We start from the raw sequence: 109763 nt of genomic DNA, 5'->3' as shown, positions 1-109763 counted from the left end.
CTCGAACACCGATTGCAGATCGGAGAACAGGCCCATCTTGAACTCTTCGCTGCGGAACTTCGCGCGCACCGCATCGACACCGCCGAGCGCGCGGCCCACGGCCTCGGCCGCGGCCTGCTTCTGCCCCAGTGCGAGCTCGCTGCGCGCCACGCCATCCCAGGCCCAGAGCTGGTAGTAGCCGCTGTCGATGCCGACCGAGCGCGTGGTCAGCTGCAGGTACAGATCGCGCGCCTCCGCCGGCTTGTTCTCGGCCAGCAGCAGCCGCGCGCGCGTGCGTTCCAGCTGCGCGGCCAGCGGCGCTTCGCGCGGCGGCGGCAGCGTGCCGAGCAGTTGGCGCGCGCGCGCCGCATCGCCCGATTCGATCAGCGCATTGATCAGCGAGGACTGCACCAGCGGCGCATAGCGCTGCGAGCTGTTGGCGAGCGCCGTGTCGTAGCTCTGCACCGCGCCGGCATAGTCGCCGCGGCGGGTCTGCACGTCGCCGATGACCTTGTGCACCGGCCCGACGACCAGCTTGGGATCGCGCGCCGGATGCTTGAGCGCCTCGCGCGCGAACTCCTCGGCCTTTTCGAGCTGGCCCGAGTAGCTGTAGACGATCGCGAGGTCGCGGTTCGCCATCGCGAGCAGGTTCGGGTCGTGCGTGGTGTTGGCCAGGTGCATCGCCTTGCTCGCGGCGCGCACGCTCTGGCGGAACTCGCCGGCTTCGGCCAATGCGACCGCCTGGCTGCAGTATTGATAGCCCGAGAGCTTGGGGCTGTCCTGTGCGTAGAGTACCGCGCCATCATTGGTGAGCGCGAGCAGCGTGTCGGTGTCGGCGAGCCGCGCCTGTTCCTGCTTGCTGGCCGCGGCCTCGGCATCGGGTGCCTGCGCCATGGCCCACTGGCAGCCGACCAGCGCCCCGAGTCCGAGAGCGCCTGCGATCCACTTGCGCGCAGAGTGCGCCGACACGAACCTCGAAAAACCTTGCATTCGACCCCCGCGCGCAGTCTGTAGGCCCGCTTGCGCGGGCCGCGACGCCGCGGAAGTGCGGGGCCTCTCAGACTCGTCGCGGAGTCTAGGAGCGGCCCTGGGGGGCGCCTATTCGCAATACGGTCTAGCGCGAAGGGCGTAGGGCTCGTTCCGGCTCGTGCCGACGCTCACTTGTCCAGCCCGGCCAGGCACACGTACTTGATCTCGAGGAACTCGTCGAGCCCGTACTTCGAGCCTTCGCGCCCGAGGCCCGACTGCTTGACGCCGCCGAAGGGCGCCTCGGCGGTGGAGATCAGGCCGGTGTTCACGCCCACGATGCCGGCTTCCAGTTGCTCGACCACGCGCATGATGCGGCCGATGTCGCGGCTGTAGAAGTACGAGGCCAGGCCGAACTCGGTGTCGTTGGCCGCCGCGATCGCATCGGCCTCGGTCTCGAAGGCGAAGATCGGCGCCAGCGGGCCGAAGCTCTCTTCGTGCGCCACCAGCATCCCGGCCGTCGCGCCGCCGATCACGGTGGGCTGGTAGAAGTTGCCGCCGAGTGCATGGCGTTTTCCGCCGGCCAGGACCTTGCCGCCCTTCTTCAGCGCATCGGCCACGTGCTCCTCGATCTTGGCCACCGCCTTGTCGTCGATCAGCGGGCCCTGCGTCACGCCGGGCTCGGTGCCGACGCCCACCTTCAGCGCGTTGACCTTGGTCACCAGCTTCTGGGTGAAGGTCTCGAGCACGCCGCGCTGCACGTAGATGCGGTTGGCGCAGACGCAGGTCTGGCCGGTGTTGCGGTACTTGGAGACCATCGCGCCTTCGACCGCCGCATCGAGATCGGCATCGTCGAACACGATGAAGGGCGCGTTGCCGCCGAGTTCGAGCGAGAGCTTCTTGATGGTGTCGGCCGATTGCTTCATCAGCATGCGGCCGACCTCGGTGGAGCCGGTGAAGGTGAGCTTGCGCACGATGGGGCTGCGGGTCATCTCGCCGCCGATCTCGGCGGCCGAGCCGGTGAGTACCGACAGCAGGCCCCTGGGCAGCCCGGCGCGGTCGGCGAGCTCGGCGAAGGCCAGCGCCGAGAACGGCGTCTGCGTCGCGGGCTTGACCACCATCGAGCAGCCGGCGGCCAGCGCCGGGCCGGCCTTGCGGGCGAGCATGGCGGTGGGGAAGTTCCAGGGCGTGATGGAGGCCGTCACGCCCACCGGTTGCTTCAACGCGAGGATGCGGCGATCGGCCTGCGGGGCCGGGATCGTGTCGCCGTAGACGCGGCGCGCTTCCTCGGCGAACCATTCGATGAAGGAGGCCGCGTAGGCGATCTCGCCCTTGCTCTCGGCCAGCGGCTTGCCCTGCTCGGTGGTCATGATGAGGGCCAGGTCGTCGACGTTGGCCAGCATCAGGTCGTTCAGCTTGCGCAGGATGGCCGAGCGTTCCTTGGCCGGGCGCCGGGCCCAGTTGCGCTGCGCCGTTTCCGCTGCGGCGATCGCGCGCACGGTTTCGGCGGTGCCGCACTTCGGCACGGTGCCAATCTGCTCGCCGTTGGCGGGGTTGGTGACGGAGATGGTTTCGCGGCTGTCCGCGTCCGCCCATTCGCCGGCGACGAAAACCCGCTCGCGCAGCAGGGTCGAATCCTTCAGTTTCAGCATGCCTGTGCTCCTTGTCTCGGGTTCCAGGGATCACGATAACCACGGCGGCTGCCTGCAAACATGTGGACGGCGGTATCCCTTAAGGGCAATCCGGTATTCGTCCGGCCATGCGCACCCGATAAGATCGCGGCCCTTGAACTCGGATTGAACACGGAGAGACCATGAAAAAACTGCTCGCCTTCACGGCCATCGCCACCGCTGCCGTAGGCGCCTACGCCCAGGATTACCCGGGCAGCAAGCCCATCAGCATCGTGGTGCCTTTCTCCGCCGGCGGCCCGACCGACCGCGTGGCCCGCGACTTGGCCGAGGCGCTGCGCAAGCCGCTCGGCGGCGTCAGCATCGTGGTTGACAACGTGCCCGGCGCCGGCAGCTCGATCGGCGCCGCCAAGGTGGCGCGCGCCAATCCGGACGGCTACACGCTGCTCTTGAACCACATCGGCATGGCGACCGTCCCGACCCTGGTGCGCAACGTGCCCTTCAAGGTGGAGAGCGACTTCGAATACCTGGGCATCGTGAACGACGTGCCGATGACGCTGATCGCCAAGCCCACGATGAAGGCGAACAACTACAAGGAGCTCACGGCCTGGATCGCGGAGAACAAGGGCAAGATCAACCTGGGCAACGCGGGCGTGGGCTCGGCCTCGCACCTGTGCGGCCTGCTGTTCCAGAGCGCCACCAAGACTGAGATGACGCCGGTGCCCTACAAGGGCACGGCCCCCGCGATCACCGACCTGATCGGCGGCCAGATCGACCTGCTGTGCGACCAGACCACCAACACCTCGCCGCAGATCGAAGCCAAGAAGGTCAAGGCCTATGCGGTGACCACCTCGAAGCGCCTGACGACGCCGCTGCTCAAGGACCTGCCGACGCTGCAGGAGTCGGGGCTGAAGGACTTCCAGATCACGATCTGGCACGGCCTCTACGCGCCCAAGGGCACGCCGGCCGCGGTGACCAAGAAGCTCAACGATGCGCTGAAGGTCGCGCTGAAGGATCCGGACTTCATCAAGAAGCAGGAAGGCCTGGGCGCCGTGGTCGCGAGCGACAGTCGCGTCGAGCCGGCCGAGCACAAGAAGTTCGTCGCCGCCGAGATCGCCAAGTGGAGCCCGATCATCAAGGCCGCCGGCGTCTACGCTGACTGAAGTTGGCGCACGGCGCGCTCGCGCCGTGCCTCCGAATTCGGATGCAAAGGCCGCAGGTACTCGTGCAGTGCCAGCGCGGCCGCACCCACCGCGGGTGCCCACTCGCCATAACGCGCGCCGCGCACATTGGGCGCCGGCATGCCGGCGCTTTCGGCGTAGCGCCGCACGGACAGGATGGCGTCGCGCATGAAGGCCGGATGGGCCTGGCATGACTTGCCGCCGACCACGATCGCCCGCGGCTCGAAAGTGACCCACAGGTTCTGAAGCAGCACGCCGAGAAATGCCGCGGCACGCTCTGCGTCGTTGGCTGCGCGGTCCAGCACGCGCGATCCCAGAAAGGCTTCCGCGCAGCCCTTTCGCCCGCAGGAACACAGCGGCCCGTCCACCTGCAGGATGGTGTGGCCGATCTCGCCGGCCATGCCGCGCGCACCGACGAACAGGCGGTCGTTCAACACGATGCCGGCACCGACGCCGACATCGCAGCTCACGAAGATCAGCGGGTCTTCGCCCTCGCCCTCAGAGAACTCGAACTCGCCGAGTGCCGCCGCGTCGGCGTCGTTCTGCAGCTGCACGCTGACGCCCGCGACGCCGGCCGCCGCCAGCGCTTCGGTGAGCTCCGGCAGGAGGCTCACGTTGCGCCAGCCGAGGTTGGGCGCGAAGCGCACCAGGCCGGTCGCATCCTCCACCGCGCCCGGCACGCCCACGCCGATACCCGAGACCCGCAGGCCCGATGCCAGCAGATGCCGATGGGCGGCCGCCGCCATGCGCGCGACCTGGGCGCAGACCGCGCGCGGCGCATGCTCGCGCAGCGGCTGCGCGTCCGAATGGAGCACCTCGCCCAGCAGCGACACGCAGGCCACGCGCACCACTTCGACCGCGATCTCGACGCCGATCAGGGCGCGCACGCGGTCGTTGATCAGCAGCGGGATCGAAGGCCGCCCGAGCCCGTCGGCCACGGCCGCGCCGGCCTCGTCGAGCCAGCCGCCCTCGAGCAGCTCGCGCACCAGCAGGCCGACAGTGGACTTGGTCAATCCGCTCTCGGCGGCCAGCCTCGCACGCGAGAGGCCCGGCCGCGCACGCAAGAGGCGCAGCAGCACACTGCGGTTCATGCGCCTGACCAGCTGCTGGTCGCCTATCGTGGTCATCCCCCGTGCTCGGCCTGCGCCTTCCCCTCGGGCCGCTTGCCCGCAATGATCATCCCGAGCACCTCGTCCTCGGTCACGTCGGCGGTGCGGTAGGTGCCGACCAGGCGCCCGTTCTTCATCACGGCCAGCCGGTCGCTCAAGCCGAACACATCGGGCATGTCGTGGGTGATCAGGAAGATGCCCACGCCGTCGGCCTTGAGCTGCTTCACCAGCCGGCCGACCATCGCGGTCTCTTCCGGGCCCAGCGCGGCGCAGGGCTCGTCCATGATCAGGATGCGGGCGTTGAAGTACAGGGCCCGCGAGATCGCCACCACCTGCCGCTGGCCGCCCGACAGGCGCCGCACCGGCACGCGGATGTTGGTGAAGTTCTTGTTCAGGCGCTGGAACACCTTGCGCGCCTGGTTCTCCATGAAGTGGTCGTCCAGCGTGCGCCAGGGCGTGAGCTTCTCGCGGCCGAGGAAGAGGTTGGAGACCGAGTCGAGGTTGTCGGCCAGCGCGAGCGTCTGGTAGATGGTCTCGATGCCCTGCGCCTGCGCTTCGGAGGGCGTGCGGATGTGGACCTGCTGGCCCGCGATCACCGTCTCGCCCGAATCGACCGGGTAGGCGCCGGCCAGCATCTTCATCAGCGTGGACTTGCCGGCGCCGTTGTGGCCCAGCAGCGCGACCACCTCGCCGGCATAGAGGTTGACGCTGACGCCGTCCACCGCCTTCACGCCGCCGAAGGCCTTGTGGATGTCGCGCAGTTCGACCAATGGCTGTGTCGCGGTGCTCATCAACGTTCCCCGAAATACTTGCGGTAGAGCACGTCGAAGACGACCGCGACGATCAGCACCTGCCCGATGATCACCATGCGCTTGCCGATCTGCACGTCGAGCAGCAGCATGCCGCTGTCGAGCGATTGCATGATCAACGCGCCCAGCACCGAGCCGAAGATCGAGCCGCTGCCGCCGGCCAGCGCCGCGCCGCCGATCACCGCCGCCGCGATCACGTAGAGCTCCATGCCGCTGCCGAGCGAGTTGGTGCCGGCGTTGAGGCGCGCGATGGAGACGATCGCGGCCACCGTCACCAGCACCGCGAGCAGCGCGAACAGCAGCATCGTCACGCGCTTGACCGGAATGCCGACCAGCGCCGCCGCATCCGGGTTGCCGCCCATCGCGAACACGTAGCGCCCGAAGCGCGTGCGATGCACGATGAAGGACAGCACGACCGCGACCACGGCCCAGATCAGCACCGGGATCGGGATGCCCTGCGGCTCGGTCTTCGAGGATATCTGGTAGCTGTTCATCGTCGCGGCGAAGGCGAACACGACGGCCACCGGCACCGCCGTGAGCAGCAGGTCCAGCCAGAGCGGCTCGACCGGCATCTCGTGGCGCTGGCGCGCGCGCCGCTGCTGCAGCTTGCGCGCGAACAGCACCACGCCCACGATCGCAGCCAGCACCCAGGTGGCGGTGGTGCCGATGCCGCCGTCGTAGCCGCCGCCCAGGCGCTGGAAGAACTCGTCGTTGACCGGCTGCGTCTTGCCGTCGGCCACCAGGAAGGCGGCGCCGCGGAAGGACATGAGGCCGCCCAGCGTGACCACGAAGGAAGGCACGCCCAGCATCGCGGTGAGCCCGCCCTGGTAGAGCGAAACAAGGAGCGCGACCGCCAGGCCCGCCAGGCAGGCCGCCGGCCATGACCAGCCCGAGGTGTACTGCAGATAGGCGACCAGCACGCCGACGAAGCCCATCACCGAGCCGACCGAGAGGTCGATGTGGCGCGCGACGATGACCAGCACCATCACGGTCGCGACGATGCCCACCACCGCCGTCTGCTGCGCGATGTTGTAGAGGTTCTCGGGCGTGAGGAAGATGCCGCCCGAGAGCACGTGGAAGACGAGCGCCATCACCACGAGCAGCACGCTCATGAGCGAAAGGCGCAGGTCGATCCCGCTGCGCCTCCACAGCCCCGGAGACTGACTCATGATCCCGGCCTACTTGCAGGCGGCCGGGGCCTTGTCGCCAGATACACCTTTGCAGAGCTCCGCCTTCTTGATCCAGCCTTCCTTGACCACCACGTCGAGGTTGTCGCGCGTGATCGGCACCGGCGTGAGCAGGCGCGAGGAGATCGCGACCTTCTTCTCGCCGCCGCTCCAATTCGCCGCCTTCTCCGGCGTCTTGCCCTGGGTCAGCGCGATCGCGGCGGAGGCCGCCTCGCGGCCGAGCTCGCGCGAGTCCTTCCACACCGTCACGGTCTGGGTGCCGAGCGCGACGCGGTTGAGCGCCGCGAAGTCGGCGTCCTGCCCCGAGACTGGGATGCCGCGAATGCCCTTGGCCGAGAGCGCGGCTACTGCGCCGCCGGCCGTGCCGTCGTTGGCCGCCACCACCGCATCGACCTTGTTGCCGACCTTGGTGAGGATCTGCTCCATGTTCTTCTGTGCCACCTCCGGCTTCCAGCCGTCGGTGTATTCGTCGCCGACGACCTTGATGTCGCCCTTCTTCACCGCCTCGGCGACGATCTCCTGCTGCCCGGCGCGCAGGAAGTTGGCGTTGGGATCGGTGGGCGAGCCCTTGATGAACACGTAGTTGCCCTTGGGCTGCACCTTGTAGACGGCGCGCGCCTGCATGCGGCCGACCTCGACGTTGTCGAAGGTGATGTAGAAAACGCCGGGGGTTTCGATCAGCCGGTCGTAGGCCACCACAGGCACCTTCTGCCGCACCGCCTTGTTGACCGCGGGCAGGATCGCGTCCTTGTCCATCGCGAGCACGATCAGCGCCTTGGCGCCCTTGGACATCAGGCCCTCGATGTCGCCCAGCTGCTTCTCGGGCGAGCCGCCGGCATCGGCACTGATGTACTTCGCACCCAGCTTCTCCAGCTGCGCCTTGATCGCCGCCTCGTCGGTCTTCCAGCGCTCCTCCTGGAAGTTGGACCAGCTCACGCCGACCACGGTCTGGGCGCAGGCGCCGATGGCGGAAAGGCCGAGGGCCAGGGCGCCGAGGGCGCGAAGGGGCTTCTTCATGGGCATGTCTCCGGGGGGTTGCTGGCTTGCCGCATTGGGTTAGTTCGAGCGGCGAACTAACTATGGTCCACGCCTCGCGGTGGCGACCATCCGGGGAATCCCTGCGGGAGAAGGCACTACAGGGGCGGCGACTCGGACGGTGTTGCGTGGCCTCGATGGCGATGGAGGCAAGGGACTGAGCCCTCGATGCAGCTCGCGCCCGTGTCGCGATGCCGGTCATGCACCTCGTGCGATGGCCGCCGCCTTCTCCAGATCGATTCCGTGCACCAGCGGATCCGCATGCCGGTGCGCAAGCTGCCACTCGCCCTCCGCGTCGCGGCGGTAGACCAGCGTCACGCGCAGCGACCAGTCCTGCTCCGGCAAGTGCGCGATCGTGGCTTGCTGCCGTTCGATCACGACCAGCACGACCAGGTTGCCCGACGCGTACGACTGCACCAGCTCCACCTCGCCGTCGCCGCCCCTGAAGAAGCGCGCGAACTCTGCCCGCCGCGCGTCCGACCAGGTGAAGCCGCGCGTGGGCGCGCCGCCGAAGGGCGTCATCAGCGTGAAGTCCTCCGCGTGCGAGATCAGTGCGAGGTAGGCGCCGATGTCACCGCGCAGCAAGGCGGAGTTGGCTATTTCGGTGCGACGCAGCAGCGCGGCGAGTTCATCGCCAGCTACAGCTTCAGCCGTCGCGGCCACATGGTGGTGGTCATGGAGATTCGTCATGGAGGAACGCATGGAGTGACCCGGTGGCAAAAGGCCTCCATGGTTCCTTCGAACCGCAGGCCGGTATTGAAGCTTTGCGACACCGGCCGGGCCCGGACTGCACCACTACTTGGGCCTGATCGCGTCGGCCGTCCCCTGGATGAAGGCCTTGATCTTCTCCACGTCCTCCGCGCTCAGCTTCCCGCTGAAGTCCGGCATCCCGCGCTCCATCGCAGGGCCCTTGAAGATGAACTTGTCGAGGTTCTCGATGTAGCTCGCGTTCATGTAGCCCAGGTTCGGGATGTTGCCGCCGCGATCCACGCCCGGCACGCCGTGGCAGAAGACGCAGTTGCTCACGTAGAGCAATGTGCCGTCGGGCACCTTGGCCGGGTCGTACTTCACGCCCTGCAGCAGCTTGTCCATGCGGTACTGCACGAACTCGGGCTTGGGCGCATTGCCGCCGACCACGAAGGTGTAGACCGTGCCCGGCCCCTGCCGCTCGGTCGCGCGCGCGGCCAGGCCGTAGACGCCGCCCCAGCCGACCGCGATCGAGACGTACTGCTTACCGTCGACCATGTAGGTGGCGGGCGCGGCGACCACGCCAGTGCCGGTGGCGGTCTCCCAGAGCTTCTCGCCGGTCTTGGCGTTGTAGGCCGCGAGGCGTCCGTCGGCCGTGCCCTGGAACACCAGGTTGCCGGCCGTGGTCAGCGTGCCGCCGTTCCAGGGCGAGACATGCTCGACGCCCCAGGCTTCCTTCTGCGCCACCGGGTCCCAAGCGACCAGGCGGCCCATCGGCTTGCTCTTGGGCGGCTCGGCATTGATGAACATGGCGGTGTTCCAGCCGAGCGCGGCATGCGGCCGGGCCGGCACGTTCTCGTTGAACTTCCAGGCCTTGTCGTCCATCAGGTTCACCGGGATGTTCTGTGCCGGCAGGTAGGCCAGCCCGGTCTGCGGATTGAAGGACATCGAGTGCCAGTTGTGCGCGCCGAAGGGGCCGGGAATGCTGTCGCCGGGCTTCTCGTTCTGGCGCGCGGCGGCCACTTCGATCGGCCGGCCCTTCTTGTCGTAGCCGGTGGCCCAGTTCACCTCCACGAAGTTCTTGGCCGAGATGAACTTGCCGTTGGTTCTATCGATGACGAAGAAGAAGCCGTTCTTCGGCGCATGCAGTATCACCTTGCGCGGCTTGCCGTCGATCTTCAGGTCGGCCAGGATCATCGGCTGGGTCGCGGTGTAGTCCCAGTTGTCGCCCGGCGTCTCCTGGTAGTGCCAGACGTACTTGCCGGTGTCGGGGTTGAGCGCGACGACTGACGACAGGTAGAGGTTGTCGCCGCCCTTGGGGCTGCGCTTGCTGTGCGCCCACGGCGAGCCGTTGCCGGTGCCCACGTACATGAGGTTGAGCTCGGGGTCGAAGGCGAGCGTGTCCCAGGCGGTGCCGCCGCCGCCCGCCTCCCAGTACTTGGCCGCAGGGTCCCAGGTCTTGGCGGCCTTGGCCATCGAGGCGTCCTCGAAGGGCTTGGACGGATCGCCCGGCACGGTGAACCAGCGCCACTTCTGGTCGCCGGTGGCCGCGTCGTAGGCCGTGATGTAGCCGCGCACGCCGTACTCGGCGCCGCCGTTGCCGATGATCACCTTGCCCTTGAAGACGCGCGGCGCGCCGGTGATGGTGTAGGACTTCGAACGGTCGACGATGGTGTCCTTCTCCCAGACCGGCTGGCCGGTGGCGGCATCGAGCGCGATCAGGCGGCCGTCGTAGGCGCCCACGAAGACCTTGCCCTGGTAGAGCGCGACGCCGCGGTTGACCACGTCGCAGCAGCCCTTGAAGCCCTTCGATCTGTCGACCTTGGGGTCGTAGCTCCAGATCTTCTTGCCGGTGCGGGCATCGATCGCATGCACCACGCTCCACGAGGCCGTGACGTACATGATGCCGTCGACCACCAGCGGCGTGGCCTCCACGCCGCGCGTGGATTCGAGGTTGTAGGACCAGGCAAGGCCGAGCTCCTTCACGTTGCCGGCATTGATCTGGTCGAGCTTGCTGAAGCGCGTTTCGGCGTAGTCGAGGCCGTAGCTCGGCCAGTCCGGCGTCTTCTGCGCATTGCTGCGGATGAAGCTGCCGTCCACGCGCTGCGTGACGGCCTTGATGTGCTCGGCCGAGCCTTTGGTCTGGGCCGACGCGGGTGCTGCGGCCAGGCACAGCAGCGCGCCGAGCGCGAGCACGGCGTGGGACTTGTTCATCGTGGGTCTCCGGTCGTTGTGCGCCGAAGAATCGTTTGCCCGCGCGTTTTGTTCACCTTCGGGATTTCCCTAGACCTCGACTGTTCCATTGCGGAACAAATTCAGCCTCCTCGATCACAGGAAACGACCATGCCCCTGTCCCCCTTCGCCAACACGCGCACCGAGCGCGTGGCGCTGGCACGGCAGCAGTTCTTCGAGGAAGGCGTGCGTCCTTCCGGGCTGGTCGGCGAGGCGGTGATCCAGTCGTGGATGCGCTGCACGCGCGCCCATGCGAACACGCGCCGCGTCATCGCCTTCGACGCCGTCACGCCGAGCCGCCTGCACGGCACGCTGGGGCGCAACCGCGAACTGCTCGAGGCCGCGCGCCACGAACTGGCCAGCATGGAGAGTTCGCTCGCCGGCACCGACTGCCGCGTGCTGCTGACCGACGCGCAGGGCGTGATCATGCATGTCACGCACCACCCGGCCGCGGCGCATCAGCCGATCCTGCAGAAGACCGCGCGCCTGGGCGTCAACATCGCCGAGAACGTGGTCGGGACGACGGCGCCGGGCATCGTGGCGACCACCGGCCAGGCCTGCACGGTGCAGGGCGCAGAGCACTACTTCGAGTACCTGCGCGAGATGCAGTGCGCAGCAGCACCGATCCGCGACGTGCACGGGCGGCTGGCCGCGGTGCTCGACATCTCGGTCGAGTCGCGCCGCTTCGGCTTCGATGCGGCGTCGATGGTCGCGCTCTACGCCACCACGATCGAGAACCGCCTGCTGCAGGCGCAGTCGCAGGACCGGCTGGTGCTGCGCTTCCAGGCCAGCCCCGGACTGCTGGGCACGCCGCTCGAGGCCCTGGCCGGCATCGCGCCCGATGGCACGGTGGCCTGGCTCAACACGGCCGGCATGCGGCTGATCGGCCGGCTGCCCGAATCCGGGCCCTGCGATGTCGAGCAGCTGTTCGGCCTCGACCTCGAGGGCCTGCTGCGCATGACCCGCCACGAAGCCGCGCAGCCGGTGCGGCTGGCGAGCGGACTCGGCGTCTGGCTGCAGGCCCGGCTGCAGGCGCGCGACGGGGTCGATTTCCGGCATGCGGTGAACGTGCCGGCCGAAGCGCCCATCGACTCGACGCCGCTCGACGAGGTACAGCAGGTCGCGCCGACCCCGCTGCCCGCGAGCGACGGCACGCTGCGCGGCCACAGCCGCAAGCTGATCGAGGAAACCCTGGCCGCGCACTACGGCAACATCTCGCACGCCGCGCGCCAGTTGCGGGTGTCGCGCGGCACCCTCTATCGCCGTCTCAAGAGCTGGCAACACAACGCGCCCGAATGAAGGCCGGGCTCGCGCAGCCGGGTTAGCCCGCTCACGCGTATTGGTCACGCCCGATACGATTTTCGGCAAAGCGCTGATGTGTGCTGCGCTGGAGCCGATATGGATTTGCCGATTCCCGAGCCCGCCCGGCGCGCGCTCTACCGCACGATGCTGCGCATCCGCGCCTTCGAGAATGCCGCCGAAGCGGCCAGTCAGGGTGGTGTGAGCGCCTACGGGCAGGAGGCCGCCGGCGCTGCCAAGGTGCGCGGCCCGCTGCACCTGTCGACCGGCCAGGAGGCGGTTCCGGCCGGCGTCTGCGCCCATCTGCACCCTGCCGACTATCTGACCTCGACCCACCGCGGCCACGGCCACACGCTGGCCAAGGGGGCCGACCTCACGCGCATGATGTGCGAGCTGTTCGGCAAGGCCAGCGGCTTCAACGGCGGCAAGGGCGGCTCGATGCACATCGCCGATTTCTCGGTCGGCATGCTGGGCGCCAACGGCGTGGTTGCGGCCGGGTTGCCGATTGCGGTCGGCGCGGCGCATGCCCAGAAGCTGCTGAAGAAGGATGCGATCACGGTCTGCTTCTTCGGCGACGGTGCGATCAACCGCGGCCCCTTTCTCGAATCGCTGAACTGGGCGCGCGTCTATCGGCTGCCGGTGCTCTTCGTCTGCGAGGACAACCGCTGGAGCGCGACCACCGCGAGCGGCCCGATGACCGCCGGCGACGGCGCCTCGGCGCGCGCCGAGGCGATGGACATCGCCGCCACCCGGGTCGACGGCAACGACGTGTTCGCGGTGCATGCGGCCGCGGGCCGCCTCGTCGCCGAGGTGCGCGCCGGCGGCGGGCCGCGGCTGCTGCATGCGCTGACCTACCGCGTGAAGGGCCATGTGTCGGTCGACCTCGCCGCCTACCGCGATCCGGCCGAGCTGGCGGCGGCGCTCGAGACCGACCCGCTCGCGCGGGCGCGCGGCCGCCTGATCGCCGATGGCATGGATGCCGCGCTGCTCGATGCGATCGAGGACGAGGCCGAGACGGAAGTCGCTGCGGCGCTGGCCGCCGCCGATGCCGCGCCCTGGCCCGAGGCCGACGCCGCCTTCACCGATGTGCAGACCACCGGAGCGGGCCAATGGACATGACGAGCGACATCGCCGCCGGCAGCACCGTGCGCGAACTCAGCTATGCCGAAGCCGCCGCGCTGGCGGTGCAGCGCGAGATGGAAGCCGACGCGCGCGTGGTCGTGCTCGGCGAGGACGTCGGCCGCGGCGGAATCTTCGGCCAGTACAAGGGACTGCAGCAGCGCTTCGGCGCCGAGCGCGTGATCGACACGCCGATCTCCGAGGCCGCGATCATGGGCGCCGGCGTCGGCATGGCGCTGGCGGGTCTCAGGCCGGTGGTCGAGATGCGCGTGGTCGACTTCGCGCTGTGCGGCATGGACGAGCTGGTGAACCAGGCCGCCAAGAACCGTTTCATGTTCGGCGGCCAGGGCAGCGTGCCCCTGGTCGCGCGCATGCCCGGCGGCATCTGGAACGCCTCGGCGGCGCAGCATTCGCAGTCGCTCGAAGCCTGGTTCGCGCACCTGCCGGGCGTGGTGGTGGTGTGCCCGTCGACGCCGCAGGACAACCATTCGCTGCTGCGCGCGGCGATGCAGTGCGGCGACCCGGTGGTCTACATCGAGCACAAGAACCTGTGGGCCTCGCGCGGCGAGGTCGACGAAGCGCAAGTGGTGCCGCTCGGCAAGGCCGCGCATATACGCCGCGGCAATGCGCTCACGCTGGTGAGCTGGAGCCGGCAGATGCAGGCGTGCAGCGCCGCCTGCGACACGCTGGCGGCCGAAGGCATCGAGGTCGATCTGCTGGACCTGCGCACGCTGTGGCCCTGGGACCGGGAGACGGTGCTCTCCTCCTGCGCGCGCACGGGCCGGCTGCTGGTCGTGCACGAGGCGGTGCAGGCCGCCGGCTTCGGCGCCGAGATCGCGGCCAGCGCAGCCGAAGCGACCGGCTGCAAGGTGGCGCGCCTGGGCGCGCCACGCATCCCGGTCGGCTATTCGCCGGTGCTCGAAGCGCAATCGCGCGTCGGCGCCGAACGGATCGTTCAGAGCGCCAGGGCCTTGTGCGGATGAACGCCGAAGCCGGCTTCGAGGACTCGGTCTTCTTCAAGCTGGTCCGGGTCGTCAACCTGACGGCACGGCCCTTCCAGCAGCGGGTCGGGCGCCAGCACCAGCTCACGCTCAACGAGTGGCGCACGATGGCCGTGCTGGGCATGCAGCCTGGCCTGACGGCCACGCAGCTGTGCGAGCTCACCGGCCTCGACAAGATGGCGGTGAGCCGTGCGCTGGCGGGACTCAAGCGCCACAAGCGCCTGCACCGCCATGAAGACCCGACCGACCTGCGCCGCAGCCGGCTCTACCTGAGCAGCGCCGGCAGGGCGCTGTTCGAGACGGTTCGCGGGCAGGCGCGGGAACGCGAGGGCGAGCTGTTCGCAGGCGTGGGCGCCGAGGACCTGGCGCACCTCAGTGCCACCCTCGACCGGCTGATCGCGTCGGTCGCCGGCCGGGATGATCAGGCCGAGAAGCCGCCGTCGATGCTGAGGCTGGCGCCGGTCACGAAGCCGGCCTCCGGACCTGCGAGGTAAGCGACCATCGCCGCGATGTCCGCGCCGCTGCCATGCCGCGGCAGCGCCATCAGCGCATGCATCGATGCGGCGTTCGGGCCATCGGCCGGGTTCATGTCGGTATCGACCGGACCGGGCTGCACGTTGTTGACCGTGATGCCGCGCGGACCAAGGTCGCGTGCCCACCCGCGCGTGAGGCCGGTGAGCGCCGACTTGCTCATCGCGTAGGCGCCGAAACCCGGGGACGGCACCCGTTCGGCGTTGGTGCTGCCGATGGTGATGACGCGGCCGCCGTCGCCCATGTGGCGCACTGCCGCCTGGGTTCCGACGAACACGGCGCGCACATTGACGTTCAGCGTGCGGTCGAAGTCTTCCAGCGACATCTCCTCGACCGTGCCGACCTTGAAGACACCGGCGTTGTTGACCAGGATGTCGAGACGGCCGAAGGCGCGCGCAGCCTGGTCGATCGCAGCGCGAAGAGCCACTGCGTCGGCGCTGTCGACGCGCAGCGCGATCGCGCGGCCGCCCGCGGCTTCGACGCTGCCGGCGAGTTCCTTGGCAGCGGCCTCGCTGCTCGTGTAGCTGAAGGCGACGGCGGCGCCGTCCGCTGCGAGACGCCGCACGATGGCGGCGCCGATACCGCGCGAGCCGCCGGTGACGAAGGCCGCTTTGCCGGCCAGAACGGACTTGGAAGAAGTGATTGCAGACATGGTGCGCTTTCGAAGTGGTGTGGAATGCCTGTAGTTTGGGGATTGCATTGCCTTGCCGGTAGCCGTAAAACTGCCCTATCAATCTCAACCCGCAGTTGAAAATGCAGCCCCTGAGCCATCTCGAATCCTTCGTCCGCAGCGCCGAGGCCGGCAGCTTCTCCGCCGGCGCCCGGCACCTCGGCCTGACGCCTGCGGCGGTGAGCAAGAACGTCGCACGGCTCGAAGCGGGCCTGGGCGTGCGCCTGTTCCAGCGCAGCACGCGCAAGCTGACCCTGACCGAGAGCGGCGAGCGGCTGCTGCTGCAGATCGGCGGCGCGCTCGGCACGCTAGCCGATGCCATGGCCGGCGCCGCCGAAGCCGGCGGCCAGCCTGCCGGCACGCTCAAGGTGAGCATGGGCCAGGCCTTCGGACGCACCTACCTGGTTCCGCTGGTCGGCGAGTTCCTGGCGCGTTATCCGGCGGTCATGCCCGACTGGCATTTCGACAACCGGCAGGTCGACCTGGTCGGCGAGGGCTTCGATGCCGCGATCGGCGGCGGCATCGAGCTGACGCCCGGCGTGGTGGCGCGCGAGCTGGCGCGCATCCACGTCGTGGCGGTCGCGGCGCCTGCGTACATGGCGGGCAAGCTGGTGCCGAAGCACCCGTCGGACCTCGCTGCCTTCGACGCCATCATGCGGCGTTCCTCCCCTACCGGACGGGTGCGGGCCTGGACGCTGCGCAACGCGGCCGGCGACGAAGGCGCGGCAGATGCGAAGCCGCGCCTGGTCTTCAGCGACCCCGAGGCGATCGCCCATGCCGCCATGATGGGCCTGGGCATCGCATTGCTGCCGATGGCTTTCGCGCTGCCCGGCTTGCAAAGCGGCGCGCTGGTGCGCGTGCTGCCGGGCTGGTATGCGGACTCGGGGCCGATATCGCTCTACTACCCGAGCAAGAAGCTGCTGCCGGCGAAGACGCGCGTGTTCGTCGACTTCGTGGTCGAGAAGTTTCGTGCGCAACGCTTCGCGGCCCGCATGCAGGGGACCTGAGCACACGGGGTTTCACCCGCAACGAACGAGGCGCTTCGCCTGTCAAACTCTGCGCCATGCATCAACAGGAAACACGCATGACCCTCTCGTTCCAATCCCGCCGCCGCTCTGCACTGGCCCTGGGCGCGATCGCCGCGCTGACGCTGCTGGCCGGACCCGCGGCGGCCCAAGGCAGCTGGCCGACCAAGCCGGTGCGCATCGTGGTGCCCTTCGCGCCCGGCGGCACCACCGACATCCTCGCGCGCGCCGTCGCGCCGGAGCTCTCCAAGGCCTTCGGCCAGCAGTTCATCGTCGACAACCGCGCGGGCGCCGGCGGCAACGTGGGCGCCGAGATCGTCGCCAAGGCGCCGAACGACGGCTACACGCTGCTGATGGGCACGGTGGGCACGCACGGCATCAACCGCGCGCTGTACCCCAAGCTGCCCTTCGACCCGATCAAGGATTTCGCGCCGATCACGCTGGTCGCAGCAGTGCCCAACGTGATGGAGATGAACGCCGACAAGGCCAAGGAGCTCAACATCAACAGCGTGGCCGACTTCGTGAAGTACGCAAAGGCGAATCCCGGCAAGCTCAACATGGCCTCGAGCGGCAGCGGCACCTCGATCCACCTGGCGGGCGAGCTCTTCAAGACCATGACTGGCAGCTTCATGACGCACATCCCCTATCGCGGATCGGGCCCGGCGCTCTTGGACCTGGTCGGCGGCAACGCCGATGTGATGTTCGACAACCTGCCCTCGTCGATGCAGCAGATCAAGGGCGGCAAGCTCAAGGCGCTGGCGGTGACCAGCGCAAAGCGCTCGCCGGCCCTGCCCGACGTGCCGACGGTCGAAGAGGCCGGAGGCCCGTCGCTCAAGGGTTACGAGGCGAGTTCGTGGTTCGGCCTGCTGGCCCCGGCCGGCACCCCGCCCGAAATCGTGAACCGCATTCAGCAGGAAGTGGCCAAGTCGCTCGGCACCGCGGCGATCAAGGAAAAGATGCTGGCCCAGGGCGCGATCCCGAGCGGCAACCCGCCGGCCGAGTTCGCCAAGTTCATCGACAGCGAGCACGCCAAGTGGGCGAAGGTGGTAAAGGCCTCAGGCGCGAAGGTGGACTAGCCTAATCGACACGTGGGGGCTACACCTCCCACATCACATCCTTGCGGTCGGCCAGCGAGTCCTTGAGCATGTGCAGCAAGGGCACGGCGCGCTGGTGCAGCGTGATGTGCTGCTTCTCGGCCTCCTCGTCATGGCCTTCGACGGCGAAGTCGTCGTTGTTGTGCGCGTTGTGGGCTTCACGCGCCATGGCCGCCTCCAGCGCCGCGATGGCGGCCGGCATCTGCTCCACCGTCACGATGCCCTTGCGCTCCGGCGCCTTGCCAATGATGTCGAACAACTGACGCGCGTGAGTTTCGAGCATCACGAAAGGGGGGCTGGCCCGCGATTTGAATCGATACAGCATGGTGCCTCGCTCGGTTACTTGTAGATGTAGTCGCGGACAAAAGGGTACACCGATTGCGCGCCGCGCAGCGCGCCGTCCTCGACCTTGCCGTCGGGCCGAGTGGCGAGCATCTGGTGCAGCGAAATCCAGCCCTGTTCGAAGCACATCGCCGAACCGGCCAGGTACAGGCGGTAGGCGCGCAGGATGCGCTCGGCATTGCCGCCCTGCCGCCCGCCGGCGCGCTGTAGGACCTCGCGCGCTTCGTCGAGCCGGGACTCGAGCGCATCCGACCAGGCCCAGAGCGTGCGCGCGTAGTGCGGCCGCAGGTTTTCGGTGTCGACCATCTCCAGGCCCGCGGCCACTGTCTCGCGCAGCACGTGCGTGACGTGCAGGAGTTCGCCGCCCGGGAAGATGTACTTCTCGATGAAGTCGCCCATGCCGGCGCCGAGCTGCTTGTAGTCGAGCTGGCCGGAGGTGATGCCGTGGTTCATGACCAGTCCGCCGGGCTTGAGCAATGAATGAATCTTGTGGAAGTAGACCGGCATGTTGACGCTGCCGACATGCTCGAACATGCCGACCGACGAGATCTTGTCGAAGGGCCGGTCTTCTTCGAGCTTGCGGTAGTCGCGCAGTTCGACGCGCACCCGGCCCTGCAAGCCTTTCTCCTCGATCAGGCGCTGCACGTGCGCATGCTGGTTCTTCGACAGCGTGATGCCGGTCGCGTCGACGCCGTAATGTTCGGCCGCCCACAGCAGGAGCCCGCCCCAGCCCGAGCCGATGTCAAGAAAGCGCTCGCCCGGCTGCAGCATGAGCTTGCGGCAGATGTGGTCGAGCTTGGCCTCCTGGGCCTGCGCCAGCGTCATCCCGGCGTCACGGAAGTAGGCGCACGAATAGACGCGCCGAGGGTCGAGCCACAGCGCGTAGAAATCGTCCGACACGTCGTAGTGGAACTCGATCTGCGCCGCGTCCTTGCCCATCGAGTGGGAGCCGCGCGACTTGGCGCGCCGCTGCATGCGACTCCACCAGCTGGTGTTGGTCTCGGCGGGATTGCCGGGCAGGAGGCTGACCGCAACGTCGATCAGGTCGCGCATCTTTCCTTCGATCTGGACCCGGCCTTCGACATAAGCCTCGCCGATGGCGCCGATCTGGCGGGCGCCGAGCTTGGCGAGCGCCGACCACTCGGAGAAGGCGAGCGTGACGCGCGAGCCGGGCTTGGCGACCTGTCGCCCATCGGGCAGCTGCAGCGTGACTGGAACAGACAGCGCGGAAAGCTGGGACTCGATCTTCGGCAACAGGCTTGACATGGCTGATTTTTGCCAGCAGCGGCGAAATTCGTCAACCGACCTCAGCGAAAACCCTCTTCGGGTTGACAACAGATCGTTTAGGCCTAAACTATTGATCCATGAATAGCTTCGCAACGGATCTGCAGCGCGTGCTGTGCATCGGCGGCGGCCCCGCCGGCCTCTACTTCGCGCTCCTGATGAAGGCCCGACGACCGGCGCTCGAGGTCACGGTGATCGAGCGCAACCGGCCCTTCGACACCTTCGGCTGGGGCGTGGTGCTGAGCGACCAGACGCTCGCCAACCTCGCGGCCGCCGACCCCGAAACGGCCGCGCTGATCGGCCGGGAGTTCCATCACTGGGACGACATCCAGGTGTTCTTCAAGGGACGCCAGGTGCGCTCGGGCGGCCACGGCTTCTGCGGCATCGGCCGCAAGCGACTCTTGAACATCCTGCAGGAGCGCTGCCTGGCGCTCGGCGTCAAGCTGGTGTTCGAGACCGACGCCACGGACGACCAGGCCTTGGCCGCGGAGTACGACGCCGACCTGGTGATCGCCAGCGACGGGCTCAACAGCCGCATCCGCCAGCGCTACGCCGAGGTCTTCGAGCCCGACATCGACCTGCGCCAATGCCGCTTTGTCTGGCTGGGCACGCACCAGACCTTCGATGCCTTCACCTTCGCCTTCGAGAAGACCGAGCACGGCTGGTTCCAGGCCCATGCCTATCAGTTCGACGACAAGACCTCGACCTTCATCGTCGAAACGCCCGAAGCGGTGTGGCAGGCCCACGGCCTCGACAAGATGGAGCAGCCCGAGGCGATCGCCTTCTGCGAGAAGCTCTTCGCCAAGTACCTCGGCGGCCACGAACTGATCAGCAACGCCACCCACCTGCGCGGCTCGGCCAACTGGATCCGCTTTCCGCGCGTGATCTGCAAGCACTGGACGCACCGCGTCGAGGTGAACGGCAAGACCGTGCCGGTGGTGCTGATGGGCGACGCCGCGCACACGGCGCACTTTTCGATCGGCTCGGGCACCAAGCTCGCGCTCGAGGATGCGATCGACCTCAGCGACGAGTTCGCGCGCGGCGGCAGCGTGGACCACGTGCTCGAAGCCTACGAGGCGCGGCGCAGCGTCGAGGTGCTCAAGATCCAGAACGCGGCGCGCAATTCGACCGAATGGTTCGAGAACGTGCACCGCTACACCGGCATGGAGATCGAGCAGTTCGCCTACTCGCTGCTGACGCGCTCGCAACGCATCAGCCACGAGAACCTGCGGCTGCGCGACACGCAATGGCTGGGCGGCTACGAGGCATGGCTCGCGGGCGGCAAGCCACTGCCGCCGATGCTGATGCCCCTCACGGTGCGCAGCCTCACGCTCAAGAACCGCATCCTGGTTTCGCCGATGGCGACCTACAGCGCGGTCGACGGCGTGCCGCAGGACTTTCTGCTCGTGCACCTCGGCGCGCGTGCGCTCGGCGGCGCCGCGATGGTGTTCGTCGAGATGACCAGCCCGACGCCCGAGGGCCGCATCACGCCCGGCTGCACGGGGCTCTACAACGATGCGCAGTCGACGGCCTTCAAGCGCATCGTCGACTTCGTGCACACGCAGACCACCGCGAAGATCGGCATGCAGCTGGGCCACAGCGGGCCGAAGGGCTCGACCCAGCTCGGCTGGGAAGAAATCGACGAACCGCTGCCGCAAGGCAACTGGCCGGTGATCGCCGCCAGCGCGCTGCCCTATGGCGAACAGAATCAGCTGCCCGCCGCGATGACGCGCGAGCAGATGGACACGCTGCGCGACCAGTTCGTCGCCTCGACCCGACGCGCGGCCGAGGCCGGCTTCGACTGGCTCGAGCTGCACTGCGCCCACGGCTACCTGCTGGCCTCCTTCATCAGCCCGCTGACCAATCTGCGCACCGACGAGTACGGCGGCAGCCTCGACAACCGCTGCCGCTATCCGCTCGAAGTGTTCCGCGCCATGCGCGCGGCCTGGCCCGCCGAGCGGCCGATGAGCGTGCGCATCTCGGCCCACGACTGGGCGCCCGGCGGCAACACCGATGCCGACGCGGTGGTGGTGGCGCGGCTCTTCAAGGAAGCGGGCTGCGACTTCATCGACGTCTCCTCGGGCCAGACCACGCGCGCGGCAAAGCCGGTGTACGGCCGCATGTACCAGACGCCTTTTGCAGACCGCATCCGCAACGAGGTGGGCATCTCGACCATCGCGGTCGGCGCCATCACCGATGCCGACCAGGCCAACAGCATCATCGCCGCGGGACGCGCCGACCTGTGCGCGATTGCCCGGCCGCACCTGGCCGACCCGGCGTGGACCCTGCACGAGACGGCCAAGCTGCAAAGCCGCGACGTCGATTGGCCCAAGCAATACCTGAGCGGGCGCGACCAGATGTACCGCGAGATCGCCAAGCAGCAGCAGCTGGCTGCCGCGATGGCAGCGCCGGCCGTTCCTCGCAATACCGAGGAGGAGCAATAGCATGGACCTTGAAGCGCGAGCCCACAGCGAGCATCCCGAGGAACTGCGGCTCTGGCTGCGCCTTCTGACCTGCACCCAACTGATCGAGAAGCAGGTGCGCAACGAGCTGCGCGAGCAGTTCGCCACCACGCTGCCCCGCTTCGACCTGATGTCGCAGCTCGAACGCTCGCCGGACGGGCTGAAGATGAACGAGCTGTCGCGCCGCATGATGGTCACCGGCGGCAACGTCACCGGCATCACCGACCAGCTGGTGGCCGAGGGGCTGGTCGAGCGCGTCGACGTCGAGGGCGATCGACGCGCCTGGCGCGTGCGCCTCACGACGCGCGGCCGCAAGCTCTTCAACGAGATGGCGCAACAGCACGAGGCCTGGATCGTCGATGCCTTCGCGGGCCTGAGCGCGAAGGAGATCACGCAGCTCCACAGGCTGCTCGGCAAGGTCAAGCAGCATTCACATCAGCAATTGGCGGAGGCCCTATGAAGCACTACATCGGCGCAGGCAGTCCCATGCGCGCGCAATTCGAGCCGAAGGCCGGCTACGAGGCCGAGCATTTCAGCTGGTCGTTCGCGGACGGCATCGGCACCGTCACGCTGAACCGGCCGGAGCGCAAGAATCCGCTGACCTTCGATTCGTATGCAGAGCTGCGCGACCTGTTCCGCGCGCTGAATTTCGCGACCGACGTCAAGGCGATCGTCGTGACGGGCGCGGGCGGCAACTTCTGTTCCGGCGGCGACGTGCACGAGATCATCGGGCCCCTCACGCAGATGCGCATGCCGGAGCTGCTTGAGTTCACGCGCATGACCGGCGACCTGGTGAAGGCAATCCGCCATTGCCCGCAACCGATCGTCGGCGCGATCGACGGCGTCTGCGCCGGCGCCGGCGCGATGATCGCGCTGGCCTGCGACCTGCGCTACGGCACGCCCGCGGCGCGCACCGCGTTCCTCTTCACGCGCGTCGGACTGGCCGGCGCCGACATGGGCGCCTGCGCGCTGCTGCCGCGCGTGATCGGCCAGGGCCGCGCCTCGGAGCTGCTCTTCACCGGCCGCGCGATGACGGCGCAGGAAGGCCACGCCTGGGGTTTCTTCAATGCGCTGCACGAGAGCGATGCGCTGCTCGGCGCCGCCACCACGGTGGCGCGCGAACTCGCTGAAGGCCCGAGCTTTGCGCACGGCATGACCAAGACCATGCTGTCGCAGGAATGGGCGATGACCATCGACCAGGCGATCGAGGCCGAGGCGCAGGCGCAGGCGATCTGCATGCAGACCGAGGACTTCAGGCGCGCCTTCGAGGCCTTTGCCGCCAAGCGCAAGCCGGTGTTCGGGGGGGACTGACGCAATGGCCGCCTCGCCCACACCTCCTTCCACGGCGCACCTGGCGCTGCCCTTCTTCGACGATGCGCACCGGGCGTTGGCACGCGAGCTGCTGCCCTGGGCCGCCGCGCAGTCGGTGGACGAGCGCGATGACCGCGCCGCCTGCCGCGACTGGGTGAAGCGGCTCGGCCAGGGCGGCTGGCTGCGCTATTGCGTGCCGGCTTCTGCGGGCGGCGCGCTGGAGCGCCTCGATTCGCGCGCGCTGGTGCTGCTGCGCGAGACGCTGGCCTTCCACTCGCCGCTGGCCGATTTCGCTTTTGCGATGCAAGGCCTGGGCAGCGGCGCCATCACGCTGGCGGGCAATGCATCGCAACAGAGCGACTATCTGGGCGCCGTGGCGCGCGGCGACAAGATCGCGGCCTTCGCGCTCAGCGAACCCGAGGCCGGCTCGGACGTCGGCGCGATGGCGATGCAGGCCGTCGGCACTTCTGACAGCTGGCGGCTCACGGGCGAGAAGACCTGGATCAGCAATGGCGGCATTGCGGACTTCTACTGCGTGTTCGCGAAAACCGATCCGGCTGCCGGCTCGCGCGGCATCACGGCCTTCGTCGTCGATGCGGACACGGCCGGACTCGACACCTCGGCGCACATCGAAGTGATGGCGCCGCACCCGCTCGCCACGCTGCGCTTCGACGGCTGCCTCGTGCCGCGCGAGGCCCAGCTCGGCGAGTTGCATGGCGGCTTCAAGCTCGCGATGCGCACGCTCGACATCTTTCGCGCCTCGGTGGCCGGCGCTGCGCTCGGCATGGCGCGGCGCGCGCTGGCCGAAGCGGTCCATCACGCGACCCACCGGCGCATGTTCGGCCAGACGCTGGCCGACTTCCAGCTCACGCAGGCGAAGCTCGGCGAGATGGCGGCACTGATCGACGGCGCGGCGCTGCTCACCTACCGGGCCGCCTGGATGCGCGACGACAGCGAAACCCGCGGCGCGCCCGCCGCCGCCGACCTCACGGCCGCGGCGGCCATGGCCAAGATGTGCGCGACCGAGAACGCAAGCCGCGTGATCGACATGGCGCTGCAGATGCATGGCGGCCTTGGCGTGAAGGTGGGCACCAAGGTGGAGAGCCTCTACCGCGATATCCGCTCGCTGCGCATCTACGAGGGTGCGACCGAGGTGCAGCAACTGATCATCGGCAAGGCCGTGCTGCGGAGCCAGACATGAGTGCACAGGTCGATCGCTTCGTCCACGACCGGCTGCCGCCGGCCGATCAACTGCCGATGTTCCGCTACGACCGGCCCGAATTGCAGTTGCCCGATCAGCTCAATCTGGTGGAAGCCCTGTTCGACAAGGCCATGTCTCAGGGCCTGGCGGACAAGCCGATGCTGCGCTCGCCGGATCGCACCCTGAGCTACGGCGAAGTAGCGGCCGAGGTCAACCGCATCGCGCAGGTGCTGGTGGAAGACCTGGGCCTTGTGCCCGGCAATCGCGTGCTGTTGCGCGGCGGCAATTCGATCGCCATGGCGCTGGCCTGGCTGGCGGTGGTCAAGGCCGGCCTGATCGCTGTCGCCACCATGCCGCTGCTGCGGGCAAAGGAGCTGGGCGACATCATCGAGAAATCGCGGCCGGTGGTTGCGCTGTGCGACGGCAAGTTGCTCGACGAGCTGCGGATCGCGCAGCAGGCGCATCCGGTGCTGCACACCCTCGTAGCCTTCAATCAGCCGGACGCGCCCGATTCGCTGACCGCGCGTGCCGCCAAAAAAAGCGGCGTGTTCAAGGCCTGCCCCACGGCCGCCGACGACATCGCGCTCTTGGCCTTCACCTCCGGCACCACCGGCAAGCCGAAGGCGCCGGTGACCACGCACCGCGACGTGCTTGCGATGTGCGAGACCTGGCCGCGCCACGTGCTGCAGGCCCGCAGCGACGACATCGTGCTGGGGTCGCCGCCGCTGGCCTTTACCTTCGGCCTGGGCGGCCTGCTGATCTTCCCGATGTGGGCAGGGGCCTCGGTGTACTTCCACGACGCCCCCTACACGCCCGAGACGATGGTCAAGGCCATCCGCGAGGCCGGCGCCACCATCTGCTACACGGCGCCCACTTTCTACAGACAGATGGCGCCCTTCGCCAAGGCTTCGGGCTTGCCGAGCCTGCGCATCAGCGTGAGCGCGGGCGAGGCCCTGCCCGACGCAACCCGCCAGCTGTGGAAGGAGGCCACGGGCATCGAGATGCTGGACGGCATCGGCGGCACCGAGGTGTTCCACATCTACATTTCGGCCGCCGGCGACCAGGTTCGGCGCGGCGCGGTCGGCAAGGTCGTGCCCGGCTTCACCGCCAAGGTGGTGGACGACGAGGGCAACGAAGTGCCGCGCGGCACCGTCGGCAAGCTGGCGCTCATCGGGCCGGTCGGATGCCGCTACCTCGACGATCCGCGGCAGGCCGACTATGTGAAGAAGGGCTGGAACTACCCCGGCGACGCCTTCGTGCAGGACGAGGACGGCTATTTCTTCTACCAGTCGCGCGCCGACGACATGATCATCACCGCAGGCTACAACGTCGGCGGGCCGGAGGTCGAAGATGCGCTGCTGAAGCATCCGGCGGTCGCCGAATGCGGCGTGATAGGCAAGCCCGACGCGGAGCGCGGAATGATCGTCAAGGCCTTCTGCGTGCTGAAGCCCGGCCACACCGGCGATGCGGCGCTGGTCAAGGCGCTGCAGGACCACGTCAAGGCCACCATCGCGCCCTTCAAATACCCACGGGAGATCGAGTTCGTCGCGGGGCTGCCTCGCACCGAGACCGGCAAGCTCCAACGATTCAAACTGAGGCAAATCACACCATGATCAAACTTTTGCAACCGCCCGGCTGGGCACCCCCGAAGGGCTATGCGAACGGCGTCGCCGCGCGCGGCACGATGGTGTTCGTCGGCGGCCAGGTCGGCTGGAATGCACAGCAGCAGTTCGTGTCGGACGACTTCATCGAGCAGACCGGGCAGGCCCTGCGCAACATCGCCGACATCCTGCACGAAGCCGGCGCCGGCCCCGAACACATGGTGCGCATGACCTGGTACGTGACCGATCGGGATGAGTACAACCGGCGCCTGGGCGAGCTCGGGCCTGTCTATCGCGAAACGATGGGCCGGAACTTCCCGGCGATGACTTGCGTGCAGGTCGCAGCGCTGGTGGAGTCGCGCGCCAAGGTGGAGATCGAGGTCACGGCGGTGCTGCCCGACTGAGCCCGGCGGCTTCCGCGCGCGCCGGCAGCCTCAGAGTACTTCCTCGTGGGTCGCTGGCTCGGCGCCCGGATCCGAGAGGATGAGCGCTGCGCGATAGGCAGCGCGCCCCGCGATCTTCGTTTCGGCTGCCAGCTTTTTCCATAGCTGTTCCCGCTCGACCGGCGACAGGGCCGTGGGCTGATCGATCAATGAATGCGCGATCGCCAGCAGCGAAATGGCCGATGTCAGGCAAAAACTGAGTGCCGCCGTCGTCGGACGGCTGCGGTAATTCGCCTGTTCGCCGCGACGAATCTGGTCTTCCTCGCTCGGACTGAGAGAAAGAAGATCGGTCGTCGGGTGAAATGGAACGGCAGGTTCGTCATTGAAAATATAGTCGACCGCCTGCTCGACAGCGCCCATTGCGTTTTCAATCAGACCCCGTGAAATCGAAGGGTCGGTCATGAAAGTCCCTTATTTGCGCAATTCACAGACTTCTCGTCCTTCAACTGTTCTCGAATCGGCCAGATGTTACACATGTCACGCGCATGCATCCGTGATCTTTGTCACGCGGCTCAGGCGTTTTGGGCTCGTTTCGCCATGAAAAAGAGTAGTTTGGCACTAGCGACAAACTGAGGAGAAAAGAACCCGAAATCGATGGCGCGCAGTCTTTTTCTTGAGGCGCCAGAAAGCAAAACGCCCACTCGAAAGTGGGCGTTTTGCTTATTCATCAACAACCTTTTGGGTTGCCGGAAATTTGGTTGCGCGAGCAAGATTTGAACTTGCGACCTTTGGGTTATGAGCCCAACGAGCTACCAGGCTGCTCCATCGCGCGGCAAGATGAAATTATAGCTTATTCTTCGCCGGCCTGCTCGTCGGCAGGGGCTTCAGTCACTTCGGGACGATCAACCAGTTCGACCAGCGCCATCGGCGCGTTGTCGCCCACGCGGAACCCCATTTTCAGGATGCGCGTGTAGCCGCCCGGACGTGCTTGGTAGCGAGGACCGAGTTCGCCGAACAGCTTGACCACGCTGTCGCGGTCGCGCAGGCGATCGAAGGCCAGGCGCTTGTTGGCGACCGTCGGCTTCTTGGCCAGGGTGATCATCGGCTCGATGACGCGGCGCAGTTCCTTGGCCTTGGGGACCGTGGTCTTGATGACCTCGTGCTCGATGAGCGAGTTCATCATGTTCTGCAGCATCGCGAGGCGGTGCGAGCTGGTGCGGTTGAGTTTGCGGAGTCCGTGTCCGTGACGCATGGTGCTTTTCCTTTACTTTATAAAAACAGGCAGCCGTGTCAGGTACTGCCCGGTGCAACACACAGGTGTGGTGATTCTTAACGCTTATCCAGACCGGCCGGCGGCCAGCTTTCGAGCTTCATGCCCAAGGTCAGGCCGCGCGAGGCGAGCACTTCCTTGATTTCGTTCAGCGACTTGCGACCCAGGTTCGGGGTCTTGAGCAGCTCGTTCTCGGTGCGCTGGATCAAGTCACCGATGTAGTAGATGTTCTCGGCCTTCAGGCAGTTGGCCGAACGCACCGTGAGTTCGAGCTCGTCGACCGGACGCAGCAGGATCGGATCGAACTGCTGGGCGCTGCGCGGTGCGGGTGCATCGAACGCGGCCAGTTCGCCGCCTTCGAGCTGCGCGAACACGGCCAGCTGCTCGACCAGGATCTTGGCCGAGGCGCGAACCGCGTCTTCGGCGGTGATCGCGCCGTTGGTCTCGATCTCGACCAGGAGCTTGTCGAGGTCGGTACGCTGCTCGACACGGGCGCTTTCGACCGTGTAGCTCACGCGCTTGACCGGCGAGAACGAGGCGTCGAGCACGATGCGGCCGATCGACTTGGTCGGCTCGTCCGCATAGCGGCGCATCGTGCCGGGCACATAGCCGCGGCCCTTCTCGACCTTGATCTGCATGTCGAGCTTGCCGCCCTGCGACAGATGGGCGATCACGTGGTCGGGGTTGATGATCTCGACGTCGTGCGGCGTCTGGATGTCCGACGCGGTGACCGCGCCTTCGCCGTCCTTGCGCAGGCTCAACGTGACTTCGTCGCGGTTGTGGAGCTTGAACACCACGCCCTTGAGGTTCAGCAGGATGTTGACGACATCTTCCTGCACGCCATCGATCGACGAGTACTCATGCAGCACGCCGGCGATCGTCACTTCGGTGGCGGAGTAACCGACCATCGACGACAGCAGCACGCGGCGCAGCGCGTTGCCGAGCGTGTGGCCATAGCCGCGCTCGAAGGGCTCGAGCGTGACCTTGGCCTTGTTGGCGGCCAGTTGCTCGACCTGAATGGTCTTGGGTTTCAGCAGGGTGGTTTGCATTCAGACTTCCTCTCAATACCCCCGGTTCGTTACACCGGTAAGGCTGGTGAAGTGCCCACACGCGGTGCGGCGCGGGAGGGAACAAAAAATCAAAGAACGGGCCGCCGCCAGGCGGCACGTTGTCGTCTGTGACTCGTTAACGCGAGTACAGCTCCACGATCAGCGATTCGTTGATGTCGGCCGCGAATTCGTCGCGATCGGGCACCTTCTTGAAAGTACCTTCGGCCTTGTCGGCGTTCACTTCGACCCAGGCCGGGATGCCGACCTGCTGGGCGAGTTGCAGCGCTTCGGCGATGCGGGTCTGCTTCTTCGACTTGTCGCGCACTGCGATCACGTCGCCGGTCTTGACCAGGTACGACGGGATATTGACCGACTGGCCGTTCACCGTGATCGCCTTGTGCGAAACCAGCTGGCGCGCTTCGGCGCGCGTCGAGCCGAAGCCCATGCGGTAGACCACGTTGTCCAGGCGCGATTCGAGGATGAACAGCAGGTTGGCGCCGGTGTTGCCACGGCGGCGATCGGCTTCCTCGAAATAGCGGCGGAACTGCTTCTCGAGCACGCCGTACATGCGCTTGACCTTCTGCTTCTCGCGCAGTTGCAGGCCGAAGTCGGAGGTGCGCTGACCCGAGGTGCGGCCATGCTGGCCGGGCTTGGAGTCGAATTTGGCCTTGTCCTGGATCGAACGACGGGCGCTCTTCAGGAACAGGTCGGTGCCTTCGCGACGGGAGAGTTTGGCCTTGGGGCCGAGGTAGCGTGCCACTTGATCTTCCTTTATGTCATCTGCCGCAGAGGCTGTCTGCGGGAGCCATCAGCGGCGTGCCGATGGCGGTGGGCTTGTTGAAAAACAAAACGCGCAGCCGGCTCGAAAGCTGACTGCGCCGGGCGTCTTCGCCTTAGATGCGGCGGCGCTTTTGCGGACGGCAGCCGTTGTGCGGAACCGGCGTCACATCGGCGATCGAGTTGATGCGGATGCCGAGCGCGGCGAGTGCGCGCACCGACGATTCGCGTCCCGGGCCCGGGCCCTTGATCTCGACGTCGAGGTTCTTGATGCCTTGTTCCACCGCAGCGCGACCGGCGACTTCCGAAGCGACCTGCGCAGCGAACGGCGTCGATTTGCGCGAGCCCTTGAAGCCCTGGCCACCCGACGACGCCCACGACAGGGCGTTGCCCTGGCGATCGGTGATCGTGATGATCGTGTTGTTGAACGAGGCGTGCACGTGCGCGACGCCGTCCGCAACGTTCTTGCGGACCTTCTTGCGAACGCGTTGCGCTGCGTTGTTGGCAGGAGCTTTAGCCATGCTGATCTATCCTTACTTCTTCAGGGATTGCGCGGCCTTGCGCGGACCCTTGCGGGTGCGGGCGTTGGTGCGCGTGCGCTGGCCGCGCATAGGCAGGCCGCGACGGTGACGGAAGCCGCGGTAGCAGCCGATGTCCATCAAGCGCTTGATGTTCATCGTCGTTTCGCGACGCAGGTCACCTTCGATGGTGAAGAGCGCGATCTGGTCGCGGATCTTCTCGAGATCGGCGTCGGTCAGATCCTTGATCTTCTTCGAATACTCGATGCCGCTCGCTTCGCAGATCTTGCGGGCGCGGGTGCGACCGATGCCGAAGATGGCGGTCAGGCCGATCTCAGCGTGCTTGTGCGGCGGAATGTTGATGCCAGCAATACGTGCCATGTGCGTCCTCTAATACTCTTTCAATCAACCCTGGCGCTGCTTGTGGCGCGGGTCGGTACAGATCACGCGCACCACACCCTTGCGGCGGATGATCTTGCAATTACGGCAAATGGTTTTGACCGAAGCCGAAACTCTCATTTCATTCTCCTAAAACTCTGTCCAACCCGGCGACTCATTTCGCCCGAAACACGATGCGCGCCCGGCTCAAGTCATAGGGCGTCAACTCGACGGTGACCTTGTCACCTGGAAGGATGCGGATGTAGTGCATCCGCATCTTTCCGGAAATATGTCCCAAGACGACGTGCCCATTTTCCAGCTTCACCCGGAAGGTCGCATTCGGCAGGTTCTCCTGAACCTCGCCCTGCATCTGGATGACATCGTCCTTCGACATCTCAATCGCCTAGGAAGTCTTGAAATTGGCCTTCTTTAACAGCGATTCGTACTGCTGCGACATCATGTAGTTCTGCACTTGGGCCATGAAGTCCATCGTGACAACCACGATGATCAGCAGAGAGGTGCCGCCAAAATAGAACGGCACGTTGTATTTCAGGATCAGGAACTCGGGCAGCAGGCAGACGAAGGTGATGTACACCGCGCCGGCCAGCGTCAGACGAACCAGGATCTTGTCGATATAGCGCGCAGTCTGGTCGCCCGGACGAATGCCCGGAATGAACGCACCGCTCTTCTTCAGGTTATCCGCCGTCTCGCGGCTGTTGAACACGAGCGCCGTGTAGAAGAAGCAGAAGAACACGATCGCGGTGGCATAGAGCAGCACGTAGATCGGCTGCCCCGGCGTCAGCGCGCTCGCGATGTCCTTGATCCAGCGCATGCTCTCGCCGGTGCTGAACCAGCCCACCACGGTGGTCGGCAGCAGGATGATCGACGACGCGAAGATCGGCGGGATCACGCCGGCCATGTTCAGCTTCAGCGGCAGGTGCGAGGACTGGCCGCCGTAGACCTTGTTGCCGACCTGACGCCGCGCGTAGTTCACCAGGATCTTGCGCTGACCGCGTTCGACGAACACGACGAAGTAGGTCACCAGGATGACCACCGCGACGATGAACAGCGCGATGATCACGTTCATGGCGCCGGTGCGTACCAGTTCGAGCAAGCCGCCGATCGCGCTCGGCAAGCCGGCTGCGATGCCCGCGAAGATCAGGATCGAGATCCCGTTGCCCAGACCGCGCTCTGTGATCTGCTCGCCGAGCCACATCAGGAACATCGAGCCCGCCGTGAGGCTGACCATCGCCGTGATGCGGAAGCCGAAGCCGGGCGAGATCACCAAGCCTGCCGACGATTCCAGCGCCACAGCGATGCTGAAGGACTGGAACAGGGCCAGGCCCAGCGTGCCGTAGCGCGTGTACTGGGTGATCTTGCGCCGGCCGGCTTCGCCTTCCTTCTTCAACTGCTCGAAGGTCGGCACCACGTAGGTCATCAACTGCATGATGATCGACGCGGAGATGTACGGCATGATGCCCAACGCGAACACGGTGAAGCGCGACAGCGCCCCGCCGGAGAACATGTTGAACAGGCTCAGGATGCCGCCCTGCTGGCCCTGGAACAGCTGCGCGAGTTGGTCCGGGTTGATGCCCGGCACCGGAATGTGAGCTCCGATGCGATAGACCACGAGCGCGAGCAGCAAAAAGACGAGCCGGCGACGCAGGTCGCCGAACTTGCCTGTTTTTGCGAGCGTTGCCGCGTTGGTTGCCACGAAGACTTCTTTCAGTCCGATCAGGCCACGCTGCCGCCGGCTGCTTCGATCGCAGCCTTGGCGCCGGCGCTCGCACCGATGCCGGTCAGCTTGACGGCCTTGGTGAGTTCACCCGACTTGATGACCTTGACGACCTTGGCGATCTGACCGACCAGGCCGGCTTGCTTGAGCGCCAGCACGTCGACTTCGGCCAGGCCGAGCTTCTCGAGCGAGGTCAGCGTCACCTCGGCGTTGTACTTGAGCAGCTGCGACTTGAAGCCACGCTTGGGCAGACGGCGCTGCAGCGGCATCTGGCCGCCTTCGAAGCCGACCTTGTGGAAACCGCCCGCACGCGACTTCTGGCCCTTGTGGCCGCGGCCCGCGGTCTTGCCGAGGCCGGAGCCGATACCGCGTCCGACACGGCGCTTGGCGTGCTTGGAGCCGTCAGCCGGCTTGATGCCATTGAGTTCCATATACGTCTCTCTTAGCGACTCTGTTTAGAGCACTTTGACCAGATAACTGATCTTGTTGATCATGCCGCGCACCGCGGGCGTGTCTTGCAGTTCGCTCACGCTGTTGAGCTTGCGCAGACCCAGACCACGCACGGTGGCGCGATGCGATTCCTTGGTGCCGATCGGGCTCTTGACCAATTGCACCTTGAGGGTTTGTTGTTGCGTCGTCATGTCGATGCTTCCGTTCAGGCGGTGAAGAGTTCTTCGACGGTCAGGCCGCGCTTGGCAGCGACTTCGGACGCCGTCGTCGAATTCTTCAGGCCGTCCAGCGTGGCGCGGACCATGTTGTAGGGGTTCGAGGAACCATGGCTCTTGGCCACGATGTCGGTGATGCCCATGACTTCGAACACGGCGCGCATCGGGCCGCCGGCGATGATGCCGGTACCCTTCGGCGCCGGGATCATGACCACCGAGGCAGCGCCCCAATGGCCCGTCACGCGGTGATGCAGCGTGCCATTCTTGATCGAGATCTTCGCGAGGTTGCGGCGTGCTTCTTCCATCGCCTTTTGCACGGCAGCCGGCACTTCCTTCGACTTGCCCTTGCCCATGCCGACGCGGCCGTCGCCGTCACCCACCACGGTGAGTGCTGCGAAACCGAGGATACGACCGCCCTTCACCACCTTGGTGACGCGGTTGATCGCGATCATCTTCTCGCGCAGACCGTCTTCGGGGCCTTCGCTCTGCGTTCTTGCCTGAATCTTTGCCATTTTGAATCTCGTGTCCGGTTAGAACTGCAGGCCAGCTTCGCGCGCCGCATCGGCCAGCGCCTTGACGCGGCCGTGGTAGGCGAAACCTGCGCGATCGAAAGCAACCTTCTCGATGCCGGCGGCCTTCGCCTTCTCAGCGATACGCTTGCCGACCACCGTGGCCGCAGCGGCGTTGCCGCCCTTGCCGGAACCACCCAGCGAGGTTCGCACTTCGGCTTCGGCCGTCGATGCGGTGGCAATCACCTTGGTGCCGTCGTCGGAGATGACGGTGGCGTAGATGTGCAGATTGGTGCGGTTCACCGTCAGGCGCGCCACGCCTTGCGTCGCAATACGGATGCGGGTCTGGCGCGAACGGCGGAGACGCTGTGCTTTTTTGGTCAACATCATTTTGCTGCCCCTTACTTCTTCTTGGTCTCTTTGATCACGATCTTCTCGTCCGCATAGCGGATGCCCTTGCCCTTGTAGGGCTCGGGCGGACGAATCGCGCGGATCTCAGCGGCCACTTGGCCGACGCGTTGGCGGTCGGCACCCTTGATCACGATTTCGGTCGGCGTCGCCGTCGCCACCGTGATGCCTTGCGGCATGTCGATGTTGACCGGGTGCGAGTAACCGACCTGCAGGTTCAGCTTGGCGCCTTGCGCCTGGGCCTTGTAGCCCACGCCGAGCAGGCTCAGCTTCTTCTCGAAGCCCTTGGTCACACCGACCACCATGTTGTTCACCAGCTGGCGAACCGTGCCGCTCATCGCATTGGCTTCACGCGATTCGTTGGCGGGCTCGAAGCTCAGCTTGCCGTCCTTGCTGACGACATTCACCAGCGCGTTCAACGCAAGGTTGAGCGTGCCGCCCGTGCCCTTGACGCTGATCTGGTCTTCCTTGATCGACACATCCACGCCTGCGGGGATGGCGACCGGCATTTTTCCTACTCGGGACATTTCAGTTTCTCCTCGATGTCTCGTTTAGGCGACGTAGCACAGCACTTCGCCACCGACACCGGTAGCGCGCGCCTTGCGGTCGGTCATCACGCCCTTGGGGGTCGTGACGATGGCGACGCCGAGGCCGTTCTGGACTTGCGGAATGGCGGCGCTGGCCTTGTAGACGCGCAGGCCGGGACGGCTCACGCGCTCGATGCGCTCGATGACCGGACGGCCAGCGTAGTATTTCAGTGCGATTTCGAGCTCGGTCTTGCCGGCTTCGGTCTTGACCTGGAAGCCGTCGATGTAGCCCTCGTCCTTCAGCACCTGTGCGATCGCGATCTTCACCTTGGAAGACGGGACCGACACGGTGGGCTTCGCCACCATCTGCGCGTTACGGATACGCGTCAGCAGGTCGGCAATGGGATCACTCATGCTCATGTTGTTTGCTCCTGCCTGGCTTACCAGCTGGCCTTGGTGACACCGGGGATGTCGCCGTTGAAGGCCAGTTCGCGGATCTTGGCGCGGGCCAGACCGAATTGGCGGAAGGTGCCGCGCGGGCGGCCGGTGATTTCGCAGCGGTTGCGCTGGCGCGTCGGATTCGCATTGCGCGGGAGCTTCTGCAGACCCAGGCGGGCGGCTGCACGCTCTTCGTCGCTCTTCTTCGCATCGTTGGCGATCGCCTTCAGTTCCGCGTGCTTGGCGGCGTACTTTGCGACCAGATTGTCGCGCTTCAGTTCGCGCTCGATCAAAGCTTTCTTAGCCACAAATCACCTCAGTTCTTGAACGGGAAACGGAAGCCAGCGAGAAGCGCCTTGGCTTCTTCATCGGTCTTGGCCGTCGTCGTGATGCTGATATTGAGACCGCGCAGGGCGTCGACCTTGTCGTATTCGATCTCGGGGAAAATGATCTGCTCTTTCACGCCGATGTTGTAGTTGCCGCGGCCGTCGAACGCACGGCCGGAGATGCCGCGGAAGTCGCGCACGCGCGGCAGGGCCACGGTCACGAAACGGTCCAGGAACTCATACATCTGCACGCCGCGCAGCGTGACCATGCAGCCGATCGGCTGGTTCTCGCGAATCTTGAAGCCGGCGATCGCCTTCTTCGACTTGGTCACGACCGGCTTCTGGCCGGCGATCTTGGTCAGGTCGGCGACGGCGTTGTCGAGAACCTTCTTGTCGGCGACCGCTTCGCCCACACCCATATTGAGCGTGATCTTGGTCAGGCGCGGGACCTGCATCGGCGACTTGTAGCCGAACTTCTCGGTCAGGTCTTTCGCGACTTTTTCGCGGTAGTGTTGTTGGAGACGTGCCATTTGAATGCCCCTTAGGCGGTCTTGATTTCGTCGCCGCTGGACTTGAAGACGCGCACGCGCTTGCCGTCCGTGACCTTGATGCCCACGCGATCGGCCTTGCCGGTCGCGGCATTGAAGATCGCCACGTTGGATTGGTGAATCGGCATGGCCTTCTCGACGATGCCACCGGTCGTGCCCTTGAGGGGGTTCGGCTTGGCGTGCTTCTTGACCAGGTTGATGCCGTCGACGATCAGGTGCGAGTCGTCCTTGCGCAGCGACACCGTGCCGCGCTTGCCCTTGTCGCGCCCGGCCAACACGATGACCTGGTCGCCTTTGCGAATCTTGTTCATGGCGTTGCGTCCTTACAGAACTTCGGGGGCCAGCGACACGATCTTCATGAACTTCTCGGTGCGCAGCTCGCGCGTGACCGGTCCGAAGATGCGGGTGCCGATGGGCTCCAGCTTGGCGTTGAGCAGAACGGCGGCATTGCCGTCGAACTTGACGAGCGAACCATCGCTGCGACGGATGCCCTTGGCGGTGCGAACCACCACTGCGCTGTAGATCTCGCCCTTCTTGACGCGACCACGCGGAGCGGCTTCCTTGATGCTGACCTTGATGACGTCGCCCACGCTGGCATAACGCCGCTTGGAGCCACCGAGCACCTTGATACACAGGACGGATTTCGCGCCCGTGTTGTCGGCCACATCGAGCCGGGATTCAGTTTGGATCATTTCGTGATATTCCCAACTTGTACCGAGGACCGCCTCGCGGCGACTCTCAGGTCAGTCTTGGGCCCGTCGTCCGCACACCAAAACCATTTCGATGCGCCTCCGTTGGGCAGAAGCTTATCGCCTTTGAAAAGCGAAGCCCGCGATTGTTGCACGACCCATGAGAGCTGTCAACTACGTGCGCCAGGCGCCATCACGGCGCCCGGTCGCAGGCAATGCAAGGTGAGCACCCGCTTTCCGAAAACGTCCAGACTTTACATTGCCATAGGCCCTCGATCGATGCCGCCTGCAGGGTAACGGCAAGCGGCGACAATTTCGATCCGCTGCAAATCCCCAGCGCGTTGCCACATTGAAGTCACGGAATCAGCCATGAACATCGCAGTCACCTTCCTGCCCCGCCGGGAGCCGACCCCCTTGCCGCCGATCGGCTTCATCGGCGGCGGCAACATGGCCAGCGCCATCATCGGCGGGCTCATCAAGCGGGACGTCCCTGCAGAGGCGCTCGAAGTCGTCGAACCTGTTGCCGAAGCCCGGGCGCGGCTCCTGCACGACTTCGGCATCACCGCCCAGCCCGAGGCCGGCGCCGCGCTCGCGCGTTGCCCTGTCGTGGTCTGGGCCGTCAAGCCGCAGAGCTTTGCGCAAGCCGCGCGGCCGGTCCGCGCCCTGACAGGCGAAGCGCTGCATCTCAGCGTCGCGGCCGGCATTCCCTCCGACAGCATCGCCCGCTGGCTGGCCACCGAGCGCGTGGTGCGCGCGATGCCCAATACGCCGGCCCTGGTCGGCCAGGGCATGACCGGCCTGTTCGCGCGGCCGGCGGTCGACGCCGACGGGCGCAAGCTGGTCGAGCAGGTGCTGGACGCCACCGGCGACCTGCTGTGGGTCGATGCCGAAAGCGCGCTCGATGCCGTGACCGCGGTCTCGGGCTCCGGCCCAGCCTATGTGTTCTATTTCATCGAGGCCATGACCGAGGCCGGCGTCGAACTGGGCCTCTCGCCCGAGCAGGCGCATCGCCTGGCCGTCGGCACCTTCAGCGGCGCATCGGCCCTGGCCGGCAATGCGAGCGAGCCGCCCGCGGTGCTGCGCGAGCGCGTCACCTCCAAGGGCGGCACCACCTATGCGGCGATCAGCTCGCTCGAGGGCGACGACATCAAGGCGAAGTTCAAGGCCGCGATCCGCGCCGCACACCAGCGCGCCGGCGAACTCGCCAAGGAATTCGGCCGCGACTAAGGCAGCGCGGTTTCAGCGCAGCGCGTAGCCGGCCACGACGCCGGCGAACACGGTGAAGCCCAGCCAGTGGTTGAGCCGGAAGGCCTTGAAGCAGCCATCACGCGTGCGCTCGCGAATCAGCAGCCAATGCCACAGCGCCTGCGCCGCCGCGACGCCGATGGCAGCGAAGAAGGCAGGACCCAGCGCCTCGCTTGCGCCGGCCGCCGCCCACACCGCCAGAAAGATCGCGTAGCTCGCCATCACGGCCGCCACATCGAAGCGGCCGAAAGTGATGGCCGAGGTCTTCATGCCGATCTTGAGGTCGTCGTCGCGGTCGACCATCGCGTACTCGGTGTCGTAGGCCAGCACCCAGAACAGGTTGCCCGCGAGCAGCCACCACGCGAAGGCCGGCACCGCGGACTGCACGGCCGCGAAGGCCATCGGGATGCCGAAGCTGAATGCAATACCCAGCACTGCCTGCGGAATCGACACGAAGCGTTTGGCATACGGATAGATCAGGGTCACCGCCAAGGCCGCGAACGACCACAGCACAGTGACGCGGTTGGTCGTGAGCACCAGCGCAAAGGCCGCCAGCGCGAGCACGGTCCCCACGGCGAGCGCCTCCTTGACCGAGATGGCGCCGCTGGTGACCGGCCGCTGGGCGGTTCGCTTGACGTGACGGTCGAAATCGCGGTCGGCCACGTCGTTGACGCAGCAGCCGGCGCTGCGCATGAGGATGGTGCCCAGCACGAACACGGTGAGCAGGTGCCAGCCCGGCCAGCCGCCCGCCGCAAACCACAGGGCGCCGAGCGACGGCCAGAGCAGCAACAGCCAACCGGCGGGACGGTTCCAGCGGATCAGGTCCAGGTATAGCGAGAGGCGGCTGCGCGGCGCGGCGGCAGTGGATGCGGACATGGGCTGATTTTGCGTCACGCCAAATAGACGCCCTCGTTTGCCGCACTAGAATCCGGCGGTTCGCGCGACGCGATCACTCTTTGCAGCGAGTCCGGCCACCGCGCCAGGACTTCCGCGCAAAAGACACCCAACCCAGAAATTTCCAGGCAGGGCACTTCCGGTTCAGTCATCGCTGCGATGGCGAGCCGCGTGGCGCTTCGCGATCCGGTTCTTGCCCTGAAGGAAATCCATGTCTATACGCCCACGCGCGCTGCGTCCACGCCTGCGCCATCTGCCCCTGACCGCTGCCGCGCTCGCCTTGCTGCATTGCACAGCGCAGGCCCAGAACAACACGCTGAAGGAAATCACGGTCAGCACCGAGCAGGACGCCGGCTACGCCCCGGCCGCCGGCAGCACCGCCACCAAGGGCAGCGCGCCGCTGCGCGACATACCGCAAGCCGTCAACGTGGTGCCGGCGCAATTGCTGCGCGACCAGGGCGCGACCTCGATGCAGGACGCGCTGCGCAACGCACCCGGCGTCGCCTTCAATCATGGCGACGGCCAACGCGACCAGGTGGTCATCCGCGGCTTCAGCGCGATCGCCGACTGGTTCGTGGACGGCGTGCGTGACGACGCGCTCTACTTTCGCGATCTGTCGGACACCGAGCGCATCGAGGTGCTCAAAGGGCCGGCCGCGGTGCTGTACGGCCGGGGGTCGTCGGGCGGCCTGATCAACCGCGTCACGAAGAAGCCGGTGTTCGGAGAATCCTTCGGCGAGGTCTCGCTCGGCCTGGGCAGCCACGACTTCAAGCGCGCGACCGCGGACCTCAACGCGCCCATCGGCGAAGCCATGGCCTTCCGCCTCAACGTGGCGCGCGAGAAGTCGGGCAGCTACCGCGACCAGCAGTTCATCGACCGCTACAGCATCGCGCCCTCGCTGGCGATGAAATTCAGCCCGCAAACCGATCTGCTGCTGCAGTACACCAACGCCTACGACCAGCGGCTGACGGACTTCGGCATTCCGGCGCTCAACGGCCGCCCGGTGAATGTGCCGATCGGCACCTACTACGGCTCCGCCTTCGCGAAGCGCGACGACACGACCACCACCAAGGTCCAGTCCTTCACCGCCACGCTGAACCATCGCCTCAGCGACGCGCTGAGCCTGCGCAACATCACGCGCTATTCCAACTACCACCTGGACCGTTACAACACGCTGCCCAGCGGCACCACGGACCCGGTGCGCCTGACCGTGGGCCGCACCCGCGGCTTCGTCGACCGGGACGAGAGCGGCTGGTTCAACCAGACCGACCTGACGTGGCACAACGAGCTCGGCGGCTTCAGGCAGGAGTGGCTGGTCGGAGCGGAGTTCGGCGTGCAGGACAAGCGCGCCTACACGGTGTCCTCGGCCACCGGCTTCGAGCGCGTGAGCATCCTGAACGCCGTCGCCGTGCCGCCGCCCATCCCTGCCGCCAGCTACCTGGCGACGAGCGCGATTCCCAACAACTCCACCTTCAAGACTGCGGCGCTCTACGCGCAGAACCAGATCACGCTGGCGCCGCAATGGAAGGCGCTGGTCGGCGGGCGCTATGACGTGTTCGACCAGGAGACTTCGTTCGAACGCTCGCTCGCCCCGCTCGCGCGCACCGACCGCAAGTTCAGCCCGCGCGCGGGCCTGGTCTGGCAGCCCAGCGAAACGCAGTCCTACTACCTCTCGTACAGCCGGTCGTTCCAGCCCTCGGCGGAAACCTTCGCACTCTCCGCGAGCAACGCCGCCAACGACCCCGAGATCACGGTGAACAAGGAGATCGGCACCAAGCTGGACTTCCTGGACGGCGCGCTCAACTTCACGGCCGCCGTCTTCAACCTGGAGCGCTCGGGCATCAAGAACAGCGATCCGGCCAACCCGGCGCGGCAGATCAATGTCGGCACGCAACGCACCAACGGGCTGGAACTCACGTTGGCCGGCAAGCTGCCGGGGCGCTGGGACGTGAGCGCGGGCTATGCCTATCTGGACGGGCGGATGGTCAAGTCGGTCGCCACGGTGAGCTCGCTTCAGCTACCGATCGGTGCGCCCATGGCGGTGCAAGGCAAGGTGGCGCCGCTCACGCCGCGGCACTCGGCCTTCCTGTGGCTCATGAAGGACCTGGGCCATGGCTTCAGCGCCGGCGGCGGGCTGAACTACATGGCCGCACGCTTTGCCTCGCTCACCAACCTGGTGACGCTGCCGTCCTATGTGACGGCCGACCTGGCCGGCAGCTACAAGACGGAGCGCTACGAGCTGGCGCTGAACCTGAAGAACATCGCCAACAAGAAGCACTACATCTCGGCCCACGGCACCGTGGACAACCTGATCCTGCCCGGCCCGCCGCGCGAGTTGCAGGTGACCCTGCGCGCCAAGTTCTGATCGGGTCCGGATCAGTCCTCGAGCAAGGAACGCAGCATCCAGGCCGTCTGGTCATGCACCGTGCAGCGCGCGGTGAGCATGTCGGCGGTCGGGTCGTCGCCGGCCTCCTCGGCCACCGGGATGAACTCGCGCGCGATGCGCGAAACGGTCTCGTGGCCCTTGACCAGGATGCGCACCATTTCCATCGCCTTCGGCGGGTCCTTGGGCACATCGGGCACGGTCGCGATCTTGCTGAACTCGGCATACGAGCCCGGCGCGTAGTGGCCCAGGGCGCGGATGCGCTCGGCAATGACGTCGGTCGAACCCCAGAGCTCCGTGTACTGCTGCATGAACATCGCGTGCAGCGAGTTGAAATGCGGGCCGGTCACGTTCCAGTGGAAGTTGTGCGTGGTGAGGTAGAGCGTGTAGGTGTCCGCCAGTACGCGGCTCAGGCCTTCGGCGATGGCGGCGCGGTCCTGGCGCTCGATGCCGATGTTGATGAGCGGCGCATTGCGGCTGCCCGACTCCAGGGCCACCACGGCGCCGCCCTTCTTGGGCACCTTGCCGGCGGAGATCGGGGACTTGGATTTCTTCACGACTTTGGCCATGGCGCGAGTTCTTTCTTCAAAGTTGGATTGGCGTTGCAAACTTTAGAAGCCGCGAGCGGGCTTCGCAACAGCCGCACTCTATCGCGGCCATTGCCCCCGGCCGCGGCCGAAAGCGTAGGCCGATGGCGCGAGTTCTACGAGAGTCGTTTGACGCCCGGCAGCTCGCAGGCGTAGATCGCGTTGCGCAAGGCCGCGATGGCCTCGTAGCGCGTGAAGCTGCGGCGCCAGGCCAGCACCACGCGGCGCGTCGGCTCGCCGCCCTGCACGTCGCGCACGGGCAGGTAGCGCACGATCTGCTCGGGCTCCTTGCCGCGGCCCTTGGTCCTGGACTGGAGCGCACCGTTCGGCACCGACAGGCGCGGCACCAGCGTGACGCCCATCCCGGCCGCCACCATGTGCTTGATGGTCTCGAGCGACGAGCCCTCGAAACTCTTGCGGATGCCCTCCGCATTGCTCGAGAAGCGCGCGAACTCGGGGCAGACCTCGAGCACGTGATCGCGAAAGCAGTGGCCGGTGCCGAGCAGCAGCATGGTCTCCTTCTTGAGCTCGTCGGAGCTCACGGATTCGCGCTCCGCCAGCGGGTGATGGACGGGCACGGCCGCCATGAAGGGCTCGTCGTAGAGTGCCGCCATCGCCAGGCCGGTGTCGGGAAAGGGCTCGGCCATGATCGCGCAGTCGATCTCGCCGGCGCGCAGCATCTCGAGGAGCTTGACGGTGAAGTTCTCCTGCAGCACCAGCGGCATCTGCGGCGTGCGCGCGATGTTCTGGCGCACCAGATCGGGCAGCAGGTAAGGGCCGATGGTGTAGATCACGCCCAGGTTGAGCGGCCCCGACAGCGGGTCCTTGCCGCGCTTGGCGATCTCCTTGATGCTCGCGGCCTGGTCGAGCACGCTCTGGGCCTGCTGCACGATCTGCTCGCCCAGCGGCGTGACCGTGACCTCGCCCGCGCTGCGCTCGAAGAGCTTGACCTCGAGTTCGTCTTCCAGCTTCTTGATCGCGACCGACAAGGTGGGCTGCGACACGTAGCACGCCTCGGCCGCCTTGCCGAAATGCCGCTCGCGTGCGACTGCAACGATGTATTTGAGTTCGGTGAGGGTCATAGCTTGCGTCAATTATGCGCAGACGCTGCGACCTCTGCCGAGCTTCAGGCTTTGAGGTACTCGGCCTTGCTGCCGAGCCAGCGGTCGACATGCCTGGCAGCGAGTTCCGGATGGCGGTCGAGCATGCGCGGCGCCAGCGCCCGCGCCCAGTCGAGCAGCAACACATCGGTACTCAGGTCGGCAAAGCGCAGCAGCGGCGCACCCGACTGCCGCGCGCCGAGAAATTCGCCCGGCCCGCGGATCTCGAGGTCGCGCCGCGCGATCTCGAAGCCGTCGCTGGTTTCGGCCATCGCCTTGAGCCGCGCGCGCGCCGCCTCGCCGACCCGGCCGCCTTCGTTCGGCGCGTAGAGCAGCACGCAGGCCGAAGCGGCCGCGCCGCGCCCGACACGCCCGCGCAGCTGATGCAGTTGCGAAAGCCCGAAGCGCTCGGCATGCTCGATCACCATCAGCGAGGCATTGGCCACGTCCACCCCGACCTCGATCACCGTCGTGCTGACCAGCACCTGCAGGCGATTGGCCGTGAAGCTCTCCATCACCGCCTGCTTCTCGGCTGTTGGCATGCGCGAATGCAGCAGCCCCACGCTGACCAGCGCGCCGAGTGCGGCGGCCAGCTCGTCGCGCGTTTCGGTCGCGTTGCGTAGGTCGACCGCCTCGCTTTCTTCGATCAGCGGGCACACCCAGTAGACCTGCCGCCCTTGCGCAAGCTGGGCGCGGATGCGATCGATGACCTCGTCGCGCCGGTGATCGGCCACCAGCTTGGTGACGATGGGCGTGCGGCCCGGCGGCAGCTCGTCGAGCGTGGAAACGTCGAGATCGGCGTAGTAGCTCATGGCGAGCGTGCGCGGAATCGGCGTCGCACTCATCATCAGCAGATGAGGCTCGAGCTCGCCGACGGCCTTGCCGCGCAGCGCCAGGCGCTGTGCAACGCCGAAGCGGTGCTGCTCGTCGATGATCGCCAGCGCGAGCTTCTTGAAGCGCACCTTCTCCGAGATCACCGCGTGCGTGCCGATCACGAGCGCGGCCTCGCCGTTCTCGACCGCGGCCGACATCGCGTCGCGCTCCTTCTTCTTCTGGCTGCCGGTGAGCCACGCGACACGCAGGCCGCGCTCGGCCAGCAAGGGATCGAGCCAGCCGACCAGCTTGCCGAAGTGCTGCGCCGCCAGGATTTCGGTGGGCGCCATCAGCGCGCACTGGAAACCCGCATCGATGCAGCGCGCAGCGGCCAGCGCTGCCACCACGGTCTTGCCCGAGCCGACGTCGCCCTGCAGCAGGCGGTGCATCGGAATGTCGCGCGCAAGGTCGCGCGTGATCTCCTCGCCGACGCGCTGCTGTGCGCCGGTCAATGCAAAGGGCAGCATGGCCAGCAGTTCCCTGTGCAGCGAATCACCGGAAGCCGCCATCGAAAGCACCGGCGCGCGCTGCGCCGAGCGGGCCCGGCGCGCCTGCAGCTGCGAGAGCTGCTGCGCCAGCAGTTCGTCGGCCTTGAGCCGCTGCCAGGCGGGGTGGCTGTGGTCTTCCAGCGTGGCGATCGCCACGTCGGGCGCCGGGTAGTGCAGGAAATGGAGCGCGCGCCGCAACTCCCATGCGTCATGCGGCGCCAGCCCTTGCGGGACGGTCTCGTCGAGCACGGCCCGCGCCAGCCCCGAACGCACCTCGCGCCGCAGCACCGGCTGAGCCAGTCCGGCGATCGTCGAATACACCGGCGTCAGCGCCTGCGGCAGTTCGGTGCCCGCGGCTTTGACCGTCGGATGCATCATCTGCCGCCCGAGGAAGCCGCCGCGCACCTCGCCGCGCACGCGCACCCGCGCGCCGACCGCGAGCTGCTTCTGCTGCGACGGATAGAAGTTGAAGAAGCGCAGCTGGCAGGTGTCGCTGCCGTCGTCCACCGTCACGATCAGCTGGCGGCGCGGCCTGAACACGACTTCGCTGTCCCTCACCACCGCCTCGATCTGCGCCGTGTCGCCGTCGCGCGTATCGGCCAGCCGCACGATGCGGGTCTCGTCCTCGTAGCGCATCGGCAGGTAGAGCGCGAAGTCGATGTCGCGCAGGAGGCCGAGCTTGCGCAGCGCGCGCTGCACAGGGCTCAGGCCCGCGCCGTGGGCCGGCGCCGGTGCTGCTGCGGGCTTTTCCGGTGGAGACGACTTGGCGGCGGCGGGCATGGGACAATTCTGCCCGGCTCTTCGCCGCCTCTTCCTTCCGCCTCCTTGGCACGGGCCCGTCCGGCCCTCAAGCACCATGCGCGCCTTCACGCTTTCCGATTTCGATTTCGATCTGCCGCCCGAACTGGTGGCCCAGCATCCCGCCGCCGAACGCAGCGCCTCGCGGCTGCTCGACGGCACGGTCGATCCACCCGTCGACCGCATCTTCAAGGACCTGCCCTCGCGGCTGCGCGCCGGCGATCTGCTGGTCTTCAACGACACGCGCGTCGTCAAGGCACGCCTCTTCGGCGAAAAGCCCACCGGCGGCAAGCTCGAGCTTCTGGTGGAACGCGTGCTGCAAGGCGACGAAGTCGTCGCGCACATGAAGGTCAGCAAGAAGCCGCCGGTCGGCACCAAGCTGGCGATGACCGGCGAGTTCCAGGCGACGCTGCTGGGCCGCTGGCCCGACGAACACGGCGCGCTGTTCCGCTTCCGCTTCGAGAGTGCCGCCGGCGAAGACCCGTATGCGCTGATGGCCCGCTGCGGCCACGTGCCGCTGCCGCCCTACATCGAGCATGCCGACTCGCAGGACGACGAGCGCCGCTACCAGACCGTGTTCGCGCGCGTGCCGGGCGCGGTCGCCGCGCCGACCGCGGCGCTGCATTTCGACGAAGCCCTGCTGGCCGAACTCGAAGCGCGCGGCGTGCAGCGCGCCAACGTCACGCTGCACGTCGGCGCCGGCACCTTCCAGCCGGTGAAGACCGAGAACATTGCCGATCACACGATGCATGCGGAGCGCTACGAGGTGCCCGAAGCCACGCAACGCGCCATTGCCGACGCCAAGGCACGCGGCGGCCGCATCGTCGCCGTTGGCACGACCACCGTGCGCACACTCGAATCGTGGGCCAGGAGCGGCCAGGCGGCAGGCGACACCCGCATCTTCATCACGCCGGGCTTCGCCTTCGAACACGTCGACCTGCTGGTCACCAACTTCCACCTGCCCAAGAGCACGCTCATGATGCTGGTGAGCGCCTTCGCGGGCTACGAGCGCGTGATGGCGCTCTATGCCCATGCGATCAGCGAGCGCTACCGCTTCTTCAGCTACGGCGACGCGATGCTTCTTTCGAGACCAACATGCTGAACTTCGAACTCCTCGCCACCGACTCCGCGAGCCATGCGCGCCGCGGCACGCTCACGCTGAACCATGGCGTGGTGCAGACGCCGATCTTCATGCCCGTGGGCACCTACGGCACCGTCAAGGGCGTGATGCCGCGCAGCCTCGAGGAGATGGGCGCGCAGATCATCCTCGGCAACACCTTCCATCTCTGGATGCGTCCCGGCCTGGACGTGATGGCGAGCTTCGGCGGCCTCCATCAGTTCGAGAAGTGGGACAAGCCCATCCTCACCGACTCGGGCGGCTTCCAGGTCTGGTCGCTGGGCGCGATGCGCAAGATCAGCGAGGAAGGCGTGAAGTTCGCGTCGCCGGTCAACGGCGACAAGCTCTTTCTCACGCCCGAGGTCTCGATGCAGATCCAGACCATTCTCAACAGCGACATCGTCATGCAATTCGACGAGTGCACGCCCTACGACACCCAAGGCCACCTCACGACCGAGTCCGAGACGCGCATCTCGATGGAGCTCAGCCTGCGCTGGGCGCGCCGCTGCCAGGCGGAGTTCGCGCGGCTCGAGAACCCCAACGCGCTCTTCGGCATCGTGCAGGGCGGCATGTACGAAAACCTGCGCGAAGAGTCCGTGGCTCAGCTCGTCGACATGGACTTCCCCGGCTACGCGATCGGCGGCGTGAGCGTGGGCGAGCCCAAGGACGAAATGCTGCGCATCATGGCGCACACGCCGCACCGGCTGCCGGCGCACAAGCCGCGCTACCTGATGGGCGTGGGCACGCCGGAAGACCTGGTCGAAGGCGTGGCGCAAGGGGTCGACATGTTCGACTGCGTGATGCCGACGCGCAATGCGCGCAACGGCACGCTGTTCACGCGCTTCGGCGACCTCAAGATGCGCAATGCGCGCCACAAGAATGATCCTCAGCCCATCGACGCGAGCTGCAGCTGCCATGCCTGCGCCGGCACATCGGGTGTGCCTTGGAACGAAGGCGGGCGCGATGGCTTCAGCCGCGCCTACCTGCATCACCTCGACCGCTGCGGCGAGATGCTGGGCCCGATGCTCACGACCATCCACAACCTGCACTACTACCTGAACCTGATGCGCGAGATCCGCGCGGCGCTCGATGCCGGCACCTTCACGCAGTTCCGCGCGCAGTTCAAGGCCGACCGGGCGCGCGGCGTCTAGGACCTACTTGGCAGCGCCGGGTGCCTTGATGGGCAGCGGCGTCGCGTAGGGCTCGATGCGCAGCAGTTCGTTCTTGAACAGCGCAACCTGCCGCAGCGGCGCCTGCACCAGCGCGCCGCCCGAATCCTTTTGCGAGGCGTACTGCCACACGGTCAACGGACTCTTGTCCGCCAGCAACGCCGCGAAGCGCTGCACCTCCGGCGTGCTGCCGGCACCGAGCTGGCCGGCCTCGATGCCGACCACGATGTCGTCGCGCGGCGAAACCACCTTGAAGAGCCGGACGGTCGCCGGCTCCTGCGCATGGGTCACGAGGCTAGCCGCCGACAGCAAAGCGGCGACGACCGACGCGATGTACAGACCAGCGGCAGCATGGCGGCGAATGAGGTTCCTGAACATGGGGGTGCTCTGAATCAAAGGCATCGAGCGTAGTCAGAACCCGCTCGCGCGAGAACACGCCGGAAGCCATACGCCGCACGCTGGAGTGCCGCGTCAGCGCTGCGGCTGGAGCGACCAGCGCCCCGACAGCGACGCGCCCGGCGCGAGGAGCGTGCCGCCCAGCTCGTCCGGCCCATGGCGATCCCACAGGTTGAAGGCATCGGTGCACTGGCTCACCGGCTCGGCGCAGAAATGGTCCGCGCCGCGCGGGCAGTACAGGACGAAGAAGTCGAGCGGCGGCTCGGCCGCCATCACCAGCGCGCGCGAAGCCGCGGGCCATTCGATGCGGGCCTCGCGCTGCCAGCCCGTGAAGTTGTTGTCCAGATCGAGCTCGGCCAGTTCCACGCCGTCGTGCAGGCGGGCCACCTCTTGCGTCGGCTCCAGCGCGACCGGCATCACCTCTGCGTCGCCGCGCCACATCGCCGCGGTGTTCGCCGACAGGCGCGTGCCCGCGTGGTGAATGAAATAGGGATGGTGGCCGATCCCGGCCGGCATCGGCGCCCTGTCTCGACTGCTCAGCGTGATAGTGCAGCGCAGCCCCGCCGCATCGAGCTCGAACAGCTGCGAGGCCTCGAAGCGCCAGGGCCACCCAGCGTCGGCGTCGACGCTCAGCACGAGCTCCGCGCGGGTTGGCGAGGCTTGCGCCACCTGCCAGGGCCGCAGCCATCCGATGCCGTGAAGCGGATGCCGGCCCGAGGGCCCCGCAGGATGGCCCGGCGCAATGGCGATGTCGCGCCCGCCGACATGCGCGCGGCCGTTGCGAAGGCGATTGCACCAGGGCAAGAGCGGAAAGCTGGCCATGGCGAAGGGATCACGCGCGGCCAGCGCATCGGCCGTGGCCGGCCTCAACCAATCGAAGCGCCGGCCGTCGCGCTCGTCGTACAGGGCTGCCACTGAGCCGCCGACCGCCGGCGCCAGCACCAGATGCAATGCGCCCGCCGCAAGATGCACCAGTTCGTCGTTGTCGTTCATGGGAGTTCGTTGCCTTCGATCGTTGCTGGAACGCGGCATTCTCGGCGACCCGGGTGACACGCACCATCGTTGGCGTGGAGAATCGCAACCGGCACCTCGTTCCTGCACGGACCCTTCTCATGACGGCATCGACCTCCTCCGCCCGCTATCCATCGCTTGCCGGCCGCAGCGTGTTCATTTCCGGCGGCGCCACCGGCATCGGCGAAAGCCTGGTGCGCGCCTTCCATGCGCAGGGCGCGCATGTCGGCTTCTGCGACATCGATGCCGCCGCCGGCCGCGCGCTCGCCGCTCGGTTGCAGGGCGACAACGAGGTGCTGTTCCACGAGTGCGACGTGACCGACGTCGCGGCCCTGCGCGCAGCGATTGCCGCGGTGCGGGCGCGCTTCGGGCCGATCCGCGTGCTGCTCAACAATGCTGCCAACGACCGCCGCCACGAGATGGCCGATGTCACAAGCGAGGACTTCGATCGGCTGGTGGCGATCAACTTCAAGCACCAGTTCTTCGCCGCTCAGGCCGTGGCCGATGACATGCGCGCGCAGGGCGGCGGGTCGATCATCAACTTCGGCTCGATCAGCTGGATGATCAAGGGCGCCGGCTACCCGGTCTACCAGGCCTGCAAGGCGGCCGCGCGCGGCCTCACGCGCTCGCTGGCCCGCGACCTCGGCAAGGCCAACATCCGCGTCAACTCGATCGTGCCGGGCTGGGTGATGACCGAGCGCCAGCTGAAGCTCTGGGTCAAGCCCGAATCCGAGGCCCAGATCGATGCGGCCCAATGCCTGCCGGGCCGCGTGATGGCCGAGGACATCGCCAGCATGGCGCTCTTTCTCGCGGCAGACGATTCGAAGATGTGCACCGCGCAGGACTACGTGGTGGATGCCGGCTGGACCTGAGGCGGAATCGCCGGCGATGCCGGGGCAGCCGCGCCGGTTCCGCAGGCGTGGCAGAAGCGCGAAAAGGCGCTCTTGCGCGCTTCGCAGGCGCGGCAATGGTCGAACAGGCCGATGCCGCAGTGCGGGCAGAAATCGATCTCGGTGTTCTTCAGGTCCACCGGCCGTTCGCAGCCCGGGCACACGCTCTTGGCGAGCCGCGCCAGCGCAGTGTCGTAGCTCAGCTCGTTGCGGCGCACCGTGTCGGGCTGCGCCTCGGCCAGCTTCTGGCGCGCGAGATAGCGGTTGAGCGCAATGATGGCGTAGCGCCCCACGAGCACGGTCACCACGATGCCGACTACGTAGCGCACATAGCCGCCATAGCTCGGTAGATAGGGCACGAGCTCGACGAAGAAGGCGAAGAGCGCGAAGTAGATGAAGCCCCACACGAAAGGCCAGTAGGTGCTCTTGCGCTTCTTCACGAAGAGCCAGCCTGCGATCAGGAGCAGTGGCAAGGTGAGCGCCAGCCGGTAGCCGAACACGCGCAGTTCGACTCGTCGGTTCTCCGCCTCGAGTTTCTTGCGCGCCTCGTCTTCCAGCGGCGCGAGTTTCTGCTGCGCGCTCTGGCGCGCCTGGCGCGCATCGAGCGCGATCTGGCGCTGCGCGCCCACGGCCCTTTGGGCTTCGTCCTCCTTGGCCTTCAGCGTGTCGAGCGCCTTGGTACGCGCGATCAACTCGGTGTCCTGGTCGGGCTGTGCAGTGGCGCGCCGCGTCGCGAGCCAGTTGCCGAAGGTCTCGCGCGCGGCCCGGCTGGTCTGCTGGGCGGTCAGGAGCGCGAGCTCGGCCTGCTCGCGCTCGCGTGTCGATTCCTGCTCGGTGCGCTGGGCGTTGCGGACCGTGGCGCGGAGCGGCTCGGCGGCCGCCTTGTCGATGAAATCGTCGAGGGTCAGCGTGCGCTCGACCTGCGGCAGATCGCCGACGATCGTGCTGCCCAGCCCGATCAAGAAGCTTGCGAACACAACCGCCACCACCCAGAGGCCGCGGCGAAACCACTTTTCGGACAAACGCAAGGACTTGCTCATCTCGTTCCTCTTCCTGTTTCTACAGACCGATTCTGGGCTACAGCTTGAGCACCACCGGCGCCGTGCCGAGCCCCGCTCGCGGCAGCCATGCGAACACCGAGTCGACCGTCACCGTTTCGATCCGATCGGAAAAACGCTTCTCGTTGGGATGGTCGTCGAAGGCCACGTTGGCCGAACCCACGCGGCCGCCGAGTCGCGTGAGGGGCCCGAGCTTCAGCGTGGTGGGTTCGTAGCCCTTGAACTGCAGCCAGGCCTGGGCCTGCTCGCGGGTGCGGATGGTGCCGGGCTCCATCGCCGCGGCCAGCGTCTCGATCGCCCACTGGTTCGACTGCTGGTACTTGTGGCCCCAGGCGTAGCTCACGATGCTATAGGGCGCAGCATGGAGCCGGGTGATGCGCGAGGGCGATTCATTGAGCACAGCCAGCAGCTGCGCCTGCACGGCCGGCGCCGGCACCGCCCAGGCGGCTTCGTAACGACAGGGGTCGTCGAGGAAAAACTCGCCCAGCCCTTGCCTGTAGATGGCCGCCACGGCGGTGCTGCATTGATTGAGCTTGTGGACCACGCGCCAGCTTCCCGCTTCGGTCTTGTAGGCCAGGCCCATGTGCGAATAGCGCAGCCCGTACTTGCTCAGGTCCTGCCCTGCGCGTGCCAGCAGCACGACCCGCGCTCCGCTGGCGTCGAGCGCCTGTGCCGTGCGCTCCGCGAGCTGCATGCCTTTGACGATCGATGCCACGTCTGGCCTGCGCTCTTCGCAAGACCGCCCCGCATGGGCACTGAGCGGGAACAGGAAGAGTCCTGCCAGCACGATGGCCGCCGCGGCCGCAAACACCTGAAGCATGGCCCGGAGCATTCGACGCGGGCGGGAAACCCGGGCCCGGTACTCGATCTCGTAGGGGCCGAAATTGGTGGGGGCGCGCCTCATGACAGCTTCTCGTTGTGGAGCAGCGCGCGGCCGACCGCGTTGGGCACGAAGGCCAGCACCTCGCCGGCCACCGACAGCACGACGCCGGTGCCGATCACGCTGACCGTGACCACCGTGCCGGCCACGACCGACGCACCGTGCGCCGCGCGGCCCAGCACCCTGATGCTGGCTCGGGCGCCGTCGGATGCGCGTTCGAGCAGGTAGACCGTGCCGTCGACCGATGCCTCGACCGCCACCACCGTGAGGACGGAACCACCCGCCGACAGCGCCGCGGGCAAGGCCACCGCGGCGCTCGCCGCGCTGCCGGCCACCGAGGCGACGCCGACGACCGAGGCCAGCGGCAGCATCGAGAGCGCCGCCGAGGCTTCGCTCTGCGCATGGGCGTGAAGCGGTGCGGCAATGCCCGCCATCGCGGCGCAAGCCGCCATCAGAACCGTGACGAAGGACTTCTTCATGATGTGCTTTCGAAAGATGAGGTGGACGGGGCGCTTCATTCGCTTCGGCCGGCTTCGGCGCGGGCTTCGCGGCGGCCTTGCAGGCGCGCCTCGGCGAGATCGGCTTCATGGCGGTCGCGCAGGGTCTTGGCGAGCGTGAAGGCCGAGCTGATCAGGAACAGCCAGCTCACGCCGAGAAAGGCCTTGTAGGTCTCGCTGATCTCCATCCGCAGCAGGCCCCAGCCGGTCAGGCCCATCGCAGTGAAGAAGCCGCCCCAGACGACCAGCTTCCACATCGGCGTATCGCCGGCGCCCGGGGTCGCGCCGCTCTGGTTGTCGCGCACGAACTTCGCCAGCACGAAGGCGGCCGAGAGGCAGAACACGTAGCCCATCACCATGAACGCGCGGTCCAGCGCCTGCCCCGGCAGCCAGCCGAGCCCTGTGGCGCAGAGGAACACGGCCATCCCGAAGGAGATCCAGACCTGGACTTGCCAGGCGCGGGTGTCGCGTTGGATGGAAACGGTGGAAGAGAAGGGTTGCATGAATGCCTCGCGGCGTAGTGAAGGTGCGCGAATGATGGTTCGCACTTCCTCGGCGAGGCGCAAATTACTGCACCAGTGGCGACCGGCGGCGCCCTCGGTATCTTTAATCGATACCCTGGCGCACCCGGCGGCGCAGCAGGTCCTCGCGCGTGAAGGGCCGCTCGGTGCCGGCCAGCCGCACGGCGATGACCCCGAGCGCATCGTGCGTAGGTGCCGGCGTGCCGGGGCGCAGGAAGAGCACCGGCGAGAGGATGCTGATCAGCAGCAGGATCCAATGAAGCCGCGGCGGCGGCCGGTGCTGTTGCTGCCACAGGAAGAACGCGCTGACGGCCGCGCCCAGCGCGAATCCGGCCGCGACCTCCGACTTCGAATGGGCATAGATCGCCAGCCTCGACAGCCCGATGAGCGCAGCGAAGACCCAGCCGAGCGTGGCGGCGGAGACGCGCACGCGCGGCTCCCAATGCGAGGCGGTCAGCCAGAAGGCGACCGGCCAGACGCTGGCCGAGAGCATGGTGTGCCCGCTGATGCCGGTGAAGTTGAGCATGGCGCTGCCGATGCCCCAGCCCATGAAGGCGATCTTCGAAGCGGCCACCATGGCGCCGGCGGAGCCGAACAGCGCGAGCCAGCGCCACGCGATCGGCCGGGTGACCGTCCGCACGCCCAGCCACACGGCGATCCAGGCCGCGACGGGCAGCAGGAAGCCGCTGTCACCAAACCAGGTGATCGAGTACCAGAAGCCGTCGGGCAGAAACAGCATCAGCTCGGCTGGCTTCCCAGCAGTCCGCTCACGCGCCGCTGCAAAGCCTCGGGCTGCACATCCGCATGCGCCATGGCGCTGCCGACATGGAGTCCCACCCGGCTGAAGAAGCCGCGCCGGAACGGACGCACCATGGCCACGTTGGCGCCCTCGCGCACTTCGACGCGGCTGAAGTACGAACCCCAGAGGTTGGTCAGCGCCATCGGGATCACCGGCGCATCGATGCCTTCGGCGCGTGCGGCCTCCAGGATCTTCATCACGCCGCCCTTGAAGGGCTGCAGGCTGCCGTCGCGCGTGATGGCACCCTCCGGAAAGATCGCGAGCAGATCGCCCTCGCGCAGCACCTGCACCGCCCGGGCAAAGGCTTCTTCATAGGCTGCCGGGTCTTCCTTCTGCGGCGCGATCGGAATGGCCTTGGCGAGCCGGAACAGCCAGCCGAGCACCGGCACGCGGAAGATGCGGTGATCCATGATGAAGCGGATCGGCCGCGGGCTCGCGGCCATCAGCAGCACCGCATCGATGAAGCTCACGTGGTTGCAGACCAGCACGGCCGCACCCTCGGCCGGAATGTGCTCCTCGCCCTTGACGTCGAAGCGATAGACGATGCGCGACAGCACCCAGGCCACGAAGCGCAGCAGGTACTCCGGCACCAGCATGAAGATGTAGAAGGCCACCACGGCATTGGCGATGCCGGTGAACAAGAAGATCTGCGGGATCGTGAAGCCGGCCTTGAGCAGCGCGCCGGCGATGACCGCGCTGCCGATCATGAACAGCGCGTTGAGGATGTTGTTGGCCGCGATGATCCGTGCCCGGTGCGTGGCCTGGCTGCGCAACTGGATCAGCGCGTACATCGGCACGCTGTAGAGCCCCGCGAAGAGCGACAGCAGGCCGAGATCGGCCATCACGCGCCAATGCGCGGGCTGGGCCATGAAGGCACCAAGCCCCATCTCCGCCGCAGCGGGCAGCGCGCGCGAGGCGAAGTAGAGATCGATGGCGAACACGCTCATGCCGATGGCGCCCAACGGCACCAGGCCGATCTCCACCTGCCGGCGGCTCAGGGTTTCGCACAGCAGCGAGCCGATGCCGATACCGACCGAGAACACCACCAGCAGCAGCGAGGCGACCTGCTCGTTGCCGTGCAGCACCTCCTTCGCGAAACTCGGGAACTGGCTCAGGAACACGGCGCCGAAGAACCACATCCACGAGATGCCCAGCAGAGAACGGAACACGACCAGGTTGCCGTGCGCCAGCCGGAGGTTGCGCCAGGTTTCGCTGATGGGATTCCAGTTGATCGCCAAGCCCGGATCCGTGGCCGGCGCGGGTGGAATCGCCTGCGCCACCGCGCGCCCCGCGAGCGCCAGCAGCACGCAAGCCACCGCCACCGTGGTGTGGCCGACTTGCGGCAGCGCGACGAGGAGACCGCCGGCCACCTGTCCCAGCAGGATCGCGACGAAGGTCCCCATCTCGACCATGCCGTTGCCGCCTGTGAGTTCTCGCGAATCGAGCACCTGCGGCAGGTAGGCGAACTTGACTGGGCCGAACAGCGTGGAGTGCAGCCCCATCAGGAACACGCAGCCCAGCAGCACCACGGCATCGGCCCGCATGAAGCCCCAGGCCGCCACCGCCATGATCGCGATCTCGAGGTTCTTGACGAAGCGGATCATCTTCGTCTTGTCGTACTTGTCGGTGAGCTGCCCCGCCGTCGCCGAGAACAGCAGAAAGGGCAGGATGAAGAGTGCGCCGATCGCAAGCCCCGCCATGGCCGGAGGCATCCAGCTCAGCTGCAGCTGGTAAGTCACCATCACGGTGAATGCGAACTTGAAGAGGTTGTCGTTCGCCGCGCCTGCGAACTGGGTCCAGAAGAAGGGGGCGAACCTCCGCTGCCCGAGCAAGGCGAACTGATTGGCGTGCGCATGCGCTTCGGGCGCGATGGCAATGGAGGCGTGGACCGGTGCTGTCATGCGAATTCCCTGGCGGGTTCCTCAGGCCGTCACCGCGGCCGCGCCCGGATTGTGCCGCAGCGTCTGCCGTCCCACGGACTGCAGCGCGTGCAGCACCGGCAGCGCCGCCAGCGCCGCCACCAGGTGCTTGAGGCTGTGGCCCGACATCAACTGGTGCGTCGCTTCGTAGATGGCATGGTCCGACAGCTCGAAAAGCTTGGCCAGCGCGTAGAAGAAGATCACCCAGCCGAGCCTGAGGCCGACGGCGCCGGCGAGCGGCTTGGCCAGGGCCAGCGCGAGCACCAGCGCCATGCCGCCGAACTGGACCAGCGCCCACGGCAGCAGGTTGCCGCTCACCTGGTAGACGGCCACCGCCAGCAGCCCGCCGGCCAGCGTGAACCAGGCCACCGGCCAGCCGGCACGGGCGCTGACCCGCTCGCAGACGGCACAGCCGATCAGGCCGGCGAAGGCCACCGCCATGCCGGCACGGTCCGCCGCCAGCCGCAGGCCGTCGGGCTGCAGGTGATAGAAGGCCGAGCCGGCGGCGGTGAGGATCAGCCCCGCGAAGAACATCCAGGCGCAGTCGAGCGTGTTGACCGGCGGCTGCGCCACGGCCTGGGGCAGCGGCGCGGCATCCTGCGCCTCCTCGTGCGCCCGTTCGAGCCAGTGCAGCCAGCGCAGCCCCCAGACGCCGATCACTGCGAACGGCAGGTTGCTCAGCACGTCCATCGCGTAGGGCACGCCGTGCCAGCCTCGGTCGTCGGCAAAAGGCGCGCCCCCCAGCCCGGGCGCCGGCAGCACGGGACCGGCGATCGCAAGCAGCAGGAGCAAGGCGAAGAAGGACAAGAGGCCCCATTCGCGGCGGGTGAGAGAAGGCAGAGGCATGGCGGGCTCCGGGTGATGTGTGTGCGGCGGAATGTAGGTTGTCAACCGCTCCGGGAGCATCGAGAATCGATACGGAGTACTTTTTCACGCCCCCCGGTATCGAAAGGCAATACCAAACCCATGAGCACCACCGTCGACCTCGTGCAGGCTCTGAAGAACGAGCTCAAGACCGCCCGCATGACCTATGCGGACCTCGCCAAGTCGCTCGACATGGCCGAATCCAGCGTCAAGCGCATGCTCGCCAAGGGCGACATGCCGCTCACGCGGGTCGATGCGATCTGCCGCGCGCTGAAGATCGATTTCGCCGAGCTCGCCCGCCGCGTGGCCGACGCGCAGCCGCTGCTCAAGGAATTGACGCTCGAGCAGGAAAAGGCCGTGGTCAAGGACAAGAAGCTCCTGCTCCTGGCCATCTGCGTCCTGAGCCAGTGGACGCTGGAGCAGATCGTGGCCGCCTACCGCATCAGCGAGGCCGAATGCATCGGCTACCTCGCGCAGCTCGACCGCATCGGCATCATCGAGCTGCGGCCGCTGAACCGTTACCGCCTGAAACTCGCCAAGACTTTCCGCTGGCGCCCGCACGGTCCGGTGATGGACTTCTTCCGCGAGAACGTGGTGCTCGACTACTACCGAGGCGGTTTCGACGGGCCGGCCGAGGGCCTGCTGTTGGTTCACGGCTCGATCAGCCGCTCGCTGGCGCCGGCCTTTCTGGACCGCCTGCAGCGCGTGGCCCAGGATTTCGCCCAGCAGCACCAGACCGACCAGAAGCTCTCGCCCAAGGAACGCGAGGGCTACACGCTGCTTCTGGGCATGCGCAACTGGGAGTTCGAGCTGTTCACGCGGCTTCGCAGGGCCTAGCCGCAGAAACCGGTTTCTAAGCTAAAATTCTTACCGCAGGAAAGCGGATGCATCGACATCCCACCGTTGGCGCAAACTCCCATGAACGCTCAGGTGAACCTCGTATCGGTTCGAATGACTGCCCACTTAATCAATCGCCGTCTGGAGAGTCATCACGCCAGGTGATGCACCGAAGGAGCAAGTCCGTTGCGGGTTGCAGCGGATGAATCTCTCAGGTACCGAGGACAGGGGGAGCGGCATCTGAACCCCGGGTAAAGGCGGCTCCGCACGGTGAGCGCCCGACCCGCCGTTCATGCCATCCCAAAAGGATCTGGACATGCGCGTGGTTGTGCTCGGCGCCGGCTTGCTCGGCGTGACATCGGCCTATTACCTTCAACAGCTGGGTCACGAAGTGATCGTGGTCGACAGGCACGCCACGCCGGCGGCCAAGGCGCGCGGGCGCGTCGAAACAGTCGTCACCGCCGCGGCCGCCCAGCTCCTTCGGCAGTTCGCCGACCGCCGTGCCGCCCGGGCGAAATGGGTGGGGCTTTACGTGAGCCTGCGGCGACGCCTCGCAAAGCTGCTCGATCGCGCCATCGGCGAGATGCCGAAATCCAAGCCGACCGAGCACCTCGTGCGGCTGGGCGCCTACAGCCGCGACATCGTGCGTTCGCTGCGCGACGAAGCCGGCGTGCCTCCGGGTCAGCGCAACCCGGGCCTGCTGAGCTTCTACACCGATGCCGACGCCTTCAATACCCGGTTGGCGCGCGCCTCTCATTGGAAAGATCTGGGCTGCGAAGAGCGTCTGGTCACGGCCGAAGAGGCGCTGCACATCGAGCCGGCCCTGGAGGCCCTTCGCGGTGAGCTCGCCGGCGCGGCCTACTCGCTCGACGATCCGGCGACGCGCGATCCGGCCCAGTTCGCGGCCAGCATGGTGTTCCTGTGCCGCGCGGCCGGCGTGCGCTTCCTGACCCAGCACACGGTGATCTCGCTGAAGGAGCGCGCAGGCCGCATCGACCACGTCGAGCTGCTCGATGCCGACGGCCAGCCCACCGTCCTGCGCGGCCAGGCCTATGTGCTGGCGCTCGGCATTTCCAGCGCGATGCACGCCGAAAAGCTGAAGATCGCCATGCCTTTCCGCTTCCTGCGCGAATACATCGTCACGATCCCTCTCAAGGACGCGAGCCGAGCGCCGCGCGTCGCGCTGCGCGACCGGCAGGGCAAGCTGCGCATCCGGCGCGTCGAAACCCCCGGCGGCGACTGCCTGCGGGTCTCGGCCACCGTGCGCGCCAGCCTCGACGAGGAGAATGAGCCCGATTCGGACCGCGTCGACGCCATCCTGCATCGCATCGAGACGCTGTTGCCCGGCGCGGCCGACACGGCGCATGCTTCCCTCGATACGGCCGTGCATGCCGTCAGCCATGACGGCCTCCCGATGATCGGCAAGACCCGCCTGTTCAATCTTTTCCTCAACGTCGCGCCGGGTGCGCGCGGCTGGATCAACGCCTGCGGCGCCGGCAAGTCGATCGCCCGGATCGTGAGCGGCCTCAGGCCCGAGCTCGAGTTCGCCTTCAGAAATCCGTAGCCGCGGGCCATCGCCTACAATCGCGGCACTGCAGGAGAGCGGGCCGCGTGAAGCGGTTCCACCGAAGGCGCAAACTCCCATAAACGCTCAGGTCGGCTCACGCGATGAGCCTGTACTGCATCAACTGTCAAAGCCGTCTGGAGAGCCATCACGCCATGTGATGCACCGAAGGAGCAAAGCCGCTGCGGGCGCAGCGGGTGAATCTCTCAGGTACCGAGGACAGGGGGAGCGGCAACTTGGACGCACGGTCCGGTTGCTTTCTTTTTCAAGCTTCCGTTCACCTTGCGTTCAAGCGCTGCAACCTCAAGGGTTCTCGAAATGCGCGTGATCGTTCTCGGCGCCGGCCTGCTCGGCGTGACCTCGGCTTACTACCTCCAGCAACTCGGCCACGAAGTGACCGTGATCGATCGGCAGGCCACACCGGCTGCCGAAACCAGCTTCGCCAACGGCGGCCAGATCTCGGTCAGCCATGCCGAACCCTGGGCCAACCCGAGCGCGCCGTTGAAGGTGCTGCAATGGCTCGGCAAGGAAGATGCGCCGCTCCTCTTTCGCATCCGCGCCGACATGCGCCAGTGGCTCTGGGGCCTGCAGTTCCTGCGCGAATGCACGCCGGGGCGCACGCGCCACAACATCGAGCAGATCGTACGCCTGGGCACCTACAGCCGCGACACGCTGCAGCAGCTGCGCCGCGACACCGGCCTCAGCTACGAGCACCGCACCCAGGGCATCCTGCACTTCTACACGACGCAGAAGGAATTCGCCGGCGCGCTGAAGCCGGCCGAGCAGATGCGCGCGCTGGGCTGCGAGCGCCAGGTGATCTCGGCCGACGAGGCGGTGAAGATCGAACCGGCCCTGGCCCACATCCGGCCGCAGTTGGCCGGCGCCACCTACACGGCCGAAGACGAATCGGGCGATGCCAACCGCTTCGCGCGCGAGCTGGTCGCGCTGGCCGCCGCCGCCGGCGTGAACTTCCTCATGAGCCACACCGTGACCGCGCTGCGCGAGGCGGGCGGAAGCATCGACCACGTGGAGGCGACCGACGACGAAGGCCGCTTCCAGCGCATCCGCGGCGATGCCTTCGTGCTGGCGATGGGCTCGCTGAGCCCGCTCTACGCCGCGCCGCTGGGCATCCGGCTGCCCATCTATCCGGCCAAGGGCTATTCGGTCACGCTGCCGGTCAAGGACGCCGCGAAGGCGCACCAGGTGTCCCTGACCGACGACGAATACAAGCTGGTGTTCTCGCGCTACACCTCGGCCACCGGGGATCGCCTGCGCATCGCGGGAACGGCCGAACTCAACGGCTACGACCGCGACCTGAACCGCGTGCGCTGCGAGGCCATCGTGCGGCGCGTCGAAGAACTGTTCCCCGGCGCCGGCAACACCAGTGAGGCCCAGTTCTGGACCGGCCTGCGCCCGGCCACGCCCAGCAACGTGCCACTGATCGGCAAGACGAAGCTGCCGAACCTGTTCCTCAACACCGGCCACGGCACGCTGGGCTGGACGCACGCCTGCGGCTCGGGCAAATCGATCGCGCGCATCGTGAGCGGTCTCAAGCCCGAAGTGGACTTCGCATTCGCCACTGCTTGAGTTGAGGCCTGAGCCGCCCGGGGCTTAGTCGCGCAGCAGCTCCTGCATGAGTTCGCGCAGGATCGGCAGCGCCGGCGCCTCGGTGCGCCGGCGCAGGGTCACGAGGCCGAAACGCGCGACGCCGTTCAGCGCCGGCTTCATCTTCAGCTCGACCAGGTCGGGCGCCGCCGCGCGGATGGCCAGCAGCACGGCGTCGCTGCGGCGCACCACGTCGACCAGGCTCGGAACCTCCTCGCACTGCAGCGTGACGCAGAGCGCCGGATGCGCCTCGGGTCCGTAGGCCTCGACCAGGGTGCGCGCCACCTCGTCGCTCAGCGGCGTGGAGGCCACGGGATAGCGCTGGACCGCCTCGAAGCTCACGCCGCTGCGAAGCCGGGCGAGCGGATGGCCGCGGCGGCACATGAAGACGCCGCGCATCTCGTGCAGCGCGCTCACTTCCAGGTCGGCCGCGGGCTTCAGCGAGCGCGCATCGACCACCAGCGCATCGAGCGTGCGCGCGCGCAGCGCCTGCGCCAGCAGATCGGTGCCGCCGCGCGACACGACCACGCGCATCTTCGGATGACGGGTCGCCATGCGCATCAGGAATGGCGTCATCAGCATCGCGCCGGGGCCCGAGCCCATGCCGATGCGGATCACGCCGCCCTGCCCTTCGCGCATCTGGCGGCCGCTGTCGCGCAGCTCGTCGGCCTCGAACACCAGCTGGCGCGCGCGGTCCAGCACTTCGCGCCCGAAGGCGGTGAGCTCGTTGCGGCGTCCGACGCGGTCGAGGAGCGGCATACCCAGCTCGTCCTCGAGCGCGCGGATGCTGCGGCTCAGTGCCGGCTGCGTGAGGTGCAGCGCCTGGGCGGACTTGCTGAAGGAGCCGCTCTCGGCCAGCGAGATCAGGTGCCTGAGTTGGACCAGCGTCATCGTGACTGCCCATCGATTGAGTGTGATTCGAACTCATGCTAATGCAGACAACAATGCATTGGACGTTCGAACACACGACTCCTACGATTCGGCGCATCTCTACCGGAGCCCCGATGAAACCGTTCTCCCAGCGTTCGAAAGTTGTCTTCTCCGGCCTGCTGTTGGCCGCGGGCATGGCCGTGGCCCAGACCTACCCCGCGAAGCCGGTGAACCTGATGGTGCCGTACCCCGCCGGCGGCCCTTCCGACGCGACGGCGCGCATCTTCACCGTGCCGCTAGGCAGGGAACTGGGCCAGCAGGTGCTGGTGGAGAACCTCGGCGGCGTCAGCGGCGCGATGGCCGCGCAGAAGGTGCTGGCCGCGCCGGCCGACGGCTACTACATCTTCCAGGGCTCGCCCAACGAGGTGATCCTCTCGCCGCTGGCCAATGCGGCCGTGAAGCTCAAGGCGGAGGACTTCCGGCTCGTGCATCCGGTGGCCGACGCGGTGATGGTCTTCGTCGCGCGCAAGGACCTGCCGGCCAACAGCGTGGACGAGCTGATCGCGCTGGCGCGCAAGTCGCCCGACAAGCCGCTCTCCTACGGCAGCGTCGGCGTCGGTTCGCTCTACCACCTGATCCTGGAGAAGGTGCAGCAGGATGCCGGCATCAAGCTCATGCACGCGCCCTACAAGGGCAACGCGCCGCTCCTGCAGGACATCGGCGGCGGCCAGGTGGACTTCGCCGTGCTGGTCTACAGCGCCGCCATGGGCGCACTGGCCGAGCAGGGCCGGCTCAAGGTGATCGGGCAACTCGGCGCAGAACGCTCCGAGCTGCTGAAGAACGTGCCCACGGCGCGCGAGGGCAAGGAATTGCGGAACTTCGCCTACAAGACGTGGAGCGGCTTCATGGTGCCGAAGAACACGCCGGAAGAGGTGGTTCAGAAGCTGCACAAGGCCATCGGCGCGACGCTGAAGGACCCTGCCGTGCGCACGCAGCTCGCGGCCCAGACCCAGGTCGCCTCGCCGCCGATGTCGCTGGCGGAGTCCGCGAAGTTCTTCGAAGCCGAGACCGCGCGCTACCGGGACATCGCCAAGTCCATCCACCTGCAGCCGCAGTAAGCTGAAGACCATGAACAGCACGCTTCTCGCAGACCTGCATGCGCAGGCCGATGCCTTCATCGACATCCGGCGCGACATCCACCACCACCCCGAACTGGCCTTCGACGAGCACCGCACCTCGACGCTCGTCGCCGCCAAGCTGGAGAGTTGGGGCTACGCGGTCGAGCGCGGCCTGGGCGGCACCGGCGTGGTGGGCCGGCTGGTGCGCGGCAAGGGACAGCGCCGGCTCGGCCTGCGCGCCGACATGGACGCGCTGCCGATCGACGAAGCCACCGGCCTCGCCTACGCGAGCAGCCACGCCGGCGTGATGCACGCCTGCGGCCACGACGGCCACACGGCCATGCTGCTGGCCGCCGCGCACCATCTGGCCGAGCGCGGCCGCTTCGACGGCACGCTGAACCTGATCTTCCAGCCGGCCGAGGAAGGCGGCGGCGGCGCGCTGCGGATGATGGAGGACGGCCTGTTCGCCAAGTACCCATGCGACGCGATCTTCGCGATGCACAACATGCCGGGCATTCCGCAAGGCCGGCTGGCGCTGCGCGAAGGTCCGGCGATGGCTTCGTCGGACTACGCCACGGTCACGCTCGCCGGCATCGGCGGCCACGGCGCCATGCCGCACCGGGCCGCCGATCCCATCGTCGCCGCGGCCAGCATCGTGATGGCGCTGCAGACGGTGGTGTCGCGCAACATCGACCCGCTGCAGATGGCCGTGGTCACGGTGGGCGCGATCCATGCCGGCAAGGCCAACAACGTGATCCCGCAGGGCGCGGTGCTGGAGATCAGCGTGCGCGCGCTGGACCGCGAAGTGCGCACACGGCTCGAACAGCGCATCAAGGCCCTGATCGCGGCGCAGGCCGAGAGCTTCGGCGTCAAGGCGCAGATCGACTGGCGGCCCGGCTACGCGGTGCTGGTCAATACGCCGCAGGAGACGGCGTTTGCGCGCGAAGTGGCGCTCGAACTGCTCGGCCCGGAGCGCGTCACGCTGCAGGCGCCCGCGCTGCCCGGCAGCGAGGACTTCGCTTTCATGCTCGAGCGCGTGCCCGGCAGCTACCTGCTGATCGGCAACGGCGAGGGCGAGAGCCACGGCGCCTGCATGGTGCACAACCCCGGCTACGACTTCAACGACGACAACGTCGCCATCGGCTCCGCCTACTGGGTGCTGCTGGCCGAGCGCTTCCTGCGCGAAGCCGCCTGAGGCGCCTTCAGTCGTCGGCCGTGAACACGGTCAGCACGCCCGTGTAGCCGTAGAGGTGATGGCGCGCGATCTCGCCGGCGGCGAAGAAGCCGACCAGCGGCACGTCGCCGAGCGCATGGCGCACGATCTGCAGCTCGGCGCCGGGCGCGCCGAAATGCGGGCCGCCGCGGCCCGAGCAGCTCACGTACACGGCACCGGCGATGCGGCGCGCCGGATGGGGCGCGGCCTCGGCTTCGCCGGCCGCGACGGCGCGTGCGGTCGCAAGCGTCTGCTCCTGTGGTTCGAGTTCCTCGCGAACCTCGGCGCACACGCGCATCAGGTCGGCGCGCGCGGCCTGCGCATTGCGGCGGCAGAAGGTCATGCGCATGCCGGCTTCGGCGGTGTCGGCGATCGCGACGCCGCGACGCGTGGGGTCGAGGCCGATGATGTGGCGCACCAGCACATCGTTGCCGAGGTCGCCGGTGCGGCGGATGCTGTCGCTGCCGGCATCGACCAGGCCGACCAGCGTGGCGCGCACGGCATCGATCGCCTCCTGCGGCGCCTCCAGCGACACGCCGAGCTCGGCCAGCAGCACGTCGAGCGCCGGTTCGCCGTCGAGCTTGAGCAGCAGGTTGCCGTCGGCCTCGGTGATCACGCGCTCGCGCGACACCGGCTGGCAGCCCTGGGTGACCCTGGACACCACGCGCACGCCCTCGCCGAACACCACGCCCGAGAGGCCGCCCGAGAACACGCCGCCCGCAGCGCCGTGGCCGCGGATGTTGCCGTTGCCGCCGATGGCGAACTGCAGCGATCCGGCGCGGCCCGAGGAAAGGCCGCCGAACAGGTAGCCGGTGTCGGTGCGGCCCGCCATCTCGGCGATCAGCTCGGCGAGTTCGGGCGTGGCCGGGTCGGCATGCACCAGCGCGGTGTGCGCCGCGAAGCCGCTCATCTCGGTGCCGGCGAGCGGCGCCACGCCCGAGAACACGCGGTACTGGTCGCTCGGCAGCTGGCACAGCATCACGCTGAGTGCCGGTTCGTCGAAGTACTCGGCGTTGTTGGCCGAGACGCCGATACCCACGGTGCCCGACCAGTCGGTGATCTCGGGGAGTTCGGCGCCGAGGTGGTCGAGGATTTCCTGCGCATCCTCCGCGTAGTGGTCGGTGATGTAGAGCAGCCCCAGCGTGGGCGAACGTGCGTAGTCGGGCAACGCCATCTGCGCCCGCAATTGGGCCAGCACGAGCCCGGCCGCCATGCGCCATTGCGGATGGGTGGCGTGACCGGATGGAAACAGCTTCATGGACTCGGCTCTCTGGCGGGGTTGAGTGGGGGAATCAGCGTCCGCGCGCTCGCTTGCGCGCCGGCGCCGTGGATTTTCTGGCCGCGCCGGTCGCAGCCGGCGCCTTCTTCGTGGCGGACGCGGCCGTCTTGCGTGCCGGCTTCTTGCCCGATGCGGCGCCCACCGCCTTGTCGACCGCATTGGCGAGCGGCGTCGCCATGTCCGGCATTTTCAGCTGGGACGCGTCCTGCAAGGCCGAGCTGGCGATCTGCTGGAACTGCTGCGTGAGCGCGCCCCACCACTGCAGCGGATCGACCACGCCGCCCGCGGCGTCCGACGAGGCTGCGCCAGTGTCCGATGTCTTGCCGCGCCCGCTGCGCCGGACCGCAGCGACCGGCGCCTCGGCCTCGATGTCTTCGGGTTCGTCCTCGGGCTCGTCTTCAGGCTCCGGCGCAGGCGGCGGGGCCGGCGGCGCGGCAGCGGGCGCCGTGGCCTGGCGCGTGAAGGCGTTGGCCAGGTCCTCCATGCGCACGTTCATGCCGCGCAGCGTCGAGAGCGTCATCTTCTGCACCTCGAGCGCCTGAATGGTGGCCTTGAGCGCATGGCCGTTCTGCTCCAGCCAGTACTGCACGGTCTTGAGTTCCTGGATGCGCTTGTCGACCTCCTCGACGCTCAAGGTCGGCGCCACCCAGTTCGACAGGCTAGGCATGCCGGGCACCGTGCTCGCGCTTCCCCCCGCACCGCCCGCGAGGCTCTGCAGAAAGTCGAAGCCCGGGACGAACTGGCTGAAGGCGAAAGGCTTGCTCGCGTCGCTCATGGGGAGGTCTCCTGGAGGGTGGTTCTTGTCCGGGCAGCTTACTCCAAGGGGATGCGCTTTTGTCGCGCGGGCATGCGCCAAAACTCAGTGCTTGTGGTTGTGCGCCGGCGCCGCCGCGCCATCGGCCGGCGCACCCACCGGCAGCTTGAGCTCCATCGTGCTCGACTGGCCCTTGGCGTCCTCGAAGCGCAGGGTCACGGACACGCTGGTGCCCTTGGCCAGCGGCTGCTTCAGGTCCATCAGCATCAGGTGGTAGCCGCCGGGCTTGAGCTCGACGGTCTTGCCGGCCGGCAGATCGAGGCCCGACACGGCACGCATGCGCATCGTGTCGCCCTCCATCTTCATCTCGTGGACTTCCGCGACGCCGGCAGCGGGCGTCGAGACGCCGACCAGCCGCGCGCCGGCCGGCGCGGTGAGCTTCATGAAAGCGCCGGTCCCGCTCTGGCCGGGCACCGACTGGCGCACCCAGGCGTCGCGCACCTGGACGGAGGCGGGTGCTTGAGAGAAGGCGCCGGCGGCGCCGGCCAGCGCGGCGCAGAGCGCCAGGGTCTTGAGAAGGGTCTTCGAATGCTTCATGGATGAGGTCCTTGGCGGAGAGTGTGAGCTATAGGTCGAAACGGAGTTCAGCGCTGTAGGTACGTTGCGGGTAGGGGTGAAAGTTCCAGTACTGGTAGTTGTTGGCGTTGTCGATGCCGAAGGCGGCCGACGAGCGCTTGTCGATCTGATAGCGCACGCGCAGATCGACGGTGAAATATTTGCTGGCACCGAAGTAGGCGAAGGCGTTGACGTCGCTGTTGTCCAGGTTCGAGTATTGCCGCCCGCTGTAGCGCGCAGCCACCGTGAAGGCCCAGCGCGCATCGGGCTTGTAGGTGGCGTAGACCGTCGAGCGCCAGCGCGGCACGCGCGGCTGCCACTTGCCGACGCTAGCCGGCAAGGCGGCGTTGGCCGCGATCTTCGAATCGGCGTAGGTCAGGCTGCCTCCCAGGTCGAGGCCTCGCATGAAGACGTCCTGCCCGGTATAGGCGAGTTCGACGCCGGCGGTGCGCACCTTGTCGACGTTCTGCACGCGCGAGACCGTGGAGCCCGCGATGAGCTGGTTGTAGAGCGCGTCGCGTGTCGTCTCGTGGAACAGCGTGGCGCGCGCCAGGCCGTTGCCCAGATCCTTCTCGGCCGAGAGCTCGCCGGTCCACGACTTCTCCGGCTTGAGATTCGGGTCGTTGACGAAGGACAGCGCACCGCCCGAGGTCGCGCCGTAGAGCTCGCCGACGGTGGGAAAGCGCACCGCGCGACCCAGCGAAGCCTTGAGCACGGTATCCGCGCTCAGCTGATACGCCAATGCAGCCTTGGGCGAGACATCCGATTCGCTGCGCTTTGCATAGGACTGAAAACTGGTCGCCGCGGCGGTGAGGCCGTCCGTCGCCTTCCAATCCTCGTAGCGCAGGCCGAGCACAGCCTTCCAATTCGGAGCGAAGGACCAGGTGTCCTGCGCCCAGGCGCTTAAGGTTTCGGTGCGGCCGCCGACCTTGCTCACCGGCGAGAGCGGCGCGCCATCCTGCCAACTGCCCAGGACGTTCGTCTTCAGGATCCGCAACTTGTACGCATCGCGGCCGACGCCGAAGTCGACGATGTGCGCGCCGGCCATGCCCTGCGGCCGCCATGTGCCCTTGGCCGACAGCGTGTTCCAGCCGGTGCCGTCCTGGTCCTGCAGCGTGCCGGCGCCGCCGATGGCCGCGAACGGCAACGCCACCGTCGGCGCGCGCTGCTGGTCCTTGGCGTAGTCGTACAGGCTCGCGGCCACTTCCCAGTCGAACTCGCCTTTGGTATGGCTCTTGACCGAGAGGCCGTGCATGGAGTGCGTCTGGACGTCGTTGGTGAGCGGGAAGGCTGTCGGTGCGAGCGCGTAGGTGCGGCCGACGATGTTGACCGCGCCGCTGTACACCGGCTGGCCGGCCGCGTTGCGCAAGTAGCTGTCGGGCCGACCCTCGGCCCTGTTCTGCCACCAGCCCAGGGTGTAGGTGGCGCGAAGCGTGGGCGAGAAGTCGTAGGCCAGCTTGAGCTTCGCGTGGTCCTGCACGGTGTGGTACGCCGTGCCCGTGCCGAGGATGTACCACGGCGTGTTGGTGGTGTTCAGGCCGGGCACGAAGCCGGCCACCGGCGTGCCGCTGCGGCTCACGGCGCCGGAGGCCACGGTGGCAGTGGTGAAAGTCAGCGGCTGGCCGTGGCTGTCGCTGCGGTTCAGATCGATCCACCAGGACCAGTCGCCGCTCTTGCTGCCCAGCGAGGCGCTGGTCTGCCAGCTGTTGAAGGTCTGGCGGGTGTTGTACAGGTCGTTGGGCTGCGACGAATAGCCGGCCTTCACGTGCGCTTCGAGCTTGGTCGGCATGCGCGTCACGTAGTCGACCACTGCACCCGCCGAGTTGCCCGGGTAGGCGGCCGAGAACGGACCGTACATCACGTCCACGCGTTCGATCTCCTCGGGCGTGACCAGGCCCCAGCGCGGCGCGTAGTTGGTGCCGTTGGCGATGCCGTTGCCGAGGTAGTTCGACAGCAGGATGCCGTCGGCATACACCGCCGAGCGCGCGCTGTTGCCGGTGCCCGAGGCGCGCGTCGACAGGATGGCGTGGTTGTAGTCGCCGATGTAGCGCTTGCGCACCAGGAGACTCGGCAGGTACTTGACCGCGTCTTCGCTGTCGGTGGCGTTGATGCGGGTCTCGATCTCCTCGCGCGTCACGCCCTCGATGGTGGTGGGAATCTGCGTCGGCAGCGAGGTCGGCCGGCCGCCGGTGACGGTCACCACGCCGAGAGACTTGATGCGCTCGGACGCGTCATCGGCCGACGCGGCGGTCTGGGCCAGCACGGGCGCGGCCAGCCAGGGAAAGGCTGCACCCAGGGCGAGCGACAGCACGGTTTTCTTGTTCATGGAAAGCGCTCCTCGGCGCCCACGGCACCGATGCATTGCAAGGAAGTCCGGGCGCCGGTGCCCTGACTGGGGGCGCGCTGCGCTACGGATTCGAAGAACAGCTCAGAGCGCTGGAGGCCCGCGCGCGGGCAGCGGCGCGGCAGTGGCCGCGGCGATGCGCGCGGCCGGAATGGGCTGGACCGCATGGGCCAGCGGAAGCGGACTCGGCAGTGCGACCGCCGCCGTGGGCGGCGGCGCGCCGGTCAGCATGCACAGCGGGCAGTCCATGTGGCTCGTGCCCAGCTCCTGCGCGCCGTCGTCGGTCTGCACGACCACCTTGACGGCGCCGTCGCTGGAGCAGACCAGCTCCACCGCCTGCGGATTCACGATCGGCGAGGCGACCGCCACGCCCAGCGACAGCGCGAACCACAGCAGCACGAGGCGGCCGAGTTGGTGGGCGTGACGCAGGCAGGACATGAGGCGGCGATTATCGGCCAGTCCCGCGCTCAAGGGCCGGGCACCACCGCCGTCACGCGGAAGCCGCGCGCCGCCAGCAGCGCCGGCAGGCCCGTGGGGCCGACCATGTGCAGCGCGCCGACCGCGCCGAACACGCGCTGGCCCCGCGCATGCAGGCGCGCGATGCCGTCGGCCAGTCCGGGGTTGCGGTCGTCGAGCAGGCGCTTGAGCGCGCGCCGGTCGGCGGGCGTGCGCGCGCAGTCGCACCACTGCGTGTAGCGGTCGAGCCGGGGCCAGTCGTTGCGCGCCCAGGCCTGCGCCAGCTCGCCCGCCAACGCGCCGGTGCGGCCCGATTCGAGTTCGTCGAGGGCCTGGTCGATCTGCTCGCCCTCCTCCGCTTCGGAATCGCCACTGAGCATCTTCAACTGGTCCGCTGCGGTCTCGAGCGCGACGATGGGCTTGCCGCGGGCCCGCGCCAGGCCGGCGAGGAAGGCCTCGCTGCCGTAGTCGCCATGCAGCCCCTCGGAGCGCGCCGCGAGCATCGACAGCGTCGTGACCTGCAGGATCGGCCGCAGCCGGGCCAGCGCGCCCTGCGGCAGGCAAGCGGCGGCGGCTTGGCGGTCGAGGCGTCGCTGCCGTTCCGGCGTGAGCACGCGCGCGCTGGCGGCCGCGTCGGCCGGCGCAGTGAACACGGCCAGCGTCGCCGGATCGAGCAGGTCGAGTTCGAGCGCCAGCGTGTCGCTCTGCATCAGCGCGCGCAGAACCAGCGGCCCCGGCACCATCCACTCGGCCTTGCCCAGGTGCATGGTGCCGTAGAGCCAGGACGTGCGGCCGTCCTTCTCGATGCGCCACAGGAGGCCGCGGTCGACCGCCTGCTGCATCGCGCGCCGCATGGCCTCGGCCGACAGGTCGGGCATGGCGGCCGGCGGCGGGCAGAAGGGCTTGGTGCTGCCTTCGTCGGCCGCAAAAGCGGGTGCGGTGCCGACACACAGCAGCACGAAGCCCAGCGCACGCAGCCAGCGGTTCATTCCAGCGCCGCCGCGAAGTCGGCGACCAGATCGCTCTCGCGCTCCAGCCCGACCGACACGCGGATCAGCCCCTCCGCGATGCCCATCTCGGCCCGCCTGGCGGGGCCGGCCTCCCAGAAGATGGTCGGCGCCACCGGAATGATCAGCGTGCGCGTATCGCCCATGCCGGTGGCCTTGATCGGGATCTGCAGCCGGTTGATGACGCAGATGCAGGCCTCAGGATCCCGCAGCTCGAAGGACAGCAGCCAGGCGCCCGAAGCGAAATGCGCGCGCGCCAATGCATGCTGCGGATGCGACTCGAGCATCGGGTAGTGCACGCGCGCCACCGCCGGATGGCGCTCCAGGAAACGGGCCAGCGACAGGGCCGTGGCGCTGGTCTGCGCGACGCGCAGGGCCAGGGTTTCGGCGCCGACGGCGATGCGGTGGGCATGGTCGGAGCTCAGCGAGCCGCCCAGGTCCCGCAGGCCTTTCTTGCGCAATTGCGCCAGTCCCCACTGCTTCGCATCGCCCTGGCGATAGCCGGCAAAGATGTTGGGGAAGCCGCTCCAGTCGAACAGGCCGGTGTCGGTCACCGCACCGCCGAGCGCGTTGCCGTGGCCGGCGATGGTCTTGGTCAGCGAGTTGAGCGACAGGCTCGCGCCCACCGTCTTCGGCCGGAACAGGGCCGGCGAGGTGATGGTGTTGTCCACCACGTAGACGAGGCCGCGTTCGGCGCAGAGACGGCCGATGCCGGCCAGGTCGGGCACCTGCGTGCCGGGATTGGCGATGGTTTCGACGAACACCATGCGCGTCGCGGGCGTGAGCGCATCGGTCACGGCAGTTGCCGCCGACGCATCGACCAGGCTCACCTGAATGCCCAGCCCCTGCAGCGTGCCCAGCACGCTGTGGGTGTTGCCGAACAGATGGCGGCTCGCGACCAGGTGGTCGCCCGCGCGCAGCAGCGTCAGGAACACGGCCGAGACCGCGGCCATGCCGGTCGCGAAGCAGACGGTGCCCTGGCCCTCCTCGAGCGCCGTGAGCTTGGCCTCCAGCGCGGCGGTGGTCGGCGTGCCCTGGCGCGCATAGTTGAAGCGGTTCTTCAGCGTGCCCTGGAACACGCCGATCAGGTCCTCGGCGCGCTCGTAGCCGTACTGCACCGACGGGTGCACCGCCATGTGCACGCCGCCCTGCTCGACGCCGAAGTGGCGGTCGGCGTGCAGCAGCCGGGTGGTCGGATCGGGGGCGGGAGCGTCGGACGGCGAGGTCATCGGAGTTGTATCCATGGGTGTCAAAGCAAGGCAGCGCGGCTATGCTTGTTACATGCGCAGCATATTTCACCTTGCCTTCCATGTCCGCGATCTCGACGCGGCGCGTCGCTTCTACGGCGGCCTGCTCGGCTGTGCCGAAGGCCGCAGCACCGACACCTGGGTCGATTTCGACTTCTTCGGCCACCAGATCTCGCTGCATCTCGGCGAACCCTTCGCCACCTCGCGCACCGGTCGCGTCGGCGACGCGATGGTGCCGATGCCGCACTTCGGCATCGTGCTCGAGCTGCCCGCGTGGCGCGCGCTGGCCGAGCGCCTGCAGGCGGCCGGCGCCGACTTCGTGCTGAAACCGCAGGTCCGCTTCGAGGGCCAGCCGGGCGAGCAGTGGACGATGTTCTTCTGCGACCCTTTCGGCAACCCGATCGAGGCGAAAGGATTCCGTTCGCTGGACACCGTCTACGACACATGACCTGAACTCTCATCCGCTTCGCCATGGTTACTTCGCTGCGCATTGCCGGGCTTGTTGCCGCACTCGCCGCCCTCTTCCATCCTGCCGCGCACGCGGTGCAGGACTGCGAGCTCAACGGCCAGAGCGTGAATCCGGCCAACGGCAACACCACCGCGGGCAAGACCGGCCTCATGCGCTGCAAGGACCGCGACAGCGGCGAGCTGATGCGCGAGCAGCAGATCCAGAACGGCGTCTTCATGGGCCTGGTGCGCCACTACGGCAAGGGCAGGCTCGTGAAGGAGCACAGCGTCAACGCCAACGGCAACATGCAGGGCCGGGCGCGCGAGTTCTCGCCCACCGGCCAGGTGCTGCGCGAGGCCATGTACGAGAACGGGCACGAGACGGGCCTGACGCGCAGCTTCCACCCCGGCGGCCAGGTGCGCCGCCTCGCCTTCTATGCCGAGCCGGGCGAACGCGCCTCGGCCGAGTTCACCGAGCGCGGCCAGCTGTCGGCGCTGCGCTGCGGCGACAAGCCGATGCTGGCGCCAGCGGTCGACGACGTGCGGCTGTGCGGCTTCGTAAACGGGCCCTCGCAGGTGGAGCTGTTCGACAGCAAGGGCATCCTGCGTTCGCGCCTGGCCTATGCGGCCGGCAAGCGGGTGCGCAGCGAGGAGCTCTACGACAACGGCAAGCCTTCGGTGCAGGACGAGATCAACGGCAACCTGCGTACCGAACGGCGCTGGTCGTCCGAGGGGGTCAAGCGCCGCGAGGTGGTCTTCCTGCTGGTGGAACGCGGCGCGATCAGGCAGCGCGAGCAGGAGTTCTCGGAGAAGGGCACGCTGGTGCGCGACCAGCGCTGGAACGCGGCCGGCGAGCCGCAGAGCGACGAGAGCTACTACCTCAACGGGCAGCCGCGCAGCAAGGCCCGCTACGGCACGGCCGGCGATGCGCGCCAGGTGGAGATCACCGAATTCCACGACAACGGCCAGCGCGCCGCGCTCGGGCGCTTCCTGCTGGTCGATCGGGTCCGCCGCATCCCCGTCGGAACGCACCAGCGCTTCGGCGACAAGGCCACGCTGATGGCCGAATCGGTCTACGACGACAAGGGCCGCGTCACGCGCGAACGGACCTGGGATGCGGACGGCAAGCCGGAGCGCGACGACGAAGTATTCGAGGACGGCTCGCGCAAAGCCTACGCAAGGTAGGCGGAGTCAATCCAGCTTGATGCCGGCCGATTTGATGATGGGGCCCCAGCGCTTCGATTCCGCCCGCGACAGCGCCGCGAACTGAGCCGGCGTCCCCGGCATCGCCTCCATCCCGAAATCGCCGAAGCGCTTCTGCACCGCCGGCACGCTGAAGGCGCGGTTCAGGTCGGCGTTGAGCTTGGCGATCACCGGCGCCGGCAGGCCGGCCGGGCCGAGGATGCCCTGGAACGCGAACACCTCGGTGTTGGGCACGCTCACTTCGGCCAGCGTCGGCACGTCCGGCAGCAGCTTCGAGCGCGTGCTCGAACCGATGGCCAGCACGCGCACCTTGTTGCCCTGCATGATCGGCAGCCCCGAGGCCAGGTCGAGGAACATGCACGGCACCTGGCCGCCCATCACGTCGGCCATCGCCGGCGCCGCCCCGCGGTAGGGGATGTGGGTGATGAAGGTGCCGGTGCGGTTCTTGAACATCTCCATCGCCAGGTGATGCGGCGAGCCGTTGCCGGGCGAGGCGTAGTTGACCTTGCCGGGGTTGGCCTTCACGTAGGCCAGGAAGGCCTTGAAGTCCTTGGCCGGGAAGTCCGGGTGCACCACCAGCGCGAGCGGGAACTTGCCGATGGCGCCGATGTAGCTGAAGTCCTTTTCGGGGCTGAAGGGCAGCTTACTGAACAGGTATTCGTTGAAGGCCAGCACCGCGTTGTCGGCCGACATGATGGTGTAGCCGTCGGGCTTGGCCTTGGCGACCAGGTCGGCGCCGATGTTGGTGGAGGCGCCGGGGCGGTTGTCGATGACGATCTGCTGGCCCAGCGTCTGCCGCATGGCTTCGGCCAGGGTGCGCGCGATCACGTCGGTGCCGCCGCCCGCGGGGTAGGGCACCACCCACTTGATGAGCTGCTCGGGATAGTTCTGCGCGCGCGCCCACGGCGCGGCGCTGGCGGCTGCGGTGGCAGCGAGGGTGGTGAGCAGGGTTCTGCGATCCATCGGAAAGTCTCCTGGGTTTTAGTGAGTTGGCGTGAAAGGGTCAGTTCGCGCGCTCGTCGACCGGCGTGGCAGACAGCGAGGGCGTGGGCAACTGGTCCAGCGCATGCGCCAGCGCCGCGCGGCAGCGCGCTTCGTCGCCGACTTGCTCGAACAGCAGCAGGGCGAGCCGCGCGAGGAACAGCGATTCCCGCTCCGCGCCCGCCTCGCTGATGGCACGTGCGCATTCGGCGTAGAGACGGTCGCGCGCTTCGGGGCTCAGTGCTGCAGTCATTGGATAACCTCCGCGCCATGCGCTACGGTGCTATTCGACTTGGGAGCGGCCCGGCGTCTCATGCGGCCTCCTTGGTTGCCAATGCCGATGCGCGCGCCAGTGCCTGCGAGAGCGCGCCCGGCGGCACGCGGCGCCAGCGCGCGGCCACATGGCCGTCGGGGCGCAGCAGGTAGACGGCGCCCTCCTGCGCGCCCAGGGCCGCGAACAGCGCGGCATCGGCGGCGCCCGGGGGCAGCTCGCGCAGCACCGCCTTCAGCGGGCCGGCCTGCGCGGCCGCGAGTTCGGCTTCGAGCGCAGTGTCTTCGATGTTGAGCACGAGCACGGTGAAGTTCGGCCCCAGCCAGTCGGTGAGATGCAGGTCCGCGGCGAGCTGCTGCTCGGGCATCGCCTCGCCCGGCTTCGGACCGGCCGGGAGTTCGTCGCTCGCGCTGGACAGCGGCGAGGCCTCGTAATGCACCGTCTGCGTCTGCCGCGGATTGATCAGGTTCGCGATCTCGCGGTGCACGCCCGCGAGCGACAACGCGGCTTCGCGCAGCAGGTCGAAGCCGCGCGAAGGCGGCGACATGAATTCGGTGCTGCGCATCGCGCTTTCGGCATTGATGTGGAAGGCGGCGATGCGCTCCTGCGAATAGCTGTCTAGCAGCGCGGCATCGGACACGCCGCGCGCCACCAGCGCCAGCTTCCACGCGAGGTTGTCGGCGTCGTCGAAGCCCGAATTGAGGCCGCGCACGCCGAAGATCGGCATCGCATGCGCGGCATTGCCGGCGAAGAGCACGCGCCCGTGGCGGTAGCTCGCGAGTGTCATCGCGCCGGCGCGGTAGACCGAGGTCCAGACCGTCTTCCAGGTCAGATGGCCTTCGCCGATGGCTTCGAGGTGGCGCTGCACGAACTCCTGCACCGCGGCGGGCTGCAGCGCTTCCTCGGTGCTCTGGCCGGCGCGCAGTTGGTAGTCGATGCGCCAGATGTCGTCGGGCTGGCGGTGCATCAGCACGGTCGAGCCCGGGTTCCAGGGCGGATCGAACCAGGCGCGGCGCTCCGTCGGGTGCGTGCTGTGCAGCTCGATGTCGATGATCACGTAGCGGCCTTCGTAGGCCGTGCCTTCGAGATTCAGGCCGAGCGACTTGCGCACGAAGCTCTGGCCGCCGTCGCAGCCGACCAGCCACTGGGCCTGCAGCACATAGCTGCCGAGCGCATTGCGCGCCTCCAGCCGCAGGCCTTCGGCGTCTTCCGAGAAGCCGGTGAGCTCGGTGCCCCAGCGGATGTCGATCGATCCGGGCGTCGCCTCGTTGCGGCGACGGATCGCGTCCAGCAGGTACTGCTCGATGTAGTACTGCTCGAGATTGATCATCGGCGGCAGCTTCTGGCGCTCGTCGTGCGGCATCTCGAAGCGGAACACCTCCTCGGTCTTGTAGAAGCTGCGTCCGCCGGTCCAGGGCAGGCCCTTGGCCAGGAAGGCCGGCAGCGCGCCGAGCCGTTCGATGATCTCCAGGCTGCGGCGCGAGACGCAGGCCGCGCGGCTGCCGACGCAGACCGTGTCGTCGGCTTCGAGGATCACGCTCTTCACGCCATGGTTGGCCAGGCCCAGCGCGAGCGACATGCCGACCGGCCCGCCGCCGCAGATCACGACCGGGTGGCGACCCGGTTCGACGCCGCCCTCGAGCGTCGGCAACCGCGGGTCGAAGCGCGTGTAGTGGAAGTCGCCGACCGAGGGCGGCAACTCGCCGGCCATCGGAGGCAGCGGCCCGGTGGCGGCATCGCCGGCGCGCGCGGCGGGGGCAGCAGGCTTGGGGGCGACAGCGATGTTCATGCGAAGGGATTGTCCCGATGACGCACAGACACCGATGTCGTAACTTCGTACGAAGTGCTAACCCTGAGACCCCCATGAGGCGCTGGCCTCTTCGCGCCGCCGAGCATGCGCTGGCAGCCCCCGTGGTCAGCGGCGTGCTCGCCGGCGTCGGCACGCCGCACCTGGCGGCCAGCTACCTCGGCGCGATGGATCGCGTGCTGCCGGTGACCTTCTGCACGGTGTTCGCGGTGAGCGCCAGCGGCCGCATCGAAACCGTGTCGGCCGCGAGCACCTACGGCAACACGGCCGAGCGCACTTCGGAGCGCTACGTGGCGCAGCGCTTCGACCTGCTCGACCCCAACATGGTCTGGCTCGCCAAGCGCAAGCTGCCCAAGCGAGCGCAGCTGTGGCTCGGCCACCAGCGCGCCGAAGAGGTGGCCGACCCGGCCTACCGCGCCGCCTGCTACGGCGACGTCGGCATCCGCGAGCGCGCCTCGATCCTGCTCTTGCAGCCGACCGGCCAGCGCACGGCCGTGAGCTTCTACCGCAGCCTGGCGCAGCCCGAGTTCGGCGACACGGATTTCGCGCTGCTCGAAACCCATGCCACGCTGCTGGCCGATGCCACGCTCGCGCACGGCCGCAGCGCCATGGCCGCGCGCGAAGCCGCCGAGCCGACACTCGCCACGCGCCTGCTCGCCCTGAGCCTGCGCGAACGCGAGGTGATCGGCCACCTGATGGCCGGCAAGACTGCGAAGGAAACGGCGCGCGAGATCGGCATCGAGCTCACGACGGTGCGGACCCACCAGTACCGGGCGTTCCGGCGGCTGGGGATCGGAAGCTTGAAGGCGCTGCTGCGCGGCGCCTGATCAGCCGCCCGGCGCCGCCACTTCCTGATCGATCGCCCCGAAGATCGACTGCCCGTCCTTGCCCTTCATCTCGATCCGGATCGTGTCGCCGTACTTCATGAACTCGGTCGCCGGCTGGCCGTCCTGGATGGTCTCGATGCAGCGCTTCTCGGCGATGCAGCTGTAGCCCTTGGGCCATTCGGTGCGGCCGTCTTTCTCCACGCCCTTGTTGCTCACCGTGCCGCTGCCGACGATGCTGCCGGCGCGCACGTTGCGCGTCTTGGCGATGTGCGCGATCAGTTGGCCGAAATGGAAAGTCATCTCCTCGCCCGCATCGCACATGCCGACCTTGCGGCCGTTCCAGGTGCTTTGCAGCGTGAGATGCACGCGGCCGCCCTGCCAGGCATCACCGAGTTCGTCGAGGGTGACGGCCACCGGGCTGAAGGCGGTTGCAGGCTTGCTCTGGAAGAAGCCGAAGCCCTTGGCGAGCTCGGCCGGGATCAGGTTGCGCAGGCTCACGTCATTGGCGAGCATCACCAGCCGGATGCCGTCGAGCGCCTGCGCGGGGCTCGCGCCCATCTTCACGTCGCCGGTGACGACCGCGATCTCGGCCTCGAAGTCGATGCCAAAGGCTTCGCTCGCCACCACCACGCGGTCGCAGGGGCCGATGAAATCATCGCTGCCGCCCTGGTACATCAGCGGGTCGGTGTAGAAGCTCTCGGGCACCTCGGCGTTGCGCGCCTTGCGCACCAGCTCCACGTGGTTGAGATAAGCCGAGCCGTCGGCCCACTGGTAGGCGCGCGGCAGCGGCGCCATGCATTGCGCGGGATCGAAGGGGAAGGCGTGGCGCGCGCGGCCGGCGTTGAGCGCATCCGACAGGTCCTGCAGCTGCGGGCTGATGAAGCCCCAGTCGTCGAGCGCCTGCTGCAGGCGGCTGGCGATGCCGGTGGCGTAGTGGGCGCTGGCCAGGTCGCGCGAAACGACGACCAGCTGGCCGTCGCGCGAGCCGTCTTTGAGGGTGGCGAGTTTCATGGGTGGCGGCGGATGCCGGCACGGCATCGCTACTAAACTGGTTGAACGGGCGGCAGTGTACCGAGCAGAACCTTGGCGCCGCGTTCCGATCCACTACCGATGCCCCCGCACGCCCTCCCCGCCCCGCCCCCGGCTCCGCGCCCGCCCTGGCGCGGGCTGGCGCTGCTGGCCGCCGCCGTGCTGCTCGCGCACCTCGCGCTGCTGGGCCTGGCGCCCATGGCCGTGGGGCCGCATCCCTCGCCGCTGGCCAATAAGTTCACGACGCGCACCATCGTCGTTGCCCCGCCGGCCGAGGAGCCGGCGCCACCACCGCCCGCGGCCGCCGCCAAGCCGCCGCCCAAATCTGCGCCGCCGCGCCCTGCTGCCCGTCCGCAGACGCCCGCCGCGGCGCCCGAGAATTCGGCCCCGGCCGAGGCCCCCGGACCGGATCTGACGGCCCAGGCGCCGGTCGAAGCCGGCGTTCCCGCAGAGCCTGCGCCGGAGGCAGCGCCCGCGGCGCCCGCCGAGGGCGCATCGGCCGCGCCCGGCGGCAGCAACGCCGCGGGCCAGGCCGAAGCGCCGGTGCCGCAGCGCATCCCGGGTTCGGTGCGGCTCGCCTTCGCGGCCACCGGGCAGATGGGTACGTCGCCGATGCAGGGCGTGTTCGGCAACCTGACATGGTCGCAGGACGGCCGCCAGTACGACGCGCAGCTGTCGCTCAACTTCCTGTTCCGGACCATCCGCAGCCAGCACAGCAACGGCGTGATCGGCGCCAACGGCATCGAACCGACCCGCTTCTCGGACAAGCGCAGGAACGAGGTCGCCTCGCACTTCATGCGCGAGCAGGGCACGGTGGTGTTCAGCAACAACGCACCGAGCGTGCCGCTGATGCCGGGCGCGCAGGACCGGCTGAGCGTGATCCTGCAGCTCGGCGCGTTGATGGCCGGCGATCCGGGGCGCTATCCGCCCGGTGCGGCTTTCGCGATCCAGACGGTAGGCCCGCGCGATGCCGACATCTGGATCTTCAAGGTCGAAGACGATGAAAAACTGAGCCTGCAAGCCGGCGAATTCACTGCGCGCAAGCTCACGCGCAATCCGCGCCAGCCCTTCGACGACAAGGTCGAGCTCTGGCTGGCGCCCGAGCTGGGCTATCTGCCGGTGCGCATCAAGCAGACGCAGAGCAACGGCGATTTCGCCGATCTGCAGCTGCGCAGCGTGGAATCGATGCGCCCCTGAGGCCGAATAAATCACAAAAAATCACAGCCTGTTCCTACAAAACAACAGCCCTTCTTGAAACTGGCGCGTTGATTGCTATCTAACCAACATGAATGCTATCGACATCCTCACTGGACCCGCCATGCAAATGCTTTACGACTCCGACTCCTTCGTCGTCGTGCACGTGCAGCCGACCGAAGGCGACACGCCCGTAGCGCCCGACCTCCCGGTGCTCGCGCGCCACGGCTTCGAGATCGTGGACAAGCGCTCCGGCAAGGAGGTCTACCTCGACGGTTCCTGGGCCGAGCTGTTCCAGCAGCAGATCGCCGCCTGGCAGCTCAACACGCCGACGCAGGAAGAAGTCGAGGACACGCTCGAGGGCTACGCCGAGCTGGCGCACACGCCCGTCCTCGTCCACTAAGCGCGGCGCTTGCCGTACAACCAGCCGTACATCGGCCCCACGATCAACAGCACGGCGACCAACCGGCAAACCTGAAACGCCGTCACCAGCGGCACCCCCAGCTGCAGCACCTTCGCGGTGATCGCCATCTCGGCGATGCCGCCGGGCGAGGTGCCCAGAATCATGGTGGCCGGATGCAGCCCCGTGCCCCAGGCCAGGAGCCACGCGAACGCGCCGCACAGCGCGATCATCGCCAGCGTGCCGAGCGCCACCGTCGCCAGCCAGCGCGGCGCCGTGTGCAGGAACTCGCGGCTGAAGCGCACGCCCAGGCTCACCGCGATCACCAGCTGGGCGGCGTTCGACAGCCACACCGGCACTGCCGACAGCTGCTGCCCGGCCATGGTGAATCCCATCGACACCAGCAGCGGGCCCATGAACCACGGGTTGGTGCGCCCCGCGATCCGCATCACCAAGCCGCCCAGACCCGTTGCCAGCGCAAGCAGCGCGAGGCCGCCCCAGCGCACTTCGCGCACGCCGGCCACGTTGATCTCGAGCCCGTGCAGCCCACTCCATTGCATCGCGAACGGAATCGCGATCGTGACCAGCACCAGCCGCAGGCTGTGCGCGGCAGCGACCAGGTCGGTGCGCGCGCCGACGCGCTCGGCCAGCAGCGTCATCTCGGAGGCACCTCCGATCGCGCCTGCGAAGTAAGTCGTGGCTCTCATGGATCGCACAGGCACATGCGGCATGCGATCCGCATGCAAGCGCTGCAAGCAGCCACCGAAGGCCCAGCCCAGCGCCAGTGCCCAGACGATGGCGAGCGCGATGGCCCACCACACGCCCGCCACCAGCGCGACCACCTGCGGCGTGAAGTAGAGGCCCAGCGCGACGCCGATCACCCACTGCCCGGCATTGCGCAAGGGCGTGTGGCTGGCGGTCGGTGCACCGGCGATCGAAGCCAGGGACACGGCCAGCAGCGGCCCGATCATCCAGGGCAGCGGCGTATGCAGGGCGAGACAGACGCCGGCCGCCACGAGTGCAAGCAAGAGCGTGGCGAGGACGCGAACCGAAAAGCGGAGGGACACGGACAGGAAAAGGGAATTGGACGGCGGCGCTCTGCAGCCGCCGTCGCATAGTATGGCTGGATGCTGTTTCGACGCTTTTTCACGCTGTCTTTGCTCATGGCCGTGGTCCTCACGGGTTGTTCTGTCTTCGCACCGCGCGCGGATGAGCCGGTCGCCCGACGCGCGATGGCCCTGCTGCCGGCCGACGCGCTGCTCCTCGGCGAACAGCACGACGCCGCCGAGCACCAGGTGATCGAGCGCGAGACGGTCGAGACACTGGTTGCACGCGGCCGCCTGGCCGCCTTGGCGCTCGAGATGGCGGAGGAAGGCACGACCACGGCCGGCCTGGCGCGCGACGCGACCGAGGCGCAGGTGCAGGCCGCGCTGAAGTGGAACGAAAAGGCCTGGCCCTGGAGTGCCTACGGCCCCGCGGTGATGACCGCGGTGCGCGCGGGCGTGCCCGTGCTCGGCGCCAACCTGCCGCGCGAACGCATGAAGGACGCGATGGCCGACGTGTCGCTCGACGTGCAGCTCGGCAAGGAGGCGCACAAGGCACAGCAGGAGGCGGTGCGCAACGGCCACTGCAACCTCTTGCCCGAATCGCAGATCGGGCCGATGACGCGCATCCAGATCGCACGCGACCGCGCGATGGCGCAAGCGATCGTCAAGGCGCGGGTGCCGGGCAAGACCGTGCTGCTGCTGAGCGGCGCCGGCCATACCGCCAAGGCGCTCGGCGTACCGCAACACCTGCCGAGCGACCTGGCGGTGAAGACGGTGCAGCTGCAGGCCGGCGTGCCGATGACCCCGCGCGAACCCGGCGCCTTCGACGCCGTGTGGCTGACGCCGGCGCTGCCGGAGAAGGACTATTGCGCAGGCGTCAAGCAGCGTGCTTCTTGATCGAGTCGGCCAGCGTATTGACCAGCGTGTCGATGTGCGACTTCTCGACCACGAAGGGCGGTGCGATCACGATCACGTCGCCCGCCGGCCGCACCAGCGAACCCTTGTGATAGCAGTCCAGGAAGATGTCGTAGGCCCGCTTGCCCGGTGAGCCCGCGATCGGCGCGAGTTCGACCGCGGCCGCCAGGCCCAGGCTGCGGATGCCGATCACGTTCGGCAGCCCCTTGAAGGCGCCGTGGAAGGCATCGCCCAGTACCTTGCCCATTTCGCCGGCGCGCGGGAACAGCTTTTCCTTCTTCAGCAGCTCGAGCGTCGCGATTGCCGCCGCGCAAGCCACCGGGTGGCCCGAGTACGTGTAGCCGTGGAAGAACTCCACCACGTGCTCGGGCGCCGAGGTGTTCATCATCTCGTCGTACAGCTTGTCGCGGCAGATCACGCCGCCCAGCGGGATCACGCCGTTGGTCACGCACTTGGCGAAGTTCAGCATGTCGGGCACCACGCCGTAGTAGTCCGACGCGAAGTTGGTGCCCATGCGGCCGAAACCGGTGATGACCTCGTCGAAGATCAGCAGGATGCCGTGCTTGTCGCAGATCCCGCGCAGCTTCTGCAGGTAGCCCTTGGGCGGCAGGTACCAGCCGGCAGAACCCGCCACCGGCTCCACGATGATCGCCGCCACGTTGCTCGGGTCGTGCAGCGGCAGGATGCGCTGCTCCAGATCGGCCAGCGGATCGTCCGCCCACACCGGCTCCTCGTTGTGGATGTAGGCATGGTTCACCGGATCGTGGATGAAGCGCATGTGGTCCACGCGCGGCAAAAAGGCCGAGCCGAACACCTTGCGGTTGCCCGGAATGCCGCCCACCGACATGCCGCCGAAGCCGACGCCGTGGTAGCCCTTCTCGCGGCCGATGAAGACGTTGCGGTGCCCTTCCCCACGCGCGCGGTGGTAGGCCAGGGCCACCTTCAATGACGTGTCGGCGGCCTCGCTGCCGGAGTTGCAGAACAGCACCTTGTTGAGGTCGCCCGGCGCCATTGCGGCGATCATCTCGGCCGCCTTGAAAGCCTGGTCGTTGCTGACCTGGAAGGCGGTGGCGTAGTCGAGCGTGTCGAGCTGCTTCTTGATCGCCTCGTTGATGGGCTTGCGGTTGTGGCCGGCGCCGACGCACCAGAGCGAGGAGATGCCGTCGATCACCTTGCGGCCGTCATGCGTGGTGAATTCCATCCCGTCGGCGGCCACGAAGACCCGCGGGTCCTTCCTGAAATGGCGGTTCGGAGTGAAGGGCAACCACTGGTTGTCCATGGTGAAGTCGTTGTAGGCCATGAATCACTCCTGCCGGGGAGGCGCTGACGGGGAGAAGGGCATTTTGGCACCGAGCGCGTTCCGCGGCAGCCCTGCGACAATCTCCGCCCTTATGACCCCCGCGTACATCCTCACCCTTTCCTGTCCCGACCGCACCGGCATCGTCCACGCCGTTTCCGGCTTTCTGCTCGAGCGCGGCGGCAACATCGAAGAAGCGGCGCAGTACAACGACCACGGCACGGGCCTGTTCTTCATGCGCGTACGCTTTGCCTGCGGCCAGAGCGAAGCCGCCTTGCGCGAGCAGATCGCAGGCCTGGCCCAAAGCTTCGGCATGCGCTGGAAGCTGCACGTCGCGGCCGAGCCGATGAAGACCGTGATCCTGGTCAGCAAGGAAGGCCACTGCCTCAACGACCTGCTGTTCCGCTGGAAGAGCGGCCTGCTCGCGATCGACGTGCGCGCCATCATCTCGAACCACCGCGACTTCTACCAGCTCGCCGCCAGCTACAACGTGCCCTTCCACCACATCCCGGTGACGGCCGCGACCAAGGCCCAGGGCGAGGCGAAGCAGTTGGAGATCATCGAAGCCGAAGGCGCCGAGCTGGTGGTGCTGGCGCGCTACATGCAGATCCTCAGCAACGAGCTGTGCACTCAGCTGGCCGGCCGCGCGATCAACATCCACCACTCCTTCCTGCCCAGCTTCAAGGGTGCCAAGCCCTACTACCAAGCCCACGACCGCGGCGTGAAGCTGATCGGCGCCACCGCCCATTACGTGACCGCCGACCTCGACGAGGGCCCGATCATCGAGCAGGACGTGGAACGCGCCGACCACACCGACACCGTCGAAGACCTGACGGCCCGAGGCCGCGACACCGAGAGTCAGGTGCTGGCACGCGCCGTGAAGTGGCACAGCGAGCACCGCGTGCTGCTCAATGGGCACCGGACGGTGGTGTTCAAGTAGAGTCATTCCATGAACGCGCTCGCCCAAGCCTCCGAACGCCAGTCGCAGGTGGTGCGCGCGCTGCAGGCCCACCTGCCGGCGCACGCGCTGATCTGGAACGCCGAGGACACCACGCCCTACGAGTGCGACGGCCTCACTGCCTACCGCCAGCGCCCGCTGGCCGTGGCGCTGCCGGAAACAGAGGCGCAGATCGCGGCCGTGCTCAGGACCTGCCACGCGCTCGGCGTGCCGGTCGTGGCGCGCGGCGCGGGCACCGGGCTCTCGGGCGGCGCGATGCCCAACGCCGCGGGCGTCACGCTCTCGCTCGCCAAATTCAACAACATCCTGAAGATCGATCCGGTCGGCCGCACCGCGGTGGTCCAGTGCGGCGTGCGCAACCTCGCGATCAGCGAAGCCGCTGCGCCCTTCAACCTCTACTACGCGCCCGACCCTTCGAGCCAGATCGCCTGCACCATCGGCGGCAACGTGGCCGAGAACTCGGGCGGCGTGCACTGCCTCAAGTACGGCCTCACGCTGCACAACGTGCTGCGCGTGCGCGGCTTCACCGCCGAAGGTGAAGCGATCGAGTTCGGCAGCGAGGCGCTCGATTGCGCGGGGCTGGACCTGCTCGCGCTCGTGGTCGGCAGCGAAGGCATGCTGGCCGTGACCACCGAGGTCACCGTCAAGCTGGTGCCCAAGCCGCGGCTCGCGCGCTGCATCATGGCCAGCTTCGACGACGTGCGCAAAGCCGGCGATGCGGTGGCGGCCGTGATCGCGGCCGGCATCATCCCGGCCGGCCTCGAGATGATGGACAAGCCGATGACGGCCGCGGTCGAGGCCTTCGTGCGCGCCGGCTACGACCTCGACGCCGAAGCCATCCTGCTGTGCGAATCCGACGGCACGCCCGAGGAGGTCGAAGAAGAGATCGGCCGCATGAGCGCAGTGCTGCGCAATGCCGGCGCCACCGCGCTCTCGGTGAGCCGCGACGAGGACGAGCGCCTGAAGTTCTGGAGCGGCCGCAAGAACGCCTTTCCCGCTTCGGGCCGCATCAGCCCCGACTACATGTGCCTCGACTCGACCATCCCGCGCAAGCGCCTGGCCGACATCCTGCTGGCGATCCAGCAGATGGAGAAGAAGTACAAGCTGCGCTGCTGCAACGTGTTCCATGCCGGCGACGGCAACCTGCATCCGCTGGTGCTCTTCGATGCCAACGACCCCGACGAGCTGCACCGCTGCGAGCTCTTCGGCGCCGACATCCTCGAGACCAGCGTCGCGATGGGCGGCACGGTGTCGGGCGAGCATGGCGTAGGCGTCGAGAAGCTCAACAGCATGTGCGTGCAGTTCACGGCGCAAGAGAACGAGCAAATGTTCGGCGTCAAGCGCGCCTTCGATCCGGCAGGTCTGCTGAACCCCGGCAAGGCCATCCCCACGTTGCAGCGCTGCGCCGAGTACGGCCGCGAAGTGGTGCGTGGCGGGCGCGTGGCGCATCCGGACCTCCCCCGTTTCTGAACGGGCGGGCACGATGAACGGCTTGCGCGGCCTGGCCTGGCTGCTGGTGTTCCAGTCGATCGGCGAGGTGCTGTCGCGCGGCTTGTCGCTGCCGCTGCCCGGCCCGGTCCTCGGCTTGATGCTGCTGCTCGTCGCGCTGTACTTTCCTGTCGTGCGCGAGCCGGTGGCCGAATGCGCGAACTTCATGCTCGCGCACCTGTCGCTGCTGTTCATCCCGGTCGGCGTGGGCGTGATGACGCATCTCGCGCTCTTGAGCCAGTACGGCGGACGCATGCTCCTCGTCGTCGTGCTGTCGACCTGGATCGGGCTCGCGGTGACCGTGCTGGTGCTCTACGGATTCAACCGCAAGAAGAACAAGACCTGAGCCGTGCCGCGCTTCGTCGAACTCTGGATCTATCTCTCGGCCACGCCGCTCTTCGGCCTCACGGCCACGCTGGTGGTGTATTTGCTCGCGAACGCGGCCTACGCGAAGCTGGGCAGCGCGCCCTGGGCCAACCCGGTGCTGTGGTCGGTGATCGCGCTTGCGGGCGGCCTGCTGGCCACGGGGGTGGACTACCCGACCTATTTCGCGGGCGCCCAGTTCATCCACTTCCTGCTCGGTCCGGCCGTCGTGGCATTGGCCTGGCCGTTGTGGCAGCGGCGCGCCGAACTGCGCGCGCGCTGCGGGCGGCTGCTGCTCGCGGCGCTGGCAGGCGGCGTGGCGGCGGGCGGATCGGCCGTCGCACTGGGCTGGGCGGTGGGCCTGCCGCACGACGTGGTGCTTTCCCTCGCGCCCAAGTCGGTCACGGCGCCGGTGGCCATGGGCATCGCGGAAAAGATCGGCGGCATTCCGGCGCTGTCTGCGGTGTTCGCGGTGCTCACCGGCATGATCGGCGCGCTCTCGGGCAAGTACCTCTTCGATGCGCTGCGCATCGGCACCGATGCCGCCGGCTATGCGGCGCGCGGCTTCGCGCTCGGCACCACGGCCCACGGCATCGGCGCGGCCCGCGCGCTGCATGTGGATGCCGATGCCGGCGCTTATGCGGGGTTGGCGCTGGGCATGCAGGTGGTGCTGGCTGCGCTCCTGATGCCGCTGGTGTTCCGGATGTTCTAGAAAGAAAAACGCCCGCCGAGGCGGGCGCTCTCCTGGCTACTTAACTTCTGTTCGGATTGTTCGGGCGGTTGTCGTAGCGGTTGGGCACGCCGTCGTTGTCGCGGTCGCGGTCGTAGCGGTTCGGCACGCCGTCGCGGTCACGGTCCCAGCGGCCGCGGTTGTATTCCCAGCGGCCATCGCGTTCACGCCATTCCGGCGCACGATAGGCATAACCGGGGCGCGCGCGGACCCATGCACCCTGCACCCAGACATGGCGCCCGCCGCGCCACTCGTAGTGGCCCGGTGCCCACACGTAGCCGCGGCGCGGCGGCGGCATGCGCTCGGTGCGCGGCGGCGGCGGCGGCGTCTGGATGATGACGGCAGGCTGCGCCTGCGCGGTGGTCGGTATCGTTACGGCTGCGCCCACCGAAAGAAGGGACGCGGCGCCCACGGCCAAGGTGACAGCAAGTCTTTTCATGGGGGTGCTCCTCATGAGTTGTTGGAGCCTTCATCGTCCCTGGCCCGCGTGAAGGGCCTGTAAGCGCTGCGCCACAAATTGTGTAAAGGTGTTTCGCCTATTCCTGCAGCTCTCGCAGATCGATGGCATCCGCCATCGCGGCATAGCCCGCGTTGCCCGGATGCAAGTGATCACCCCCGTCGTAGAGCGGATGGAGCGCCGCCGGATCGGCCGGGTTGCGCAAGGCGTGGTCGAAGTCCACCACCGCATCGACATCCTGCCGGCCGCGGATCCAGCGGTTCACGGCCTGGCGGCGCGCTTCCTTTTCCTCGGTCCAGGAGACCGCACCCTTGAAGGGCGTGATGGTGCCCAGCAGCACCTTCACGCCCTTGGCGTGCGCCTCCTCGATCAGCCGCTGCAGCCCGGCCGTGATCTGCTCGGCGCTCGGAGGCTGAAACACCGGCGCGAAGCCCTGTATCGCGACCGGCAGGCTGAAGTTGATATCGTTGATGCCGATCAGGACCACCGCATGGGTGACGCCGCTTTGTGCCAGCACGTCGCGCCGGAAGCGCTCGATGCCGCTCGGTCCAACGCCGTCGGTGAGCAGGCGGTTGCCCGCAATGCCGGCATTGATCACCGCCACGGACCCGGCGTTGCCGGGCCGTTCGCGCACGCGTGTCTCGAGCCGGTCCGGATAGCGCGAGGGCAGCGCCTGCCCCTCGCCGGCGCCCAGGCCCTGGGTGATGGAGTCGCCGAACGCGACCACCACGCGCGGCGCGGTCGGGCTGGCCACGTCGAGGCCGGTCACGATGTGGTTCCATGGCGAAGGCGCTGCGTTGCGCCATTGCGGCTGCATGAGCGCGGGCCCCGGCACCATCGATGTGCTGCCGAGATGATGCACGGTCGCGAAAGGCGTGCGCGCCTCGACCTGAAAGCTCACCGCCACGGCCTGGCCGGGTTCCACGCCGAGCCGTGCGCCATCGCTCCAACGCTCTTCGCCCGGCGCGATCGTCGCGCCGGGCAGGCCACCGAAGCGCAAGCCTTGCAGCGTGGCGGGCGACACCGCATCGGGCCCGGTGCTGCGCGCCACGCTGGCGCCGACGATGCGCAAAGGCTCTTTGCCGAACAGGTTGGAAAAACGAACACGCACGCGCTCGCCGCCCAGCGTCGGCAATAGGCGTTGGCGCAGCGTCTGGCCGTCGAGGACAGGGGGCGGCGCAGCCGCGGGCGAAGTCCGGGCGCCGGGCAGCGCGGGCGCCTTCAGGTAGTCCTGCGGCGCGGCGGCCCAGCTGGCGACCCAGCGAATGTCGGGTGCTGCCTGCGGCTGGGCCGGCAGTGCGGCGGGCAGAAGGCTCAGCAGCAGCGCGGTACAGGCGACGAATCGTGAAACCAGGTTCATGCGCAAAAGCACCCCAGTTTACGGAGGCATCGCGGCCCCCTTGTAACTCAGGGCCTTGCGCGCCTCACCAGGTATCGACGTAGGGCGCGACCGAATGCTGTGCAGCAGCGGCCGATGCCAGCCCGCGCACCAGCCAGGCGCGCGTATCGGCCGGGTCGATCACCGCATCGATCTCCAGCGTCTGCGCCATGTGGATCGCTTCGCCGTTCGCATACTGCTGGGCCACCAGCTTCCTGAACAAGGCGTCGCGTTCCGCGCCCTCGGCTGCGGCCTCGAGCTCCTTGCGGAAGCCGAGCCGCACCGCGCCTTCGAGTCCCATGGCGCCGAATTCGCCGGTGGGCCAGGCGACGGTGAAGACCGGCGCATCGAAGCCGCCGGCCGTCATCGCCTGCGCGCCCAAACCATAGCCCTTGCGCAGCACCACGGCGAAGTAGGGCACGCGCAGGTGCGAAGCCACCATGAACATCCGGCATACATGGCGCACCTGCGCCTGCGCTTCGATCTCGGGCCCGACCATGAAGCCCGGCGTGTCGCACAGCGCGACCAGCGGCAGGCCATGCGCATTGCACAACTGCATGAAGCGCGCGGCCTTGTCGGCCGCTTCGACGTCGATCGCGCCGCCGAGATGGTGCGGGTTGTTCGCGAGCAGGCCCACGGGCTTGCCCTCGATGCGCGCCAGCGCCGTGACGATGCCGGCGCCGAAACCGGCGCGCAGTTCCAGCAGTGAGCCGGTGTCGGCCACGCCGCGCATCACGGCGCGCACGTCGTACACGCGCAGCCGGTTCTCGGGCACTGCATGCCGCAACATGCGCGGATCGGCGCACTGCCAGTCGCTCGTGGCGCCCTGGAAGTAGGACAGGTATTGCTTGGCCGCGGCCACCGCATGCGCCTCGTCCTTCACCAGGATGTCGATCACGCCGTTGCGCGACTGCACGCTGCTCGGGCCGATCTGCTCCGGCGCGAAGTTGCCGAGGCCGCCGCCTTCGATCATCGCGGGCCCGCTCATGCCGATGTTGCTGGCCTCGGTGGCAATGATCACGTCGGCGCAGCCGACCAGCGCAGCATTGCCCGCGAAGCAGCGCCCGTGCACGATGCCCACCACCGGCACCCTGCCCGACAGCGCCGCAAACTGGCTGAAGGTGTGGTTGTTGAGGCCGGCGACGATGGGCATGTCGGTGTCGCCCGGCCGCCCGCCGCCGCCTTCGGCGAACAGCACCACCGGCAACTTCAGCTGGTGCGCGATGCCGAGCATGCGGTCGGTCTTGTGGTGGTTGCGCATGCCTTGCGTGCCGGCCAGCACCGTGTAGTCGTAGGCCATCACCACGCAGCGCGACTTCTCGGGGCCGAACTGATTCGCGTTGACGCTGCCGATGCCGGTCACCATGCCGTCGGCCGGGGTGTTGGCGATCAGGTCTTCGAGCGTGCGGCGGCGCGTCTGCGCGGCGATGGCCAGCGCGCCGTATTCGGTGAAGTTGCCTGGGTCCTCGGCCAACTCGCACAGGTCCGCGACGTTGGCGCGTGCGGTGCGGCCGCCCTGCGCACGGCGCTTCGCCACCGCGGCAGCGCGGTTGGCGTCGAGCGTCGGCGCATGGCGGTCGATTACCTTCTGCAGATCGGGCCGGATCGCGGCCAGATCGTGCTCGGCACCCGCCTCGACCTCCACGGCCTGCGCATCCACCGCTTCGAGCCGCAGCAGCGACTGGCCTTCGACCAGGTAGTCGCCGGGCGCGGCCAGCAGCGCAAGCACGCGGCCGGCCGCGGGCGCATGCAGCAGGTGCTCCATCTTCATGGCCTCCAGCACGCCGAGCTGCGCGCCGGCCGGCAGCACGTCGCCGACCTCGACCTCGAACTGTACCAGCCGCGCGGGCATCGGGGCCTTGATCACGAGGCCGTCTTCCTCGTCCAGCAGCGGCGCGGCCGCGTCGATCGTGTCGCCGACGGGCCGTGCCGACTTCGCCGCCTTCGCGTCGATATGCGCGGCCGCGGCAAGCAGATCGGCCAGGTGTTCCTCGACGAAGCGCGTGTGCACCTTTTGCGTTGCGAATTCGGGCCGCCCTGCGATCGCGCGCAGCAGCGCCAGGTTGGTCGCGATGCCGTCGATGCGGCATTCCTCGAGCGCGCGCAGGGATCGCCGCAGCGCGTCGTCGAAACGCGGCGAGGACGAATGCACGATCAGCTTGGCGAGCAGCGTGTCGTAGTGAGGCGAAGGCGCGAGGCCGGCGTAGCCGTGCGTGTCGACGCGCACGCCGGGACCGGCCGGCAGGTCGAAGCGCGACAGGATTCCGCCGGATGGCCTGGCGTTGCTTTCTACGTCGAGCGTTTCGGCATTGATGCGCCATTGCACCGCGAAGCCGCGCTGCGCCGCGCTTCGATTCGCATCGATGCCGAGCGCGGCCAACGGCTGCCCGGACGCGACCGCGATCTGCAACTGAACCAGGTCGAGCCCGGTGACGGCCTCGGTCACCGTGTGCTCGACCTGCAGCCTCGGATTGGCTTCGATGAAGACGAAAGGAAGATTCTTCGACTGCTCGTCGACCAGGAATTCGAAGGTACCCAGCCCCTCGTAGTCCACGGCCTGCGCCATGCGCAGCGCCGCCTGCGTGATGCGCTCGCGCAGCGCGGACGACAGCGATGGGCTCGGCGCGATCTCGACCAGCTTCTGGAAGCGCCGCTGCAAGGTGCACTCGCGTTCGCCCAGGCTCGCAACCGCTTTTCCGTCGCTGATCACCTGCACCTCGATATGGCGTGCACTACGCATGAGCCGCTCGACATAGACGCCCTCGACGCCGAACGCTGCCTTCGCCTCGGACACGCAACGTGCATGCGCCCCGGGCAGATCCGCCGCGTTCAGCACGGCCCGCATGCCGCGCCCGCCGCCGCCGCCGATGGCCTTCACCATCACGCCCGCGCCCTCCGCCTGCTGGACCGCGAAGAAGGCCTGCGCCTCGGCCAGCGTCACGGCGCCGGCACTTCCCGGCATCACAGGCACATCGCACTGCGCTGCCAACGCACGCGCACGCGCCTTGTCGCCGAAGAGCGCAAGCTGCTCGGGCGTCGGGCCGATGAAGCGCAGCCCGGCATCGGCGCAAGCCTGCGCGAAATCCGCGCGCTCGCTGAGAAAGCCGTAGCCGGGATGCACCGCATCGCAGCCCTGCCCGCGCGCGATCGCGATCAGCGCCGCGATGTCGAGATAGGCGGAGGGCCCCGCGGCGCCGAGCGCGATGGCCGTGTCGGCCAGCTGCACATGCAGCGCGTTCGCATCGTCTTTCGCATGGACGGCGACACTGGCGATGCCCAGGTCGCGCAGCGCGCGCACCAGGCGCACCGCAATCTCGCCGCGATTGGCAATCAGAATCCTCTGGAACATTCGGTTCAGTCCTTCAGCAGCCGGCGCAGCACCTTGCCGGCACCCGTGGTGGGCAAAGCATCGATGAAGCGCACCGCGCGCGGCGCCTTGTAGCTGGCCATGTTCTCGCGCGACCAGGCAATCAGCGCATCGGCGTCGAGCTCTGCGCCCGGCTTCTTCACGACGAAGGCCTTGACCACCTCGCCCTTCTCCGCATCGGGTTGCGCGACCACTGCGGCCTGCGCCACGCCCGGATGCTTGATGAGGATGGTCTCGACCTCTTCCGGAAACACGCTGTAGCCCGAGACCTTGATCATCTCCTTGAAGCGGCCGATGAACGTGAGGTAGCCCTCGGCATCGAGCTTGCCCATGTCGCCGGTGTGCACCCAGCCCTTGCGCAGGGTCGCGGCCGTGGCCTCGGGCTTGTTCCAGTAGCCCTTGAAGGTGCCGGGGCTTGTGAGCACGATCTCGCCGACCTCGCCCACCACCTTGTCTTCGCCCGTGTCGGCATCGACGATGCGGATCGTGACGCCCGGCACCGCGACGCCCTGGGTGCCCCAGCGCGGCGCGTGGTGGGGGGTGTAGGTGTCACAAGTGTGGGTTTCGCTCAAGCCGTATGCGGCTTCGAAGGAGGTGCAGTTGTTCGCGAAGCCGCGCCACTGCGCAGCCAGCGGCTCGGTGAAGGTGATCCCGAAGCTCGTGACCGGGTTCATGCGCAGGCTGGCCAGGTCGAAGCGCGCGATGCCTTCCACCTGCATGCAGGCCACGTTCATCGGCGCGATGCTGTACCACCAACTGACGCGATAGCGCTCGATCGCCTGCAGTGCCGCGCGCGGCTCGAATCGGTGCAGCAGCACCGACGTCGCACCCGTGAGCACCGGCACGTTGACGCCCATCAGCATGCCGGCGATGTGATAGAGCGGCGCGATCGACAGCAGCACGTCGCTCGCGGCAACGCCGTTGCAGTCGGCCGCGGCGCGCGTCTTGAAGAGCGCATTGCCGTAGCTCAGCATCGCGCCCTTGGGCAGGCCGGTGGTGCCGGAGGTGTAGGTCATGAGCGCGACGTCGTCCATCGAAAGCGCGACCGGCGACGGACGCGCGCCGCTTTTGATCACGGCGAGGAAGTCTTCACAGGCGGCCGGCACGCTGCGCGGCTCGCGCTGCGCAGCGGTCAGGTCGGCCGGCAGATCGAGCGTCGCCTCGGCCGGCAGCAGGTCAGCGTAGTGAACGACGAACACATGTTCCAGCGCGCTCGCCGGCTTCACCTTATCGACCACCGGCAAGAGCGACGAGGCGGCGACGATCACGCGCGCCTTCAGGTCGTCGACCTGGTAGGCCAGCTCGTGCTCCTTGTTGAGCGGACCGCTCGGGCACACGATGGCGCCGATCTTCTGGGTGCCGAAATGCGCGACCAGGTACTGCGGGCAGTTGTTGAGGAAGAGCACCACCGGATCGCCCCTCTTCACGCCGATGGCCTGCAGCCGCGCCGCGAAGGCATCGCTCGCGGCATCGAGCTCCGCATAGCTCATCGCGCGCCCGTACCAGATGCAGGCCGGGTGCTGCCCGCGCTCGCGCGCATGCGTGCGCAGGTACTCGTGTAGAGGTTGCTGCGGGCGGGCGGGAAGCGCGGTGATTGTCTCCATGGCGTCACTCTCACAGGGTTATCGATAGGGCAGTTCACTTGCCATGGCCGCATGGTGCTCCAACAATCCTACCCATGGGTATAACTCCGGCGACACCGCACAAACCCCACCTGCCGCAGGGCACCGGCCGCCAGCGCGCCGCGACGCAATCGACCGATGCGCAGCGCGAGCGAATTCTTCAAGCCGCGACCGATCTCTTCGCGCGTCAGGGCTACGCGAACACCACGATGGCGCAGATCGTGCGCGCGCTCGGCGTGACCAAGCCCTTCGTCTACTACTACTTCCGCGACAAGCAGGAGATCTTCGAGACGCTGTCGTGGCGGCCGGCGGTCGACTGCTTCACCTCGCTGGACTTCGCCGACGCCGACCCACGCCGCGCAGTCGAGAAAGTCAAGGAAGGCATCGAGCGGCTGATCCGCGCCACCATCGTGCACTACCCCTGCGCCTTCTTCGCCTACCGCGAGCCGCAGGTCTACCGACCCGAGTACATCGCCGCGCAGAAGAAGCTCGCGCACCACTTCTACGACCGGCTCTTTCCGCTGCTCGAGGAAGCCCGCAGCGACGGCGACCTGGATTTCCGGGACACCCGGATCACGGCCTTTGCCGCACTCAGCCTGCCGGGCTTTCTCTACAGCTGGTACCGCCCCGACGGCCGCCTCTCGCCCGACGAGGTGATTGCCGAGTTGTCGAAGCTCGCATGGCGCGTGCTGGGCCTGCGCAGCGCGCGCTGATCCTCACCGATAACCCAAGGAGACAACGCATGACTTCCCTTCGCCCCGCGCCCGTCGCATTGGCGCTGCTGGCCGCATCGGGCCTCGCATCGGCCCAGCAGACCTACAAGATCGCCTACATCGATCCGCTCTCGGGCCCGTTCGCGAACGTCGGCGAGCTGATGCTCACGCACATCCAGTACGCGGTGGAGGACATCAATGCCAAGGGCGGCGTGCTCGGCGGCACCAAGCTGCAGCTGCTGCAGTTCGACAGCAAGCTCTCCGCGCAGGAAAGCCAGAGCGCGCTGCAGGCCGCCATCGACCAGGGCGCGCAGGCCATCGTCACCGGCGGCTCGGGCTCCTCGGTGGTGACGGCGCTGGTGCAGTCGGTCAACCGCTGGAACCAGCGCAACCCGGGCAAGGAGCTGCTGGTGCTCAACCACTCGTCGATCGATCCCGAGATGACCGGCAAGGCCTGCAGCTTCTGGCACTTCCAGATCGAGGCCAACACCGCGATGAAGATGAAGGCGCTGGCCAATTACATCAAGAAGACGCCGGACATCAAGAAGGTCTACCTGCTCAACCAGGACTACGCGCACGGCAAGCAGTGGGCGAGCTACGGCCGCCAGCTGGTGGGCCTGGCGCGGCCCGACGTCCAGTTCGTCGGCGAGGCGCTGCATCCCATCGGGCGCGTGAAGGACTTCTCGCCCTACCTCGCGAACGTGCGGCAGGCCGGCGCCGACACGGTGATCAGCGGCAACTGGGGCCAGGACATGACGCTCCTGCTCAAGGCCGCGGGCGATGCCGGCTACAACCTGCGCTACTTCAACCACAGCGCCGGCTCGGTGCCCGGCACTGTGCTCGCGGTGTCGCAGGCCAAGCTGGGCCAGCTGACCTGGGTGGCCGAATGGCATCCGGGCCAAGTCGACACGCCCAAGGCCGATGCGCTGGCCAAGGCCTACAAGGCCAAGACCGGCAAGGACTTCCTCGCGCCGCGCATCGAGTTCACGCCGCGCCTGCTGGCCGCCGCGATCAACAAAGCCGGCGGCACCGACACCGTGAAGGTGGCGCGCGCCCTCGAAGACCTGAGCTTCGACTCGGTAGTCGGCCCCGTGCGCATGCGCGCCGACGACCATCAGCTGCTGCTGCCGCAGGTGGTCAACACCATCGCGCCGGTGGACGGCAAGACCGTCAAGGTCGGCTGGGAAGGCACGAACTATGGTTTTCGAACCGACGCGGTCTACACCGGCAACGAGTTGGCCCAGGGCACCGAATGCAAGATGGCGCGGCCCGGCGCCTGATGCCTCGCGCTAAGGGATAGCCCTGCCTGCCGCCTGCTGCGGCATCGAGATACTGCGATGTCGCCCCAAGGGGCTGACCGGAGACCGAAGAACATGGCAGGCAAGAACGCGCTCTATCCGATCCCGCATCCGGCGAAGAAGCCCTTCGTCGGCAACATCCTGTCGATCGGCTCCGACTCGCCGGTGCTCGACATGTGGAAGATCGCGCAGGAGCTCGGCGCCATCTACTGGCTCGACATGCCGGGCATGCCGGTGATCGTGGTGTCCTCGGCCGCGCTGGTCGACGAGCTGTGCGACGAGAAGCGCTTCGACAAGAGCACCAAGGGCACGCTGCGCCGCCTGCGCGCGCTCTCGCACGGCCTCTTCACCTCCGACACGCACGAGGCGACCTGGTCGAAGCCGCACAACATCCTCCTGGCCAACTTCAGCCAGCGCGCGATGCAGGCCTATCACCCGATGATGCTGGACATCGCCGAGCAGCTGGTCACCAAGTGGGAGCGCCTCAACTTCGACGAGGAGGTGGACGTGGTGCGCGACATGACCGCGCTCACGCTCGACACCATCGGCCTGTGCGGCTTCGGCTACCGCTTCAACTCCTTCTACCGCGAGGGCTTCCACCCTTTCGTCGACGCGATGGTGCGCACGCTCGAGACGGTGCAGAACCGGCGCGGCATTCCGCTCGAGGAGCTGATGCTGAAGAAGGAGCTGGCGCAGCAGCGCAAAGACGTCCGCTTCATGCACAAGATGGTGGAGGACATCATCGCCGAGCGGCGCGCGAGCGGCGCCGATATCGCGACCAAGCCCGACCTGCTGAGCTACATGATCGCCGGCGTCGACAAGAAGACCGGCGAGCGGCTGGACGACCGGCAGATCCGCGACGAGTGCATCGAGTTCCTGATCGCCGGCCATGAGACCACCAGCGGCCTGCTGTCCTTCGCGATCTATTTTCTCTTGACCAACCCCGAGGCGATGGCCAAGGCGCAGGCCGAGGTCGACAGCGTGTTCGGCCCGGACCTCTCGATGAAGCCCAGCTACGCGCAGGTGAACCGTCTCGTCTACGTGCTGCAGGTACTCAAGGAATCGCTGCGCATGTTCCCGACCGCCCCGGCGATCGCGATGGCCGCAAAGGAGGACACGACCATCGGCGGCCAGTACACGATCAAGAAGCGCAACATGGTCATCATGCATGCGCTCGCACTGCACCGCGACAAGACGGTGTGGGGCGAGGATGCCGACCGGTTCAACCCCGACCATTTCAGCCGCGAGGCCGAGCGCGAGCGGCCAGTCAACGCGTTCAAGCCCTTCGGCAACGGGCAGCGCGCCTGCATCGGGCGGCAGTTCGCGCTGCAGGAGGCGGTGCTCACGCTGGGCATGATCCTGCAGCGCTTCACGCTGGTCGATCACACAGGCTACAAGCTCAAGATCAAGGAGGCGCTCACGATCAAACCGGAGGGCTTCAGGATCAAGGCGCTGCTGCGCGATCCGGCGACGCGGCCGCGCGGCGAGGCCTCGGCCCAGCCGGCGCAGGCCGCGGTCGAGCGCCCTGCCGCCGCGAAGCCGCAGGCCGCGCGCCACGGCACCTCGCTGCTGGTGCTGCAGGGCTCCAATCTCGGCACCGCCGAAGACCTGGCGCGCCAGCTGGCCGAGGCCGGCGAGATGCGCGGCTTCTCGACCCAGCTCGCCTCGCTCGACGACTATGCGGAGCGCCTGCCCGCGAACGGCGCCGTCGCGATCGTCTGCGCCTCCTACAACGGCGTGGCACCCGACAACGCGGCCGAGTTCCACCGCTGGCTCGACAAGGCCGACGATTCGCTCAATGGCGTGCGCTTCAGCGTCTTCGGCTGCGGCAACACCGACTGGGCCTCAACCTACCAGGCCGTGCCGCGGCGCATCGACGAACGCCTGGCCGCGCTCGGCGCGACGCGCGTCCACGAACGCGGCGAGGGCGATGCGCGCGAGGACATGGATGGAAGTTTCCAGGACTGGAGCGATGCGCTGTGGCCGAAGCTCGTCGCCGCTTTCGATCTCAAGCAGGGCGCGGACACGCCGGCCCGGAGCGAGCCGCTCTACACGCTGGAGGAACTGCCGCCGCCGCAGAAGAACGCGCTGGTCGATGCGCTGGGCGCGGTCGGCATGCGCGTGCTCGAGAACCGCGAACTGCAAAGCGCCGCCAGCAGCGAGGTCGAAGGCCGCTCGACGCGGCACGTCGAACTGCAGCTGCCCGAGGGCGTGAGCTACCGTCCCGGCGACCACCTGAGCGTGGTGCCGCGCAACGGCCCGGCCCAGGTGGAGCGCGCGATGGCTCGCTTCGGCTTCGAGCGCAAGGCGCATGTGAAGCTTTCGGCGCAGCCGGGGCGCAAGGCGGCGCTGCCGGTCGACGAGGTGATCGCGGTCGACCGCCTGCTGGGCGACTACGTCGAGCTGCAGGACGTGGCCACGCGCAAGCAGATCGCCCAACTCGCTGCCTACACCGAATGTCCTTTTACCAAGCCGAAGCTGGCTGCGCTGTCGGGCGCCGAGGAAGCCTCCGCAGCGCTCTACAAGAGCGAGGTGCTGCAGAAGCGCAAGTCGGTGCTCGACCTGCTGGAGGAGTTTCCGGCCTGCCAAGTCCCCTTCGCGGTCTTCCTCGAGATGCTGTCGCCGCTGTCGCTGCGCTACTACTCGATCTCTTCCTCGCCTTCGGTCGACGGCGGGCGCTGCAGCGTCACCGTGGGTGTGGTGAACGGGCCGGCGCGTTCCGGGCTGGGCCAGTTCGAAGGCGTGTGCTCCAGCTACCTCTCGCGCGCCGAGGCCGGTGAGATGGTGCATGGCGTGGTGCGCGAGACGACGGCCGAGGGCTTCCGCCTGCCGGACGATCCGCAACGGCCCCTCATCATGGTCGGACCGGGCACCGGCCTCGCGCCCTTCCGCGGCTTCCTGCAGGAGCGCGAGATGCAGATGGCCAAGGGCGCGGCGCCGGGCAAGGCCCTGCTCTTCTTCGGCTGCCGGCATCCCGAGCAGGACTTCATCTATGCCGACGAGCTCAAGCGTTGGGCCGAGCGCGGCGTGGTGCAGCTGCACACCGCCTTCTCGCGCGCCGGCGACCGCAAGGTCTATGTGCAGGACCGCATCCGCGAGCAGGCGGACGAAGTCTGGCAGCTGCTGGCGCAGGGCGCGATCGTCTACGTCTGCGGCGATGGCTCGCGCATGGAGCCCGACGTGCGGCGCGCGCTGTCGGACATCGCGCGCGAGCATGGCCAGGACGGCAGCGCCTGGCTCGACCGGATGATTGCCGAGAAGCGCTATGTGCTGGATGTGTGGGCGGGGAACTGAGGTCGATCGCGGAGTTGCCCGACAGCGTCAGCGCCGCGGCCTCGCCTTGGCCAGGTTCTGCTTGACCCTGAGCTTCACGATCCGCTCGATCAGCCCATGGGGCATCGGCTCATCGAGCGGGAATCGCAGGTTGCCCTTCTCCCCTGCGTAGGCGGACACGGCCTTCTCCAGCCGCGCGTCGCCCCGCACCGGCGGATAGAATCCGATGTGCTTCTTGAAGGCCGCGAAGTACACCAGCACACCGCCCAGCGTGAAAGCGGGGATCTGGTAGCTGATCGTCTCCTCGGCATCGGGCGCGGCCTTCCTGATCGTCGATCGGATCTCTTCGAGGATCGCCTGCACCTCGGGCGAGAAAGCCGCGATGTAGGCGTCGATGTTCTTCGGCGTCGTGCGGGTCGTCGCCATGCGCAGAAGCTCAGGCCTCGGGCGCGTGGCACACGGCCTCGACGTTGTGCCCGTCGGGACCGATGACGAAAGCGCCGTAGTAGTTGGGGTGGTAGTGTTCGCGCAGTCCCGGCGGGCCGTTGTCCTTGCCGCCCGCAGCCAGCGCTGCATCGTAGAACCGGCGTACCTGCTCACGGTTCTCGGCCGCAAACGCGAGATGGATGGGACCCGGGCTGCTGCCGAACGAACCGATCCAGAACTGAGGTCTGCCGGGACGGCCGAGCATGACCCAGCCTTCACCGTCCATCGCGACGCCGATGCCGAGCGGCGCCAGCGCCTGGAGATAGAAGGCCTTGCTGGCCTGCAGATCACTCACATTGAAGCCGATGTGGTCGAAGATCATGGCGCACCTCCAGATCAGCCAGGCTACTCCGGCCGCGCCGGATCCGGAAACACCAGCGGACCGAGCGCGCCGCGATTGAACGGCTTCCACGCGCCTTCGGGCTGCGCCAGCCGGTCCGCCAACGCATAGAGCACCGCCGGATGCGCGCCCAGCCCCAGGTGGCTGGCGACCACCTCGATGTTCTCCGAGCTCGGCCCGGTCTCTTCCACGCTGCACTGCCACGCGACCACGCCGTCGCTGCGGCTGAAGATCGACGTGGTGGGCACCTTGGGCGTCGGCCGCACGTGCTTCATGCGCCGCGGATCTTCCGAGCTCTGGCCGCTCACGCCTTCGTAGACGCGCCATGCGTTGGTTGCGCGTGCGCTGCCGGTGAAGGGGCTGCCCAGCGTGACCACGCTGCGCACGAGATCCGGCCGGGTCGACGCGAGCAGGCGCGCATAGACGCCGCCCAGGCTCCACCCGATCAGGCTGACCTTGCGGCCGCTGTCGGCATGCAGCGATTCGAGCTTGGCGATCATGCCGTCCTCGATGCCTGCGCGCGGTCCGAGGTTGCGCCCCAGGCCCCAGCCGTGGGTGTCGTAGCCGCGGCTTTGCAGGTAGTGCCGCAGCAGCTTGGTGGACATGTCGCTCGCCACCAGGCCGGGCAGCACCAGCACCGGATGCCCGTCGCCGCGCGGCGTCAGCTGAAGCAGCGGCCACAGCGCCACGGCAGCGCCGGCCTCCCAGAGGGCGCGCGCCTCCGCAAGAAGCAGCAGGCGCGAGGGCGGTGGGATGGGGTTGTGGGCGGCTGCCATCATGAAGTTCTCCTTTGTCGTTCTTGGGGAATGTGCGGTCGCGCAGGCTGAACTCCAGTCGGACGGCAGCCCATTTATCCGAGGTATTTGCCCCGCAGGTAATCGAGGTAAGCCCTCGATTCGCGGGAAACGTAGGGGGAAACCAACGTCAGCGTGTAGAAGGCGGCCAGCCCCGGATCGGCCTGCTGCAGGGCGTCGCGGCCCGGCACCAGCCGCTCGAAGGAGAGCCAGCAGGTGGTGGTGAACACCATCTGCAGCGCGAGCATCTGCGCCTCTTCGGCTGTCGCATCGATGACACCGGCGGCCACCAGCGTCTCGCACAAGGCTTGCGCCGCCAGCAGGTTCTGCGCCGTCAGCGCCTGCGCCCGCTGTCCCAACTCGGGGTATTCGCCGGACAGGTAGGCCATGTCGCGGTAGACGAAGCGGTAGGCGTCGATGGCTTCGAAGCGCAGGTGCAGCGCGAGCCAGAGGTCGTCGATCGCGCGCACGGTGTCCGACGAGCCGTTGAGCAGCTCGAGCCGATCCTCGAAGCGCCGGAACAGCCGATCGACGATCAGCTGCTTCGCCTTGAAGTGATAGTGGAGGTTGCCGGGGCTGATCTCGAGCTCGGCCGCGATCCGGTGCGTGGACACCGCCGCGAGCCCCTGCGCGTTGAACAGCGCCAGGCTGGTCTGCAGGATGCGTTCGCGCGTGTTGGGGCTGGCCACGGGCTCGGAAGTCTGGGCCTTCAGCGCTTGCGCCGGCCGGATTCGATGCGCTCGACATGCTCGAGCAAGAGGCGCATCTGCTCGCGCAGTTCCTGGATTTCCTGTGCGCTCGGCATGCCCAGGCGTTGCATCGCGGTGGCAACGCGCTGGTCGAACACGTCCTCGAACTTGCGGATGCCGAAGCTGTCGAGCCCCGCGAAGCCGCGCGCGGGCGCATCGGGCTTGGGTTGGGCGATGCCGAGCAGGCTTTCGATCACGTTGGCCTGGCGCTTGACGACGTCGTTGCGCACGTTGTCCAAGGCCTTCAGGCCCGCGCGCAGCAGGCCTTGCGCGCCGGCCTTCTTTTCAGGCGCGGCGGCTTTTGTCTTCTTGGCTGGAGCCGCTTTGCGCGGTGCCGATTTCTTGGCCGGCACCGCCTTCTTGGCGGCCGCCGCCTTCTTCTTCACGCTGACAGTTTCATCGCGGCGAGTCGCCATGCGTTGCTCCGGGGGACGTTGAGGAAGAAAGGCGGCGCCCCGCCATTGGGCATCAGGCCTTGCGCGCAGTGCGCACGGCGCGGCGCACCACCGGCTTGGCCTTCGCCTTCACGGTCTTGACGACCTTGGCGGCGGTCGTCTCGCCGGCCACGCGGCTTTCGAGCTGCTTGGCACCGGCGGCGATCTTGTCGGCGATCTGCACCGAAACGTTGGCGATCGGCCGGTGGAAGCTGCCCAGCGTGTTCATCACCGAGCTGCCCAGCGGCGACTCGACACGTGCCGCGACCTTGGCGACCGACTCGATGCCGCTCGCGGTGCCGGCGGCGACGCGATCCATCACCGAGACCACGCGGCCGGTGTCGATGTCGAGGCGGTTGGCCAGGAAGCCGTTGATCTTCTCTTGCGCGCCGATCAGGCGGGCCTTGATGTCGTCGTTCAGGAGCGGCAGTTGGCGCTTGCCGAGGAAGTCGCTGTAGCGCGAAGCGGCGCCGTTCAGCAGCCGATGCGCGCCGGCGCGGTAGGCGCTGACCAGCGTCTTGCCGGCTTCGTTGTACTGGCCGACGACGTGGATGGCGGCGGTGGAGATGTTCTGCGTGGACATGGTGGATTCCTGATGAAGTTGATGAGGCTCATCTTCTTCGCAAAGCCCTAGGCCTGAAAAACTAGATCGGTTCGATAGTTAGTCCAACTGCCCCAATTTTCTGCGGCCCCGCGATGCTACGACGAGACGGCCCTCGGGGCTTACCCGCTATCCGGTGCCTGCGACATTGCCGATCATTTTGACGCCCAAGACACAGGACACCCGATGAAACACCTGAGCGGCCTCGATGCAACCTTCCTCCACACCGAGACGCCGGAGACGCCGATGCACGTCGGCGGCCTGCACCTGCTGGAGCTGCCGGCCGGCTACAAAGGCGATTTCTACGAGGACGTGAAAGCGCACATCGCGAGCCGCATGCACCTCTCGGAGATCTTCACCCGCAAGCTCGCGCTGATGCCCTTCGAGCTGTCCAACCCGGTGTGGGTCGAAGACGACGATGTCGATCTCGACTATCACGTGCGGCGCGTCACGCTGCCGCGGCCCGGCACGATGCGGCAGCTGGAGCAGTACGTGGGCCGCCTGCATTCGACGCTGATGGACCGCAGCCGGCCGCTGTGGGAATTCTTCGTGATCGACGGGCTGCAGGGCGGCGGCATGGCGATGTATTCGAAGGTGCACCATGCCGGCATCGACGGCCAGGCCGGCGCCGCCTTCGCGCAGGCCATCATGGATCTGACGCCGCATCCCGACCCCATCAAGACGCCGCGCCAGGTCGCGCGGCGCAGGAACTACCAGCTCGGCGTAGCCGAACTCGCGGGCGCCGCCTTCACCAACACGCTGCAGCAGTACGTGAAGCTGGTGAAGACGCTGCCCGACATGGCGCGCGCGGTGCAGAGCCTCATCGTCCCGCAGCCGACCAGCGAGGGCAGCAAGGCCTGGTCGCTGCCGAAGAACCTCAACGTGCTCGGCCCGCGCACGCCGCTCAATGTGGCGATCACCAACCAGCGTTCCTATTCGGTGCGCTCGATCCCGCTGGCCGAGGTCAAGCAGGCCGGCAAGAAGCTCGGCGCCAGCCTCAACGACGTGGTGATGGCCATCTGCGCGGGCGCGCTGCGGCGCTACCTGTCGGACCATGGCAAGCTGCCGAAGAAGCCGATGAGCGCGGCCATCCCGGTCACGCTGCGCGCGCCGGGCGACACCTCCTCGAACAACCAGGTCTCGATGACCGTCATGACGCTGGCGACCGACGTCGCCGATCCGATCGAGCGCATCAAGGTGATCTCCGAATCATCGGCCGCGGCGAAGAGCCTGATGGGCAGCATCAAGGCCGCGATCCCGACCGACTTCCCCTCCTTCGGCGCGCCCTGGCTGATGTCGGGCCTGGCCTCGATGTACGGCCGCTCCCGGCTGGCCGACCGGCTGCCGCCGGTGGCCAACGTAGTGATCTCCAACGTGCCGGGCGCGCAGACCGCGCTCTATATCGCGGGTGCCAAGCTCTTGACCTACTACCCGGTGTCGATCCCGAGCCACGGCATGGCGCTCAACATGACCGTGCAGAGCTACAACGGCATGCTGGACTTCGGCCTGATCGCGTGCCGCCGCGCCGTGCCGGACGTGGAGGACATCGCGGACTACCTGCTGGAAGAGCATCACGCGATCCTGGCGCGCGTCCGGTCGCTCGAGGCCGCCGAGGCGACGCCGCATCTGGCGGCCGCGACGGCGGCCAATGCGGCGAAGCCGCACAAGGCGCCTGCCCGCAAGAAGTCCGTGCCCGCCAAGGCCGCGGCACGCAAGGCCCCGCCACGCAAGCGCGCGGCGACTGCCGCCGCGGCTACGCGCTGACGCGCAGGCCGGCCGGCCCCGCTTCCATCCGGCCGATCACGCCTGCGGCCTCGAAGCCCTGCGCGTGGAACAAGGCCAGCACCTGGTCGACGGTGTCGGGCGCGCAGCTCACGAGCAGGCCGCCCGAGGTCTGCGGATCGCTCAGCAGGTCCCGCGCCACCGGCGGCAGCGCGGCATCGAGCTGCACCTCGGCACCATAGCCAGCCCAGTTGCGCCCCGAGGCTCCGGTCACGAAGCCCTGCGCCGCCATCTCGGCCACCCGCGGCAGCAGCGGCACCTGTGGCCAGTCGATCACTGACTGGAGCCCGGCGCCGCGCGCCATCTCGAGCGTATGGCCTGCCAGGCCGAAGCCGGTCACGTCGGTCAGCGCATGCACGCCTTCGAGCGCGGCCAGCGCGATGCCCGGCTTGTTGAGCCGCGTGGTGTTGGCGATCAATTGGCCGTAGCCCTCGGCATCGAGCTTCTCTTTCTTCAGCGCGGCCGAGAGCACGCCCACGCCCAGCGGCTTGCCGAGCACGAGCAGGTCGCCGGCCTTGGCATCGGCATTGCGCCTGATCCTCTTGGGATGCACCAGGCCCATCACCACCAGGCCGTAGATCGGCTCGACCGAGTCGATGGTGTGGCCGCCGGCGATCGGGATGCCCGCCTCGCGGCAGACCGCCTGGCCGCCGCGCACGATCTCGCCGATTACCTCGACCGGCAGCTGGTTGACCGGCATCGCGACCAGCGCCAGCGCCATGATCGGCGTGCCGCCCATCGCGTAGACGTCGCTGATGGCATTGGTCGCCGCGATGCGGCCGAAGTCGAAGGGGTCGTCGACGATCGGCATGAAGAAATCGGTGGTGGCGATCAGCGCCTGCTCGTCGTTGAGCCGGTAGACCGCCGCATCGTCGGCGGTCTCGATGCCGACCATGAGCTCGGGCGGGATCAGGCCGCCGCCGCTCGAGCGCAGGATCTCCGACAGCACGCCCGGCGCGATCTTGCAGCCGCAGCCGCCGCCGTGGGAGAAGCTGGTGAGCCGGATGCCTGGAGAGAGGATGCGATCGTTCATGGAGTGCTTTCGTGGTCGCAAAGATTATGGTGGCGCGAGCAGATCGCGCAGCAGGCGCCGCACGCTTTGGCGTTCAGCCTGTGGGGTGAAAGCGGGCTCGCGCAGCGCGCACTGCGCCGCCAGGCGGGCCGCGAAGGCGGGCTCTGCTGCGAAGCGCTGCATCAAGGCAGCGAGGGCCGCATCGTCGCCGGCGGCGAAGTAGCCCTCGTAGTCTTCGCCCAGCAAGCCCAGATTGCCACCGATGCGGCTCGCCAGCACCGGCACGCCCGAACGCACCGCCTCGATCACCACCTGCGCGCCGCCCTCGATGCGGCTCGTGTGCACCAGCGCGCCGGCGCGCGCGATGCGGCGCAGTGCGGCTTCGCGCGGCAGCCCGCCGAGCCACCGGTAGTGCGGGCACTCGGCCATGGTGCGGCGCGCCGCTTCGCCCAGCTCGGGCGCCAGCGCGTCGCCGATGTGCACGATGCGGATCGGCGTCTCCGGAGGCAGCCGGCGCGCCGCAGCCATCAGGGTGAGCGGGTCTTTCTCGTCGCGCAAATGGCCGACCGCCACCAGCTCGAGGCTGCGGGCCGCGTCGCGGCGCCGCATGCGGCGTGCCGACTGCAGGATCACGCGGGCCTTGGCAACTTCGCCGGCACCAAGGCGATCGAGCGCGTCGGGCTGCAGCACCACGAGTTGGCTGGCACACTGCAGCGAATGCTGCGCTGCCTTGCTCTCGTCGATGTCGCGGTACACGTCGGTGCCGGTCAGGACCAGCGCGATCGGGCAGTCCTGTCGCGCTGCGAAGAGGCGTGCGATCGAATCGGCGGAGCGACGCGCATGCAGCGCGATCATCGCGTCGCAGTGCCCGCCAGCCCATTCGCGCGCGATCTCGACCTCGGCCACGCCCGACAGAAACTGCGCCCAGCGCGAGGCGGTGCGCCAGTTGCCGTTGTTGGCATCCGCCAGCGCCGGCGAAACGATCAGGACCCGCGGTTTGACCACGGGGCCATTCTGGCAGGACGGCACCTGCCGTGCGGCCATGGCTGAGGCGCGAACCCTCGCCGGCGAAGCGCTCGCGGCCGCGCTGCGCGAGAGCCGCGCACGCACTCGCGCCTGGACCTTCGACCTCAGCGATGCGCAATGGCGCGTGCCTCAGCAGCCCGGCGTGAACCTCGTCGCGTGGGAGCTCGCACACCTCGCATGGTTCGCCGAATTCTGGGTGCTGCGCGGCCCGCACGCGGTCGATACCGACGGCTGGGTGCAGGCGCGCGAGCCCGCGCGGCTGGCGGGCCCGGACGCCCTCTTCGACTCTGCGCGCCTCTCCCACATCGCGCGCTGGGCGGCGCCGCTGCCCTCGCGGGCCGAGCTCGGCGCGCGGCTCGACGCGCAGCTCGATGCCTGCCTCACCGCGCTCGCGCAGCAGGGCGACAGCGACGAAGCTCTGTATTTCCACCGCCTGGCGCTGTTCCACGAAGACATGCACGGCGAGGCCTTCGCCTGGCTGCGCGCAACGCTGGGCTACGGCGCACCCGCCGGCCTGACCCTGCCGAGCCTCGCCGCGGCGCCCGCGATCGCGGTGCCCGCCGCGCAGGTTCACATCGGCTGGCCCGTGGCCCGCGGCGGTTTCGCTTTCGACAATGAGCTGCCCGCGCATCCTGTAGCCCTGGCCGGCTTCGAGATCGATGCCACGCCGGTCACGGCGGGCCAGTACCTGGGCTTCGTCGAGGCCGGCGGCTACGACGATCCGGCCTTCTGGCCCGGCGATGCAGGCCGTTGGCGCGCGGCGCACGCGCGCAGCCATCCCGCGCGCTGGCGCCGGCAGCCGCAATGGCAGACGCGATGGTTCGACCGCTGGCTGCCGCTGGCCCCCGACCAGCCCGCGGTCCACCTCAGCGCCTGGGAGGCCGAAGCCTATGCGCGCTGGGCCGGGCGCCGCCTGCCCACGGCCGCCGAATGGGAACATGCGGCCGCCTCGCAGCCGGCCTTCGCCTGGGGCCACAGCGTCTGGGAATGGACGGCCAGCACTTTCGCGCCCTACCCGGGTTTTGCGCCCGGCCCCTATCGCGACTACTCGGCCCCCTGGTTCGGCGACCATCGCGAGCTGCGCGGCGGCGCCTTCGCGACCCACGCGCGGCTGCAGGAGCTGCACTATCGCAACTTCTTCCAGCCCGATCGCAACGATGTCTTCGCGGGTTTCCGCACCGCCGCTCCTTAAACTGCAGGCCTTCCTCCAACCGGCAGCGCGCCATGAAACGACAACTCCTCCAGCTCGCCCTCTTCTCCCTGCTCGCATTCGCCGCCGGCGCGCCAGTCCATGCGCAGAGCGGCGTACTGCGCGTCTCGGCCATTCCCGACGAGGCGCCGACCGAGCTGCAGCGCAAGTTCAAGCCGCTCGGCGACTACCTGAAGAAGGAGACCGGCCTCGATGTTCAGTTCACGCCCGTCACCGACTACGCCGCGGTGGTCGAGGGCCTGGCCACCAACAAGATCGACCTGGCCTGGCTCGGCGGCTTTACCTTCGTGCAGGCCAAGCTGCGCACCAACGGCGCGGCCGTGCCGATCGTGCAGCGCGCCGAGGACGAGAAGTTCACCAGCAAGTTCATCGTGCCGATCGACAGCAAGGCCAAGACGCTGGCCGATCTTCGAGGCGCCACCTTCGCCTTCGGCTCGCCCTCCTCGACCTCGGGCCACCTGATGCCGCGCCATTTCCTGCTGCACGCCGGCATCAATCCCGACAAGGACTTCAAGACCGTCGCTTTCTCGGGCGCGCACGATGCCACCGTGGCCTTCGTGGCCGCGGGCCGGGCCGAGGCCGGCGTGCTGAACGCCTCCGTGATGGACAAGCTGATCGAATCCGCCAACCCGAACGCCGCCAAGGTGCGCGTGCTGGCGACCACCGCGCCCTACTACGACTACAACTGGACCGTGCGGCCCGGCCTCGATGCCGCGACGACGAAGAAGCTCGCCGATGCCTTCCTCAAGCTCGACGCGGCGAATCCGGAGCACAAGGAAATCCTGGCGCTGCAGCGCGCCTCGAAGTTCATCCCGACCAAGGCCTCGAACTACGACGGCATCGAAGCCGCCGCCAAATCCGCGGGCCTCATCAAGTAGAAGAACTTGAAGCATCCGTTGACCGCCGAAGCCGCGCTGGCGCTCGAGGATGTCGGCCTGGTGCATCCCAATGGCCAGCGCGCACTGCAGGGCGTGACGCTGACCGTCGAACGCGGCGCGCGCGTGGCCGTCATCGGTCCGTCGGGGGCGGGCAAGACCAGCCTGCTGCGCATCGCGGCGACCGCACTGCGCGCGAGCGAGGGCCGCGTCGAGCTGCTGGGCGCGCGGCCATGGCAGATCGGCGCCCGGCCGCTGAGGGCGCTGCGCGCGCGCATCGGCCTCGTCCACCAGGCGCCGCCGATCCCGCCGCGGCTGCGCGTGATCACCGCGGTGCTCGCCGGCCGGCTCGGCGCCTGGTCGAGCGGGCGTGCCCTGGTCTCGCTGCTGGTGCCCGTGGACATCGCCGGTGCGCAGGCCGCGCTCGCGCGGCTCGACCTGGCCGACCGGCTGTTCGACCGCTGCGACCGGCTTTCGGGCGGCCAGCTGCAGCGCGTCGGCATGGCGCGCGTGCTCTACCAGGCGCCCGAACTGCTGCTCGCCGACGAGCCGGTCTCGGCGCTCGACCCGGCGCTGGCCGACATGGCGGTCGGCGAGCTGATCGCGCAGAGCGAAGCCACCGGCGCGACGCTGGTGGCCTCGCTGCATGCGGTGGACCTGGCCTTGAAATGGTTCGACCGCATCGTCGGCCTGCGCGCGGGCGTGGTGGTGTTCGACGCGCCGGCCGCAGCGGTCAGCCGCGCAATGCTGCAGGAGCTCTACGCGACCGAAGGCGGCGTGCTGCCGACCCAGGCGCAGGGCGGCTTCAACGTCATCGAACGCGACAGCCGCAGCGATCCCGTGCTTCCCGTCGCCTGCCGATGAGTGCCCTGACTCCACCCGCCATGCGAGACCCGCTGGCACGCCGGCGCCTCGGCGCCCTGCTGCTCGCGCTCGTCGTGCTGTGGCCGATGCTGGTGATCGCCGAGTTCAAGCCGCAAGCCCTGTTGGCCCCCGCCAGCCTGCGCGTGATGGGCGGCTTCCTGGCCGGCTTCCTGCCGCCCGCGCTGTCGGCCGATTTCCTCGGCCTGCTGGCGCGCGCGACGCTGGAAACCCTGGCCATGGCCACGGCCGGCGTCGCGCTCGCCTTCGTGCTGGCGGTGCCGCTGGCCTTCGCGGTGACGCAGGCGCTGTCGATCTCGCGCATCGGCCCCGGGCCGGGGCGCTGGCGCGGCCAGGCGGTGCGCACGGCGGCGCGCGGCGTGCTCACGCTGCTGCGCGCCATCCCCGAAGTGGTGTGGGCGCTGGTGCTGGTGCGCGCCCTCGGCCTCGGCCCGGCAGCGGGCGTGCTCGCACTGGCGATCACCTATGGCGGCATGCTCGGCAAGGTCTATGCGGAGATCCTCGAATCGGGCGACACGCGGCCCGCGCGGGCGCTGCTCGAGGCCGGCAGCGGGCGCCTCGCCGCGCTGTTCTACGCCCTGCTTCCGGGCGCCGCGCAGGAGCTGGTCTCCTACACCGTCTACCGCTGGGAATGCGCGGTGCGCGCCTCGGTCGTGATGGGCTTCGTCGGCGCCGGCGGGCTCGGCCAGCTGATGGACCAGTCGATGAAGATGCTCAACGGCGGCGAGGCCAGCAGCATCCTGATCGTGTTCCTGCTGCTCGTGCTGATGGCCGATGCGCTCAGCGCCGCCCTTAGAAAATGGCTGGCATGAGCCCGGTGCACCCGTCAGCCTCGGAGCGCGCGCGGGCCGCCGGGCCCTGCCTGGGCTGCATCGCAGCAGCTTCCGCGGTGGCGATCGCGGTGGTCGCCAGCTTCATCTACCTCGGCATCGACTTCCGCGCCCTGTTCGCGCGCGAGTCGATCGCGGCGATGGCGAAGTTCATCGCCGAGTTCTTCCCGCCCGACCTCTCGCACGCCTTCCTCGCCAAAACGGCATGGGGGGCGTTGCAGACGCTCGCGATGTCGGCGCTCGGCACCTTGCTCGCGATGCTGGCCGGCGCCGCCCTGGCGCTGCCCGCCTCGGGGCGCTTCGGCCTGGCGCTGCGCCAGGCCTCGCGCTTGGTGCTGAACTTCCTGCGCAGCGTGCCCGAGCTGGTGTGGGCCGCACTGATGGTGCTGGCCGCCGGGCTCGGCCCCTTCGCCGGCGTGCTGGCGCTCGCGCTGCACACCACCGGAGTGTTCGGCCGGCTCTTCGGCGAGACGCTGGAGAACGTGCCCGAAGCGCCGGAGCGTGCGCTGCTCGATGGCGGCAGCGGGGCGGTCGCGGCCTTCGCCTACGGCAGCCTGCCCCTGGTCTGGCCCCAATGGCTGGCCTATACGTTGTACCGTTGGGAGATGAACATCCGCATGGCGGCGGTGCTCGGCTTCGTCGGCGCCGGCGGGCTCGGGCAGATGCTGTACTTTCATCTTTCGCTGTTCCAGCAGGCGCAGGCGTCGACCGTGATCGGTGCCATGTTCGTGCTGGTCGTCATCGTCGACGGCGCGAGCGGGCGGCTGCGGCGCGGACTCGCCCCCGCATATGCATGAGGCTCCAATGAACACTCCCACCATCCAGCTGATCGGCGCGCCGACCGACATCGGCGCCAGCGTGCGCGGTGCCGGCATGGGGCCCGATGCGCTGCGGGTCGCCGACATCGCCGGCACCCTCGCGCGACTCGGTTTCGCGATCGTCGACCGCGGCAACCTGGCCGGGCCCGCCACGCCCTGGACCGAGCCGGCGAACGGGCTGCGCCATCTCGACGAGGTGGTGAGCTGGAATCGATCGGTCTACGACGCCGTCGACGAGGCGCTGCGTGCCGGCCACCTGCCGCTGCTGATGGGCGGCGACCACTGCCTCGCGATCGGATCGATCAGCGCCATCGCCTGGCATGCACGCCAGCGCCGCAAGAAGCTGCGCGTGCTGTGGCTCGACGCGCACTCCGACGTCAACACCGAGCGCACCAGCCCCAGCGGCAACATCCACGGCATGCCGGTCGCCTGCCTGCTCGGCCACGGGCCGGCGGCGCTGACCGGCTGGAGCGGCGAGGCCGCGGCGCT

The 109763-nt window shown here is 68.0% G+C and carries 112 protein-coding genes, 1 tRNA gene and 3 riboswitches (2 of these 116 running past the window's edge); of the genes, 43 read left to right on the top strand and 70 right to left on the bottom strand.

The window, feature by feature from the left end:
• Both AC3A6B_RS08770 and AC3A6B_RS08765 read right to left on the bottom strand, forming a co-directional pair.
• A protein-coding gene (locus tag AC3A6B_RS08770; protein WP_487836329.1) for a CHAT domain-containing protein crosses the window boundary here: on the bottom strand, positions 1–948 show its 5' portion. The gene continues 1164 nt to the left of window position 1, outside the view; only the first 948 of its 2112 coding nucleotides appear in the window; its start codon is at positions 946–948; the stop codon falls past the left edge of the window.
• 188 nt (positions 949–1136) lie between these two features.
• Entirely contained in the window at positions 1137–2597 is a 1461-nt protein-coding gene (locus tag AC3A6B_RS08765; RefSeq protein WP_487836328.1) for an NAD-dependent succinate-semialdehyde dehydrogenase, read from the bottom strand.
• Positions 2598–2758: 161 nt separating this feature from the next.
• Here AC3A6B_RS08765 and AC3A6B_RS08760 point away from each other — a divergent pair, with 161 nt between their 5' ends.
• Complete coding sequence (locus tag AC3A6B_RS08760; RefSeq protein WP_487836327.1) at positions 2759–3736, top strand: tripartite tricarboxylate transporter substrate-binding protein; 978 nt, start codon at positions 2759–2761, stop codon at positions 3734–3736.
• On the opposite strand, the gene AC3A6B_RS08755 is transcribed toward AC3A6B_RS08760, so the two are convergent.
• The 6 genes from AC3A6B_RS08755 to AC3A6B_RS08730 all read right to left on the bottom strand — a co-directional run bounded on the left by AC3A6B_RS08755 (position 3724) and on the right by AC3A6B_RS08730 (position 10795).
• Positions 3724–4881, bottom strand: a complete 1158-nt coding sequence (locus AC3A6B_RS08755) for an ROK family protein (RefSeq protein ID WP_487836326.1) — start codon at positions 4879–4881, stop codon at positions 3724–3726. The two genes, AC3A6B_RS08760 and AC3A6B_RS08755, sit on opposite strands and share 13 nt — an antisense overlap.
• The gene (locus tag AC3A6B_RS08750; protein WP_487836325.1) at positions 4878–5654 is read right to left on the bottom strand and encodes an ATP-binding cassette domain-containing protein; all 777 of its coding nucleotides are present in this window, start codon (positions 5652–5654) and stop codon (positions 4878–4880) included. Before AC3A6B_RS08750 ends, AC3A6B_RS08755 begins: the two co-directional genes overlap by 4 nt.
• The gene (locus tag AC3A6B_RS08745) at positions 5654–6841 is read right to left on the bottom strand and encodes a sugar ABC transporter permease (protein WP_487836324.1); all 1188 of its coding nucleotides are present in this window, start codon (positions 6839–6841) and stop codon (positions 5654–5656) included. Before AC3A6B_RS08745 ends, AC3A6B_RS08750 begins: the two co-directional genes overlap by 1 nt.
• A 9-nt stretch (positions 6842–6850) precedes the next feature.
• Positions 6851–7876, bottom strand: a complete 1026-nt coding sequence (xylF, locus tag AC3A6B_RS08740; RefSeq protein ID WP_487836323.1) for a D-xylose ABC transporter substrate-binding protein — start codon at positions 7874–7876, stop codon at positions 6851–6853.
• 216 nt (positions 7877–8092) lie between these two features.
• Positions 8093–8584 carry a YybH family protein gene (locus AC3A6B_RS08735; protein WP_487836322.1) on the bottom strand — a complete coding sequence of 164 codons (492 nt, stop codon included), beginning with the start codon at positions 8582–8584 and terminating at the stop codon, positions 8093–8095.
• Positions 8585–8689: 105 nt separating this feature from the next.
• Positions 8690–10795 carry a PQQ-dependent dehydrogenase, methanol/ethanol family gene (locus AC3A6B_RS08730; RefSeq protein ID WP_487836321.1) on the bottom strand — a complete coding sequence of 702 codons (2106 nt, stop codon included), beginning with the start codon at positions 10793–10795 and terminating at the stop codon, positions 8690–8692.
• A gap of 129 nt (positions 10796–10924) precedes the next feature.
• Between AC3A6B_RS08730 and AC3A6B_RS08725 the strand changes: the two genes are divergently transcribed.
• From AC3A6B_RS08725 to AC3A6B_RS08710, 4 genes are all read left to right on the top strand, one after another.
• Positions 10925–12112: a helix-turn-helix domain-containing protein gene (locus tag AC3A6B_RS08725; RefSeq protein WP_487836320.1), complete on the top strand. Its 1188-nt coding sequence runs from the start codon at positions 10925–10927 to the stop codon at positions 12110–12112.
• Positions 12113–12211: 99 nt separating this feature from the next.
• A complete protein-coding gene (locus tag AC3A6B_RS08720) occupies positions 12212–13231 on the top strand; it encodes a thiamine pyrophosphate-dependent dehydrogenase E1 component subunit alpha (protein WP_487836319.1) in 1020 nt (339 codons plus the stop codon).
• Positions 13228–14214: an alpha-ketoacid dehydrogenase subunit beta gene (locus AC3A6B_RS08715; RefSeq protein ID WP_487836430.1), complete on the top strand. Its 987-nt coding sequence runs from the start codon at positions 13228–13230 to the stop codon at positions 14212–14214. The genes AC3A6B_RS08720 and AC3A6B_RS08715 overlap by 4 nt, the downstream gene beginning before the upstream one ends.
• A complete protein-coding gene (locus tag AC3A6B_RS08710) occupies positions 14211–14726 on the top strand; it encodes a MarR family winged helix-turn-helix transcriptional regulator (protein WP_487836318.1) in 516 nt (171 codons plus the stop codon). Before AC3A6B_RS08715 ends, AC3A6B_RS08710 begins: the two co-directional genes overlap by 4 nt.
• On the opposite strand, the gene AC3A6B_RS08705 is transcribed toward AC3A6B_RS08710, so the two are convergent.
• The gene (locus AC3A6B_RS08705; protein ID WP_487836317.1) at positions 14654–15415 is read right to left on the bottom strand and encodes an SDR family oxidoreductase; all 762 of its coding nucleotides are present in this window, start codon (positions 15413–15415) and stop codon (positions 14654–14656) included. The genes AC3A6B_RS08710 and AC3A6B_RS08705 overlap by 73 nt on opposite strands.
• Positions 15416–15516: 101 nt before the next feature.
• Here AC3A6B_RS08705 and AC3A6B_RS08700 point away from each other — a divergent pair, with 101 nt between their 5' ends.
• Positions 15517–16440, top strand: a complete 924-nt coding sequence (locus AC3A6B_RS08700) for a LysR family transcriptional regulator (protein WP_487836316.1) — start codon at positions 15517–15519, stop codon at positions 16438–16440.
• A gap of 77 nt (positions 16441–16517) precedes the next feature.
• A complete protein-coding gene (locus AC3A6B_RS08695; protein WP_487836315.1) occupies positions 16518–17534 on the top strand; it encodes a Bug family tripartite tricarboxylate transporter substrate binding protein in 1017 nt (338 codons plus the stop codon).
• A gap of 19 nt (positions 17535–17553) precedes the next feature.
• Here the strand turns inward: AC3A6B_RS08695 and AC3A6B_RS08690 are convergent, their stop codons facing one another.
• Positions 17554–17877 carry a DUF1840 domain-containing protein gene (locus tag AC3A6B_RS08690; protein WP_487836314.1) on the bottom strand — a complete coding sequence of 108 codons (324 nt, stop codon included), beginning with the start codon at positions 17875–17877 and terminating at the stop codon, positions 17554–17556.
• A gap of 14 nt (positions 17878–17891) precedes the next feature.
• A complete protein-coding gene (locus AC3A6B_RS08685) occupies positions 17892–19160 on the bottom strand; it encodes a class I SAM-dependent methyltransferase (RefSeq protein ID WP_487836313.1) in 1269 nt (422 codons plus the stop codon).
• A gap of 98 nt (positions 19161–19258) precedes the next feature.
• Between AC3A6B_RS08685 and AC3A6B_RS08680 the strand changes: the two genes are divergently transcribed.
• The 6 genes from AC3A6B_RS08680 to AC3A6B_RS08655 are packed head-to-tail and all read left to right on the top strand — an operon-like array spanning position 19259 to position 26157.
• Positions 19259–21622 (top strand): bifunctional salicylyl-CoA 5-hydroxylase/oxidoreductase, encoded by a 2364-nt coding sequence (locus AC3A6B_RS08680; RefSeq protein ID WP_487836312.1) that lies wholly within the window; start codon positions 19259–19261, stop codon positions 21620–21622.
• A 1-nt stretch (position 21623) separates the two neighbouring features.
• The gene (locus tag AC3A6B_RS08675) at positions 21624–22100 is read left to right on the top strand and encodes a MarR family winged helix-turn-helix transcriptional regulator (protein ID WP_487836311.1); all 477 of its coding nucleotides are present in this window, start codon (positions 21624–21626) and stop codon (positions 22098–22100) included.
• The gene (locus AC3A6B_RS08670; RefSeq protein ID WP_487836310.1) at positions 22097–22951 is read left to right on the top strand and encodes an enoyl-CoA hydratase family protein; all 855 of its coding nucleotides are present in this window, start codon (positions 22097–22099) and stop codon (positions 22949–22951) included. Before AC3A6B_RS08675 ends, AC3A6B_RS08670 begins: the two co-directional genes overlap by 4 nt.
• A gap of 4 nt (positions 22952–22955) precedes the next feature.
• Complete coding sequence (locus AC3A6B_RS08665) at positions 22956–24152, top strand: acyl-CoA dehydrogenase family protein (RefSeq protein WP_487836309.1); 1197 nt, start codon at positions 22956–22958, stop codon at positions 24150–24152.
• A complete protein-coding gene (locus tag AC3A6B_RS08660) occupies positions 24149–25765 on the top strand; it encodes an AMP-binding protein (RefSeq protein ID WP_487836308.1) in 1617 nt (538 codons plus the stop codon). Before AC3A6B_RS08665 ends, AC3A6B_RS08660 begins: the two co-directional genes overlap by 4 nt.
• A complete protein-coding gene (locus tag AC3A6B_RS08655) occupies positions 25762–26157 on the top strand; it encodes a RidA family protein (RefSeq protein ID WP_487836307.1) in 396 nt (131 codons plus the stop codon). The genes AC3A6B_RS08660 and AC3A6B_RS08655 overlap by 4 nt, the downstream gene beginning before the upstream one ends.
• Before the next feature lie 30 nt (positions 26158–26187).
• On the opposite strand, the gene AC3A6B_RS08650 is transcribed toward AC3A6B_RS08655, so the two are convergent.
• The 20 genes from AC3A6B_RS08650 to rplN all read right to left on the bottom strand — a co-directional run bounded on the left by AC3A6B_RS08650 (position 26188) and on the right by rplN (position 35976).
• A complete protein-coding gene (locus tag AC3A6B_RS08650; RefSeq protein WP_487836306.1) occupies positions 26188–26598 on the bottom strand; it encodes a hypothetical protein in 411 nt (136 codons plus the stop codon).
• A 293-nt stretch (positions 26599–26891) separates the two neighbouring features.
• Positions 26892–26968 (bottom strand) — tRNA-Met (locus AC3A6B_RS08645).
• A gap of 18 nt (positions 26969–26986) precedes the next feature.
• Entirely contained in the window at positions 26987–27388 is a 402-nt protein-coding gene (gene rplQ, locus AC3A6B_RS08640) for a 50S ribosomal protein L17 (RefSeq protein ID WP_093105301.1), read from the bottom strand.
• Positions 27389–27465: 77 nt separating this feature from the next.
• A complete protein-coding gene (locus AC3A6B_RS08635; RefSeq protein WP_028250818.1) occupies positions 27466–28455 on the bottom strand; it encodes a DNA-directed RNA polymerase subunit alpha in 990 nt (329 codons plus the stop codon).
• A gap of 136 nt (positions 28456–28591) precedes the next feature.
• Positions 28592–29215: a 30S ribosomal protein S4 gene (rpsD, locus tag AC3A6B_RS08630; RefSeq protein ID WP_126838170.1), complete on the bottom strand. Its 624-nt coding sequence runs from the start codon at positions 29213–29215 to the stop codon at positions 28592–28594.
• A 133-nt stretch (positions 29216–29348) separates the two neighbouring features.
• Positions 29349–29753, bottom strand: coding sequence for a 30S ribosomal protein S11 (rpsK, locus tag AC3A6B_RS08625; protein WP_068674563.1), 405 nt, complete (start codon positions 29751–29753; stop codon positions 29349–29351).
• A 12-nt stretch (positions 29754–29765) separates the two neighbouring features.
• Positions 29766–30131, bottom strand: coding sequence for a 30S ribosomal protein S13 (gene rpsM, locus AC3A6B_RS08620; protein WP_019653977.1), 366 nt, complete (start codon positions 30129–30131; stop codon positions 29766–29768).
• Between the two features lie 24 nt (positions 30132–30155).
• Positions 30156–30269, bottom strand: coding sequence for a 50S ribosomal protein L36 (gene rpmJ / locus AC3A6B_RS08615; protein ID WP_038201958.1), 114 nt, complete (start codon positions 30267–30269; stop codon positions 30156–30158).
• Positions 30270–30303: 34 nt separating this feature from the next.
• Positions 30304–30522 carry a translation initiation factor IF-1 gene (gene infA, locus AC3A6B_RS08610; protein ID WP_487836305.1) on the bottom strand — a complete coding sequence of 73 codons (219 nt, stop codon included), beginning with the start codon at positions 30520–30522 and terminating at the stop codon, positions 30304–30306.
• A gap of 9 nt (positions 30523–30531) precedes the next feature.
• Complete coding sequence (gene secY, locus AC3A6B_RS08605) at positions 30532–31842, bottom strand: preprotein translocase subunit SecY (protein WP_487836304.1); 1311 nt, start codon at positions 31840–31842, stop codon at positions 30532–30534.
• 20 nt (positions 31843–31862) lie between these two features.
• Positions 31863–32294 carry a 50S ribosomal protein L15 gene (gene rplO / locus AC3A6B_RS08600; protein WP_093105289.1) on the bottom strand — a complete coding sequence of 144 codons (432 nt, stop codon included), beginning with the start codon at positions 32292–32294 and terminating at the stop codon, positions 31863–31865.
• A gap of 24 nt (positions 32295–32318) precedes the next feature.
• Positions 32319–32504, bottom strand: a complete 186-nt coding sequence (gene rpmD, locus AC3A6B_RS08595) for a 50S ribosomal protein L30 (protein ID WP_009124818.1) — start codon at positions 32502–32504, stop codon at positions 32319–32321.
• 14 nt (positions 32505–32518) lie between these two features.
• Complete coding sequence (gene rpsE / locus AC3A6B_RS08590; protein ID WP_487836303.1) at positions 32519–33040, bottom strand: 30S ribosomal protein S5; 522 nt, start codon at positions 33038–33040, stop codon at positions 32519–32521.
• An 18-nt stretch (positions 33041–33058) separates the two neighbouring features.
• The gene (gene rplR, locus AC3A6B_RS08585; RefSeq protein WP_093105479.1) at positions 33059–33424 is read right to left on the bottom strand and encodes a 50S ribosomal protein L18; all 366 of its coding nucleotides are present in this window, start codon (positions 33422–33424) and stop codon (positions 33059–33061) included.
• Between the two features lie 14 nt (positions 33425–33438).
• Positions 33439–33972, bottom strand: a complete 534-nt coding sequence (gene rplF, locus AC3A6B_RS08580) for a 50S ribosomal protein L6 (protein ID WP_487836302.1) — start codon at positions 33970–33972, stop codon at positions 33439–33441.
• A 24-nt stretch (positions 33973–33996) separates the two neighbouring features.
• Positions 33997–34392, bottom strand: a complete 396-nt coding sequence (gene rpsH / locus AC3A6B_RS08575; protein WP_093105283.1) for a 30S ribosomal protein S8 — start codon at positions 34390–34392, stop codon at positions 33997–33999.
• Between the two features lie 20 nt (positions 34393–34412).
• The gene (rpsN, locus tag AC3A6B_RS08570; RefSeq protein ID WP_487836301.1) at positions 34413–34718 is read right to left on the bottom strand and encodes a 30S ribosomal protein S14; all 306 of its coding nucleotides are present in this window, start codon (positions 34716–34718) and stop codon (positions 34413–34415) included.
• 8 nt (positions 34719–34726) lie between these two features.
• A complete protein-coding gene (gene rplE, locus AC3A6B_RS08565; protein WP_093105278.1) occupies positions 34727–35266 on the bottom strand; it encodes a 50S ribosomal protein L5 in 540 nt (179 codons plus the stop codon).
• Positions 35267–35277: 11 nt separating this feature from the next.
• Positions 35278–35595: a 50S ribosomal protein L24 gene (rplX, locus tag AC3A6B_RS08560; RefSeq protein ID WP_487836300.1), complete on the bottom strand. Its 318-nt coding sequence runs from the start codon at positions 35593–35595 to the stop codon at positions 35278–35280.
• A gap of 12 nt (positions 35596–35607) precedes the next feature.
• Positions 35608–35976, bottom strand: coding sequence for a 50S ribosomal protein L14 (gene rplN, locus AC3A6B_RS08555; protein ID WP_093105273.1), 369 nt, complete (start codon positions 35974–35976; stop codon positions 35608–35610).
• 366 nt (positions 35977–36342) lie between these two features.
• Between rplN and proC the strand changes: the two genes are divergently transcribed.
• On the top strand, positions 36343–37200 hold the full coding sequence (gene proC / locus AC3A6B_RS08550; RefSeq protein ID WP_487836299.1) for a pyrroline-5-carboxylate reductase: 858 nt from the start codon (positions 36343–36345) through the stop codon (positions 37198–37200).
• 12 nt (positions 37201–37212) lie between these two features.
• On the opposite strand, the gene ubiA is transcribed toward proC, so the two are convergent.
• On the bottom strand, positions 37213–38094 hold the full coding sequence (ubiA, locus tag AC3A6B_RS08545) for a 4-hydroxybenzoate octaprenyltransferase (protein WP_487836298.1): 882 nt from the start codon (positions 38092–38094) through the stop codon (positions 37213–37215).
• 229 nt (positions 38095–38323) lie between these two features.
• On the opposite strand from ubiA, the gene AC3A6B_RS08540 reads away from it, so the two are divergent.
• Entirely contained in the window at positions 38324–40477 is a 2154-nt protein-coding gene (locus tag AC3A6B_RS08540) for a TonB-dependent receptor (protein ID WP_487836297.1), read from the top strand.
• A gap of 11 nt (positions 40478–40488) precedes the next feature.
• Here AC3A6B_RS08540 and AC3A6B_RS08535 read toward each other — a convergent pair whose 3' ends face one another.
• From AC3A6B_RS08535 to recG, 3 genes are all read right to left on the bottom strand, one after another.
• Positions 40489–41064: a Dps family protein gene (locus tag AC3A6B_RS08535; protein ID WP_487836296.1), complete on the bottom strand. Its 576-nt coding sequence runs from the start codon at positions 41062–41064 to the stop codon at positions 40489–40491.
• A 134-nt stretch (positions 41065–41198) separates the two neighbouring features.
• A complete protein-coding gene (locus AC3A6B_RS08530) occupies positions 41199–42164 on the bottom strand; it encodes a LysR substrate-binding domain-containing protein (protein WP_487836295.1) in 966 nt (321 codons plus the stop codon).
• A 44-nt stretch (positions 42165–42208) separates the two neighbouring features.
• Positions 42209–44323 (bottom strand): ATP-dependent DNA helicase RecG, encoded by a 2115-nt coding sequence (gene recG, locus AC3A6B_RS08525; RefSeq protein ID WP_487836294.1) that lies wholly within the window; start codon positions 44321–44323, stop codon positions 42209–42211.
• Between the two features lie 76 nt (positions 44324–44399).
• Between recG and queA the strand changes: the two genes are divergently transcribed.
• Positions 44400–45443: a tRNA preQ1(34) S-adenosylmethionine ribosyltransferase-isomerase QueA gene (gene queA, locus AC3A6B_RS08520; protein ID WP_487836293.1), complete on the top strand. Its 1044-nt coding sequence runs from the start codon at positions 44400–44402 to the stop codon at positions 45441–45443.
• A complete protein-coding gene (tgt, locus tag AC3A6B_RS08515; protein ID WP_487836292.1) occupies positions 45437–46609 on the top strand; it encodes a tRNA guanosine(34) transglycosylase Tgt in 1173 nt (390 codons plus the stop codon). Before queA ends, tgt begins: the two co-directional genes overlap by 7 nt.
• Positions 46610–46612: 3 nt before the next feature.
• Here the strand turns inward: tgt and AC3A6B_RS08510 are convergent, their stop codons facing one another.
• Together AC3A6B_RS08510 and AC3A6B_RS08505 are read right to left on the bottom strand one after the other, a co-directional pair.
• Complete coding sequence (locus AC3A6B_RS08510) at positions 46613–47005, bottom strand: hypothetical protein (protein WP_487836291.1); 393 nt, start codon at positions 47003–47005, stop codon at positions 46613–46615.
• 93 nt (positions 47006–47098) lie between these two features.
• Entirely contained in the window at positions 47099–48016 is a 918-nt protein-coding gene (locus AC3A6B_RS08505) for an aldose 1-epimerase (RefSeq protein ID WP_487836290.1), read from the bottom strand.
• Positions 48017–48135: 119 nt separating this feature from the next.
• On the opposite strand from AC3A6B_RS08505, the gene AC3A6B_RS08500 reads away from it, so the two are divergent.
• Positions 48136–48906, top strand: a complete 771-nt coding sequence (locus tag AC3A6B_RS08500; protein WP_487836289.1) for an SDR family NAD(P)-dependent oxidoreductase — start codon at positions 48136–48138, stop codon at positions 48904–48906.
• Here AC3A6B_RS08500 and AC3A6B_RS08495 read toward each other — a convergent pair.
• The 7 genes from AC3A6B_RS08495 to AC3A6B_RS08465 form a co-directional block, all read right to left on the bottom strand.
• Positions 48879–49964, bottom strand: a complete 1086-nt coding sequence (locus AC3A6B_RS08495) for a serine endopeptidase (protein ID WP_487836288.1) — start codon at positions 49962–49964, stop codon at positions 48879–48881. The two genes, AC3A6B_RS08500 and AC3A6B_RS08495, sit on opposite strands and share 28 nt — an antisense overlap.
• A gap of 37 nt (positions 49965–50001) precedes the next feature.
• On the bottom strand, positions 50002–50814 hold the full coding sequence (locus tag AC3A6B_RS08490) for a DUF2145 domain-containing protein (RefSeq protein WP_487836429.1): 813 nt from the start codon (positions 50812–50814) through the stop codon (positions 50002–50004).
• A 68-nt stretch (positions 50815–50882) separates the two neighbouring features.
• The gene (locus AC3A6B_RS08485; RefSeq protein ID WP_487836287.1) at positions 50883–51341 is read right to left on the bottom strand and encodes a hypothetical protein; all 459 of its coding nucleotides are present in this window, start codon (positions 51339–51341) and stop codon (positions 50883–50885) included.
• A gap of 35 nt (positions 51342–51376) precedes the next feature.
• On the bottom strand, positions 51377–51862 hold the full coding sequence (locus AC3A6B_RS08480) for a YiaA/YiaB family inner membrane protein (RefSeq protein ID WP_487836286.1): 486 nt from the start codon (positions 51860–51862) through the stop codon (positions 51377–51379).
• Positions 51863–51965: 103 nt separating this feature from the next.
• Positions 51966–52619 (bottom strand): phosphatase PAP2 family protein, encoded by a 654-nt coding sequence (locus AC3A6B_RS08475; RefSeq protein ID WP_487836285.1) that lies wholly within the window; start codon positions 52617–52619, stop codon positions 51966–51968.
• Positions 52619–54580: an MFS transporter gene (locus AC3A6B_RS08470; RefSeq protein ID WP_487836284.1), complete on the bottom strand. Its 1962-nt coding sequence runs from the start codon at positions 54578–54580 to the stop codon at positions 52619–52621. The genes AC3A6B_RS08475 and AC3A6B_RS08470 overlap by 1 nt, the downstream gene beginning before the upstream one ends.
• 21 nt (positions 54581–54601) lie before the next feature.
• Entirely contained in the window at positions 54602–55444 is an 843-nt protein-coding gene (locus tag AC3A6B_RS08465; protein ID WP_487836283.1) for a hypothetical protein, read from the bottom strand.
• 120 nt (positions 55445–55564) lie between these two features.
• On the opposite strand from AC3A6B_RS08465, the gene AC3A6B_RS08460 reads away from it, so the two are divergent.
• The 3 genes from AC3A6B_RS08460 (at position 55565) to AC3A6B_RS08450 (ending at position 59450) form a co-directional block, all read left to right on the top strand.
• Positions 55565–56299 carry a helix-turn-helix domain-containing protein gene (locus AC3A6B_RS08460; protein WP_214681779.1) on the top strand — a complete coding sequence of 245 codons (735 nt, stop codon included), beginning with the start codon at positions 55565–55567 and terminating at the stop codon, positions 56297–56299.
• Positions 56300–56430: 131 nt separating this feature from the next.
• Positions 56431–56537: riboswitch (glycine riboswitch) on the top strand.
• A gap of 78 nt (positions 56538–56615) precedes the next feature.
• Positions 56616–57863 carry an FAD-dependent oxidoreductase gene (locus tag AC3A6B_RS08455; protein ID WP_487836282.1) on the top strand — a complete coding sequence of 416 codons (1248 nt, stop codon included), beginning with the start codon at positions 56616–56618 and terminating at the stop codon, positions 57861–57863.
• Positions 57864–57884: 21 nt separating this feature from the next.
• A riboswitch (glycine riboswitch) is annotated at positions 57885–57975 on the top strand.
• 15 nt (positions 57976–57990) lie between these two features.
• A riboswitch (glycine riboswitch) is annotated at positions 57991–58096 on the top strand.
• An 85-nt stretch (positions 58097–58181) separates the two neighbouring features.
• Positions 58182–59450: a D-amino acid dehydrogenase gene (locus AC3A6B_RS08450; protein WP_487836281.1), complete on the top strand. Its 1269-nt coding sequence runs from the start codon at positions 58182–58184 to the stop codon at positions 59448–59450.
• A gap of 24 nt (positions 59451–59474) precedes the next feature.
• Here AC3A6B_RS08450 and AC3A6B_RS08445 read toward each other — a convergent pair whose 3' ends face one another.
• Positions 59475–60359: a LysR family transcriptional regulator gene (locus AC3A6B_RS08445; protein ID WP_487836280.1), complete on the bottom strand. Its 885-nt coding sequence runs from the start codon at positions 60357–60359 to the stop codon at positions 59475–59477.
• 113 nt (positions 60360–60472) lie between these two features.
• Between AC3A6B_RS08445 and AC3A6B_RS08440 the strand changes: the two genes are divergently transcribed.
• Positions 60473–61456: a tripartite tricarboxylate transporter substrate binding protein gene (locus AC3A6B_RS08440; protein ID WP_487836279.1), complete on the top strand. Its 984-nt coding sequence runs from the start codon at positions 60473–60475 to the stop codon at positions 61454–61456.
• 10 nt (positions 61457–61466) lie between these two features.
• Positions 61467–62651 (top strand): M20 aminoacylase family protein, encoded by a 1185-nt coding sequence (locus AC3A6B_RS08435; protein WP_487836278.1) that lies wholly within the window; start codon positions 61467–61469, stop codon positions 62649–62651.
• Positions 62652–62658: 7 nt separating this feature from the next.
• Here the strand turns inward: AC3A6B_RS08435 and AC3A6B_RS08430 are convergent, their stop codons facing one another.
• The 7 genes from AC3A6B_RS08430 to AC3A6B_RS08400 form a co-directional block, all read right to left on the bottom strand.
• Positions 62659–63927 carry an FIST signal transduction protein gene (locus tag AC3A6B_RS08430; protein WP_487836277.1) on the bottom strand — a complete coding sequence of 423 codons (1269 nt, stop codon included), beginning with the start codon at positions 63925–63927 and terminating at the stop codon, positions 62659–62661.
• A gap of 34 nt (positions 63928–63961) precedes the next feature.
• The gene (locus AC3A6B_RS08425) at positions 63962–64723 is read right to left on the bottom strand and encodes a PhaM family polyhydroxyalkanoate granule multifunctional regulatory protein (RefSeq protein WP_487836276.1); all 762 of its coding nucleotides are present in this window, start codon (positions 64721–64723) and stop codon (positions 63962–63964) included.
• Between the two features lie 84 nt (positions 64724–64807).
• On the bottom strand, positions 64808–65299 hold the full coding sequence (locus AC3A6B_RS08420; protein WP_487836275.1) for a copper chaperone PCu(A)C: 492 nt from the start codon (positions 65297–65299) through the stop codon (positions 64808–64810).
• A gap of 28 nt (positions 65300–65327) precedes the next feature.
• Positions 65328–67643, bottom strand: a complete 2316-nt coding sequence (locus AC3A6B_RS08415; protein WP_487836274.1) for a TonB-dependent receptor — start codon at positions 67641–67643, stop codon at positions 65328–65330.
• 102 nt (positions 67644–67745) lie between these two features.
• Positions 67746–68099: a DUF2946 family protein gene (locus AC3A6B_RS08410; RefSeq protein ID WP_487836273.1), complete on the bottom strand. Its 354-nt coding sequence runs from the start codon at positions 68097–68099 to the stop codon at positions 67746–67748.
• A gap of 29 nt (positions 68100–68128) precedes the next feature.
• On the bottom strand, positions 68129–69106 hold the full coding sequence (locus AC3A6B_RS08405) for a TraB/GumN family protein (protein ID WP_487836272.1): 978 nt from the start codon (positions 69104–69106) through the stop codon (positions 68129–68131).
• Positions 69103–70353, bottom strand: a complete 1251-nt coding sequence (locus tag AC3A6B_RS08400) for a cystathionine gamma-synthase family protein (RefSeq protein ID WP_487836271.1) — start codon at positions 70351–70353, stop codon at positions 69103–69105. Before AC3A6B_RS08400 ends, AC3A6B_RS08405 begins: the two co-directional genes overlap by 4 nt.
• Before the next feature lie 52 nt (positions 70354–70405).
• Here AC3A6B_RS08400 and AC3A6B_RS08395 point away from each other — a divergent pair, with 52 nt between their 5' ends.
• Positions 70406–70819, top strand: a complete 414-nt coding sequence (locus tag AC3A6B_RS08395; protein ID WP_487836270.1) for a VOC family protein — start codon at positions 70406–70408, stop codon at positions 70817–70819.
• Positions 70820–70842: 23 nt separating this feature from the next.
• Positions 70843–72003, top strand: coding sequence for a toxin-antitoxin system YwqK family antitoxin (locus AC3A6B_RS08390; protein ID WP_487836269.1), 1161 nt, complete (start codon positions 70843–70845; stop codon positions 72001–72003).
• A 6-nt stretch (positions 72004–72009) separates the two neighbouring features.
• Here AC3A6B_RS08390 and AC3A6B_RS08385 read toward each other — a convergent pair whose 3' ends face one another.
• Genes AC3A6B_RS08385 through AC3A6B_RS08375 form a run of 3 tightly spaced genes read right to left on the bottom strand, consistent with a single transcriptional unit; the run spans position 72010 to position 75062 of the window.
• Complete coding sequence (locus tag AC3A6B_RS08385; protein WP_487836268.1) at positions 72010–72984, bottom strand: Bug family tripartite tricarboxylate transporter substrate binding protein; 975 nt, start codon at positions 72982–72984, stop codon at positions 72010–72012.
• Positions 72985–73024: 40 nt separating this feature from the next.
• Positions 73025–73255 (bottom strand): hypothetical protein, encoded by a 231-nt coding sequence (locus tag AC3A6B_RS08380; protein ID WP_487836267.1) that lies wholly within the window; start codon positions 73253–73255, stop codon positions 73025–73027.
• Positions 73256–73313: 58 nt separating this feature from the next.
• Positions 73314–75062, bottom strand: coding sequence for an FAD-dependent monooxygenase (locus AC3A6B_RS08375; RefSeq protein ID WP_487836266.1), 1749 nt, complete (start codon positions 75060–75062; stop codon positions 73314–73316).
• A 74-nt stretch (positions 75063–75136) separates the two neighbouring features.
• Between AC3A6B_RS08375 and AC3A6B_RS08370 the strand changes: the two genes are divergently transcribed.
• Positions 75137–75907 carry a LuxR C-terminal-related transcriptional regulator gene (locus tag AC3A6B_RS08370; protein WP_487836265.1) on the top strand — a complete coding sequence of 257 codons (771 nt, stop codon included), beginning with the start codon at positions 75137–75139 and terminating at the stop codon, positions 75905–75907.
• On the opposite strand, the gene AC3A6B_RS08365 is transcribed toward AC3A6B_RS08370, so the two are convergent.
• The gene (locus tag AC3A6B_RS08365) at positions 75908–76918 is read right to left on the bottom strand and encodes a fumarylacetoacetate hydrolase family protein (protein ID WP_487836264.1); all 1011 of its coding nucleotides are present in this window, start codon (positions 76916–76918) and stop codon (positions 75908–75910) included.
• A 99-nt stretch (positions 76919–77017) separates the two neighbouring features.
• Between AC3A6B_RS08365 and AC3A6B_RS08360 the strand changes: the two genes are divergently transcribed.
• Positions 77018–78133, top strand: coding sequence for a DUF3108 domain-containing protein (locus tag AC3A6B_RS08360; protein ID WP_487836263.1), 1116 nt, complete (start codon positions 77018–77020; stop codon positions 78131–78133).
• A gap of 121 nt (positions 78134–78254) precedes the next feature.
• Positions 78255–78533 carry a BTH_I0359 family protein gene (locus AC3A6B_RS08355; RefSeq protein WP_487836262.1) on the top strand — a complete coding sequence of 93 codons (279 nt, stop codon included), beginning with the start codon at positions 78255–78257 and terminating at the stop codon, positions 78531–78533.
• Here the strand turns inward: AC3A6B_RS08355 and AC3A6B_RS08350 are convergent.
• Positions 78530–79603, bottom strand: coding sequence for an AbrB family transcriptional regulator (locus AC3A6B_RS08350; RefSeq protein ID WP_487836428.1), 1074 nt, complete (start codon positions 79601–79603; stop codon positions 78530–78532). The genes AC3A6B_RS08355 and AC3A6B_RS08350 overlap by 4 nt on opposite strands.
• A gap of 159 nt (positions 79604–79762) precedes the next feature.
• Between AC3A6B_RS08350 and AC3A6B_RS08345 the strand changes: the two genes are divergently transcribed.
• Positions 79763–80473, top strand: coding sequence for a ChaN family lipoprotein (locus tag AC3A6B_RS08345; RefSeq protein ID WP_487836261.1), 711 nt, complete (start codon positions 79763–79765; stop codon positions 80471–80473).
• Here the strand turns inward: AC3A6B_RS08345 and aptA are convergent.
• The gene (gene aptA, locus AC3A6B_RS08340; protein WP_487836260.1) at positions 80454–81791 is read right to left on the bottom strand and encodes an omega-aminotransferase AptA; all 1338 of its coding nucleotides are present in this window, start codon (positions 81789–81791) and stop codon (positions 80454–80456) included. The two genes, AC3A6B_RS08345 and aptA, sit on opposite strands and share 20 nt — an antisense overlap.
• 91 nt (positions 81792–81882) lie before the next feature.
• Between aptA and purU the strand changes: the two genes are divergently transcribed.
• From purU to AC3A6B_RS08320, 4 genes are read left to right on the top strand one after another with little or no spacing between them, the layout of a single operon-like run.
• A complete protein-coding gene (purU, locus tag AC3A6B_RS08335; protein WP_487836259.1) occupies positions 81883–82728 on the top strand; it encodes a formyltetrahydrofolate deformylase in 846 nt (281 codons plus the stop codon).
• A gap of 9 nt (positions 82729–82737) precedes the next feature.
• Entirely contained in the window at positions 82738–84216 is a 1479-nt protein-coding gene (locus AC3A6B_RS08330; RefSeq protein ID WP_487836258.1) for an FAD-linked oxidase C-terminal domain-containing protein, read from the top strand.
• Between the two features lie 13 nt (positions 84217–84229).
• The gene (locus tag AC3A6B_RS08325; protein WP_487836257.1) at positions 84230–84580 is read left to right on the top strand and encodes a CidA/LrgA family protein; all 351 of its coding nucleotides are present in this window, start codon (positions 84230–84232) and stop codon (positions 84578–84580) included.
• Positions 84581–84583: 3 nt separating this feature from the next.
• Positions 84584–85309 carry an LrgB family protein gene (locus tag AC3A6B_RS08320; protein ID WP_487836256.1) on the top strand — a complete coding sequence of 242 codons (726 nt, stop codon included), beginning with the start codon at positions 84584–84586 and terminating at the stop codon, positions 85307–85309.
• Between the two features lie 40 nt (positions 85310–85349).
• Here the strand turns inward: AC3A6B_RS08320 and AC3A6B_RS08315 are convergent, their stop codons facing one another.
• The 4 genes from AC3A6B_RS08315 to AC3A6B_RS08300 form a co-directional block, all read right to left on the bottom strand.
• Complete coding sequence (locus AC3A6B_RS08315) at positions 85350–85766, bottom strand: YXWGXW repeat-containing protein (RefSeq protein WP_487836255.1); 417 nt, start codon at positions 85764–85766, stop codon at positions 85350–85352.
• 97 nt (positions 85767–85863) lie between these two features.
• Entirely contained in the window at positions 85864–87144 is a 1281-nt protein-coding gene (locus AC3A6B_RS08310) for an SGNH/GDSL hydrolase family protein (RefSeq protein WP_487836254.1), read from the bottom strand.
• Between the two features lie 64 nt (positions 87145–87208).
• Complete coding sequence (locus AC3A6B_RS08305; RefSeq protein ID WP_487836253.1) at positions 87209–90511, bottom strand: carboxyl transferase domain-containing protein; 3303 nt, start codon at positions 90509–90511, stop codon at positions 87209–87211.
• A 5-nt stretch (positions 90512–90516) separates the two neighbouring features.
• Complete coding sequence (locus AC3A6B_RS08300) at positions 90517–92124, bottom strand: AMP-binding protein (RefSeq protein WP_487836427.1); 1608 nt, start codon at positions 92122–92124, stop codon at positions 90517–90519.
• Between the two features lie 83 nt (positions 92125–92207).
• On the opposite strand from AC3A6B_RS08300, the gene AC3A6B_RS08295 reads away from it, so the two are divergent.
• The 3 genes from AC3A6B_RS08295 (at position 92208) to AC3A6B_RS08285 (ending at position 97456) form a co-directional block, all read left to right on the top strand.
• A complete protein-coding gene (locus AC3A6B_RS08295; protein ID WP_487836252.1) occupies positions 92208–92864 on the top strand; it encodes a TetR/AcrR family transcriptional regulator in 657 nt (218 codons plus the stop codon).
• A 29-nt stretch (positions 92865–92893) separates the two neighbouring features.
• Complete coding sequence (locus AC3A6B_RS08290; RefSeq protein ID WP_487836251.1) at positions 92894–94144, top strand: branched-chain amino acid ABC transporter substrate-binding protein; 1251 nt, start codon at positions 92894–92896, stop codon at positions 94142–94144.
• Between the two features lie 93 nt (positions 94145–94237).
• Positions 94238–97456 carry a bifunctional cytochrome P450/NADPH--P450 reductase gene (locus tag AC3A6B_RS08285; RefSeq protein WP_487836250.1) on the top strand — a complete coding sequence of 1073 codons (3219 nt, stop codon included), beginning with the start codon at positions 94238–94240 and terminating at the stop codon, positions 97454–97456.
• A 27-nt stretch (positions 97457–97483) separates the two neighbouring features.
• Here the strand turns inward: AC3A6B_RS08285 and AC3A6B_RS08280 are convergent, their stop codons facing one another.
• From AC3A6B_RS08280 to AC3A6B_RS08255, 6 genes are all read right to left on the bottom strand, one after another.
• A complete protein-coding gene (locus tag AC3A6B_RS08280; protein ID WP_487836249.1) occupies positions 97484–97861 on the bottom strand; it encodes an iron chaperone in 378 nt (125 codons plus the stop codon).
• 10 nt (positions 97862–97871) lie between these two features.
• Positions 97872–98240: a VOC family protein gene (locus tag AC3A6B_RS08275; protein ID WP_487836426.1), complete on the bottom strand. Its 369-nt coding sequence runs from the start codon at positions 98238–98240 to the stop codon at positions 97872–97874.
• A 26-nt stretch (positions 98241–98266) separates the two neighbouring features.
• Positions 98267–99040 (bottom strand): esterase/lipase family protein, encoded by a 774-nt coding sequence (locus AC3A6B_RS08270; RefSeq protein WP_487836248.1) that lies wholly within the window; start codon positions 99038–99040, stop codon positions 98267–98269.
• 71 nt (positions 99041–99111) lie between these two features.
• Entirely contained in the window at positions 99112–99744 is a 633-nt protein-coding gene (locus AC3A6B_RS08265) for a TetR/AcrR family transcriptional regulator (RefSeq protein ID WP_487836247.1), read from the bottom strand.
• A 20-nt stretch (positions 99745–99764) separates the two neighbouring features.
• Positions 99765–100220, bottom strand: a complete 456-nt coding sequence (locus AC3A6B_RS08260; protein ID WP_487836246.1) for a phasin family protein — start codon at positions 100218–100220, stop codon at positions 99765–99767.
• 52 nt (positions 100221–100272) lie between these two features.
• On the bottom strand, positions 100273–100821 hold the full coding sequence (locus AC3A6B_RS08255; RefSeq protein ID WP_487836245.1) for a hypothetical protein: 549 nt from the start codon (positions 100819–100821) through the stop codon (positions 100273–100275).
• A 204-nt stretch (positions 100822–101025) separates the two neighbouring features.
• Here AC3A6B_RS08255 and AC3A6B_RS08250 point away from each other — a divergent pair, with 204 nt between their 5' ends.
• Positions 101026–102603, top strand: coding sequence for a WS/DGAT/MGAT family O-acyltransferase (locus AC3A6B_RS08250; protein WP_487836244.1), 1578 nt, complete (start codon positions 101026–101028; stop codon positions 102601–102603).
• On the opposite strand, the gene selD is transcribed toward AC3A6B_RS08250, so the two are convergent.
• Both selD and senB read right to left on the bottom strand, forming a co-directional pair.
• Positions 102593–103654: a selenide, water dikinase SelD gene (selD, locus tag AC3A6B_RS08245; protein ID WP_487836243.1), complete on the bottom strand. Its 1062-nt coding sequence runs from the start codon at positions 103652–103654 to the stop codon at positions 102593–102595. The genes AC3A6B_RS08250 and selD overlap by 11 nt on opposite strands.
• A gap of 24 nt (positions 103655–103678) precedes the next feature.
• Positions 103679–104638 (bottom strand): selenoneine biosynthesis selenosugar synthase SenB, encoded by a 960-nt coding sequence (gene senB / locus AC3A6B_RS08240; RefSeq protein WP_487836242.1) that lies wholly within the window; start codon positions 104636–104638, stop codon positions 103679–103681.
• 37 nt (positions 104639–104675) lie between these two features.
• Here senB and senA point away from each other — a divergent pair, with 37 nt between their 5' ends.
• The 6 genes in view from senA to rocF are tightly spaced (at most 32 nt apart) and all read left to right on the top strand, a layout consistent with a single transcriptional unit that may run on beyond the window.
• The gene (gene senA / locus AC3A6B_RS08235; protein WP_487836241.1) at positions 104676–105851 is read left to right on the top strand and encodes a selenoneine synthase SenA; all 1176 of its coding nucleotides are present in this window, start codon (positions 104676–104678) and stop codon (positions 105849–105851) included.
• Between the two features lie 32 nt (positions 105852–105883).
• A complete protein-coding gene (locus tag AC3A6B_RS08230; protein WP_487836240.1) occupies positions 105884–106747 on the top strand; it encodes a putative selenate ABC transporter substrate-binding protein in 864 nt (287 codons plus the stop codon).
• A gap of 6 nt (positions 106748–106753) precedes the next feature.
• Positions 106754–107608 carry a phosphonate ABC transporter ATP-binding protein gene (locus AC3A6B_RS08225; protein ID WP_487836239.1) on the top strand — a complete coding sequence of 285 codons (855 nt, stop codon included), beginning with the start codon at positions 106754–106756 and terminating at the stop codon, positions 107606–107608.
• Complete coding sequence (locus AC3A6B_RS08220; RefSeq protein WP_487836238.1) at positions 107605–108438, top strand: PhnE/PtxC family ABC transporter permease; 834 nt, start codon at positions 107605–107607, stop codon at positions 108436–108438. Before AC3A6B_RS08225 ends, AC3A6B_RS08220 begins: the two co-directional genes overlap by 4 nt.
• Complete coding sequence (phnE, locus tag AC3A6B_RS08215; protein WP_487836237.1) at positions 108435–109253, top strand: phosphonate ABC transporter, permease protein PhnE; 819 nt, start codon at positions 108435–108437, stop codon at positions 109251–109253. The genes AC3A6B_RS08220 and phnE overlap by 4 nt, the downstream gene beginning before the upstream one ends.
• A 7-nt stretch (positions 109254–109260) precedes the next feature.
• Positions 109261–109763 carry the 5' portion of an arginase gene (gene rocF / locus AC3A6B_RS08210; protein ID WP_487836236.1) on the top strand. Its footprint extends 412 nt past the window's final position, so only the first 503 of its 915 coding nucleotides appear in the window; the start codon lies at positions 109261–109263; its stop codon lies off the right edge, out of view.

This window comes from Variovorax sp. Soil_C_33 (assembly GCF_057656935.1).
The sequence above is the reverse complement of the archived record's forward strand: the minus strand, read 5'-3'. Positions and strand labels throughout refer to the sequence as shown.

Bases quoted from the DNA above. Each gene is read 5' to 3' on its own strand.
- AC3A6B_RS08435 (WP_487836278.1), top strand. From the start codon at position 61,467: ATGAACAGCACGCTTCTCGCAGACCTGCATGCGCAGGCCGATGCCTTC.
- selD (WP_487836243.1), bottom strand. From the start codon at position 103,654: ATGAACGATCGCATCCTCTCTCCAGGCATCCGGCTCACCAGCTTCTCC.
- AC3A6B_RS08660 (WP_487836308.1), top strand. From the start codon at position 24,149: ATGAGTGCACAGGTCGATCGCTTCGTCCACGACCGGCTGCCGCCGGCC.
- phnE (WP_487836237.1), top strand. From the start codon at position 108,435: ATGAGCCCGGTGCACCCGTCAGCCTCGGAGCGCGCGCGGGCCGCCGGG.
- AC3A6B_RS08310 (WP_487836254.1), bottom strand. From the start codon at position 87,144: ATGAACCTGGTTTCACGATTCGTCGCCTGTACCGCGCTGCTGCTGAGC.
- AC3A6B_RS08530 (WP_487836295.1), bottom strand. From the start codon at position 42,164: ATGACCCTCACCGAACTCAAATACATCGTTGCAGTCGCACGCGAGCGG.
- rpmD (WP_009124818.1), bottom strand. From the start codon at position 32,504: ATGACGACGCAACAACAAACCCTCAAGGTGCAATTGGTCAAGAGCCCG.
- AC3A6B_RS08230 (WP_487836240.1), top strand. From the start codon at position 105,884: ATGAAACGACAACTCCTCCAGCTCGCCCTCTTCTCCCTGCTCGCATTC.
- AC3A6B_RS08430 (WP_487836277.1), bottom strand. From the start codon at position 63,927: ATGAAGCTGTTTCCATCCGGTCACGCCACCCATCCGCAATGGCGCATG.
- AC3A6B_RS08270 (WP_487836248.1), bottom strand. From the start codon at position 99,040: ATGATGGCAGCCGCCCACAACCCCATCCCACCGCCCTCGCGCCTGCTG.
- rpsH (WP_093105283.1), bottom strand. From the start codon at position 34,392: ATGAGCATGAGTGATCCCATTGCCGACCTGCTGACGCGTATCCGTAAC.
- AC3A6B_RS08745 (WP_487836324.1), bottom strand. From the start codon at position 6,841: ATGAGTCAGTCTCCGGGGCTGTGGAGGCGCAGCGGGATCGACCTGCGC.
- AC3A6B_RS08380 (WP_487836267.1), bottom strand. From the start codon at position 73,255: ATGACTGCAGCACTGAGCCCCGAAGCGCGCGACCGTCTCTACGCCGAA.
- AC3A6B_RS08405 (WP_487836272.1), bottom strand. From the start codon at position 69,106: ATGAACCGCTGGCTGCGTGCGCTGGGCTTCGTGCTGCTGTGTGTCGGC.
- AC3A6B_RS08765 (WP_487836328.1), bottom strand. From the start codon at position 2,597: ATGCTGAAACTGAAGGATTCGACCCTGCTGCGCGAGCGGGTTTTCGTC.
- rplX (WP_487836300.1), bottom strand. From the start codon at position 35,595: ATGAACAAGATTCGCAAAGGCGACCAGGTCATCGTGTTGGCCGGGCGC.
- AC3A6B_RS08305 (WP_487836253.1), bottom strand. From the start codon at position 90,511: ATGTTCCAGAGGATTCTGATTGCCAATCGCGGCGAGATTGCGGTGCGC.
- AC3A6B_RS08255 (WP_487836245.1), bottom strand. From the start codon at position 100,821: ATGTCCACGCAGAACATCTCCACCGCCGCCATCCACGTCGTCGGCCAG.
- aptA (WP_487836260.1), bottom strand. From the start codon at position 81,791: ATGGCCTACAACGACTTCACCATGGACAACCAGTGGTTGCCCTTCACT.
- rplR (WP_093105479.1), bottom strand. From the start codon at position 33,424: ATGTTGACCAAAAAAGCACAGCGTCTCCGCCGTTCGCGCCAGACCCGC.
- AC3A6B_RS08450 (WP_487836281.1), top strand. From the start codon at position 58,182: ATGCGCGTGATCGTTCTCGGCGCCGGCCTGCTCGGCGTGACCTCGGCT.
- rplE (WP_093105278.1), bottom strand. From the start codon at position 35,266: ATGGCACGTCTCCAACAACACTACCGCGAAAAAGTCGCGAAAGACCTG.
- AC3A6B_RS08690 (WP_487836314.1), bottom strand. From the start codon at position 17,877: ATGCTGTATCGATTCAAATCGCGGGCCAGCCCCCCTTTCGTGATGCTC.
- AC3A6B_RS08460 (WP_214681779.1), top strand. From the start codon at position 55,565: ATGAGCACCACCGTCGACCTCGTGCAGGCTCTGAAGAACGAGCTCAAG.
- AC3A6B_RS08290 (WP_487836251.1), top strand. From the start codon at position 92,894: ATGACTTCCCTTCGCCCCGCGCCCGTCGCATTGGCGCTGCTGGCCGCA.
- AC3A6B_RS08540 (WP_487836297.1), top strand. From the start codon at position 38,324: ATGTCTATACGCCCACGCGCGCTGCGTCCACGCCTGCGCCATCTGCCC.
- AC3A6B_RS08480 (WP_487836286.1), bottom strand. From the start codon at position 51,862: ATGCAACCCTTCTCTTCCACCGTTTCCATCCAACGCGACACCCGCGCC.
- AC3A6B_RS08535 (WP_487836296.1), bottom strand. From the start codon at position 41,064: ATGGCCAAAGTCGTGAAGAAATCCAAGTCCCCGATCTCCGCCGGCAAG.
- AC3A6B_RS08395 (WP_487836270.1), top strand. From the start codon at position 70,406: ATGCGCAGCATATTTCACCTTGCCTTCCATGTCCGCGATCTCGACGCG.
- AC3A6B_RS08710 (WP_487836318.1), top strand. From the start codon at position 14,211: ATGAACGCCGAAGCCGGCTTCGAGGACTCGGTCTTCTTCAAGCTGGTC.
- rplO (WP_093105289.1), bottom strand. From the start codon at position 32,294: ATGGAACTCAATGGCATCAAGCCGGCTGACGGCTCCAAGCACGCCAAG.
- AC3A6B_RS08355 (WP_487836262.1), top strand. From the start codon at position 78,255: ATGCAAATGCTTTACGACTCCGACTCCTTCGTCGTCGTGCACGTGCAG.
- AC3A6B_RS08375 (WP_487836266.1), bottom strand. From the start codon at position 75,062: ATGAACATCGCTGTCGCCCCCAAGCCTGCTGCCCCCGCCGCGCGCGCC.
- AC3A6B_RS08440 (WP_487836279.1), top strand. From the start codon at position 60,473: ATGAAACCGTTCTCCCAGCGTTCGAAAGTTGTCTTCTCCGGCCTGCTG.
- rpsM (WP_019653977.1), bottom strand. From the start codon at position 30,131: ATGGCACGTATTGCTGGCATCAACATTCCGCCGCACAAGCACGCTGAG.
- AC3A6B_RS08390 (WP_487836269.1), top strand. From the start codon at position 70,843: ATGGTTACTTCGCTGCGCATTGCCGGGCTTGTTGCCGCACTCGCCGCC.
- AC3A6B_RS08425 (WP_487836276.1), bottom strand. From the start codon at position 64,723: ATGAGCGACGCGAGCAAGCCTTTCGCCTTCAGCCAGTTCGTCCCGGGC.
- xylF (WP_487836323.1), bottom strand. From the start codon at position 7,876: ATGAAGAAGCCCCTTCGCGCCCTCGGCGCCCTGGCCCTCGGCCTTTCC.
- AC3A6B_RS08505 (WP_487836290.1), bottom strand. From the start codon at position 48,016: ATGAACGACAACGACGAACTGGTGCATCTTGCGGCGGGCGCATTGCAT.
- AC3A6B_RS08410 (WP_487836273.1), bottom strand. From the start codon at position 68,099: ATGTCCTGCCTGCGTCACGCCCACCAACTCGGCCGCCTCGTGCTGCTG.
- AC3A6B_RS08470 (WP_487836284.1), bottom strand. From the start codon at position 54,580: ATGACAGCACCGGTCCACGCCTCCATTGCCATCGCGCCCGAAGCGCAT.
- proC (WP_487836299.1), top strand. From the start codon at position 36,343: ATGAACATCGCAGTCACCTTCCTGCCCCGCCGGGAGCCGACCCCCTTG.
- rplF (WP_487836302.1), bottom strand. From the start codon at position 33,972: ATGTCCCGAGTAGGAAAAATGCCGGTCGCCATCCCCGCAGGCGTGGAT.
- AC3A6B_RS08490 (WP_487836429.1), bottom strand. From the start codon at position 50,814: ATGCTCCGGGCCATGCTTCAGGTGTTTGCGGCCGCGGCGGCCATCGTG.
- AC3A6B_RS08330 (WP_487836258.1), top strand. From the start codon at position 82,738: ATGAACGCGCTCGCCCAAGCCTCCGAACGCCAGTCGCAGGTGGTGCGC.
- AC3A6B_RS08280 (WP_487836249.1), bottom strand. From the start codon at position 97,861: ATGGCGACGACCCGCACGACGCCGAAGAACATCGACGCCTACATCGCG.
- AC3A6B_RS08650 (WP_487836306.1), bottom strand. From the start codon at position 26,598: ATGACCGACCCTTCGATTTCACGGGGTCTGATTGAAAACGCAATGGGC.
- AC3A6B_RS08495 (WP_487836288.1), bottom strand. From the start codon at position 49,964: ATGAGCAAGTCCTTGCGTTTGTCCGAAAAGTGGTTTCGCCGCGGCCTC.
- AC3A6B_RS08655 (WP_487836307.1), top strand. From the start codon at position 25,762: ATGATCAAACTTTTGCAACCGCCCGGCTGGGCACCCCCGAAGGGCTAT.
- rplQ (WP_093105301.1), bottom strand. From the start codon at position 27,388: ATGCGTCACGGACACGGACTCCGCAAACTCAACCGCACCAGCTCGCAC.
- AC3A6B_RS08315 (WP_487836255.1), bottom strand. From the start codon at position 85,766: ATGAAAAGACTTGCTGTCACCTTGGCCGTGGGCGCCGCGTCCCTTCTT.
- AC3A6B_RS08485 (WP_487836287.1), bottom strand. From the start codon at position 51,341: ATGAAGAAGTCCTTCGTCACGGTTCTGATGGCGGCTTGCGCCGCGATG.
- AC3A6B_RS08715 (WP_487836430.1), top strand. From the start codon at position 13,228: ATGACGAGCGACATCGCCGCCGGCAGCACCGTGCGCGAACTCAGCTAT.
- AC3A6B_RS08415 (WP_487836274.1), bottom strand. From the start codon at position 67,643: ATGAACAAGAAAACCGTGCTGTCGCTCGCCCTGGGTGCAGCCTTTCCC.
- AC3A6B_RS08285 (WP_487836250.1), top strand. From the start codon at position 94,238: ATGGCAGGCAAGAACGCGCTCTATCCGATCCCGCATCCGGCGAAGAAG.
- AC3A6B_RS08735 (WP_487836322.1), bottom strand. From the start codon at position 8,584: ATGACGAATCTCCATGACCACCACCATGTGGCCGCGACGGCTGAAGCT.
- senA (WP_487836241.1), top strand. From the start codon at position 104,676: ATGGCTGAGGCGCGAACCCTCGCCGGCGAAGCGCTCGCGGCCGCGCTG.
- AC3A6B_RS08670 (WP_487836310.1), top strand. From the start codon at position 22,097: ATGAAGCACTACATCGGCGCAGGCAGTCCCATGCGCGCGCAATTCGAG.
- AC3A6B_RS08400 (WP_487836271.1), bottom strand. From the start codon at position 70,353: ATGACCTCGCCGTCCGACGCTCCCGCCCCCGATCCGACCACCCGGCTG.
- queA (WP_487836293.1), top strand. From the start codon at position 44,400: ATGCGCGCCTTCACGCTTTCCGATTTCGATTTCGATCTGCCGCCCGAA.
- AC3A6B_RS08755 (WP_487836326.1), bottom strand. From the start codon at position 4,881: ATGACCACGATAGGCGACCAGCAGCTGGTCAGGCGCATGAACCGCAGT.
- AC3A6B_RS08635 (WP_028250818.1), bottom strand. From the start codon at position 28,455: ATGCAAACCACCCTGCTGAAACCCAAGACCATTCAGGTCGAGCAACTG.
- rplN (WP_093105273.1), bottom strand. From the start codon at position 35,976: ATGATCCAAACTGAATCCCGGCTCGATGTGGCCGACAACACGGGCGCG.
- AC3A6B_RS08385 (WP_487836268.1), bottom strand. From the start codon at position 72,984: ATGGATCGCAGAACCCTGCTCACCACCCTCGCTGCCACCGCAGCCGCC.
- AC3A6B_RS08680 (WP_487836312.1), top strand. From the start codon at position 19,259: ATGAATAGCTTCGCAACGGATCTGCAGCGCGTGCTGTGCATCGGCGGC.
- AC3A6B_RS08675 (WP_487836311.1), top strand. From the start codon at position 21,624: ATGGACCTTGAAGCGCGAGCCCACAGCGAGCATCCCGAGGAACTGCGG.
- AC3A6B_RS08720 (WP_487836319.1), top strand. From the start codon at position 12,212: ATGGATTTGCCGATTCCCGAGCCCGCCCGGCGCGCGCTCTACCGCACG.
- AC3A6B_RS08455 (WP_487836282.1), top strand. From the start codon at position 56,616: ATGCGCGTGGTTGTGCTCGGCGCCGGCTTGCTCGGCGTGACATCGGCC.
- AC3A6B_RS08665 (WP_487836309.1), top strand. From the start codon at position 22,956: ATGGCCGCCTCGCCCACACCTCCTTCCACGGCGCACCTGGCGCTGCCC.
- infA (WP_487836305.1), bottom strand. From the start codon at position 30,522: ATGTCGAAGGACGATGTCATCCAGATGCAGGGCGAGGTTCAGGAGAAC.
- AC3A6B_RS08750 (WP_487836325.1), bottom strand. From the start codon at position 5,654: ATGAGCACCGCGACACAGCCATTGGTCGAACTGCGCGACATCCACAAG.
- rpmJ (WP_038201958.1), bottom strand. From the start codon at position 30,269: ATGAGAGTTTCGGCTTCGGTCAAAACCATTTGCCGTAATTGCAAGATC.
- AC3A6B_RS08370 (WP_487836265.1), top strand. From the start codon at position 75,137: ATGAGGCGCTGGCCTCTTCGCGCCGCCGAGCATGCGCTGGCAGCCCCC.
- AC3A6B_RS08295 (WP_487836252.1), top strand. From the start codon at position 92,208: ATGGGTATAACTCCGGCGACACCGCACAAACCCCACCTGCCGCAGGGC.
- AC3A6B_RS08465 (WP_487836283.1), bottom strand. From the start codon at position 55,444: ATGCCTCTGCCTTCTCTCACCCGCCGCGAATGGGGCCTCTTGTCCTTC.
- rpsK (WP_068674563.1), bottom strand. From the start codon at position 29,753: ATGGCTAAAGCTCCTGCCAACAACGCAGCGCAACGCGTTCGCAAGAAG.
- AC3A6B_RS08220 (WP_487836238.1), top strand. From the start codon at position 107,605: ATGAGTGCCCTGACTCCACCCGCCATGCGAGACCCGCTGGCACGCCGG.
- AC3A6B_RS08345 (WP_487836261.1), top strand. From the start codon at position 79,763: ATGGCCCTGCTGCCGGCCGACGCGCTGCTCCTCGGCGAACAGCACGAC.
- recG (WP_487836294.1), bottom strand. From the start codon at position 44,323: ATGCCCGCCGCCGCCAAGTCGTCTCCACCGGAAAAGCCCGCAGCAGCA.
- rpsE (WP_487836303.1), bottom strand. From the start codon at position 33,040: ATGGCAAAGATTCAGGCAAGAACGCAGAGCGAAGGCCCCGAAGACGGT.
- AC3A6B_RS08725 (WP_487836320.1), top strand. From the start codon at position 10,925: ATGCCCCTGTCCCCCTTCGCCAACACGCGCACCGAGCGCGTGGCGCTG.
- AC3A6B_RS08445 (WP_487836280.1), bottom strand. From the start codon at position 60,359: ATGACGCTGGTCCAACTCAGGCACCTGATCTCGCTGGCCGAGAGCGGC.
- purU (WP_487836259.1), top strand. From the start codon at position 81,883: ATGACCCCCGCGTACATCCTCACCCTTTCCTGTCCCGACCGCACCGGC.
- AC3A6B_RS08260 (WP_487836246.1), bottom strand. From the start codon at position 100,220: ATGGCGACTCGCCGCGATGAAACTGTCAGCGTGAAGAAGAAGGCGGCG.
- AC3A6B_RS08500 (WP_487836289.1), top strand. From the start codon at position 48,136: ATGACGGCATCGACCTCCTCCGCCCGCTATCCATCGCTTGCCGGCCGC.
- AC3A6B_RS08705 (WP_487836317.1), bottom strand. From the start codon at position 15,415: ATGTCTGCAATCACTTCTTCCAAGTCCGTTCTGGCCGGCAAAGCGGCC.
- AC3A6B_RS08700 (WP_487836316.1), top strand. From the start codon at position 15,517: ATGCAGCCCCTGAGCCATCTCGAATCCTTCGTCCGCAGCGCCGAGGCC.
- AC3A6B_RS08760 (WP_487836327.1), top strand. From the start codon at position 2,759: ATGAAAAAACTGCTCGCCTTCACGGCCATCGCCACCGCTGCCGTAGGC.
- AC3A6B_RS08510 (WP_487836291.1), bottom strand. From the start codon at position 47,005: ATGTTCAGGAACCTCATTCGCCGCCATGCTGCCGCTGGTCTGTACATC.
- AC3A6B_RS08685 (WP_487836313.1), bottom strand. From the start codon at position 19,160: ATGTCAAGCCTGTTGCCGAAGATCGAGTCCCAGCTTTCCGCGCTGTCT.
- AC3A6B_RS08475 (WP_487836285.1), bottom strand. From the start codon at position 52,619: ATGCTGTTTCTGCCCGACGGCTTCTGGTACTCGATCACCTGGTTTGGT.
- AC3A6B_RS08360 (WP_487836263.1), top strand. From the start codon at position 77,018: ATGCCCCCGCACGCCCTCCCCGCCCCGCCCCCGGCTCCGCGCCCGCCC.
- AC3A6B_RS08695 (WP_487836315.1), top strand. From the start codon at position 16,518: ATGACCCTCTCGTTCCAATCCCGCCGCCGCTCTGCACTGGCCCTGGGC.
- AC3A6B_RS08420 (WP_487836275.1), bottom strand. From the start codon at position 65,299: ATGAAGCATTCGAAGACCCTTCTCAAGACCCTGGCGCTCTGCGCCGCG.
- AC3A6B_RS08365 (WP_487836264.1), bottom strand. From the start codon at position 76,918: ATGAAACTCGCCACCCTCAAAGACGGCTCGCGCGACGGCCAGCTGGTC.
- AC3A6B_RS08730 (WP_487836321.1), bottom strand. From the start codon at position 10,795: ATGAACAAGTCCCACGCCGTGCTCGCGCTCGGCGCGCTGCTGTGCCTG.
- tgt (WP_487836292.1), top strand. From the start codon at position 45,437: ATGCTGAACTTCGAACTCCTCGCCACCGACTCCGCGAGCCATGCGCGC.
- ubiA (WP_487836298.1), bottom strand. From the start codon at position 38,094: ATGTCCGCATCCACTGCCGCCGCGCCGCGCAGCCGCCTCTCGCTATAC.
- AC3A6B_RS08325 (WP_487836257.1), top strand. From the start codon at position 84,230: ATGAACGGCTTGCGCGGCCTGGCCTGGCTGCTGGTGTTCCAGTCGATC.
- AC3A6B_RS08250 (WP_487836244.1), top strand. From the start codon at position 101,026: ATGAAACACCTGAGCGGCCTCGATGCAACCTTCCTCCACACCGAGACG.